Source organism: Caballeronia sp. SBC1, from assembly GCF_011493005.1.
Classification (GTDB): Bacteria; Pseudomonadota; Gammaproteobacteria; order Burkholderiales; family Burkholderiaceae; genus Caballeronia.
On the sequence record NZ_CP049156.1, the window covers coordinates 2,982,705 to 3,098,047 of the forward strand.

Consider the following 115,343-nt stretch of genomic DNA (forward strand, 5'->3'; position numbering starts at 1 on the left):
AATTTAAGTGATACATACAAGCTGTTCTGTGTTACATGGGGTGCCTGCGTGGCCCGCTCAAGCTTCTTTGCCGAACCCGAGGCCTTGAAAATTTGAGTCACGATGTTCCGCGGAATAAATACTGACTCAATCGGCAGATGAACTTGCGAACGGATAAAATCGATGTTGAGATGAAAGAAGCGGGTTTGGAGTGCCCCTTCAAGAGACCTAGCAAAATCACCGTCACGTTGTGCCCTTTCGATGAGCGCGTTCAGGCGACCGCTGTAATCCAGCACACCCCACCAACCCTTTTTTGCGAGTTCCTTAGCTAGTTTTTCGAGTAGCTTCGGTTCAACCTGTTCCAGCTTATATCGACCGCATCTGAACATCCATGCTACGAGGCGAATGAAAGTTCTTACGGTCCTAACAGCCACGCCCCAGACATCACCACGATGCGAATTGTGGCAGTCCTCATTGACGAGCATTTTTAAAGTGTCAAATAGTCGAGGATGGTCTATTAACTTTATCGGAGTCTTATGGACGCTCGCTTTTCCGGTAGGGCGGTTTCAAGCGTGAAGTGCAACACCAGCAATGAGATCTTGCTTGAGTTGAGAGAAGACTTCGTGGGGAGACTGGAAGCCGAGGATTTTGCGAGGGCGGTGGTTCAGGGCATGCTCAATGGCAGTGAGTTCCTGATGCGAGACGTCGCTCAAGTCCATACCTTTGGGTAGGAATTCGCGGATCAGGCCGTTGGCGTTTTCGTTGGTACCGCGCTGCCAGGGGCTGTGGGCATCGCAGAAGAAGATGTTCATATGCAGGCGTTTGCTCAGGGTTTCGTGCATTGCCATCTCTGAGCCCTGATCATAGGTCATGGTTTTGCGCAAACTCTCAGGAATGCTTTTGAGTCGGCGATGAAAGCCTTCAAGGACATCTGGCGCGGTGCCCCCGTCAAGCTTGACCAGCATGACATAACGGCTTGTTCGCTCGACAAGGGTACCGACCGAAGAGCGGTTCATAGCCCCCTTGATGAGGTCGCCTTCCCAATGACCCGGGACGATGCGTGCGGCCACCTCCGGCGGGCGCAGGTCGATGGAGGTCATGTTGGGCAGACGGCTCTTGCGCACGCTGCCACGAGCGCGAGGCAGGCGCGTCTTGTGACTCTTACGCAGCAGGTCGATCAACTCCGCTCGCAGCGTGCCCCGAGGCATAGCGTAGATGGCGCAGTAGATCGTCTCATGTGAGACCGCGAGCGGCTGCTCGGGCAAGGCTGGCTCAGCCGAGGACGCAGCATAGTTCATGTCCCGTAGTTTGCCCGCGATCTGCTCGGGAGACCAGTGACAACGCAGCCCGCTGAGCACCATGCGCCAGAGCGGTGTCTGCGTGTCGGCACCCAGCTTACGTCGAGCGGCACTGGCGCTCGCACGCCGGGCGCGGCAGCGCAGATGAGCGCTCCCGGCTTGGTAGCCACTGGCCTGGGCCGTAGGATGGAGCTTGCCGCGGCTAATCTCCCTGCTGATGGACGAGTGATTCAAACTCAGTTGCCGGGCAATTGCCCGGCAACTGAGTTTGGCTTGGAGTAAGGCCTGGATCGACATGCGATCAGCCGCGGTCAAGTGCGAGTAGTGGGTTCCCATTTGTGCAGCACCTTACAGGACGTAGGCTGTTGCACTTCAAAATTGATCGCGCCTAGCGTCTATCTCAGTTGACCCACTGAACAGAAGCTTTTTCTCAGCGACTTCCGAGTTATGGCTTGCTACGTTCAGCCATATCTCCGAGTCATCCCAATCGCTGAGGTATCGCTCGTGCCTCCTTTGTCGCAACGGGTCGCACTCGCTGCCGGAGGAGTGATTGCAAGCTTCACCTCCAAACATTTGCTTCCGGAAGGCTCCTCTGCCGTTTGCCATCGACTCACCTCATTCTAAGAAACGATGAAAATGGGCTACTCTTCAATAATCTGTAAAGAGCGGCACAGAAAACGATGCGCGGCAAATGGTATTCAAGGAACCGAACTTCGTTAAATGATTTAAGAAAGCCAAGATTTTCCGAATAGTATTTCTGTTGCTCTATGCAATGAATTGCGTCGGCCTCAGTGATGTCTATATTCGTAGCTCCCGCTGATGCCAGCCACTGGTCCACATGACTATTAGAATTTTCGCTAGAGAAAGGAGAGAGGGGAAACAACAGGCGCTTTGCAGCCTTCGATTCACTGCTTTCATCTAGGGTTATTGCGCCTGTGACCCATCGAATCGATTTCGCTAGCACTCGCATGAACCGACGGATGTTCGCCTCATGAAGCAAGGACAGGCTTTTCAACTTAATATATCGCGCGGTGGTTGCCAGACTTGCATGACCGGCCTTCACTTGCACTAGAATAATATCTCCACTGCCAACCAGATAAGCGTGATTTAAGCTCAACGTACGATAATCCCTTATCGTTAAACGCGCGAGTCCGTTTTCACGCAAAAATATCTCTAATTCGGCAGCAAAGCGTCCCATTTTCGCAATTCTGCGACTATCGTTCCGAAGTAAAAGTGGGCAGAATAGCGAGGCGGTTCCCCGCAGGGCGAATAGGCTAACGTTCTTGCTGTGCCATAATAAAAGTTCGACGGCGCGACAAGAGAGTGCGTCTTCCGCACGATGTTCGACAAGCTCGTCCTCTTGACTCTGGTCCGTCTTTGGTTTGATGCTCGTCAATTTATAGCCGCTGCCTGTTTTTCGGACTCGCGACTCGGTCAGTAATGCGAGCGTCGACCCGTTCCAGCCAGTTTTCAGAAGCAAAATCACGAAACACGCGACAATAGAGCGATGCGTCAGGTAGAACTGGGAGAGTGCGGCGTCAAAAGCATAACCAGCAGATGGTTGAAGCCCGTAACTCAGTAAAAGCTGTGATAAACCAAACCCCTTGTTTTTGGCGCATGCTGTCTCATACATACGTTTATCATGTACCGAAGACACCAGGAACCAGTCTAACGCTTCTTGAGAAAGCCGTTTCATCGTGGCATACGAGGGTCCTCGTCCAGCCCTGTATCCGTCCAACAGCGTCGGGGTTATTGAATTCGGCGGTGCCTTTTCGAGAATTGCATTCAATTTTTGAACACACTCCTCTTGTTCGTTAAGGACCTGCTGGCACACTATTAAATACTTATCTATATGTGCTCGAAGTTCCGCAGATGCCTTCGCGAACCCATCATCATCTGAATTTACTGAAATCAATTTCAAAAAATCAATAGCTGAACTGATTTCGCGATTTTCCCTTCTTTTATTGACATCGCTCACGTCCTTTGAAGGCTCATAAACTTCACTATAGCAACCGGTGGCCGCGTCAATGAAAGTTTGCCCTGTAGCAAGGCGTGCCAGGTTGTACATCAAAATTTTCTTAAAACCACGAAACAGGTGCTGGCGGCTTTTAATGTGTGGGATAGCACTGTCCGCAAGCCAGAAAAGTCGAGAAATGTCGGCTGCACTCAGCAACGCAGTCGGAGTCGAAAGAAGTTCACGCGATTCGTCAGATTTCGTCATAAAACGCAGCGCCTGCAGGAAAGGCCCGAAGTCCGATTTGTTCAACGTTTCGGGTGCGTCGGCCAGTGCTTCCGAAAGAACCCCTCCCCTTTTTATCCCAAGTGATTCAAGATTGACTACGCCACGTCCATTTAAAGTATGGCCATTGGAGTTGCCTCGTAGGTGAAAGATTCGGATATTGCCCTGAGTGTCGGGTTTAATTTTTGCAAAGTATTCCACTTTCTGCTCTGCTACAGATTTCCCATCCGACAGTGGTGATTTGCAATAGGCCAATAAAGTCGCAAACATCTTTAGTTTTTCGCTCCCTCCTTGTAGCTGTGTTGCTGATTTCTCCGCTAGAGAGAAGATTGTTGCGACATCCGCACTCGTTAGGTTTTGGGACGGTCTTGAAAGTAAGGTTATTCCTAATTCGTGTGTGGTCACTTTTCCCAATACAGAAACGAACCCTTTAAACACAGAGTCCGATATGACATCGGGCAAATCGCGAATTGACTGGGCCAAAATCCCGAACGAGCTCAGTTCGAATTCGTCGAGGCGGAGCGCGCGAGTGTGACTCGTATGGCCGGTTCTGGTTGACGACCACGTAGAAACATCGAAGGCCGACGTTGAGACTTTGCGCCCGTTCTGTTCCGCGTCGACTTTGGCGACCCAGTTGGTTTGAGAAGCAGGCCCTGGAATGAAACCCGTTGCCTTACCGTTCGCCATGCAGACCTCCGGGATGGATGGTTGCCTGACGGGGGTTATAGGTCATTCGTTCAGTAAGTCAAGCTCCTTCATCCTACATAAAAGGACGTACTCACCGCGAGAGTGTTTCTTGAGGTAGAGCGGCATGGCCCCGGTCAACTTGTCGTCACGTTTGAGCAGCAGGAAATGCGGCCGCCAGCCGGTGCGGGCGACAGCGCAGCCCGTGTCCTGCAACGCCGTCAGGAATTCGTGGCGGACGAAGGGGTTGTCACCGGCGAGACGGTTCCATTCATCCGGAGTCACGGAATCGAGCGAATCGACCACATGTATTTCGACCTTGCGGTTCAACAGGCTTACCTCGCTTCAGGCTTGTTCGGGCTGAGTGCCGGGCGCTTGGTGCAGCGCGGAACAGTTATTCTCGCCGAAGTCGCGGGATTTTGTTCGAAGGGATTCGTGGCCGGGGCTTGAGGGATAATGCGCGACATCCGTTTCTCACCCTGTATCTCACCCTTTTCCCAAGCTTTCTCCATGCCCTGGTTCCTGTACCTCATCGAATGCGCCGACGGCAGTCTCTATACCGGGATTGCTACGGATGTTGCTGCGCGGTTCGCGAAGCATGCGAGCGGCGATGGCGCAAGATATACCCGATCGCGTAAGCCCGTGGCCGTGCGCGCTTCGTTTGAGCTGAGTGGCCGGGCAGAAGCGTCGCGTGCCGAGTACTGGGTGAAGCGATTACCAGCGGCGCGGAAATGGAAGTTGGTACGGGGAGATCTGGAATTGGCAGCAATAATGCCGGCCGTGGAAGTGGAAGCCGACTCCAGCACTCACGCCGAAGCGCGATAAGCGATGCACCCCGGGCGCTCACCACGTTGCGGTTAACAAGCGGCAGCATTCAGACCGCTGACTCACGATCAACACAATCAGCTTCTGCGCCAACGATCGAAACCCGTTGGCGCAGAACCGTCTTTCTGCTTTTAAAGTGGAGTCGTCGTCAAAATGCCGCCGCCGACTGCCAAAGCAGAACTTCCCAGTAATTTCCCACTGTCGCCACGTGCAAATGAGGTGAGTCCGGACTCTGAACTGGCCATGCCAATTTTTGCCCAGTTCAGTTCACCGTCCTTTGTGTCGTAGACGTCACCGAACATCTCGAGTGCGAATCCGTACGCCGGGGTGATGCAAAGAAGATCCGTGATACGCGTGGTATCCGGAATCGTCAATGCACTCCATGTCACACCGCCGTCGATGCTCTTCAGCACAGGGCCGGAAGTTCTGTTCCAGATCGGAGCCGACGCATATCCGGTTTTAGCATCGACGAAAAACAGACTGCGTCCGAACGCAACTCGTCAAAAAACGGACTGGCGCCCAAATGCCACTCTGGATCCGGTATCTGAGCGGACGTCCACGTTGTTCCACCGTCGGTCGTCCTCCCAATCTGCATCTTCGAAACGAGGTCGGTGCCCAAAATCCATCCATCACGCGCATCAATTGCATGCGTCGGGCGTCCATCAGAGTATCCGCTTGGAAACTGCACGTTTTACCGCCGTCGATCGTGTTCACCACAATCCCAGCGGCACTAACAATCCATCCGTTTTGACCAACAAATTGAACTGCTCGGATGCATCGACCTTCGAGGGGTACACTCAAACGGACGTTTTCCCAAGAAACGCCTCCATCCGAGGAGTGCATAACGCCAGCATAGGTAAAATCAAGTCGCGATCCGCCTTCGACTGGAAGCAATTTCTGCTGCGGACAACCGACGACCCATACCTTCTTGTTGTCAGCGACTGCGATGTCGCCAAAGCCTGCACCGCCCTTGCCGTCATCGTCCTTCGGCAGCATCAGTGTTGGCCACCGTTATCAGTCGACTTCACGTCGTTCGGGACTTCGACCTCCGCCGGTGGCCGCATAAAGAAGAGCACCTCGGCACCCGCGAAGACCTCAACGTAGCAGCTGTGCGCAGGAAAATCGCGGAATCAGGATGTCGGCGAGACGTCGCTTGCCACCAACCCATGGAACAATCGGTATCGCCATGGTCATCACCTCGCGTATCAGCGGTACACTTCCGGACCACCAGCGTTTGGCTGACTGCCACGATCCGGCAGGGGCCGGTCTGACCGCTCGCGTCGAGCCGGCGCCATGGGCGCCACCAACGGCCCATTCTGCTGCACCGGCATATTCCGTACGAAGTCGACAATCTCCAAGGCCAAGCGCCGGTCATCGTCCTCCCCTGACGCGGCCATCGCCAGCGCCATCTCGCGCCACGCCGCGAACACGCCGTAATGTGCCTCCCAGCCCGCGCGCCGCTGCGCGTCCGTCGCCACCGAGCGCCAGTACCGCGGCGTTTCTCCGCGGTCCAGCATGTGCACGACGGCCTGCTTCGGATAACGGCGCGCCGCCCCGCGCGTGCGCCGTGACGTTGCATTCGCCTCGACACCGCGTGCCTGGAGCTGCTGCGCAAACCGCTCCCGCCAGCGCTGCAGGTCGCGCTTTCCCGGATTGAGCCGTCGCCCATCCAGGCCCCTCACCTGCACGCACAGATGCACATGCGGATGCGCCTCGTCATCATGCGCGGCGAAGACGTAGTCGCGACCATCGCCGAATTCGAGCGCCGCAAAATCGCGCGCCGCATCACGTACCGCCCGCCGGTCCGTACCTGGCGGCATCGACAGCAGGATGTTGAACACCTCGCGACGCGTGCTGGTCTCCGGTACGCCCCAGCCCCCGAACTGCCACGCATCGGCCAGATCGTGCAGATCGGCGACGCCCGCAATGGTCTGCCCGTCCTGGTCCTCGAGTTCGACCTTGCCGTTGCGGGAGATGTAGCGCAGATGCCGGCGCACCGCACCCATGCCCTGCGCACTGGCTGCCCTGTTGGTGATTTTCACCATCACCTCGGGCGTATGTTTCAGCGTGCGCGCCAGCTGCTCGCGCACACGTGCCGCTTGGCTCCCGATCTGGACACGCGAGAGCCGCGGCGCCCCGACGTGCCGCAACGGCTCGTGGAACAGCCGGTCGCCCCAGTTCAGGAGCATCGTGTCGATGTAGATCTTCGGAAAAGGCATGCTAGCGACTCCAGCGATCAATGTTCGCGCGAAGCAGATCCGACACCGCGCGCAGATGGGCATCGATCTGCGCCTTCAGCTCCACGAGCAGGCGAGCGTTACCCGCAACGGCAGCCGTCCCATCCCGGTCGACTTCGCGAATCACCGGTCCCAGTGAGCGGCTGATCCTCGCGAGCGCGTGGTTCGAGGCGGCGAGCAGCGCCATCTCCTGCTCGCCAAACTGGGGGGCATGCGTCAACTGCGCGCGGATCAGCGCAACGACCCAGCGATTCGCGGTGAACCCGCATGTCGTTGCCTGCCGCCCGATCGCGTGCAATTCGGATGCGGTCAGGCCGATCTCGAGGCGTTTGCGATGCTCGCCAACGGGAAGCGAGTGCATGACGTCGGTGCAGCCGGCCCGATACTCCGGCTCATCTGCGGCAACTGCATCGAGGATCAGTTGCCGCACACCTTCGGCTGGCGTGACATGATTTAGGGTGCACCAGTCATCCCAGCGCGGCTTTAGCTCGCCGAGTTCAATGGACAGACGTGCGCGGGCGTCCACGGGTGCTCCTACAGCGACGGCTGGTCAGGCCCGGACGGCGTACGCTCGAGCTCACGCTCGGCTGACCGCCCAGGCGCCGGTCGCGGTGCGCGAAAACGCGTGGACGGTGCCTTCGGATCAAACACCCTCGGTGTGGGTACAAGTACGCCCTCGGCGCGAAACGTGTCGTAAAGCTTCCCGGCGTACGGTTCCACCTGCCCGATTGACCGGTCACTGAAGCCTTGTGCACGCATGGCCGCGACGATGACCGCCATCTGCATTGCCCGCTGACTATCGACAGCATCCCCGGAACGGCCCGGATGCGGCGTTCGAGAAACCGCAGGGCTACCGCCTCCCGCATCGGCCGGCGATTCACGCCCGGACTCACTCCCCGACTGACGCTCCGACTCGGTCCCGGACTCGCGCCCTGACTCCCCGCGCGAGGAAAGTGACGCCGCACGCTCCTGTCCCTCGACGTCGACCTGCCAGGTATTGCGGTACACCTCCTTTTCCTCGTACCCGATAATCTGTCCGGTTGCCTCAACCACGGGAACGTCGATGCTCACCCAGCGTTTGTCAAAGTTCTGCAGCGTAACGCGCTCACCGCGTGTCGCCCCCGACTCGGCGATGGCCCGCTCCAGGACCACGCCCCATACGGCGTGGTCCGCCCCTGCCCCGTCCCGATAGACCACATAGTACGAATCGTTGCGCGCCGGATTGTGCTGGTAAGGTGCGCTGCCATACTCGACCAGCTCGTCCGTATAGCGATGGACATCGGGCTCGTCCTGGCCGCTCGTTTTGCGCTCCATCTCGCGCCCTGTTTCATGGCCCGTACCACTACCACTCCTCGTTTCGTTTCCGCCTGTGCGATGGGCCGCCGGGATGGCCGTAGCTTCGCGCGCGTCGCCAGGTGCCGCCTGGGCCGCGGCACCGGTCTGAATATGAGACCTGGCTGTACGCGAAGCCGGTGCGGCATCCACCGCTGGCGCGACGGACACCGGATCGGCAGCAGGAGCCGGTGGACGCGTGCCATTCGTACGCGGGAGAGTCTCCCCGGCATATGCGACACGGCTGTTCATGAGTTCGCGCCGACTCTCGCCAAGCCGTGCGAGATCGGCCACCTTCGGCTGGTAACCACTTACCTGAAGACCAAGCAGCGTCGCCTGCAGCCAGACTTCGCGCCGGAACTCCTCGTGTCCAGACACGAGGATCCGCTCCCACGATTTCGCCTTGACCATGTCCACCATCGACTCGACCACGTCGGGCCGGTTGTTCTGGCTCACCAGGTACGGCCCGAGATCCTCGAATGCCATCTGATACGGCGCATCCTTCAGGAAATACTGGTTGCCCGCCCGCAGATAACGCTTGCGCACGCGCTCCGGTGCCTCTCCAAGCGGTGCCGAGGCCCGGTCTGCGGCTTGGGTCCGGGAATCTCCGGGTTGCGCCTGCCCAGGATCGTTGCGCATCGCCTGCTCACGCAGACGCGCCCGCACCGCATTGAATTCGCGGCGCCGGCGCGCATCCATTGCCTCTGCCGCCGGACGGTCCAGACCTTCCCTGGCTCCGCCCGCGCCGCCCTCTTCCGGCGACGGTGCCCGCTCGATCACGTTGATCAGCGGATCCCGTGCAGCGCCATCAGCCAAAGTCGTTTCGCTCATGATCTATCCTCATATGGTCCGTTCCCGGGCCCTGCCCGATCGAGGGCACACCCTACCGGTCGGGATGTCCGCCGGGCTCGCGTCCCGCACGCTCACGGGCCTGCGCGAGCGCTGCCGCGCGTGCCTCACGAAACCGTGTCCACGACACCGACTGCAACTGCTCGAGCGTCGGGTCGAGGTCCGCGCCGAAACCCGCCTCGCGCGCCGATTTCTTCAACGACGCCACCACGCGCTCAAGCTGGTCGCGCGCACGGTCCCACGGATAGACCTTCGGCCGGTCACCGTCGTAGCCAATCTGCACCTCGGCGCCATTCATCCGCTGGTTCTGGTCCATCCACTTCAGCCGGTCCGAGACAAATTCCATGTGGTCCTTGCGGTGGAACACCACGCTTCGCGTCGCCACCTCCTGGATCACGTAGTGTTCGGTGTTCAACACCTCGCCGCGATAGGGGCCACCGTTCTCACGCGGCGTCGCCATCCGGATCTGCGCGCCGAACCGGTGCTGCGCCAGCGCCCGGATTTCGCCAGGCACATCATCCAGGCCGTACAACGCCTGCCCAATCTCGCGGCGCGGTGCCGCGCGGGATTGCGCCTGACCCGGGTGGCCCGCGTCCTGTGCGTCCTGTGCGTCCTGTGCGTCCTGTGCGTCCTGTGCGTCCTGTGCGTCCTGTCCGAACGCAAGCCCGCTGTCCGTATCCGCGCCTGCAAGACCGGCGTCCTGCTGCGGCACACCAGACGAGCATGCTTCCGGCCGCGCCTCCTGCACCGGCGCATCCTGTGTCTGCTGCCTGCGGCCGGCCCTGCGCCGTTTCGTGCCTGTGGCTTCATCCGTCATTGCGTCCGTGAGTTCCTCTTTCACGCGTCCCATGTCTGCGTCCTCCATCCATTCAACCGCTGTACCGCGAGCCACCCACCCTGCATCGGCACCGGGTGGTGCACCGGTCAACGCAGGGTGGTCCGTAGTGATCCTGCTTGCGACATCACGTAAAAGCTCACCGACGGCATCCAGACCGGATAACACTGCCATGTCGTTGAAATCGGTCGGCTGCGTGCCATCGATGCGGGCATCCGGGGTGAACGACGGCAGTGCGAGAGCCGCCTGTGCTGCCTGCGCGGCTTGGCGCGCAAAGCTCTCGCCCTTGCCAGGTTCTCCAAGGACGATGAGTGGAGCACGCGGGTGTCGCTCGCGCAGGCCTGCAGCAACCTGGGGCAGATTGCCGGCGGACAGCGTCGCCACCACCATCCAGCCGGTCGCCCGATGCGCTGACAGTGCCGTCGCCACGCCCTCCGCGATCAGGATCGGCGTGTTGCCAGCATCCTCCGTCAAAGGTCGATTCACCCAGTAGCCGCCCTTTTTTGCACCACCGGCCAGCGACGATTTACGTCCCATACCGTCGATCAGCTCGAGCGTCGTCATCGCGTCGCCAACCCGCGCCGGCACAATCAGCACACGGCCCGCGAGCGGCTCTTCCGCACTCAGCGGCATGTAGCCAAGCAGCGCCTTCAGTTCGAGTGCCTCGAGTTCGCGCAACGTTGCAACCGGTTCGAGCTGCTTGCGCACGAGGTACGGATGCTCGGGCGCAACGGGCCGCGCCCATTCCCAGATCGACACGGCCGTCTGCGCCACAGCTGCGTGGCGCGCACGCACACGGGCCTCCTCATGTGCCGCCTCATGTGCCGCCTCCCGGCTGCGACGCGCGAATTCCTCGCGGTCCGGACCCGGTGAGGCCGCGGTGATCGTACCCGGCATGCGCGAGGCCTTGACATCAAAGCCGTGCTGCTGAGCGAGCCAGAAGAGGGAAGCCAGCGTCTTGCCACCCGACGCGCGTGCCGAGCGCCATGTCGTGCGCGCCGCACGCTCGTTGTAGTTTTGCGCGCTGCGACTCCATTCATCCCAGATTTCAAAGCCCGCATCACCCAGCCCCTGCCTGACGGCGAACGCCATGTCCACCCAAGTGGCGTAGTCGTCGGCCGGGATCACCGCGAGCGCGGCACGAACACGGTTCGTTTCATCGACATAGGGTGCGTTCATCAACGGTCTCCCGTGATCGGCCCAACGTTCGACTCACACTTGGACTCACTCCTGCGCCCCGCCTTGCGATCCGCCCGCGCTGCCGGGCCGGCCTCTTCCTTTGCCCCGCTCGCGTTGCCGCCCGTGCGCTGTTTCCGGATAGCCGGAGCCGCACGCAATTCCGCCACGTCCGGTTCGGACAGCGAAACCATGCGCTTCGCCGCCACAATGCGATTGCGTGGCACACCAAGCAGCATGAAATGCCGCTCGACATAGGCACTCACGTCGTCCTCGCTGAGCTCGTCCAGATGCGCCGGCAGCTCGCGTGGATCCCAGGCCTGCAGCACCTCCAGATGTTCGACCGGCACATTGATGAGTCCCGCTGCGGCAGCATCGACCTCCGACGGATCAAGATCGCGCAGGCGTCGTTCGGTCTGCGCGGCAAAGCGCGCGAGATCGATCGCCGCGACCTTCGGTGGCGCCGCAAGGCGTGCGGTAAAGGCAGGATCACGCCAGTAGCAGATCTTGTCGGCGAGGATGGGCTTGGTGTTCTCGAGCAGGATGATTTGCTTGCCGCGCCCGAGCTCCTTCAGCTCCTGGGGCAGAAGCAGCGGCCGGCGCTGCTCAGAGATGCTCTCGCTCGAGCCGCCCCGGCCACCGAAGATCGCATTCGAGCGGCTCACGCTGCGCGACTTGTCGGTGAAGGTGCCGAGCATTTCCGAATATTCGTTTGCATCCTTCTGCTCGCGCGGCGCATAGAGGATCTGCATCGCGTGGTTCGTCACGAACGTGCGCGCATCGGCGCGCCCGTATACCGACTCAAGCTGCGAGACCGACTGCACAATCGACAGCATGCGCAGGTTGAACCCCGCCATGTACGGGACGGCCCGCGCGATGATCTGGATCTTCCCGATCGAGGTGAATTCGTCCATCAGCAGCAGGCACTGGAATTTCAGCGCGGGATTGCGTTCCGGCAACTCCTTCGTATTGAGATTGACCAGCTGCGAGAACACGAGGTTGACCAGCAGCGCCGCCTCGCTCAGGTGATCCGGTGTGATGCCGATATAGACGGACATGCGACGCTTTCTCACGTCGCGCAGATCGAAGTCGTTACCACTCGTCGCTGCATCGACAATGGGATTGGCCCAGATCGTGAGCGGCGCGTTGAAGGTCGCGAGGATGCTCGCGAGCACCTTGTCGTCGTTCGCGAGAAAGCGGTTCAGCGCGTCGACACAGGGGCCACTTAGGAGGCTGCGGTGCTGCAGCAGCGCCCTCTGCAGGTACGCCTTCATCGGCATGCCGTTGCCCGAGGACTGCCGCAGAACCTCTCCCATCGTGACCCGATAGTCAGGCACATCCACGTTGCCGGCGCGGCGCGCGTCCCGCCACTCGCACAGCAGTAGCACGATACCGAGAAAGAGATTGCGCGCCTGGTCCTTCCAGAAATCATCGTGACCGCCGACCGGATACAGGGTGTAGCCGATGGCGAGGATGTCTCCGACACGAAATGCACCGCCCGAGATCGTCGACAGCGGGTTGAACCGGTGCGTGCGGCCATCCTCGGCGAACGGATTGAACAGATAGACCGCCTGACCGTGTGCACGCCGGAACCCGGCGGTGACGTTGTAGTTTTCCTGCTTAATGTCGAGCACGACTATCGAGTCAGGGTAACTGAGCAGGTTCGGGATCACGATGCCCACACCCTTGCCCGAGCGCGCTGGCGCGGCAAGCAGCACGAACTGCTGTCCGGCAAAGCGCAGATAGCGCCCGCGCCACACACCGACAACGAGTGAGGGACCAGCGTTGCGTGTCACGGGCGTGCTCACAGCAACCCCGCCGCGCGGATCTCCGCCTCGCTCGCAAAGCGCGCGCTGCCATACAGATGCCGTCGGCCGGAGGGACCCCACAGGGCGTATGCCGCAGCGCCCGGCGCGCCATACGCCAGCAGCAGCCCGAACAGCGCGGAACCGGCGATCCGGCGGCCTTCCTTCGGCAGGCCACCCGCGTACCACGCCCGCGCTGCATCGAACCAGCCCCACATCCCCGCATGGAACGGATTGACCCGCAAGCTCGCGTACAGGAAAAACGAGGCGAACCACATGGCGGCCGCAAGACCCGCTGCAAATGCAGCCAGTACCACCAGCGTGATCGCGCCGTGGCGGGCGTGATACCAGAGTTCATGCCGACCTGGTGACAGACTTTCAGACTGATCGGCCGGCATCATCATCGCTGTCGTGGCCGATGCGGCCTCACCCTGCGCGCTAGGCTGCACGACGGACTGTCCAGCGGGATTCGGAATTGATGCTTTCATCGGGATTGCTCCTTCCAATTTCCGGTTACCCGAGCGCGGCCCGGTATCGGCGCACCGGATCGAACCATATCTCGGTCATCGCCCAGCGCTTTCCGGTCTGCGTGCCGGTCTCGTCGAACACCGGCTGCGCCTCCATGTGCGCCACCACATCGATCGTGAGAAACAGCAGGCGCTTGAGCGCCGCATCGTCGTAGGCGCCAGCTTCGGGATGTTCCTTCGCCATCAGCGCAAACCGCTCGATGGCAACCGCTGCGCTGGAGGCGTGGTAGCTCGTGATCGAACCGGAATGTCCGGTCGTCAGCAGCTTGAGGAAGTCGTACGCTTCCGCCCCGCGCAACTCGGCCAGCAGCACGCGGTCAGGACGCATGCGCATCGTGCTGGCGATCAGGTCCGCGGGTGTCACCCGCGCCTGGCCGTGGCCACCCTTGCTGTAGACGAGATGCACGCAGTTCTCGATATGACGGATAAACAGCTCCCGGACATCCTCGATGGTCACGATGCGCTCGCCCGCAGGGATGTGCTGGCACAGTGTCTTCATGAAGCTGGTCTTGCCCGATCCCGTACTGCCGACGATCACGATGTTCAGACGACCTGTGACCGCCCGCGCGAAGAAGGCCGCAAAGTCACGCTCGTCGAGCCGGCGCACCAGTTGATGATCCGATTGCCGAAGCAGGCTGAGTGCATCGTCATCGAGCCCCGCCGGGCGAAGCCACGACGTGTCGTCAAACAGGCCCTCGGCGCGATAGCTGCCGAGCGTCTTCTCTTTTGAAGAGGGCCGGCGGATCGTGACCGACACGGTGTGCGGCGGCACCACTGGCGGCACCACGATCTGGATGCGCGCGTCGCCCGGCAGGAGCGCCGAAAGCACCGGGTGCTCGGCCGACACCACCTGGCTGGTGAGCGTCGCAATTGCCACCGCGAACGACATTAACCGCTCGAAGTCGAGATCGGGATAGTCGTGCGCACGCCAGCCGAGATGCGTCTCGGTCAACACGCGCTGAGGCCGGTTGATCACCAGCTCGGTCACATCCGTCTCATCGAGCAGCGGTGCAAACGGGCGCATCAGCTCACGCACCGACGCATCGTCGGGTAGACGCGCAAGCGGCACTTCGTCAAGCCGGTCTGGTATGGATGCGCCCGTGTTCATCGGAGCGCCTCCGGCTGCAACGCATAGACCGTGCTGAAATCCAGATCCCGTGCGACGATGATCGTGAATTCCGCGCCCTGGTTCTGCGTGAGCGTCGGCGGGATGTTGATCGTGCTGTCGAGTACGCGCGTGGCCATGTCGTTGCCCTGCTGCTGCGTGTTCTCGAAGACGACGGGTCCGTTGCTGTTCCCGCCACGCGTCGCGAGGTAACCGATTGCATCCTGGGTCATGCCGAGCAGCATCGCCGCGCCAATGCGCTCGCCCCAGTGGTTGTTCACGTAACCACCGACACCCATGCGTCCCAGCGCGTCAGCAGCCGGTGAGTCAATTTCGACCGTCACGCCATGGGGTGTCCTGATCCTGACTGAGAGGACGAATACACGGGTCTGCCCCGGCGACAGGTTGGAGCGGTATTCGCTGTTGATCTGCGAGCCACGCTCGATGAGCACCACGCGCCCGTCATCCGAATACACGTTCCGCGTGACCGTGCAGGTGGAGATGCCAGCTTCCGTCGAATCGAAGGCGGTGTCACCCACACAGTCGATCTTCGCGCCCTGGGCAAGAATCAGGCTGCGATTGCCGAGGAGCCCCGCCGTGACCCGGGGTGTCAATGTGGGCGTCAGCGCCTGGCCAAGTGGGCTGCCGGCCTGCCCACGGTCAGCAGTGGGTGTAGTCACGGTGCCCGACACGGACGCCGGCGCAGGCGTGCCGACACCGCTCTGCGGCGCGCCGGTCATTGCGCTCTCCTGTGTCCCGGAACTGCTGGAGCCTCCCGTCGCCAGTAACGGCGCGTCGTAGTAGCTGCGCACGGTCGGGGCGCGCGCGGAATTCGCCGGCGAACGCGTGAGCGCCGCGGCGGACGCGGGCACGCCCTGACCCTCAGGCGCGCTTGCGGGGTGTGCATCCGATGCCGGCATGCCGGTGGCCGATGCCGGCTGGTCGCCGAAGATCCTTCCCTGCACCGGCTGGTCAAGCGCGGCGTCGCGTCGGGCCTGGGCCGCCGCGTCGTGCCGTGCCAGAAGGCCGTGAACGCTCCAGACCGCCCCGGCGACCACGACCGCCACGATGGCGAGCGGCGTCAGCCACCACGCGCGTGGACGACCGCTGCCGTGTTGCCCCAGTTCTGGCATGCCGCGGTCGGGCGATGCGCGGTCTGGACCTTCGGCAATGGCCGGATTCTCCAGGTTGCCCGCATTATCAGGATTGACAGGATTGCGGCTGCGGTCAGCGGGACCGTCCGGTTCGATCAGGTTGCGCGGGGTATCGTCACTCATGGCCGCCACTCCGCAGAACACGCTTCACGCCAGTCACCGTCGTGCCATCCTTCGGTGGCACACCGTCCATGTCGTACGCGTCGTTCCAGATGCCCACCGCCTCATCGGCGAGCCGCAGCACGAAGCGCTGTGCAACCTCATGGATGACGATAACGTCGCTCTCGATGTGCCGATCCACCACGCTCTCGCTACCGTCCTCCGCGACCCGGAAGATCGCGGGAATGCGGCGGTTGTTGGGGATGCGCAGGTACGTGAACCGGCCGTCGTCCCAAGCGGCAACCGGCGCAATGTCGTCCGAGTGCGGCATGACCTGCATCGAGTAGCGGGCATTGCGCACAACCCGCGGCTGTGCAAGGCGCTGCTGCATAAGTGCCCGATCCGCATCGATGCGGGCTTTTTCCTGTACCTCATCCTGATAGCTGAACGTGACGCGGTACACCTCCTCGTCATTGGCGAACTTCGCCTTCAGGGGCAGCACCACGAGATCGAAGCTGTAGCTGCGCAGGTCGGTACGGATTTCCAGGTTCGTGTCGTGTGCGGCAAGCTGCGGCTTCAGCCACACGTCGTGATCGCCCCGGTTCGCCACGACCTGCCAGCCGTCGCGGTCTCCTGGGGCGACAACCAGAATCCGTTCATGCGGATCGAGCGCAATATGGGTGGCAAAGCCGCGCTGTGCGTCGATGCGCACCACCTCATCCGCGCGGTACAGCACCTGGCGCACACGCGAATCGCGTGACCAGCCGGGCACGTCGTAGGCGTGTGCAAGCTGGGTCGCCAGCGAGGCGAACATCGCCACAATCAGCAAGCGCGGATTCATCGGGCACCTCCCGCTGCAGATGACGAGGCCGGTGGTGTGTATTCGGGATCGCGGCTGTAGGCTGTCACCGTGAAGCCAAACGGGTTTTCGACCGCCGTGCTCTCCCGCGTGAACACCGGCGGCCGGTAGGTGTAGGCGAGCGTCACCACGAACCGCTGTGGCGGTTCGGCGTTGTCCTCGCCATGTTTGCGCGTGGTGCACTCGATATGCACCACCGCCCGCCCCGATTCGTCCGGTGGCAGCGTGGTCGACAGGATCCGGATGCGGCGCTCGGTGCCGGGACCGAGTTGCCGGTCAAGTGCATCCGGGCCGCTGTAGATCTGGCGGTAATCCCGTGCGACCGTATCCGCGCTCATGTCGAGCACCCGGTCGTAGTCCATCTGCAGCAGGCCCCAGTCGTAGCGCTCGCGCGAGCGCACATAGACGTCGACCCAGTGCTTGTCCTGGATCTCGCTCGTGTGCACGTGCTTCGCATCGAGCACATCGATCACCTGTGACTCGCCCGTCAGACGGTCGACCTCGATGGGTAGCGGCACCACCCGGTAGAACGGCACCATCACCGCGAGCGCCATTGCGCTGAGCGCGGCGACGCCCACTGCCGCGTAGGCCACGTGCCATGCCCGCCGCTCGGAATGTGCCTGCATATCCGTGAGCGAAGCCTCGATGTCCAGCACGCGCCGGTAGTCATGGCTGGCTTTCATGAGCGGGCCCCATCCGTTGATGGCACCGGCGGCACACGATTCACCGGCACGCGATGCGCGCCGTCGGGCAACACCGGTTTCGGCGGATTGCCGCTACACGATTCGATAGGGATGACTAAACAGAAAATTAGTATGGTAACCATCAGATTCTTCATGCTGCGCTCCTTCAGTTGCCGAACGTGGCCGGGACCATCTGGTCCTGCAACCGTGCCGTGTTGCCAGCCCGCCTCATCACGAGCTCACCCTGCTGCTCGGCGATCAGCCGATCCTCGGTATCCGAGAGCATCCTGAAGAGCTGCAGCTTCGTCATCTCGTTACCCACCGCGGTACTCTCCGACTGGATGCGTGCCTGCAGTTCGGCAACGCCTTTGGGATCCTGCGTGACATCGATCTGCTGCATCAGGCTCTGGATCTGGTTCAGCTCCTGAAGCTCGATCTGGTACGCCTGCATGCCGAACGCCTTGTCCTGGAAAGGCTTGTCGAGCGCGCGCTGACAGACCTGCTGGTCGATCCCGCTCTGGTCCTCGCAGTTGTAGATCTCGCCTGCCGAGCGCAGCGCCTGCGCGCTGCCAGTGAGACCCGCATAGCCGCCGTTCTGGATCGCCGTATAGACACTCGTCCAGTTCGACGGCAGGGAATTCGCCAGCACCGGATTGCTGAGCAGTGCGCCGAATCCGCGGGACCCGTTCATCGACTGGTAAAGCTGGATCTCTTGCTGGACTTGCTGTTCGAGCTGGGCGACCGTCGAGATGGCCTGCGCGACGTTCTGCGCGTCGAAAACCGGAATGCCCTGCGCATGAACCGGCCCCACGACGGCAGCAGCGAGGACCGCCGCAGCGGCAACGCGCACCAGTGCGTATGGTTTGCTCATGATGTTTGCTCTCGCTTCAGTCACCCTGGCCACCCAGATGTTCACGGGCCGCACGTTGATACGCCGGCACTTCACCGCTGCCGCCCGGGGCACCGCCGGTGCTACCCCCGGGACCACCACCGAAGCCGCCACGGTTGTCGATCGCACCGCCCGGGCGCCGCTCGCCATGTCCCCAGCGCAGCGCGGTCATGAAGCCCGCGATCACCTGGCGCGAGGCAAGACCGGCGACGAATGCCCCGAAACCCGACAGCGTTGCGCCGCCAGCGAGGCCCGAGGCGACCGCCGGCAGTTGCCAGCCCACCATGGCGAGGAACGCACCGGTCACGAAAAGGCCCAGTGCCGAGGCAAGCGTGGCCACACCGGTCAGGCGCTGCTGTGCGTTCGCAACCAGGCTCGCCGCGTTCGCACCAGGTGCCGACGTGGTCACGTGAAATGTCGCGAGATCGCTCGAAAAAGCGGTCAGTGCCATGCCCAGAAAGGCGGCGACCAGTACCTGCAGTAACGCATAGTTGGCGACCTTCGCCGTCCACGCCTCAAAAAAGCGTGCAGTCGGGCTAAACGCGCCGCAGGCGATGAACGCCGGCCCGAGCCCCAGCACGAGATCAAGCAGCATCCTCGCCATTACGACTTCGAATGCGAGCACCATCAGGAAAATGGAGCCGCCCAGCGCGGCCACGAGCCCGCAAAGGAAGTCACCAACGCCCGCGACGATGCCGCTTGCGCTGAAGCCTTCGTGCATCGCCTGGTCGAAGTAGGCGTCCATCACAAGATCGATCTGCTGGTCGTAGCAATCGAGCGTCTGATAGATGGCCGCCGCACTCGAGCCAGTCACGCTGCTGCCGCTGACCGAACCGCATCCGGGGTTGCCTGCTCCGGTATTCGCGGCCGCACTCTGGATCGTCTGCGCGAGTCCGGCCGTGACGTCATTAACGGCGGTGACGACCTGCGCCTGGTAGATGCCCGTACCGAGCGCGAAGGCGAGGATGATTGCCAGTTTCAGGCCACGCCACGCAAACGCGGGCACCGACTCGTGCGCTTCACCGCGCACCACCGCAAGACCATATGCGAGAACCCAGATGGCGACCGCCGTGGTGACTGCCGGCACGAGCGCACTGGAGAGAGCAGACGAAACATTCGTCACATACGTGCCCATGCCGTTTTCCAGCGTGCCGCCGACCGCAGTAAAGAGCCCGCTCATCGCGCACCACCTTTGCGCGGCGACAGACCGGGAAACGCCTGCGCGTTTGCGGCCCGACGCTTCGCAAGCTGCTCGTGAAAGACCGGCAACCAGTCATCCGGGTCGTCACCCACCCCGGCGCGGATGGTGTCGAGCAGCTCGACGTTATCGGTCGTGCCCGACAGCACATCGAGCACGTCGCCAAGACCGGCAAGATCCAGCCGGCCGATCGCCGAGCGGTGACCCTGCTTGAAGAGAAAGAGCCGGCTGTTTTCTCCGAGGTTGCGTACTATGTTGAACTCGGCTTCGGTCAGCTTGAAGCCGCGCACATAATCGTCATAATCGGCGCGCGGGTTGGGCAGGAAGAAGAACGTCGCGGTCTGCTCGATGAGCGCGCGCGCAATGTCGCTGCGCAGCACATCGGCCGGTGACTGCGTATCAAAAATACCAAGTCCGTTTTGCTTGCGGATCGTCTTCTGCTTGTTGTTCGCAAAGTCCGTGAAAACCGGGTCGCCGAGCCGCTTCCAGAACTCCGTCATCACATAGACGAAGCGCCGGCCGTCGATGAGGCTTTGCGTCAGATGCAGCAGATACATCGTGAGGGGCGTCGATACTTCGGGATCGTCGAGCAGCTCAGTGTCGTCAAAGCCAAAGAGACGCGCACGGGTAAAGTCGAGTCGGTCCACAGGGTTATCGAGCAGCCAGCCCAGCCGCCCCCCCGCGCACCATTTCGCGAGCCGCGTATGCAGGCTGTTCTCCCCGACGTTGGGCAGCAACTGGCGCACCACCGACAGGCGCCGCAGCGGCTTCTCCATGCGGGCCACCTCACGCACGGCCCGCGAAATATCCATCTCGTCCTTCGCCGGCAGCAGCAACCCGTGATTCACCAGCTTGCGCACGAGCCGCTCCCAGAAGTCGATCACGAATTCGTCCGGCTCGAGCTGGAAGGGATTGAGCCCCGTTGGCTCTCCGCGGCGGAACACGCTATAGATGCCGCCCATCGCGCGGATCGCGATCTCGGTGCCCCGGTCCTTGTCATAGAGCACCGCGGTAATGCCGAACTTCATCGCCATCGCAAGCAGCATCAGTTCCAGCACCGTCTTGCCGGCGCCCGCCTGCCCTATGATCTGGACATTGGCGAGTGCCTTCTCATCGGTCGAGTCCTTCTTCTCGGGTGTCGCGTGAAAATTGAGATAGAGCGGCTGGCCGCTTGGCGTCTTGACGATCGTGATTGCCTCACCCCACGGATTGCCATCGCGCTTGCCCGTTGCGAAGTTGTGCAGGCTTGCAAGCCCGCAGAAGTTGCGCGAGGTCAGCTTCGCCTCACGCGGGCGGTAGCGCCAGTTCCCTGGCAGTTGCGCGAACCACGCGGCGTCCGCCACCAGGTCGACCAGCGCGGCCTGAAAGCCCGCGTCGGCCAGTTGCGTGCGGGCCATCGCCACGTGCTTTGCAACGTCGTGTGGCGTGTCGCCCAGCACCGCGAGTGAATAGTGATATTCGCCCAGCACGAACTCGCCATTGATCAGCTCGTCGAGCGCCCGGTCCATCGCAACAACCTGCGACACCCCCACATCCTCGGCCGCCAAGAGCTGGTTGCGCTGCCGCTCCAGCGCCTCCTTCGCGGCGGCCCGGTCGAGTATGGTGAAACTCTGCGTCTCGATATACTCGAAATCGCCATACAGCATCCCGTTGAGCATGCCGGGCTCGGTTTCCTGTGGATAATCCTTCAGGTCCAGCAACGCGGCATAACGGGTTGCCGACGGCATGCGAATTTCGACTTTCTCGGTACGGAAGAAGAGCCGCGAGGTTGGCAACGCCTCGCGGATCATGCCGGAAGGCACCGGCACGGGCTCCCACACGGCATTGACAAGATAGCCGAGAAATTCCAGCGCCGCGGAAAAACGGCGCGCTCGCCGGGCGTACTGCATCTGCTTCATATGGACCCCCAGCGCCACCGGGCCGTACGGTTTGAGACCCGATTCAACCTGTGCAGCGATGTCCTCCATCACCTTGAGTGCCTCTTGCTGGTCACTCCGGATGTCGTCCAGCGTGCGCCGGTTGGCCTGGCTGAACAGGCGCCCGAGTCGTGTCCGGTTGGGCCGGTAGACAACGCTCAGATAAAGCTCGTTGGCCATCATCCGGTACCCGGTAAAGCTCTCGTAATAACGAGTCGCCAATTGCTGGCAGAGCCGGTTGGCATACGGCGTCGCGAAGTGATCCGTGACGCGCCGGCGCAGTCGGTGTGCCCAAAGGCCCACGTGCCCGCCGGCCAGCCCCCGCACCAACTGATTAAATCCCTCATGGCGCGCGAGGATCTCGGCAGGGTCAGCCGCCTCGAATGCGATGCCAGCGATCTTCCAGACACGCAGGTAGTCCCCCTCACGGGTGCGGATGACCTGATCGGTCACATGCGTCGAATACGGAACAAAGTTAGCGAGCACCACTTCCCGGTTTGCCACGGCCACGAGCTTTGGATCGGCATGCATCTCATGCCCTCCTCTTCAGGCGCACCGGCACATAAGCATGCGCACCCCAGAACCGGCGGTTGCGCTGCGGCAGACCGATGCGCAGACGCAAGACCAGTTGCGCGAGCCGCTGGTCGTCGTTGCGCGTGATCACCCGCATCGCGACGAATACCGGGATCATCAGCAGGAGAATAGCCACACCGACCGGGGGACTCGCCAGCAGCGCCCAGATGGCCGGGATCAACATGCCGCCTCCGACCATCAGCGCGGACACGAGCGGCACGCCCCAGAGCATCGCGGGGCGGGTGCAGCCCTTAAATACGGGATCCTTGAGCGCATTCATGGTTCTGCTCCCTTTCTCGGGGATCAGGAAGTCGGGATCAGCATCGCGGCGATCACCGTCGCGCAGCCGACGAACAGCCCCCCGATGAAGACATTCGCGATGTCACCGAACCGGGCGTGCTGGAACATCATCTTGAAACCGGCCCAGATGATCGAAATCGAGCACACCACGTCACCCACACCGAGCAGCGTCGTCTGGATCGTCGTCAACAGCGTGTTGACCTGGGAGAGCTGTGCGTAGGCCGGTGAGACCAGCACCGCTGCCAGGACGGCGCCGGTAGGAAGCTTTGCCAACCCGCGGGCGAAATCCCGGATCCTGCAGATCCGTTTTTCGGACTTATTTTCAATTAGGATACTTAAATTCATGACAGTCTCCTTGCACGCCGATAACCAGATTTTTGCCTTCACCTATGCTTCAAAAAACCACCGCGCTAGTGTCCGAGGACTCGCCTTGCGGTTGCCCCGGCGCATTGCCCTGTGGTACCTGTGGCCCTGGACCATCAGCAGAAGCCGGTTGCGCCGGGAGCGGGCGCTGCGCCCGCTGCGGAAAACCACCGCGACCCAGCGGCACGACCGGAATCGCCGGGATCGCCGGGATCAGGCTCACCGCCGGGTCGATCGCCGGTACGCTGGGGACCAGATGCGCGGACACGCTATCAGCCGCGTTCTGGACCACGCGCTGCACATATCCCGTCCTGTATCCCGTCGCGAAGTCGCCGCTCGCGTAACAGGACAGGCTCGCTCGCAGTGCACCCTGGACTTCTGAGCGCGACTTGCGCGCCTGTGCGTAACAGTCCTGCAGGATTGCGGCGCCAGCAGCCAGGTTGAGGCAAGGATCAAATGCGTTCTGCATGCTCATGCCATACCGCGACCAGTTGGCCCGGTTCACCTGTGCGAGGCCCACGCTGTAATCCCATCCGCCCGCCTCCAGTGCCCGCACAGTGGCCGTGGCTTCCTCGAGGCTGGCTGGCTGGCGCAGCAGCCGGGCGTGCACCACGCCGATGGCGTAAGGGTTAAACGATGACTCGGTGCGCACGATCGCCGCCATTGTTGCCGGCGAAACTCGCGGGGCACACTGCTGCGCGAGCGTCATGAAGTCGAGCACCGTCATGAGCGGCCTCCCGCCTCATCGACATCACCGCCCTCTTCGCGTTGCATGCGCTCTAGAAACCGGCGCGCCGACTGCATCGGGTCGTAGGGTGCATCGGTACTTCCAGCACCATAGAATTCCGTGATCGTGTGGCCCTCGCCATTCGCATCCCACCAGACGCGCGTATAGAGCTCGCCGTCGATAACGACGTTGATGGCGCCGCGCGCACCACAGAGCAGCTCGCTCTTCTCGGGCCCACCCCAGTAAAGAAGATCCTCACGGCAATACGCAGCACTGGCGAAAGTGTTCGACGCGGATGTACCCTGCGAGCCACCTGCACCGAAGTCGCACGTCGGGAACGGATCGCCATGTCGCAACGCTCGCCAGAGTTTCTCGATCGGCGGCACGCATTCGGCGTACTGTTCCGGGCCACCCGGATTGGCGAGACAGAGGATCACCTGGCAGCCCCAGTCGTCGGCAAGGGCGAGCTTGGGTGCGATCACGCAGGTGCCGATGAAGCAGGCAAGTCCCGGAGCCAGGCAACGCATGAGGCGTGATGCCCATGAACGAATCGATACGTTACGCATGGACCATCTCCGTTGGACCGGGGTTAGCAGCAGATTCACCCTCCGTGCCGGAGCCCGGCCCGCACGCTGCGACGCAGTCCAGCCGAAGCGCGATCTCATCAAAGCAGTGGCGCACCGCGCGCCACGCGGGGCGTGCTGCCGCGTCGCTCCAGGCGATATCGAGCACCGACACTCCTGCGGCCTGTGCCTGTGCAATCGCATCCAGGCGGGGCATCCGAAGATAGCCATCAGGGTCGCGGGGATCCGGTATCAGCCACGCGCCCATTTGCGCCTGAAGCGCCCGCGCCTGTGCCCGCTGAAGCGGCGTATCTTCCACCATGTTCGGCAACAGTCCGAAGAAACGCAGCGCGGGATTGAGCCTGGCACGAACATTCCGCACGCCGTGCGGACCATTGATCAGATCGTATGTACTGTCGAATGCTTCCCTTGACAGCACGATCGGACTCAGCATCGCATCCGCGTTTGCCTCAGCACACACGGCGCGCGGGTCGGGCAGTGGCGGACAGTCGATCAGGCAGACGTCCACGAAAGGCGCCACCACGCGCAGCAGGTGTCGCATGTTTGCGTAGTAGCGCGCGCTGCTCTCGCCCGCCGCCGACCGGAGTCCGTGGACTGTGCGCGCCGGCAGTACCTGGATGCGAGGTGCGCGCGCTCTGCCTGTCTGCGCGTGCGGCTTCACGGGCACACGCTCGCCGCTAGGCATCACCGCTTGAGCGGTGCGTGTGAGCGACGCCGTGCTGCAAGCGGGCTCCGCCAGATCAAGCACCAGTACCCTGGCTCCACGCACCCGGCGCAGATAATGCGCGAGTTGGCACAGCAGTGCGCTCCTGCCGGTACCGCCTTTTTCCGCTGCAATCAGAAGTGTCTTCATGGTCCGTCATTCCCATCGACAGGCCGAGCGAAGCACCAGAAAGTCACGGGCGATGGAAAAAAGAACCCGCGGCGCCTGGGGACTGACCGCGGGCTCAACGGGGACCGTGGGCCAGAAAATAGAAAAGCCTGCGGATGCAGGCTTTGGGTTGTCTTGCGGCACACCACGTCGTCGCAGTGACTTCGGTACTTCGGGGCCGCTAACGCGTACTCGGTCGTGCTTCGCACGTTGACCGGATCAGATTGTTGGCTTCACTCTAGGCAAACGCGCGGTGCGATGCAAGAGCCCTCAGACGTCTCGCTGCCTCACCATTTACCCACGTGTTCTCAGGCATTCCTATGTGTTCCCAAAATAAACTTCACGCGCATGAGCTTCCACACCCACGTTGGCATCGGCCGACGACGTCCACCACCGAAACGCTGGCTGGTGAGCCGAGCCACCGTCGTCCACAAGGAGGTCGCACGCTTCATTTTTCGCCGGCTGGAGGTAGACCAATGTTGCCGAGTTTTGGGCTATTGCCGCCAAGAGCCTGCGCCAATTCCAGGCGCGCTGCCGCGAGTTCCAGTTCGAAGCGTTGCGCTGGTCGTCGGGGTATGCGCAGTCGCCGGCAGACAACCTCGCGATGGGCATGCCAGAGATAGACCATCCTCAGCATCTCGCGATGCCTCGGATGCAACGTCTGCCAGGCTTTCGTCACCCGCGCCGCATCGAGCGGATCGTAGGCGCCGCGCGACGTGTTTCCCCAGTTCTCGAGGCGACGGGCAAGGGGCACAGCAGCAAAGTCGCGACTCATGACCTCGGCTCCGCATGGTCCGGACATTGCGGCACCGGAGTCCGGTAGCGGGTGGGATTCGCGAGGAACCGCTCGATGTCGGCGGCACGCCATCCGACCATCCGGACACCCAATTGTATCGGCAGTGGAAATGTGCCGGCGCGCATGCGCCGGTAGATGGTTGAGCGTGACAGCCCCGTGTTCGCCTCGACCTGCCACCGACGCAGGATGACGAGCGGTTCGTTTTGTTTGCTGGACATGGCTTGCCCCCAGAAGGCGCCGGCTCAAGACGGTCGGAACACGAGGGCATTCAAGCAGCGATTTCGCCCGTCAGCCAAACCCGTCTTATCGACGGGATCTCCCGACGAGCCGGTGGGGCAGGCGTCGCAAGAGGTAGTGCGCTGACTACGCAACTTGATATTTGTTATCGAAAAGTCCAGCGTCGAGCCTGGTGAAGGGAGAATCGCGATGATCAGTGCCCGACCCGGGGCAACAGCCTCAAAGCCATATCACGCAGCCTGTCGAATCCGGGTATTACAACCCGAGCTTTCACGGTAACGGGGGTATTCTCGCGGACTTCAGCGGCGCTATGATAGGCAAGTGTGCCTACTATAAAATCAACCGCAAAATTAGTAATGCCTATGATCAACAGAGAAAGATTCCTCGCGTTGCTCACCGAATCCGGTGTTACGCAGGTCAAGAGCGCGGGCCTGATTGCTGAGCAAACCCAGCGGCCATGCTCCGCGCGCACGGTGCGTTCGTGGGCTCAAGAAAGCAGTTGCTTGAATAGGCACAAGTGCCCATTATCACGAATCGTGAATCGGGAGATTTCCGTGCGACCTTCTATGGCCCTTGACGCGCATCGCGCAGAGATTCGCCGGATTGTCGAAGCCAACATGGCGACCAATCCGCGAGTCTTCGGTTCGGTCGTCCGTGGTGAGGACAAAGACGGTAGCGATATCGACATTCTGGTCGATGCGCTGCCAGGCGAGACGCTGTTCGATCTGGGCGGCATTCAGTACGAATTGCAGCAACTGCTCGGAGTACGCGTCGATCTGCTGACGCCCCGCGATATTTCAGTGAAATTCCGGGCGGATGTGTTGGCCGAGGCAGTGCCCGTATGAACGCGAAGCAGCGTCAGTTGCGCCTGCACGACTATTTCGAACACATGCTCGAAGCATCACGTCTTTGCGCAGCGTATCTCGCTGGAATCAACAAAGCCGAATTCTTTGCCAGCCGAATGATCCAGCAGGCCGTGCTGATGAACATCGTCATCATTGGTGAAACGGCTACGCAGATTCGTGACGAGCACCCGGATTTTGTAAAAGCCAATGTCAATCCCGCAGTACCGTGGCACAAGATGATTGGCATGCGAAACCGGATGGCACATGGCTACTTCGACACGGATTTCGAATTTGTCTGGGACACGGTGAAGACGCACCTCCCGCTGCTTGAACATTTTATCGCGACTCGGATCGAGCCGCAAAACGGGCCCGAGTCGGATGGTGCGACGCCTTCGTCGCCCGACTTCGGTATGTAAAGGAAAAGATACGGACGCACTATTTTCAGCTGATGCGGGCTGTGAAGGAAGCCGTACCAGCAGTTGTTCGAGGGCATAAGTCTGCCGGCTTGCTGACGAGGGCTTTGATTCACATGATCGAGACTGAAGTCTTGGCCGATGTGGCCGCCACGGGAAAGTACATCAAGCGGATTCTGGACATGATCCGCGCTCCCGCTGCACTGGACTATCCGAAAGACGAACGCCCTGCTTCGTTTGAAGGGCATGGCTTTGTGCCGATCGTTTTCGGTGCCATCGAAGACGCTTGGCGTCGCGTCGACTAGGAAAACAAGGAAAACGTGGTGAATTTCATCAGGAGACGAGGATGTTCTCGGGAACGAACAATAGAGTTCGACACAAGCTCGCGTGGCTGCGACCGGCATAAGGCCGGGTTCGTTCGCCGGCCAAGTGGAGTCACTCGGGAAGATTTCTCGAGGGCCCGCTCGGAGGCCGACAACAGACTTCCGTCGAAATTGCTTTGATCTGCCGCATCGGGTCATTCCGGACCGTTCGGTGAAGTTCATGAGTGTGCGCATCGGCTAGTCGTGACAGGCAGCAACGGGCGAACGCGACCTTTGCGAAAAGCTACATCAGGCACGGGAGCAGTCGATCACATCGCTGCTGTGTCACGAAAGTAAATTTCCCGTCCGTTATGCCGCGAGATCCTGCCGGGCCGCACTTAGAGCATCATCGCGGTATTGGCGCTCCTAGCGCAAGCAAACGATGCAAATCGGTCCAGGGCACGGTCACTTCGAGAATGCCGGATGCCATTGCATCTGCCTCACCGGGGTTGAACGAAATAAGAAGGGCCTCCTTGGTGAAGGACCACGCCGCTGGATCTCGCACGTCCTTGCCGATTCCGTCCGCAAAGGACGGATCGACGTTCAAGCCCTGCAAGGCGCGATCACGTAAGAAGGTTTCCCATCCGCTATCCGGCGTGAACAGGTCCTCTGGCTTGAGGCGATGCAGGGCGGGCTTGAGCAAGTAGGAAATGTTGCTCATGGACACGGAAGCCGCTCCCGCAGCGCATTGCTCAGTGTGCAACATCTCGACGTTAATGAAATCGGGCATCGCTGACTGGACTGTGAAATCCACAAACTGATCGCTGGCCGTCTCGGCGTCTCCGAAACACCAATTTGCCCGCGCTGTCGCGGCTGACCGGACTATCGCACCATTCCATTGTTCTGCTATCGGGGAAATCGGATGATCGATTCTTGGCAGGCCCGTGTGCTGTTCCAAAGGCATGCCGGTGACTTCTTGTTTCCCGATTGACGTGTAATGGTCAATTCGGCTGAACACGAAGGGACCAATGGAAGTGGCGGCGCTGCGCAGATCGTCGAGCCGGTCAGCGTATTGCCGTCGTAGACAGGAGGTGGGGCTTTCATCCCTCTTGTTATCAAGACACAGGACTTTCACGACTTTGAGCCACTGTTGCTGCCCGGTGCGCAGGATCATTTTTCCCGGGTCGGAAAGTGATGACAGCGCCGCATCGTAGCGCTGTGCCATCAATGCGTCCTGAGCCGATAGTTTCAGATCGGCGCAAACCGTTTTCTCGAAACGGGTTCTGGCGTTGCCGCAGTCAAAACTTGCTGCCGTCGCGATTGAGGGCGCCAAACAGGCAACGGACAGGCTGACGATCATCAAGTAACGTCCCAGCCGGGCCTGGTGTCGCTGGTTTGCCAAGCGACCTATTAATGTTTGTCGCGTAGCGATCAAGCGCCAACGGACCCACCGCGGCACCGAACAGTAAAGGCTGGAATGCGGACACTCAACGCGCGACATCTGCAGCACAATGGTTGGCCATAGGTGGATAGAGTGATGCGGCGGCCGGCAAAGTTGTGCGCCTCCGGGTTATTGACACGCGTTGGCGATGTCGGCGCAGCAGGACTATTGGTCGTCGCTCAGACCACTCGGAACGCCATAGTGCGAACCGTCGTATTCCATTGTAAAGCTGGCCCGTCTGGCGGCCTTGTCCTTGCTTGCACATTGTTCCCCGGCCACCGTGTTGGTCGTGTCGACTGTCTTTTCGCTGACAAGTAGCGTTGCATAACCGCCGCGGCCGGCTGGACCGACCGATATTGCGCGGGACGTATCGGAGAACTGGCCGGCGCAGTTGCCGTCCCAATCTCCCTTGCTTTGTCGCGTCGTTAGATTGCTGAGCACCCGTCGAAGCTTGCGCTCGTCGATGACATAAAGACTGAGCGTGGTATCTGCGAAGGGATCCACTCGCGACGAGTTTTGAAAGCTCTTCCTTACGCCAAAGGCAAGTTCCTGAGGCGTAAGCCGCCAAGGTGCGGTATCGAGAGCAATGCTCTGCAGGCCCATCGCATCGGACGTAATGGCGGAGGGTTCGTAACTGTGAGCGATGACCGCTCCCGTCTTGCTGTCCGCCACCAGCACCTCGACATCATAGACGGTCTCATCGGTTGTCCCGCCTTTCTGGGGCAACGGCAACACGGCAAGCGTTTGCGCCGGATTCGCGGGCCAAACCTTGCAAGCGGCATTGTCGGCGTTGACAGCCCGGCCGGGTTGCAGCGTGTGAGCCCACTCAGTAAAGCGTTCTTTGCAGTCCGCGTGTGCGAGAAGGGGCAAGCATAAGAAAGCCGATGCAACGAGAGTGCGCATGGGTATGTGGTCGCAGGTTGTGGTGAACGTGAGCGATGCGCTGCCGCGGGAATTCTACAAGATCAGGCAGACTTAGGGGCGGGATACGCCGCAGTGACGCTGCTGTTCACGGAAGCGTCGACCTCGATTGACTGATATCAGCCAGAGTGCGGACATTCGGAGGGCTCGCCTGAGTGGCTCAAGTGGGTCCAGATGGAATGGACACCGCCCTCCCTTCGGGGAGGCAGGGGCCTGCGGGAACGCAGAGGCCCTCCAGAACCGATCGGCATGAATGTGCCAATCTATGGAGTTTCGACACGTCCACTTGAGGAACGGAGGGCCCAAATGAATGCTACGACATACGGTCTGGATGTTGCAAAGCAGATCTTCCAGATGTACTGGGTCGACGCGCAAACCGGCGAGATAGCCAACCGGCGCTTTCGACGCGACGAGCTGATCGCGTTTCTGGCTCAGCGGCCTGCGGGTCGAGTGGCGCTTGAAGCATGCGGTAGCGCGCACTGGTGGGCCCGCAAGATCAAGGCGCTCGGGCACGAGGTGGTGCTGTTGCACGCGAAGTTCATTCGACCATTTGTTCAGACGAACAAGACCGACGCGGCGGATGCCCGGGCGATCTGGACGGCGGTGCAGCAGCCGGGAATGCGAACCGTAGCGGCGAAGACAGAAGACCAGCAGGCCATGCTCGGTCTTCACCGGATGCGCTCTCTACTGATCAAGTTCCGCACCATGCAGGTGAACCAGTTACGAGGCCTCCTCTTCGAGTTCGGTGTGTCATTCCGCACCGGGCGCGTCGCCGGACTCAATGAGATCCGCGCACGCATGGAGGAACTCGAGGACGCCCTGCCGGGAGTCATGATCAGCAGTCTGCAGGACCAGTTGAGACGCATCGACGGGATCGAACAGGATATCGATCAACTTGAGAAGCAGATCAACGGCTGGTACAAGCAGGAAGCGGCATGCCAAGCAATCGCTGAAGTACCTGGCATCGGCAAGCTTACTGCAACTGCGCTGATCGCTACGATTGGCGATGCAAAAACGTTCAAGTCGGGCCGTGAGTTCGCCTCGTTTCTCGGACTGGTTCCACGGCAAAGTGGAACCGGGGGCAAGATCTGGCTGGGGACAATCTCCAAGCGAGGCGATCCCTATATGCGCACGCTGTTGATCCATGGCGCTCGCTCAGTGATGTGTCACACCAAGGTGCCGACGGCATGGCAGAAAGGAATTCAGGAGCGACGAGCACCCAACGTAGTAGCGGTGGCCCTGGCCAACAAGATGGCACGCACCGCGTGGGCTATTCTCGCTCACAGCACAGCGTATGAGAAGCACCACGTCAGCGTGAGACCCGCTTAGCAGGGCAGCAGAAAACGCAACACTGGAGTACCGATAGGTTGCTCAGGTTGATTAACATGTGATGGCAAAACAGGTCGGACCGCAGGAACGTAAGCCTGAACACAAGCTTGCACTTAAAGTGCGTGGCCGAGATGAGGACGTTCCTGGCGAATTCCATCAGGGCCCGCAGGCTTCGGCTTGCACGACAGGCCGGATATAAGACTGCAGCCGATACCTCATTTGAACATCACGACTAGATCGATCTGGCAAACCGGGCGGTGTCCATATAAGCTTGTGTGAAAACGCACGCTGATCGCCTAAACTGAAGTAACGCATTCAGGTCGGAGCGGGCACATGAAGCGATTCGTTGAAGGCGAAGTGGATAGCGTCAACTACGATGGCCGCCCTTTGCCCACGTCGTGTCGTCCGACTGACTGCGCCGCCTGAGCGCGCGCCTCCAGAGGTCAATGACGTGAGCGCGGAACGCCGCCATGGTTTCGCTATTGGTGCGCACGGCGTGGTAGTTGAAGTAGCCCTGAACTACCCGTCGTAGCCATTTCCCTTGCTCGGGGATCGAGTGATGCCATCTGTGCCGCAACTCATCTTTGATTTCCCGCAGGGTGGCCCGAAGCCGGTCGCACCGGGTCTTTCGCCTGAGCATGAACTTGCCGCCCCGGGCGCGGCCACTGATGTGCGCCTTTTACGACGACCAGATACTGGCGCCGATCAGTTCACCCCACCCCATTCCGGTACCCAGGGCGCCCGCATTCGGCAAACTCGCGACGACGGCCCAGATCGGACTGTCAGGCATAGTCGAAAAGCTGGAATACAACAAAGCGGCTGCCCTTTCGGATCTGCTGAACAGCGGCGCACAAATTTATAACCAGACACAACTGCAGAGCTCGACCGCCCAAGCCGCCGCGCTGTAGGGCCAGGCCGACCTTATTTACCAACAGCAGCGTTTGGCGGCCTGTCAGCTTGACCAAGCCGCTTGCCAACAAAAATAGCCTTAGTTTCAAACACTTAGCAGTCATCGCCCGAATTTACTTGATTTGTACGGCTAAAAACCGTACATTTGGTACAGCCAAGGAGGGCGATGATGTTACCTACCGAAACCCACAAACCGGTCAAGGCCGCGCGGACTGACCGCATCGATGCCCGGCTGAGCGGTGAGCTGAAAGATCTGCTTGAACACGCTGCTGCTTTGCAAGGTAGCAGCGTGACGGCGTTCGTCCTCGCGAGCGCAGAAGAAGCCGCATTGAAGACAATCAAGGACCACGAAACGATCCGCCTTTCGGAACGTGATCGCGAAGCCTTTGTCGCGGCGCTGCTGAATCCCCCGCTTCCGTCTGAACGCCTGCGCTCAGCCGCCGCCGCCTATCTCAAAGAAACGGGCCCGGCTTGATAGCCGGCAAATACCGGATCGAGCCGCTCCAGAAACACCACGAGCGGAGCGTGTTCCAATGCGGCACGGAAGAACTGGACCGCTATCTGCATCAACAGGCGGGGCAGGAGGAACGGCGGAATGTCGCCATGCCTTTCGTCCTTACCGAACCACCTGTGCCAGACGTGATCGGCTACTACACGCTTTCTTCCCTGGGCGTGGAGCACGAGGCATGGCCGCTTGAGATCGCCAAGAAGCTGCCGCGTTATCCGCAATTGCCCGTGACGCTGCTCGGCCGCCTCGCCGTCGATATTCGTCATCGCGGCGGGGGCCTCGGCAAAGGTCTGCTCATGGATGCTTTGTATCGCAGCTGGCAGGCTTCGCGACAGATCGGCTCGATGGCAGTCATCGTGGATGCAATCGATCAAAAGGCCCGTGAGTTTTATGAAGCCTTCGATTTCGTCGCCTTTCCTGATCAGGAGCGCCGCCTGTACTTGCCGATGGCGACGATTGCGAGTTTATTTATCGGATAGCTGCATCAGTCTGCAAACGGGCACTTCGATAGATCCCGCGAAGAATAATACCCACGGCACCCTGCCTTGAGATGGCTGTTGATCTGCGCCACCTCCGCCTCATCGATCGTTTCGTCCGGTCGAGACGCTATAAGGGCAAGTTCGGAGAGAGTGGGATGATCGTGTGCCCTGGAACGTGCGGCACGATGAACTCGCCGGATCGGGCATGAATGCCCCCCACCCGGTGAGAACGTCGAGGTCCCGCGTGTAATCATTTATGAGCTGTTGCAATCGCATGCCGTTGAATTGTCGTGCGGGCATCTTGCCGCCTGGTCTGATGTACATGTAGTTGTTCATCTCCAGATTTTCTTCCTCGGTCTTCGTAAGCGCGCTACCGGAAACGCTGTTGAGCTGAATCTCCTGGGCCTCGAGATTTCGATGGCGTGACCGCATGTACCAAAGGGCAAACATGCGATCGATCGCGTGCTTTTGTTCCGGCGCGATCGAATGGGCCTGCCCGCGCAGGATCGGTTGGACGATATCCTGAAACTCGTCCTCGATCTGTTTCATGAGAACGCCTTCTGTGCGCTGATCCCAGGCGCGTTCCGCACAAAACACGACGTTCTTCGGTTTCACCCGGCGCGATTTGCCCTCGGACATCTCGAACAACGACACGCGCTTAACGGGCCCGACAAACGCTTGCATGCTGCACAGCGGGAAAACATGCTGTTCGACCGTCAGCCCATTCGGATTTCCCGGAAGAGTTCGCTCGATCCGCGAGTGGTTTGGCGGGACTTCTCTGATCGGCTTCGCAGCCGAGGCGAGCATCCGGGCCATGACGGCCGCCGCCGGAAATTCCGATTCCGGATCGCTTTCGAGGCGCACAACTCTGATGACCGGCATATTTTTTCCAATGCAGTTCAGCAAACCAACGAGCCTTGTCAGCAGCAGCAGCGTCAAATTCACGTAAAACAGACGGTTTGAAACTCAACGTGATGAAGGCGATCAAGTGTGGGGTTCAGGGTCAATCTGGTCTTTCATGCGGTAGCTCTTTCCTTCGATGACGACGGTCTCGGCATGATGGAGGACGCGATCGAGCATAGCTATCGACGCCGCGAAGCCAGCGACAAATAGAACGCGCGACCGGACGTCCTGCTTGACGCTATCCAAGCTCGCTACACCCCATCCGCGAAGCATCCCGATCTGGGATCCAATCCGCGTTCTCCACGAGCTCTGAGGCATAAGTCGATCATCGATCGGCAACGTGCGCGTGCTCGCTATCGCAGCGCGGTGCAACCGCGATCTCGGCTAAAATAGCGGGGTGCTCGCTCTCGCGCCAACCAGCGGAAATCATCCCATGACCAGGACAAATCTCAGGTCCATCAGCATTGCTTCGGACCATAACCAGTCTAATCTGTCGAAAGGGCAAAAGGCGTTCAACACGCTCATCAAGCAGATTGAAAAGCGACGCGCCAGACTGAGTGCCTGGGAGGCTGCATTGCCTGCCTTCCATCGGAAATACGTAAGCGATTTCGCTCCCCTTGAGCAAACTTCCACCGACTTGCGGACCAAGCTCGTACATCGCCTGGACCAGGCGTACGCTCAGAAGGGGCTGACCAAATCCGAGCGCCGCACGATTGCAGACCTGATCAGCGACCTTGCAGGTGAGCTGGTCGCGCAGAGCGCTGATCCGGAGCTTAAAACGATTTACAACCGGTACAGCGAATCTGACTTTGACAGTGAAGCTGCCGCCGAATTGGACGACATGAAATCGGTGCTCGAGGCCATGCTCGGGGTCGAGCTTGGCGACGACGTTGATATGAGTTCTCCCGAGGATGTACTGCAGCGCGCGCATGCGCAAATGGAACAGCTGCAGGCACAAGATGCACTCGAAAACCAGGCTCGGGAGGCGCGCCGCGCCAAACGAAAAAAGACACCTAGGCAACTCGCAGCAGAGGCACGAGAACAAGTTGAGCAGGCCGAACTGAGCTTATCGATCCGCGAGGTCTATCGCAAACTGGCCAGTGCCTTGCATCCGGACCGCGAGACCGATCCGCAGGAACGTGAGCGCAAGACCACCTTGATGCAGAGGGCCAATCAGGCGTATAGCAAAAATAGCCTGTTGCAATTGCTTGAGTTGCAGTTGGAGTTAGAACACATTGACCAGAGCGTCATCAACAACATCGGCGAAGACCGGTTGAAACACTACAACAAGATTCTGAAGGAACAGGTCGGTGAACTCGACCACGAAATCCTGCACGTCGAGAACGGATTCAAGCACAGCTACGGAATTCCGCCCTTCATCGAGGTGTCGCCCGGCACCATCATGCGCAATCTTGCCGCTGATATCTTCTCGCTGCAGGAGAGCCTCCACGCACTTGAACATGACCTGCTCGTATTCGACGACGTCAAGCAACTGAAGGGCTGGCTAAAGTCCGTGAAACGGTCATTAGCCACGCCGCGTTTCGACGATATGCTGTTCTAGGGGAGCGTGGCCCTTCATGCTTCTTCCGTAGTGTGGAGAAAACACCGCTTACGATTGTTCTGACCAGAGAAGCAGAGCATGACCTTGAGCAGGTCGGCGACTACATCTGACCGGACATATTGCGCCGCGCGCTGAGCTTCATACGCGAGCTACCAGATTTTCTACTGTGCCGTCTGGACAGCGCATCGGCGCGCGCCAGGTGATCATGGCGCGCAACTTCGCCGCGATCCTGTTCCCGTAACGGCCCATTGCCTCATCACGCACCCGGCTGCCCGGACCACATCGTGATGTGTGCAGGGCCGCAAGTGCTAGAACTTCATCCTGATACCAGCGCCCACGCTGTTGCCTGACGACACGCTGGTCATCGTGTCGTAACGCCATGCCGCGTACACGTCCGTGCGCTTCGACAGCGGATAGTCGTAGCCGAGCGCCACCGTCGACCATCGGATGTCACTGCCTTGCGCCGGCCACCGGCGCGTGCCTGCCCATGACACCAGCACGCTGCCTGTGCCGACCTGGGCACTCGCGCCGATCTGCACGGTATCGTCGGTCACCTCGTTGTTGTTATCCACGCGTTCGTACTGGAAATAGAGCTTGAGCGCGTCAAGCCGGTACGCCCCACCGACAAGCCATGCCGTCTGCTCCGTCGCACCATTGAGAAACAGCGACGCAGTGTGCAGGCTCTGGAGTGCAGCCGTTGCCGAGAAAGGCCCAGCAAAGTAGAGCACGTTAGCGCTGTAGTTGGCTTGGCCCGCATGGCCTGCGATGCCAGCGTTACTGTAGAGCAGACTTCCCGAGAGGCCGCCCACTTCCGGCGTGTGGTACGCGATCGAGTCGTCGATTGCTGTATCACTCTGTACCGACGCCGCCCCCATGGCGGACCCCAGAAAGCTGTGAACCACCATGGGCGAGAAGACGAACGAATTGCCAAACGGGTTGAACAGCAATGTGGAGACGAACAGCAGGGAATCATTGCGTCCGAGCGTCAGTTCCCCAAATCGCCCGCTGAGTCCGACGAATGCCCTGCGTCCGAAGAACGACTGCCCCTCGAAGGAACCCGTCTGGCCACCATTGATGCGGTAAAAGCTTTCGAGCGTGAAGACCGTCTTCAGCCCGTCGCCCAGATCCTCGGAGCCTGACATGCCCCAGTACGACGTTGTCATCCCTCCAGAGCCCACCTGCCAGGTATTGCCAGATGCCCCTGGCGTGCGGACTACGCCCGCGAACGCATCGGCAAGCCCGTAAAGCGAAACAGACGACTGTGCGTGCACTGCCCCGGCCAATGCGCATAGCGCGAGTGCTGCGACACATTTACCCCATCTTCCCCGACAATCCGTGTGCATGTGTTCTCCTTTGTCTTTTTGGGTGATCTGTCCTGCGGTTTTGCCTTTTGCCGGGCAAGCCCGCTGACCGGGTCTCAGCCCGGCCGCACGCGCGCAAGCGGTCTGCCACGCTCGGCCAGTGCGATCGCAACCAGTACCTCGTCCGGCTCCGGTGAGTCGGGCACCGACAGAGACACCGTGTCGAAATGGTCGAAGCTCCACATATCGGCAATGCCGTGAGTGGGTATATCGAGACAGGCGCCCGCTGCGCCGCGTTTCGTCACCGACGGCATGATCGTGGTCGCACCGGGCAGGCATTCACGCACCGCCTTGCCCAGCCGCGGATGAAGCAGCGCCGCGCCACACTCCAGCGGCACGCCCGTACCCACCAGCGCCCCCTTCCCGTAGCCCTGGATGTCGGCGGGCGTGCAACCCAGGGCCTGCAGTGCGCGCCCGGTGAGGAGCGCTCCGAGTTCGGCGCCCGTCGCGTAAAGCGTGTCCAGTGCGCCATCAGTGCCCTCATCTGCCATCTTCAGAACGGCAGCCGCGACAGCCTGGCGGTGCGGCGGCACGACCGGCACACCAAGTTCTGCACATCGCTCGACCAAGTGAACGACCACCCTCGTAACCTGTACGCTCATGGTCGCGCCTCCATCCCGTCTGCCGGACGCTCAAGCGTTGCGCCTGGTGCCGGGAAAGCGCCCCTCGCTGACTCGTACGCCCGCGCTGCGCGCAGGACCAGGGCATCGCCGCCCCGTCGGCCGATGATCTGCACACTGGTTGGCAATCCTCCGGCAAAGCCACACGGCATACTCGCTGCGGGAAGCCCGGTCTGGTTGCACCACGCGGTCAGCGCAGGTGCCGTACGCAGACCGGCAGGCAGGCCCGGTACGGGCGGCGGACCACAGTGGAACGTCGGCGTGAGCAGCAGGTCGTAGCGCTGAAAGAAAGCCTCCATCGCAGCAGTGAGTGCATGACGCGCAAGCAGTGCGTCAGCGAACGTTGCGGTGTCCACCTGTTCACCTGCATCGGCAAGCGCCTTCAGGTCGGGATCGAGCAGTGTCCGGTGCGCCGCCTCCATATGCCGGGCACGCTGCGCGAAGTACACCGACCACTGGACCGAATGCATGCGCCCATCTCCGTAATAGTCCGCAAGCGGCGTCACGTCGCTTTCGACAACATGCGCCCCAAGCAACTCAAGCGCACTGGCTGCCTGCCTGACACACACGTCGATGGCCGGCTCGATGCGCACGCCGGCGGGAGCCGCGCAGTACGCGATGCGAAGGCCCGCGACGCCATCGTCGAGCCTCGCGCAGTAGTTCGCCCAATAATCCGAACTGCCGGCAATGCCTGAATGCCGGTCGCTACCCTGGTGCGTCATCACACTGAGCATGAGTGCGGCATCGCGCACGTTGCGCGCGATCGGCCCCAGCGTAGACAGCGCGGTCCATGACGCCGCTTTGCCGGCCGGTACAAGCGAGAACGTGGGCTTGAACCCGACCACACCGCTCCAGCACGCAGGAATCCGGATTGACCCGCCCCCGTCGGTCGCGAGCGACAGCGGTCCCATACCGAGCGCAACCGCCACTGCGGATCCACCACTGCTGCCCCCAGGCGAAAGCCGTGTATCCCACGGATTGCGAGTGGCCCCCGTCAGAGGACAATCGGTGACGATCTTGTTGCCAAACTCCGAGGTCGTAGTCTTGCCAAACGGTATAGCGCCCGCGCGCCGCAACCTCGCCACGGCCGGCGCGTCCTCGCCTTCGCGTTGCGGCGATGAGGTCCATGAGCCGTGCCGCGTGGGAAAACCGGCTACCGCGACGAGATCCTTGACCGAGACGGGCACGCCATCGAGCGGACCGCGCGGCTCACCCTGCATCCACCTGCGCTCGGCGTTGCTAGCCGCTGACATCGCTCCTTCCTCGTCGATGGCGCAGAACGCATTGACGACGGAATCGAGCCTTGTGACCTGGTCCAGCACTGCGCACATGACCTCCACCGGCGAGAGTGTCCGCTGTCTGAAGCCGGCAACCAGCTGACTGGCACCGAGCATGACAATATCGTCCATTATGTAATCCTAATTTTTTGATGCATAAACCGCCTCACGCAGGAGGCCCCCTTCTATCCTTCGCAGACTGGCGTGACCGGGTCGGTGGAATCGAGGATCGAAAAACTGTTGTCGGCGCGTGCCTGACCGATTCGTGTCTGGCAGAGCACGTGGCCACCATCGTGGCTCACCCCGGTCCTGCCACGCGGCAGTGCGACGGAGACAGCAGGCAGCGCGGCCTTGACGCGCTCGGCGTCGACACTCCCCGCCGACCTGACGGCCTCGGCGAATAGACGAATCCCCGCATAAGTGTTCTCACCGTGCGGCAACACGACGGCATAACTTCCCAGCCGAGGATCACGGGCATCGGCATAATGCGCGGTATAGCGTGTGAGGAACGCCTGGTTTTCCGGATTGTCGATGCTCATGAAGTAAGACGACACGCCGATCGTGCCGGTCGACGCGCCCGTGGTCGCAATCGAGAGGGATTCGTGCGCAATGTCCGTCACGAGCAGCGGTTTCATCGCGAATGACCGGTACTGCTTCACGAACGTCACCGGGTCATCGCCGATGCTGTGCCACACGACCTGCGCGTTCAAGCTCGCGACGCGCTGCAGGACCGCACCATAGTCGCGCGTGCCGAAGGGCAGCCAGTAGACCTCCAGGAATTTCCCGCCGTGACGCGTCACCGCTGCCTGCAACTGCGGGATCAGCATTTTCCTGTTGCTGCCGATATCGGACACGACCGCGCAGACCGAACGTCCTTCGTCACGCATGAGCCGCGCAATCAGCGGCTCAATCCGCTGGCTTGCGGCAAGGCCCGTCGTGAGCAGTCGCGGGTCACATCGTCCCTCGTCGAAATTCGGATAGACGACCAGCTTTCGCGCGGCTCTTGCCGCCTGGAGAGCGGCTTCGCGCTCCGACGGAAGCACCATGCCCGTGATCATCGCGACGTCGTCATGCATGAAGAGCTGCCGCGCCTTCTCGAGTGTGACCGCGGTAGACATCTGGGTGTCCTCGACGCTCAGTTGCAAGGGGCGCCCAAGCAGTCCACCCGCGGCGTTGATCTCGTCCACTGCAAGTGCGGCGCAGTTACGGTTGGTCTGCCCCACACGCGTCAGGGGACCGCTGAGCGGTGCGAGCACGCCGATCTTCAGCGGCTCAGCCGAGCGCGCGAACGGGGAGAGGGTCGATGCAGCGAGGAACTCGGCCGCACCAAGCAGCACGGTTCGGGAAAAGTCACGACGGTTCATGTTTTTTTCTCACTCGATTTCACTGAATGTTTTCAAGATGAAATTCCGGCGCGTTGTCCGCCGCCGGGGAAAGATAGCGTGCGAGTGGGTGTTCGCCCGTATCGCCGGATCGCGGCTCAACGATGCCGGCATGCACGAGCCGGCCGTTGCTCAGCACGATGCAACGCCGAGCACTCTGCAGGACAAGGTCGAGGTTCTGCTCGACGAGGAGCACGGCGAGATTTGAGCGGCGGCAGAGTTCGGGAATCACCTCGCCGATACGCTCCACCAGATTGGGCTGCACACCGTCGGATGGCTCATCCAGCAGGAGCAGTTTCGGGCGACCACACAGCGCGCGCGCGATGGCGAGAACCTGCTGCTCGCCACCCGAGAGCGTGCCACCCTGCTGTGACAGGCGCGTCTTGAGCACCGGGAAGTAATCGAAGACATCCTCGAGGATGCCCGCACCACCGGCGGCCTGCGTGCCCATGAGGAGGTTCTCGCGCACGGTCAGTTTCGGAAAGATCCAGCGTCCCTGCGGCACAAGTCCGATGCCCCGGCGTGCAATCTCGTGCGTGCGCAGGCCCGTGACCGGCTGCCCAAGGAAAGAGACCTCCCCGCTCACGCGCGGCAGCAACCCCATGATCGCCTTCACCAGTGTGGTCTTGCCGGCACCGTTGCAGCCGAGCACACCGACCACCTCGTTCTGCAGCACGTCCAGCGTGAGGTTGTAAACCACATCCACATCGCCGTATCCGGCGCACAGGTTTTCAATGCGCAGCATGTGTCGCCCCCCGCCCCAGATAGATGCGGCGGATCTCCTCGTCGTCCGCGATCTCCGCATACGATCCCCGTCGAACGACCTCTCCCCGGTGCATGACCCACGTCTCACATGCGAGCGACTGCACGAAACCAAGGTCGTGTTCGATGGCGAGTACCGCACATCGCTCGCGCAACCGGTGAATAAGGCCCACCAGCCGCTGCGCGTCCTTCGCGGACAGACCGGCTGCAGGTTCGTCGAGCAGCAGCAAGGCGGGCTGGCACATGATGGCCATGCCTATTTCGAGCCACTGCCGCTCGCCGTGCGGCAGATGCGAGGCGAGCTCGCGCGCCTGCCCGGACAGACCCACCTCCTCCAGCACCGCATCGGGATCGGGCATCGGCGAAGCCCGGTAAGCCGCAACCCCGAGACCGGCTACCACCAGGTTGTCGCGCACTGTCATCGTGAGGAAGGTGTTGGTGCCCTGGAACTTGCGCACCACGCCGCGCCTGCAAAACGCGTGCATCGGGCGGCCTGTCATCCGCTCGCCGTCGAGATACAGTTCGCCCGCACCTGAAGCAATCGCGCCTGAGAGCAGACCAACGAGCGTGCTCTTGCCGGCCCCGTTCGGACCGATCACACACAGCAGGTCGCGCGGCCCGATTGCAATGTCTACACCCGCCACGGCGTTGATTCCACCGAACGCGCGCGACAGTCCGCTGCCCTGGAGAAAGTGGGCGTCCATTACCGTTCCTCCTGTGCGCGGCTCGTGTGGTGAAGCAGCGGCCTGTTCACTTTCGCTCTCAGGATGCGGCGTATGGCCGCCGCGAGACCACTGACACGCAGGCCGTTCGGCATGAAGAGCACGCAGGCGAGAAACAGGCCACCGAGGATCAGTGGCCAACCGTCCGTGCTGTAGCTAGCGATGGTCTGCTTAAGGAGCGTCAGAACGACCGCCGCGATGACAGGGCCACCCGTTCTGCCCCGCCCGCCGATGGCCACCCAGAGAATGACCTCGGTCGCCAGCAGCGGCGAGAAGACGTCGGGCGCCACCACGCCCGAGCAGGACGCCATCAGGCCCCCGGCGATAGCCGCCAGCACTGCTGACACGACGAAAACACACAGCAGATGAAACGAGGTGTGATACCCGCATGCCTTCGCCCGCCATTCATTGGTTGCGATCGCATCGAGCACTTTGCCGTAGTGGCTGCGGCACACGACCCACGTTAGGGCTATCGCTCCGAGGAGCACCACGGCCACGGCGTACCAGGACGCGCGGGGACCACCCAGATCAAATGCGTGACCGCTCACGCCCACCGACAGTCCGGGGATGCCGAGGATTCCCGTGTCTCCTCCCGTGATCGACTGCCAGCTGACGGCGAGCTGCTGCGCGACGATCAGCACTGCCAAGCTGATGATCGCAAAGAAGTGAAGCCTTACGCCCGCAAAGAGCAGGAAATAACCCACCACTGCGGCGACAGCCGCAGCGCAGAGCACCCCCGCAGCGAGCCCTGTCACGGGTGCCTGTCCAAACTGTACGGTCGCCACGGCAAATCCATACGCGCCGAGACCGAGAAACGTGGTGTGCCCGAGCGTAAGCACCCCGGCGCGGCCCCAGAGCAGGTCATAACTCAACGCGAGAATCCCCATGACCAGGGCATCACGCACGGTCGAGAGCAGCCAGGGGCCGACGAACAACGGCAGGATTGCCGCCGCTATCACTGCCGCACCCCACATCAGCAGGGGCGGAGCATCCTTGGGACCGAGAGCCGGCTGTGCGAGCCACAGACGCAGGCCGGCTGCGTGTTTTTCAGACATACGTTTTATCCTTTACCGAGAAGATGATGGGCCGCGCTGAATCCCGGAATCAGGCCCTGCGGCCTGAACCGGATCACCACGATGGAGAGGACCAGCACCACCGCCGATGCGAGCGAGGGGTCGACGCGATAACCCAGCAGCGTCTCGGCCGTGCCGATGACTGCACTGCCCAGGATGCTGCCCGCAATCGAGCCGATGCCGCCCAGCACAATGACGAAGAAAGCCTTGGCGAGATACGAGACGCCCAGATGCGATTCCACCGAAACCATGGGCGCAACGAGCACACCAGCGAGTGAGGCAAGCGCCGCGCCGCCACAGAACGCAATGCGATTCAGGCGCCGGGTGTCGATGCCGGTGGCCTCGGCCATCGCCGGGTGCTGGATCACGGCACGCAACTGCATACCAAAGCGCGTGCGGGCGAAAAGCAGCCAGCACCCTGCCGTGACGATGAGCGCGACAGCGATCACGAAGATCCGGTAGGCTGGATAGTTCCCCCCGGGGACCGGAACCGCTGCGTCGAACGGCGCGTACACCAGCATCGGCTGCGTGCCGAAGATGAGTTCCAGTGCCTTCTGCAGGATCAGGCTGACCGCGTAGGTCGCGAGAAGGGTATCCAGTGGCCGGTCGTAGAGAAACCGGATGATGAAACGCTCGAGGCACCATCCGAGGAGTGCCCCGGTTAAGGGTGCCGCCAGCAATGCCACCCAAAACGCCTCCTTCCCGGCAACCGCCTGCACGACAGCCAGTGTGTAAGCGCCGATCGTGACCCACTCGGCATGTGCAAGGTTCACGATGTCCATCATGCCGAACACGATGGCAAGCCCAAGCGCCACCAGAGCCAGAATGCTCACGTAACCGAGAATGTTCAGAATCGTCGTCATTGGCATAGGTCCAGGTCTTCATATCTGCGGGGCGTCGGCCCCATCCGTGTAACTGGCAAACGAACGGCTTTTCAGTCCGGACACGCTGTCCGTCATCACCCAAAGAATTCCTTAGGATCATTACTAAGATATTCTTAGTATAGACGACGAGAAATTCCCAGAAACTCCGAGGATGCAGAGTAATCAAGCGACATCCTCCGTTTTTGCCAGACGCCTGGGTCAGGCCCGTTTAAGCTCGGGCCTGACCCAGGAGCAGCTCGGCATCCATGCCGGCATCAACGAATTTTCAGTCAGTGCCCGCATCAACCAGTACGAGAGAGGCAAGCACATGCCCCTATCATAGTGAGGCAGCGTCTGGCCAGGGCGCTGCACGTCCAGACGTCTTTTCTCTACGAGGAGGACGATCTGCTTGCAGCCCTTCTTGCAGTTGCGGCCCGACTCACACGGGGAAAGAAGAAAATCATCCTCGCGAATGCCGAGGCGCTGACACAACCATCTTCCATAATCCGAAAAGCAAAGTAACGTTTAATCTCCTGACTAAGATTTACTTAGTAAAATCCCTGAGCGAATCCGGGAAACTCACCGGATGCCGCACGATACACCCACCCCTGATGCAGTTTTCCCCAGACGCCTGAAACAGGCGCGGCTGCGCTCGGGCCTCACCCAGGAGCAGCTTGGCATCCATGCAGGCATTGACGAGTTCTCCGCCAGTACCCGCGTGAACCAGTACGAAAAGGGCAAGCACACCCCTGCCATACAGACGGGTCAGCGCCTGGCGCGCGCACTCCTTGTCCCCACCGGTTTCCTCTACGAGGAGGACGACCTGCTCGCGAACCTGCTGGCAATCGCGGGCAGACTCAGCAAGGAAAAGAAAAAGGCTCTCCTCGACAGTGCAGAAAAGCTTGCGCAGGAATAGACTAAGAATTCCTGAGTCTCGGGTCAACGCTCACTGCGCCATGGCTGCGCCACTGCCTCGATCGCAACACCGACCTTGATTGAACGACCATCCGGGCGAAATTCTTCGTGACGCCGCAACACGATGTCCGTCGAACTCCCGTCCCGAGACTAACGCTTCGTCGGTATCGCGCTTTGTCACAATTTATGAGCATTAAATTTACGTCCTGAAAACGAGCGTGTCAACGTCGTGGAATTGCTCGTTTACCCTAATTATTTGCCATATATTGAATCCTTGACTTAGGTGAACGCCTCACCTATTTTCTATTTATGATTATTAAATAGGAAAGGACATGAGCAGTGACATGTGTGATCTGACAGTGCAGGAGCTCCATGCGCTTTATGTGCGGGGTGGCACCTCGCCAGTGGAAGTAATGAACGCCGTGCTTCACCGCGTTGAGCGGCTCGACCCCACAGTGAATGCCTTCTGCCGGATAGCCGAGGATGCACTCGACATGGCGCGGGCGTCCGAGACACGATGGCATCGCAAACGGCCCCTCGGCCCCCTCGACGGCGTGCCCGTCAGCATCAAGGACAACGTCGCCGTCTCGGGCCTCGCCACGCGATACGGCTCGCGCATTACGGACGAAGTACCGGCGTCCCATGACAGTCCGTGCGTGGCGAGACTTCGCGAGTCAGGAGCGATCTGCTTTGCCAAGACCACCCTGCCCGATTTTGCCCACAAGATCGTCACCGACAGTCCGCTCACGGGCGTGACCCGCAATCCCTGGGATATGGAGCGCACGCCAGGCGGCAGCAGCGGCGGTGCCGCCGCCGCCGTCTCGCTCGGCATGGGCCCAGCGGCGATCGGCACCGACGGTGGCGGGTCCATCCGGATTCCCGCCGCTTTCACCGGCACGTTCGGCTTCAAGCCAAGCTTCGGACGCGTCCCGCATGCCCCGCGCGGTCCGTTTGGCCTGTTGAGTCATATCGGCCCCATGACCCGATGCGTGGCAGATGCCGCGCGGATCCTGACCGCGATCAGCCGGCCTGACAGCCGAGACTGGTACGCGTTGCCATTCGACGCCAGCGACTACGAACTGGGTCTGAGGTGCAAGCCGGCGCCCGGTGGCATCCGTATTGCCTATAGTCCGTCCCTTGGTCTACCTGTCACATCCGAAGCCGATATCCACGACGCGGTCATGCGTGCAGCCGATACCTTCCGCCAGTTAGGTGCACGAGTCCAGCCGGACGACCCGCCTGGTATCGATCGCTGCAATGCAATCCACGCGACCCTGTGGCCGGCATGCTGCCGCCAGCTCACCGAAGGCATGGCCAACGACGGTGCTGCACTCGATCCGTCATTGCGCGCCTACTCCGACACGGGCGCCGGAATATCACGCCAAGCGCTACTCGGCGCGCTGATCGAAAGGGGCGAACTCGGGGCCAGCGTCAACGCATTCTTCGAACGATACGATCTCGTCATCTGTCCGGTTTATCCGCGTGTGGCCATGCGACTCGCCGAACTCCAGACCAGCGACGAACTGTTCCCGCACTTCACCGCATGGTGCAATCAGCTCGGGCTTCCCGCTGCCAGCCTCTACGCCGGCACAAACTCCGAAGGCCTACCTCTCGGGATACAGATCGTCGGCGGCCGTCACGCGGATGCACTCGTTCTCTGGGCAAGCCACATCCTCGAACTCGCCTTTGGAAAGGCTCCCCTAGCCGAGCTGGCACGTACGCTTTCCTCATCCGTTGCCGGCCGCAAAACGCACTGAGACCTTGCGTCTGACGGACGGCCAGGCCTGCCCGACGCAGGGCTGGCCGTCGTATCACGAACCGCGCTTCCCGCCCGCACGCAGACCAAGATCCGAGTCCAGTACCAGCTTTTGCCGTAAGGCTGCATGCACCTTGCGAAGCTGCGCCTCCGCTTCTTCCATGTGCACCGCCATGAGTTGTTCTACCGCGCTGGCGTCGCGCCGCCTTGCCGCATCGAGAATCGCCCGGTGGGCAGCGACGGTCTTCCGCCCGAACGCCTGATATTCCTGTTGCGTGACGTTACCGGCCACGACCACCAGACTGTGCAGCATCTGGTTGATGATCTGGCACAAGCAGCGAAGGAACGCATTGGGGTTAGCGGCCGCCAGCACATCATGAAAATGGATGTCCTCATGTCGCTGGTCGAGCGCATGTTCGTGACTTGCGACAAACGGCTCGCACACCTCCACGCTACGCTCCAGCGCTTCGAAGTCGGCGTCCGTCAGATGCTCCACCGCGCCTGCCGCAAGTAGAGGCTCCAGCACGCGCCGCACGCCGTAAATGTCCTCCAGACTGATGCTTTCGAAAAAGAGAAAGTTCTGCAACGACTGGAACGCGCGCGCAAGCGGCACACGCGTGATCGTCGCGCCGCCATCCGGTCCCGTGCTCAGGCTCACCAGGCCCTGCACCTCCAGGGCCTTCAGGGCCTCCCGCATCGAGCCCCGACTGACCTTGAACAGGTCCTGAAGCTCGGCTTCCTTGTTCAACCGTACGCCCGGACGCACCTTGCCATCGTTAATCCAGCTCTTGATGAGCTCGGCCACCTGATCGCCCCGCTTGATCGTGCGGGGCCCCCTGTTGTCAGGCTGCAGCAACGGCTTTTTTACTGTCGTCTGTTTTCGCCCTGCCATTCGTCACACCCGTAGTTGGCCAATCATCGTTCGGTAGGGACATCATTATCGGTCATCTACTGACGACATGGCCGACGTTGCCGCGTCACGCCGGCCCACGCCCTCCTAATGTTCGGGGGTAGCGATGCGACGTTCCGGCTCCTACGCTCTAGACGAACGGCACGCGGGCAAGCGCCCCGTGATTCCGGTGCACGCCACGCCTCGGCGCACGCGCACCATTTTGGGAACCAGGTCATGACCCGAGACGAACCGACGTCACAACAAGTCCATGCGATCGAGTACATCGGAAGAGCTCTCGCGGATCGGGGACTCGATCTCGAACGGCTCGCCAGGAGCATGCGTGCCGTAAGTAGCGAATCGGACGCAACCGGCAAGATCGGAGGTCCTCCCTGGCGCCCAGATGACGTGCGAGCCCTGAACATGAACCTCGTGCCTGCCGGCCGCGGGGGCTGCCCGGCCCTCCAGTCCCTCGTGGCGCAGGCGACATTGATGGCCTACCTCGGTGAAGCCGACGCAAGCCTGACGCTTGCTTTGCCGGGCCCGGGGCTCGCCATGCCACCTGTCGTCGCGCTCGCCTCGGTAAAGCAGCGTGAGCAGTTCTTGCGGCGATTCGAATCCGACGCGCCGCGCTGGGGAGCTTTCACCATCACCGAGCCCGACTGTGGTTCCGACGCGACTGCCATGCGTACCAGCGCAAGAAAGACCGGTCGTGGCTGGGTTCTAATGGAACAAAGTGCTTTATCACGAACGGTGCGCGCGCCAACTGCGTGATCACGTTTGCAACGATCAACCGGCAGATGGGCCACTACGGTACGGGATGGGCGGCTTCGTGGGCACCGCGCTGCTTGAAGCGCACGGCGCACCCTACCTCTATCAGCACGACGAAATCTGGGACCTGCTGCTCGCGGAGAATTTTGCCCGTATCGGACACGTCACCGTCACCGATAGGTCATCGATCTCGCCCAGTGTTATGGCCTGGTGCCGGGCAGGCCGCTCCTGCTCTTTGCTCGGGGCGTCGGCGGGTTTTCAGCAGCGTTGCTGTTTCGTTAGCCTACCGACTCGGCCCCGCTTCGTCCACTTGCCCCAACCGCACCATTGGTATGGTTGTAATCCCTTACATGAATCACCGAGCGGCAATCTGCAGACTATAATAAATGTGAATGCACTCGGGCGGGTGCATAGTACGCGTCCAGTTGGCCATTACCGATGCCGCGACCTGCGGCAATCGTAGTCGGGCCTCTGACTGGTCCCTCACTCCCGGAAACGGGTGTCGCATGAACCGCACAGTCGTTGGACGCGGGCCTCGTCTCATGTGGCACTTGGACTTCCAGACTCTGTGGCGCAGCGCCGGGGTAGCGAACATGAAACACGTCTCTCGACGCCGTTCGAACGAGGGCCAGCGCAGGCCGTCACCCATAGCTGATCGTCTGCAAACTGGCACACCGGTCATGCGTCTTGCATGTGCCACCGACATTCCTTCCCTCGTCGAGTCTTTCGGCCATGCGGCTGGGAAACTCGGCTTCCCGCATTACATGATCAGCCGCGTTACGCGGAGCCGTTCGAGCTGCACTCGGCGAACAGCGCTCGAGATGATTGGCTCACACTATCCGCAAGAGTGGGTGCAGCACTACCAGCGTCGGGATTACGCGGACACCGACCCCGTTCATCGGGCTGCGTTCCTCCAGTCGGCTCCCTACCGGTGGCATGACATCATCGGCTTGAGCAAAGCCGAGCGGCGTCTACTCGACGAAGCAAGAGAGGCCGGACTACCTGCGGGAATCAGTATCCCGGCCCACCAGTCCGATGGCAGTATCCTGCTGTTCAACTTGTCCGGCTCTCCACATTCCGTCAACAATGCAAACAACTCTCGGCTGGCATACCTGATCAGCACGCAGTTTCACTTCGAACTGCATCGCCTCGCTCTGATACCTTCAAGAAGAGCGGCACACCTGCTTACACCGCGTCAGCTGGAATGTCTGACCTGGGTCGCCCGGGGGAAAACCTCGGCCGAGATTGGCGAGATCCTCGGGTGCTCCCGCTATACCGTTGACTACCACATCGAAGAAGCAATGGAGGCTCTCAACATCCGCGGCAGGACGGCCGCTGCCGTCAACGCGACCGTACAGGGCATCATAAAACCCTAAATCTGTTTTCCCTGCAATTCCACCGCACGTCCTACCCGTCGCCGTATAAGCGGCGTGCATCACTGCACGCTCGCGGGTACTCGTCGACACCCTCCCAAAGCTCAGAGTTTCTGGGGCACAGACTCGCTGATAGCGTCGTGTCAACGGCTAAAAATAAGACCAGGAGGAGCCCATGTCATACGTCGTTGCTGGCAGGCTTGATGACCTGCCATCGGATATCCGTCACCATCTCGGAACCTTCCGCCACAAGGTCTTTTCGCGGGATCTGGACTGCCGGACCATCGAGCCGGCTCAACGTCGGGCATGTCGTTGTTCCCTTACGCCATGGCGCTCGCCCTCTCGTTCGGCGCGACACGCGTGATCGGCGTGGTCTCGCACTCTGTTGCACGTCTGTACCGACGCTTCGGGCTCGATCTGCGCGATATCGGCGTTGACACGGCGCCGGGCGGCGCCAATATCGTTGCGTGCTCAATCGATCTGGACCCTGCCGCGTTCCACAAACTCCAGTGCGATCCTGTCACGCTGCTGAACTCGATCACCCGCTTCGGACAGATCCCACTCGCGGAGCCTCGCATGCTGGGTCATTCGCATCCGACTGAAGCGGACGCGTCTGCGGCGACGTGCCCCTCGCAGTTTGGGACAACAGAACGGTACACACGCAAGCGACAGTCTAGACGACCGGCCCCTGACATCAGCGCATGCCTGCAGGGCGGCAATGGTGCCGGTTGTCGGCCTCCTTCACCCAGTCCGGTCTGATAGCCGACGCATAGGCCTGTCCGCTGCGCGAAGCATCTCCATTCCGCTGTGAGCTCAAGCCTAGGCGCTCGTCGATCGCGTGCGCGACGGTCGCAGACTTCGGAGGATGATCGCGATCGCAGTCCGCCCAGAACGTACACATCGCATCGACCAGGACGGACAGTATCAACGTTACGTAGGGCAGTTTCACGACGATGCCCTCCTCTGGTCGATCGCTAGCGGACTTGCCCCGATGCTCCTGGAACTCGTTCATGGGCATCATGATCCGCAGGGAATCGAGTTCACGCTGCAGGCGATTTTCAAACGAGTAGTGAACAGTCGCCGAGTGCGCAAGCGCCTTGCGCAGCTCGCAGAGCTGCCGGTCCTTCATCTCCATGCATCTGGTTAGCCGACGAACTTCGGCTTCGGCCCGCTGCAAACCCTGATCACGAGCAGCGTTTGCCGATAGCATGAGTGGGGCGCTCTCCATGCCAGCGACTGTCCATGCATTGAGTTCTTTCATGATGTTCCCTGCCTCAAATGCGCATGCTTGTACCGTTCCGGCCGCAGCAGTTCCCGCTGTCCAGCGCGAACGGGAAGGCACCGGGAGTCTCCGTCGCAGGTCAATCGCGGCGGTTAATTGCGGCGGAGTCATCGGACTTCAGCCACGTATCCTTTTTCGGTTTTCTCAGACGAAATATCAACTACGAAAAAAGGCAGGGTGTGCCATATCGGCGTCAGCATGGATACGCAGCAGAAGTACCGACAGTTTTGGTGACCACCGGTCACCAAAACGGCGGGGCCACCGTCAGGCAGCGTGCATTGCCACTAAGCCGCGGACATGCAGAACCCGCTGTCGTCAGGCGGGAATAGGTTGCAGAGAAAACTTCTCCATCGCTCGCAGGCGAGAGCGATCCGTAAAGACCGCCGAAACACGGCACCGCACTGGTATTGCCGCGGCTTTGATGGCCGAAGCGCAAGGCACGTATCAAACACAATGTCGTCCAGCGAACCGTAACGCTGGCCGGCGACCAAAAAAGGGAGAACTTCCAGACGATCGACGAAGCGTGATTTGACCTGTCTTTCGCAAACGAGGGGCGCCGCACACATTGGTGTTCGTATGTTTGCGGCGGTGATTCCGAGCCGGCATTCGTTTCGCAATCACCAGAGGCCTGGCGCACACCGATGTGCGCCAGGCCTACCGGGCCATTCAATCGAACCGATGCCCGACTGCTGATAATTTTCTATTCCAATCTTGTCAATGAGACCGAGCTGGATTTGCGGCTGGTGTTGTTTGTTGGGTCGGAACGTGACCGTCGCGCGCTGGAATACCTAGTCTCTGTTAGCGATAGCGAGGCTGTCTTGCGCGGATATCGGGTCAGATTGATGTCAGCCCGGAGCGGAGCGCCTTTACACTCGACGTCGAGGTTCGCCGCGATTCTCGTTATGTATTTCGAGACCTGCGTCGTCGCGGCATCGAGTTGAATCTGGTATTGCCGCTCGGAAATCGGTGCAGAGATATCCATTGGCGTCCTCCAGCGAAAACGAAGCTGCCAACAGAACTCTAAACAAAAAAACACAAAATTCAATGACTACGTGAAACTACGCAATTTCACACCATTTCATTGCATTAACGCGCGTGGCCGAGTGGCCCTGCTGGGCGCCCCGGAAACCCTTTGGAGATTTTTCTATTTGAAAATCATCCGCTCACAAGCCTCATGCGGGCTCCAGCCGAGCAAAACAAGGGGGCAACCATCATGGCTTGCCCCTTGAAGTCCTACCAACTGCTCGGAAAGCGAAATCAATCTTTCACTTCGCAATTGCCCTGCTCTACTTCTTGAAGTTAGCCACGCCTTCCGTGATTTCCTTGTGCGCGGCGTCCACGCCCTGCCAACCTTCGACCTTCACCCACTTGCCTTTCTCGAGCGCCTTGTAGTGCTCGAAGAAGTGCTTGATCTGGTCCTTCAGATACTCGGGCACGTCGTCAACCGTCTTCATGTGCGCCGTCATCGGACAAATTTTGTCGTGGGCCACTGCGACCAGCTTTGCATCGACACCCGATTCATCCGTCATCTGCAGCATGCCCAATGCACGTGCCCGAACCACCGAGCCAGCCAGCAGCGGGAACGGCGTGATCACCAGGACATCGACAGGATCGCCGTCGCCTGAAAGCGTTTGCGGAATAAAACCGTAGTTCGCCGGGTAACGCATGCCCGTCCCAATGAAGCGGTCGACCACGAGCAGGCCCATGTCCTTGTCCGCTTCGTACTTCACCGGATCGCTTTGCGCCGGGATCTCGACGATTACATTGAAATCCTGCGGAAGATCCTTGCCTGCGGGTACGTTATTAAAGCTCATGTGCACTCTCTTCAAAGTGGAAATTCGGTGTCGGAGATAAACGAATTCAGTACGCGCCAACGCCACGTTTTGCTGCATTGCGACAATACACGTCAAGCGCGAATGCACTGACTGCAGCGCGGCTTCAAGGCATCACCTTGGCCCATGAAACAGCGTAATTACGTCATTATAGCCAATCGAGAAGCGCGTTCTGGCGTCATCGGTACGCGGGGAAATCGGCGCAAAATAGACTGTCAGCAATGTGATCGGTAACGTAAACGGAGGTGAATGAACGCCAATCAAGCACCGCGCGATCGAATGAAGCGATAGTACGTCGCCCCCGAAAACAGCCACGGAGACAGGAGTCAGGCATGGAAGAGGCAAAGCATTTCATCGGCAATCAGTGGGTCGGGGCAGCAAGCCACGAGACCATCCCCGTCATCGATCCCTCAGACGGCCAAGTCTTCGCCCAACTCGCGCGCGGCAACGCAGCCGATATCGACCGCGCCGTCCAGGCAGCCCGCCACGCTTACGAGGGCCCGTGGGGCCATGCGAGCGCCGCCGACAGAGGACGCGTGCTTTACAGGCTTTCGATGATCGTTGCCGCCCATCAGGACGAACTGGCGCATCTCGAAGCACGCGACACCGGCAAACCCCTGAAGCAAGCCCACACAGACGCGGCGGGCATCGCACGGTATTTCGAGTTCTACGCGGGCGCCGCCGACAAGCTGCATGGCGAGACGCTGCCCTATCAAACCGGCTACACCGTCCTCACCATCCGCGAACCGCACGGTGTGACCGGGCATATCGTGCCGTGGAATTACCCGCTGCAGATCTTCGGGCGCAGCGTCGGCGCGGCGCTCGCGGCCGGCAACGCGTGCGTGGTCAAACCGGCGGAGGACGCGTGTTTATCGATACTGCGCATTGCCGAACTCGCCGCCGAAGCAGGCTTGCCGGAAGGTGCGCTCAACATTGTCACGGGTTATGGATACGAGGCAGGAGCTGCGCTCGCGAGACATCCGGGCATCGATCACATCTCGTTCACGGGGTCGCCGGCAACGGGCGCCGCGGTGGTCAAGATGGCCGCCGATAACCACGTCCCCGTCACGCTCGAACTCGGCGGTAAGTCGCCGCAAATCGTTTTCGCCGATGCAGACTTCGACGCCGCCCTACCCGTGCTCGTCTCAGCGATCGTGCAGAACGCGGGGCAAACGTGCTCGGCGGGCAGCCGCGTGCTGATCGAGCGATCGGCGTATGAGCCGTTGCTTGAGCGGTTATCGGAGGCGTTCACCGCGTTGAAGGTTGGCCCGAGCAAGCTCGATCTCGATTGCGGTCCGCTGATCAGCGCGAAGCAGCAGCAACGTGTGTGGGATTTTCTCTCCGATGCCCAACACGACGGCATCGCCATGGCCGCGCACGGCGAAGTGATTTCCGAAGCCCCCGAAGCGGGCTTTTACCAGGCGCCGACGCTCTTGCGCGACGTCCCGCCGGCGCACCGTCTTGCGCGTGAAGAAGTGTTCGGTCCGGTGCTCTGCGCGATGCCCTTCGACGACGAAGCCGACGCGCTGAAGCTCGCCAATGGCACGGACTTCGGCCTGGTCGCTGGCATCTGGACACGCGATGGCGGACGGCAGATGCGCATTGCCCGCAAGGTTCGCTCAGGTCAAGTGTTCATCAATAACTACGGTGCGGGCGGCGGCGTGGAACTGCCGTTCGGTGGTGTCAAACATTCGGGCCACGGCCGCGAAAAAGGCTTCGAAGCGCTGTATGGATTCACGGTGCTTAAAACCATCGCCATCAAGCATGGCTAAACAGGAGACGACATGAGACTGCAAGGCAAGACTGCGATTGTGACGGGCGGCGGATCGGGATTCGGCGAAGGTATTGCGAAGACATTTGCTCGCGAAGGCGCGAACGTCGTCGTGAACGATCTCAACGGTGCCGCAGCAGAGCGCGTGGCGAGCGAGATTGCGGTGAGCGGCGGCAAGTCAATCGCAGTCCCCGGCGACGTGACGAAGCAAGCCGACTGGCAAACGCTGTTCGATGCTGCCATAGAAGACTTCGGCAGCGTTCAGGTCGTCGTGAATAACGCGGGCACGACGCATAGAAACAAGCCTGTGATGGAAGTTACCGAAGCCGAATTCGATCGCGTCTATGCGGTGAACGTGAAGAGCCTCTACTTCAGCGTGGCGCAATTTGTGCCCTACTTTCGCAAAGTCGGCGGCGGTGCGTTCATCAATATTGCATCGACAGCAGGCGTGCGGCCGCGACCGGGCTTGATCTGGTACAACGGCAGCAAGGCTGCGGTGATTATCGCGAGCAAGGCCTTGGCGGTTGAGCTTGGGCCGGACCGGATTCGTGTCAACTGCATTAACCCTGTGATGGGTGAAACCGGTTTGCTGTCCGAGTTCATGGGCATGGAAGACACGCCCGCGAACCGGCAGAAGTTCCTCGCGACCATTCCGCTGGGACGGCTTTCGACGCCGCAGGACATCGCGAACGCCGCGCTGTATCTCGCCTCCGATGACGCCGAGTTCATCACCGGTGTGGCGTTGGAAGTCGATGGCGGACGGTGCGTTTGATCGTTCTGATTTCACGCTGACTGGCCTTTGAAAACACGCGTTTCTCAAGAGCCTGTGAAGAGGCATCTGATGCTTGCCGCCGGATGCCGATCATCGGTGTTTTCCCGATATAAAACAGACGGTTGCGGCGTGGAGTGAACAGCTAGAATCGGGCAGCACATTTTCCCATCGATAAAAATAGTCAGGAGACAACATGGCCAGTACTGCGGGTGATTTGCATCGACCGGGCGCGGGTGCACCCCCCTCCGCGTTCGAAGCAGCGACGTATCGCAAGGTAGCCTGGCGGCTCTCGCCGTTGCTCTTACTTTGTTATGTGGTGGCGTACCTGGATCGTGTGAATGTGGGCTTTGCCAAGCTTCAGATGACCACCGATCTCGGCTTAAGCGATGCCGTCTACGGCTTCGGCGCGGGCATCTTTTTCTTCGGTTATTTCATCTTCGAAATTCCCAGCAACGTCATCCTGCACAAGGTCGGCGCGCGCGTGTGGATCGCGCGGATCATGATCACGTGGGGCATCATTTCCGCCCTCACGATGTTCATCACCACGCCCACCATGTTCTATGTGATGCGTTTCATTCTTGGTGTGGCCGAAGCGGGATTTTTCCCCGGCATCATTTTGTATCTCACGTACTGGTTTCCGGCTGAACGACGCGGGCGCATGACGACATTGTTCATGACGGCGATCGCGTTATCGGGGTTGATCGGCGGACCTGTGTCGGGCTGGATCATGAAGAACTTCGATGGTGTCAACGGCTGGCATGCGTGGCAATGGCTGTTCTTGCTGGAAGGCATTCCGTCGATTGTGGTCGGGATTGTGGTGTTCATCTTCATGGATGACCGGATTGCGAAAGCTAAGTGGCTTACCGCTGAGGAGCGGGAGCTGCTGGAGCGGAATATCGCGAAGGACAACGTCGAGAAGGTCGATATGCCCGTGCGTGAGGTGCTGAAAAGCGGCCGGGTCTGGTTGATGAGCCTGATCTACTTTTCGTTCGTGATGGGGCTTTACGGCGTGAGCTTCTGGCTGCCTACGATTATCAAGGCGACCGGGGTGACCGATGCGCTGACCATCGGCTTGCTGTCCGCGATTCCGTTTGGTGCGGCGGTGATTGGGATGCTGCTCGTTGCAAGGAGTGCGGACAAGCGCGGCGAACGGCGCTGGCATATCGCCATTCCGGCGGCTGTGGGGGCGTTGGGGCTGGTGGTGTCCGTGGTGTGGTCGACGAATACGACAATGGCCATGCTCGGGCTGACCTTGGCCACAATGGGCATTCTCACTACGTTGCCGCTGTTCTGGAGTTTGCCGACGGCGTTTTTAGCTGGGACGGGTGCGGCTGCCGGAATCGCGATGATTAACTCGCTTGGGAATTTGGCAGGTTTTTTGAGTCCGTATCTCGTGGGATGGTTGAAGCAAGTGACTGCGTCGAATGCTAGTGGCATGTATATGCTGGCCGCGTTTATGGTGCTGGGTGGCTTGCTCGCGCTGAGTGTGCCGAAACGGGTGGTTAACCGGTAAGACTCGCTGAACATGGGTGTCAACGTCAACTGCACGGAAAACTGCTCCCATAAATTCGACCAGTATTACGACTTCGCTCGCGAGCTTGTCGACCGCTACTGGGTGATGAGCCGTGGCGAGATCGTCGCGGGCGACGTGAGCACGGAGATGGAAGCGCATGGCGCACGAGAGTTGATCGCGGACTGAAGCTCGCCGTAACATGGCGACTCGCTCCCGATCCCGAAAGCCTCATGCATCACGAACCTATAGCCGACCTGTTGCCATTGACTGCCTCCGATTCCAACGAGTGGCATGGCAAGCTCGAACTTGGTTTCACGCATCAACCTCCGGGACGAACGGCGCTCACGCATCGGAAACACATGGGGCCTTTGCGCATGCAACGGCCTCTGTACCCCGAAGGCGATGCCATCTGCCACGCGGTAATCGTGCATCCGCCGGGCGGCGTGGCGGGCGGCGACCGGCTGGCAATCGACATCGACTTAGCCCAGCAAACGCACGCCGTCATCACCACGCCGGGCGCGACCAAGTGGTACAAGGCGAACGGTAAGCTCGCCACGCAGCGCATTAATATCCGCGTCGGCGCGAACGCAAAGCTCGACTGGCTGCCGCAGAACAACATCGTGTTCGAGTCATCGAACGTGGCGCTGGATTTCACGCTAACGGTTGACCTGACGGCGACAGCTATCGGCTGGGACGCGATGCAGTTGGGCCGACAGGCCGCCGGCGAACGATGGTCGGATGGGCGGCTGGCCTCCACAGCCCGGATCTGCGACAAGCAAGGCCGTTTGCGCTGGTTCGAACGCGCGCTGCTCTCCGCCAACGATCCTCTACGACTCGCACCTCAAGGTCTGGCAGGCTTCCCCGCCTACGCCACCCTCTGGGCGATCGGCCCGGCCTGCAGCGACGCGCTGGCGGAATCCCTGACAGCAAGCCTCCCATTCAACGAAACCCTCCGCGCCGCCGCTTCCTGCGTCGCGCCGGGCATTTTAATCATCCGCGCCGCCAGCCATTCGATGGAGCCCTTGCAACGCGCGATGACCGAATGCTGGACTACGTTGCGCCCGCTAATCCACGGCACCGATGCCAGACCATTACGGCTTTGGACAACGTAGTCGGGTAATTCCTCATAAAACGCGCACCACAAAAGCGCACAATTACGCTCGCACTTTGTGCATCACCAAGCCTCGTGTCTCGCTGAAGCCCGCCCAGCAAGGCATAAAAGCAGTGGCACGACTCTCGCTTAATCCTCTTCCCGACGAGTGCATCCATGAATGCGACGCACCGCGCCAAAATCGCGATCCAAGGAAAGAGAATCAAATGACCAACACGCTTCGCCGCCACTGCCTTCGTGCCCTCACCACCGCCCTCTTCACCCTCCCGGCCATGGCGTTAGTTCCGCTCACCGCCCACGCCGACGCACTCGATAACGTCACCAAAGCCGGCGTCCTGAAAGTGGCCGTGCCGGAGGATTACCCACCGTTCGGCGCAGTCGGTGGCGATATGCAGCCGCAGGGTTATGACATCGATATGGCCGCGCTTCTGGCCAAATCGCTCGGTGTGAAACTGCAACTCGTACCGGTCAACAGCGCGAATCGCGTACCGTACCTGACGACAAACAAAGTGGATCTGGTGATCTCGTCGTTGGGCAAGACGCCGGATCGCGAGAAGGTGATGGACTTCTCCACGGCCTACGCGCCGTACTTCCAGGGCGTGTTCGGCCCCGCCGATATCAAGGTCACCGGCCCCGCCGATCTCACCGGCAAGACGGTCGGCGCGACCCGCGGCGCGCTCGAAGAAATCGCGCTCACGCAAATGGCGCCGAACGCGACCATCAAGCGCTTCGAAGACAACAACGCGACCATCCAGGCATTCCTCTCCGGCCAGGTTCAACTAATCGCTGCAGGCAATATCGTCGCTGCAGCGATCCTCGCGAAGAATCCGCCGCGCCGTCCGGAACCGAAATTCGTGATCAAGAACTCGCCGTGTTTCGTCGGCATGAACAAGAACGAACCGCGCTTGCTGGCTAAAGTCGATGCGGCGATTGCCCAGTCGAAGAAGGACGGCTCGCTCGAAGCCATGTCAGAAAAGTGGTTCAAGGCGCCGCTGCCGGCCGGTCTTTAAACCAGCCCCTTAATCAACACCGTCAAGCTTAAATAACAAGGCGCCGATTTAATGGCATATCAACTCCAGTTCGGCGATCTCGGGCAGTACGCCGGCATGTTTGCGAGCGGCGCAGCGGTCACGCTCGGGCTGACCGCGGTGTCTACCGCGCTCGGTCTCGCGGTCGGCATACTCGGTGCAGCAGGCAAAGGCAGCAAGTTTCCCGCGGTGCGCTCGTTCGTTGGCGGCTACGTGGAAGCGATCCGCAATACGCCGTTCATCGTGCAATTGTTCTTCGTCTTCTTCGGGCTGCCGGCGCTGGGTATTCGTATCGATGAATACGTCGCCGCCGTGCTCGCCATGACACTCAATCTCGGCGCGTATTCGGTGGAGATCATCCGCGCGGGTATCGCGGCCGTGCCGAAGGGACATCTTGAAGCGGCGGCGTCGCTGGCCATGACACGCGGAGAGACCTTCAGGCATGTGGTCTTGCCGCAAGCCATCGCTAAAGTATTTCCTGCTCTCGCGAGCCAGATCGTGATCACCATGCTCGGCTCGGCGGTGGTTTCTCAGATATCCGTCGCCGATCTGACCTATGCCGCGAGCTACATCCAGTCGCGCAATTTCCGCGCGTTCGAAACGTATTTCCTGATCACGGCCGCGTATCTCGTGATGGCGATCCTCTTGCGCTTCCTGCTCAACGAAGCAGGCAAGCGCTTGTTCGCCCGCAATCTGCGAGGCGCCCGATGATCGAGTTTACGTTTGAACAAATTCTCACGAACCTGCTGCTGGCGGCACGCTGGACCATTGTGCTGTCGATCGTTTCGTTCGTGGCCGGCGGCATCGTGGGCTTCGTGCTGCTCATCATGCGCGTATCGAGTTCACGTGTATTGCGCACTATCGTGAAGGTCTACATCGAGATCTTCCAGGGCACGCCGCTTTTGATGCAACTGTTCCTCGTATTCTTCGGTTTGCCGCTGCTCGGCATCGAGGTCCAACCGTGGATAGCGGCAACCGTCGGCCTTACGCTGTTCACCAGCGCGTATCTCGCCGAGATCTGGCGCGGCTGCGTTGAAGCTATTCCAAAGGGTCAATGGGAAGCATCCTCCAGCCTTGCGATGAATTACTTGGAACAACTGCGCCACGTGATTCTTCCGCAAGCCACGCGCATCGCCATCGGCCCGACGGTCGGCTTCGGCGTGCAAGCCGTGAAGGACACGGCGCTGGTCTCGATCATCGGCTTCACCGAACTCACGAAAGCCGGCACCATGATTTCGAACGCGACGTTCAGGCCTTTCGTGGTCTACGGTCTCGTCGCGGTGATCTATTTCGTGATTTGTTATCCGCTTACCCGCACCGCGCGCACGCTTGAAAGGAAATGGAATGCCGCTCGTTGAAACGCAAAACCTCAAGAAGCAATTCGGCGCGAACCAAGTCCTGAAGGGCATCGATTTTTCGGTGGAATCGGGACAGGTTGTCGCAATCATCGGACGCAGCGGCTCGGGTAAAAGCACCTTGCTGCGGACCTTGAACGGACTGGAAAGTATCGACGAAGGGTCGATCGAAATCGACGGCGAACACATGGACGCGCGCCACGCCGATCTGCGCGCGCTGCGCCTGAAGGTTGGCATGGTATTCCAGCAGTACAACCTGTTCCCGCATCTCACCGCCGGGCAGAACGTGATGCTCGCGCAAACCGTGGTCAAGAAAGTCCACAAGGCGAAGGCGCGCGCAACCGCTGAACAAGTGCTTGAACGCGTCGGCCTCGCCGATAAATTCAACGCCTATCCCGAACAACTGTCGGGTGGACAACAGCAGCGCGTGGCTATTGCCCGGGCGCTCGCGATGAAACCCTCGGTACTGCTCTGCGATGAGATCACCTCCGCGCTCGATCCCGAACTCGTGGGCGAAGTGCTGGCCGTAGTCGAAAGCCTCGCCGCCGATGGCATGACGCTCATCATGGTCACGCACGAGATGCGCTTTGCGCGGCGTGTGTCGAACAAGGTCGTGTTCATGCATCAGGGCCGCGTGTGGGAAAGCGGCACGCCGGAAGAGATTTTCGAGCGGCCGACGACCATCGAGTTGCGCAAATTTATCCAGTGAGTTGGCCAATAAGTCATCCAATGAAATCGTAGGGTTGCAATGCTAGGATTCTTGCAACAATGACGCCTAATCCGAGACACGTTCCGATCCCATGAAGCTCACTCACCGCGAAAAAGACAAGCTGCTGATCTTCACCGCCGCGCTGCTCGCCGAACGGCGTCGCGCACGCGGGCTGAAGCTGAACTATCCGGAGGCCATCGCGTTCATCTCGGCGGCGCTGATGGAAGCCGCGCGCGACGGCCGTACCGTCGCCGACGTGATGCACTACGGCACCACGCTCCTCACACGCGACGACGTGATGGACGGCGTGCCGGAAATGATCCCGGACATCCAGATAGAAGCCACCTTCCCCGACGGCACCAAGCTCGTGACCGTCCATCATCCGATTCCCTGAACTTGCAGCACTCTTATAAAAGGAGCCGCGCATGATTCCCGGCGAATATCTCATCGACGATGGTGAGCACGAACTCAACGCGGGCCGCGAGACGGTGTCCGTGACTGTATCGAATACGGGTGACCGGCCCGTGCAGGTCGGCTCGCATTTTCATTTCTTCGAAGTCAACACGGCGCTCACGTTCGAACGTGACAAGGCAAGAGGCTTCCGGCTGAACATTGCATCGGGTACGGCAGTGCGCTTCGAGCCCGGCCAGGAACGCACGGTTGAACTCGTCGCGCTGGCTGGCGATCGCCAAGTCTACGGCTTCAATGGCCTCGTGATGGGCCCGCTTTGATCTCCACTTCAGGATTATCGACATGACGCTACGCATCGGACGCCGCGCCTACGCGGAGATGTTCGGCCCGACCACCGGCGACCGCGTGCGTCTCGCCGATACCGACCTGCTGATCGAAGTGGAACGCGACTTCACCACCTACGGCGAAGAAGTGAAATTCGGCGGCGGCAAGGTGATCCGCGACGGCATGGGCCAGTCGCAACGCGTGCATGCCGACGTGGTGGATACCGTCGTGACGAACGCGCTGATCCTCGATCACTGGGGCATCGTGAAGGCGGATATCGGCATCAAGAACGGGCGCGTGTTTGCGATCGGCAAGGCGGGCAATCCGGATATCCAGCCGGGCGTGACGATAGCGATCGGCGCGGCGACCGAGGTGATTGCAGGCGAAGGGATGATCGTGACGGCGGGGGGTATCGACTCGCATATTCACTTCATCAGCCCGCAGCAGATTGACGAAGCGCTAGCTTCAGGTATCACGACGATGCTAGGCGGCGGCACCGGCCCCGCGACCGGGACGAATGCAACGACCTGCACGCCGGGTCCGTGGCATCTTGAGCGCATGCTGCAAGCCGCCGACGGTTGGCCGGTGAATCTTGGGTTTCTCGGCAAGGGCAATGTGAGTTTGCCTGCTCCAGCGATCGAACAGATCAAGGCGGGCGCGATTGGGCTGAAGCTGCATGAGGACTGGGGCACGACGCCGGCTGCTATCGATAACTGTCTGTCCGTTGCCGACGATACCGACACGCAAGTCGCCATTCACACGGACACGCTGAACGAAGCGGGTTTTGTAGAGACCACAGTGGCCGCGTTCAAGGGCCGCACGATCCACACGTATCACACAGAAGGCGCAGGCGGCGGCCATGCACCCGACATCATCAAGGTTTGCGGCGAGTCGAATGTGCTGCCGTCGTCGACGAATCCTACGCGGCCGTACACCATCAACACGCTCGACGAACACCTCGACATGCTGATGGTCTGCCATCACCTCGATCCATCGATTGCGGAAGATATCGCGTTCGCCGAATCGCGGATTAGACGGGAGACGATTGCTGCCGAAGACATCCTTCATGACCTCGGCGCGTTGTCCATGCTGTCGTCCGATTCGCAGGCGATGGGCCGTGTCGGCGAGGTCGTCATGCGGACCTGGCAGACCGCGCACAAGATGAAAACGCAGCGTGGCGCGCTGCCCGAAGATTCATCGCGTAACGATAATTTCCGCGCGAAACGCTACGTCGCCAAGTACACGATCAACCCGGCGATTACGCACGGCATCGCGCATGAAGTGGGTTCGATCGAGCCGGGTAAATGGGCCGATCTCGTCTTCTGGGAACCGGCGTTCTTCGGCGTGAAGCCCGCAATGATCTTGAAAGGCGGCATGATCGCGGTCGCGCAGATGGGCGATCCGAACGCGTCGATCCCAACGCCGCAGCCGGTGCATTATCGCGAGATGTTTGCAACGCGCGGCGGTGCGCTGGGCAAGACCTCTCTGACGTTCGTCTCGCAGATGGCGCTGGATGACGGTATTGGCGAACGGTATGGATTGAAGAAGCAAGTGGTCGCGGTGAAGAACTGTCGGAACATATCGAAGGCCGACATGGTTCACAATGCGTACAGGCCGTCCATTACCGTCGATCCGGAAACGTATCAGGTTGTAGCCGACGGCCAGTTGCTCACCTGCGAGCCGGCAACCGTCTTGCCGATGGCGCAGCGCTACTTCCTATTCTGATTTCTGAGACTCTGATGCGCACGATCGACAAACGTATTGAAGCGAAACTTGCCGCACCGCTGATCAAACGCGCGCCTACGCTCACTCTTCCCTTCGATGACCGTTGCAAGAGCCGTCTGGCCGCTACGCTGGATAACGGTGAAGAAGTGGCGCTGGTGCTGCCGCGAGGCACGGTGCTGCGCGATGGCGACATGCTGGTCGCCGACGACGGTGGCCTGGTGCGCGTGATTGCAGCTCCGCAGGACGTGCTGGTTGTGCACGCCCACGATCCCATTACGCTGACGCGCGCCGCGTACCACTTGGGCAATCGCCACACGCCGGTCGAAGTGGCCGCGGGACAGTTGAAACTGGAAGCTGATCCGGTGCTGGAAGACATGCTGAAGCGTCTGGGCGCGCATGTGGATCACGTGACGGCGCCGTTCCAGCCGGAGACGGGCGCGTATGGCGGCGGTCACAAGCATGGGCATGACGAAACGTTTGTAGAGGACTACGCGCTCGCGCAAAAGGTCTTCGATGAACATCACGGGCACGCGCACGATCACGGACACGCGCACGGCGCAGGCCACGACCACGGCGACCATTCGCAGTGCAGCCACGAAGGCCACGATCACGATCACGACCACGGTCATGCGCATCGCTGAACTCACTGCCCTGCTTCATCTGGCGTCGCCGGCGTTGCCTATCGGCGCGTTCAGTTATTCGCAGGGTCTCGAGTCGGCGATAGAACATGGCTTGATCCACGATGGCGACAGCGCCCGCGAATGGATCGCAAGCGGACTAACCAATGTCCTCGCACGCGGCGAGTTACCGTTCCTCGCGCACCAGATGACCCGCTGGCGCGACCACGATGCAGCAGCACTCGCCGCTGCCGATGAAGAATTCCTTGCCAGCCGCGAGTCCTCGGAATTGCGCCGCGAGACACAGCAAATGGGCTGGTCGCTGGCGCAGTTGTGCACGCAGCTTGAATGGGGCGACGCGGCGCGCCTCGCGACTTTAAACACCATTAAACCGATCTCACAGCCCACGGCGTTCGCCTTCGCGGCCTACGCTCACGATGCCGCCACCGACGCCGCCCTCGCCGCCTACTCCTTTTCGTGGGTCGAAAACCAGGCCGCCGCGGCGTTGAAAGCCGTACCGCTGGGCCAGATCGCGGGGCAGCGGATCATCGTTGCGTTGCGCGTTGCCATCCATACCGCAGTAGAAAAAGCGCTCGACACATCGCCGGACGAAATCAACACCTTCGCGCCGCAACTCGGCATTCTCTCGGCGCGCCACGAATCGCAATATTCACGCTTGTTCCGCTCTTGAGAAACAATTAGGATAACCCCATGTTTCAAGGGGTTTGCGCGGCTGGGGTAATCTGGAAGCCGAGAGCAGTCGCGCGGCGCCTGAGGGCATCGATGCTGCGTTGACGCTGCTGTTCTTCGTAATGCTGCTGGCCCTGGTCGACGAAGGCTTCGCCCCGCGTGAGCATGAAGTACACCATGCGGGCGAGCTTATGGGCGACGGCGGTATTCGCACGCGGCTTGTCCATACGTGAGCACAACCGCCGATAAAACGCGCCCAGCGCCGAGTCGTTGCGCGACAGGCTCATCGCGGCCAGCTTGAGCGCCTGGCGCACCCGGTTGGTGGAACGCCGGGTGCGCGCACTAAGCACCTTGCCGCCGCTGACCTTGGTGCCAGGACACAGTCCCAGCCACGAACAGAAGTGCTTGACGTTGGCAAAGCGACTCAGGTCCGGGCCGATCTCCGAGAGTATCGTCATTACCGTGGTGACCGCCAGGCCGTTGATGCGCGTCAGGTCCACGCCCGCCCAGCGCGCCAGGGCCGTGCGTGCATCAAACTGCGGGGTGTTCTTGCCGCGCCGCTTGCCCGGCCCGCTGAGTTCGACCTCGTGGCAGCCCAGTGGCGCCAGTAACGCCTCGATCTTCGCGTCGCACTCGAGCACCCGCTGGGCCAGGCTGTCGACCATCGCCAGGGCCTGCCCGAGCACGAACAGGTGCTCCTCGCGCCAGTTGCCTGTCAGCGCCCGCTCGATGTCGCGCTCGCTGGCCTTGACGCGGCCGTTGCGATGCCGGGCCAGCACTTTGGGGTCACGCTCGCCGGCCACAATCGCCCGCACGATCGCCTGCCCGGTCATGCCCATCACGTCGGTGAGCACCTCGGTCAGTTGCAGGTTCATCTGCACCAGCGCCTTCTGCATGCGCTGCACCCAGTCGGCCTGTTCGGTGAGCAGCACCTCGCGCTGACGGACCACCGCGCGCACCACGCAGACCTCATCGCCCGGGCGCCAGGCCGCGCGCAGCAACCCCAGGCTCATGAGCTTCTGCAGCCATTGGCAGTCCTGCACGTCACTCTTGCGTCCCGGTACGTACTTCATCTGCCGCGCGTCGACCAGCCACACCACCAGTCCGCGCCGCTCTAGCACCTCGTAGACCGGGATCCAGTAGACCCCGGTCGACTCTAGTGCCACGGTGTCGACCCCGCACGAGAGCAGCCAGTCGGCCATCGCGTTCAGGTCATCGGTCATCGCCCCGAATTCACGCACCGGCTCGTCATCTGCCTGTCGGGGCACCGCTACCCAGTGGCTCGAGCCGCCCACATCGATCCCCGCTGCGTTCGGGAACACCTCGTCTTCTTCTCGCTTGCGCATCGCCATCGCCTGCTCCAGAATCGTGAGTGAACGGCAGCGCCATGGGAATCGTCGAAATTGACTCGATCTCTTGAACGGGATGCGGCTTGCGCCGCTCACCACTGTCGCCGACGAATCCCGGACCATGCTCTTAAGCGGGCTCACTCCACGGCGTGCATGCCGCGAGCGCGCACCATTGGTCTGCCGGTCATCGCAGCGCTGCCGTTCACCGGTATACCTCATCTCCGTTTCTCCGCCAACGCCGAGCCCGGCACGGGCTTGAAATGCTCTTAAGAAAACATGAACGCACCCGTCTATTCCGCCGCTGCCCGCCGCTCCAAGAAACTGCCGCCCTTGCGCGTGGGTGTGGGAGGTCCGGTCGGCTCGGGCAAGACCACGCTGCTCGAAATGCTCTGCAAGGCGATGCGCGATAAATACGACCTCGTCGCAATCACCAACGACATCTACACTAAAGAGGATCAGCGCCTGCTGACGGTCGCGGGCGCGCTGCCTGCCGAGCGCATCATGGGCGTGGAAACGGGCGGCTGCCCGCACACGGCGATCCGCGAAGACGCGTCCATCAACCTGGAAGCCGTCGACCAGATGATCGAGCGCTTCCCGGACGCGGATATTGTGTTCATCGAATCGGGTGGGGACAATCTCGCGGCGACCTTCAGCCCGGAATTGTCGGACCTGACCATTTACGTGATCGATGTCGCCGGCGGCGAAAAAATTCCGCGCAAGGGCGGCCCGGGCATCACGAAGTCCGACCTGCTGATCATCAACAAGATTGACCTTGCCCCGTATGTAGGCGCAAATCTCGACATTATGGCGTCCGATGCGAGGAAGATGCGCGGAGAACGGCCATTTGTCATGTGCAACCTGAAGGCACTGGAAGGGCTCGACGACGTGGTTCGCTTCATCGAAAAGAAAGGTCTGCTCGCGGTCTGAGTGCAGGTTTGCGGGCTTGGGAGGAACTGTTCTCAGCCGATCGAGTGCGATAGCATGTCGCCTTGCACTTTTTTACGGCCATAGGCCCGCTTTCGGAGACCTCTGATCGACAGCCCCGACACGCTCCTCACTCGCGACGCCCCCGTGCGGTTGAACCCGTTGCCCGCAGCGTCCTCGACACCCATGGCGCAATCATCGAAGCGCATCGCCGTGCTGTTCCACATCGCGGATTTCAACGACGGCGGTATCGAATCGTCGTTGATGCAATGGCTGCGGATCTATGACCGCGCCCGCTTCACGGTGACGCTGTCCGTAATGTTTTCGTCCCCTGCGTTCGAACAGCGCTTTCGCGCGCAGGTTCCCGCGGATGTCGGCGTCGAAATTCTCACCGACAAACCCTGGCTCAACCTGTTGCAGGCACGTCGCTACGCGCGTCGGCTGAGCAAGCTCGGCCGTGTCGGCCGCGACGTCTTCAACACGCTCGCCGTGCGCCCGTATGTGAAGACGCGCGTGGCCGCGCTGGCGCGGCGTCACGACATCATCATCGACTTCGACATGTCGCTGCGCCGCCTGGCTGGCCGCTTCGGCGTGGCGTGGCTCGGCGTGAACCATTTCAGCTTCGATGCACGGCTGGGCGGCCGGCCCCGCAAGATGAAACGGATGCTCGCGCAATATGGGCGCTACGACGGCATTGCCGCGCTGAATCAGCAGATGGCCGATGAAGCGAGCGAGCTGTTCAATGGCCATCTGCACAACGTGTTTGTGCTGCCGAATGCGATCGATATTGACCGGATTCGCGAGAATGGCGCGCATGTGGAACCTGCGCCGTGTCCCGGGCCATATATCGTTTCAGTGGCGCGGCTCGACGAAATCCAAAAGGATCATCGGACCTTGCTGCGAGCTTACGCACAGCTTGTCAGGACGCGTGATGACGGTGGGTTGCTGGAAGACCTGGTGATTGTCGGCGACGGTGGTTTTCGCCGCGAGCTGGAAGCGCTGGCGGTCGAGTTGGGCGTTGGCGAACGCGTGCATTTCACGGGGTATCGGAACAATCCGCACGCGGTCGTGGCGCACGCGAGCGCGTTGGTGCTCAGCTCGCGTTACGAAGGCATGCCCATGGTGTTGCTCGAGGCGCTGGCGCTTGGCAAGCCGGTGATTTCAACCGATTGCCCGACGGGGCCGCGCGAGATCCTGGACGATGGCCGGTTCGGGATGCTGGTTCCTATCGGCGATGTGGACGCCATGGCAGGGGCAATGTCGCGGTTGTTGTCGGACCATGCGGTGCGTGATGGCTTTACGCGTGGAGCGCTGGAACGGGCCCGGGCTTATGGCGTGGAGGCGAGCAATGAGAGGTTCGTTGCTTGCGTGACGCGGATTTTGCAGGAACGCGGTTAGGCCATCGGCCCTGATCGCCCTCGCCGCCAGCAGGCAGACGGCGCGAACGTCCGACTCACTGGTCCTCTGCCTGCGTGCGCAACAGCGTCCCCAACACCGCCACTGTTCTCGCCGTCGCTCCGCGATGCTTCGCCGCAAACGCCGACGCCGCTGCGCTCATGGCAAGCCGGCGGGGTTTATCGGTGAAAATCTCGCGCAGACCGCGCGCCAACGCCGCCGGATCGCTCACGCGCAACGCCGCACCTTCCGCGATCGCGTCGTTCGTCGCTTGCGTGAAATTGAAGGTGTGCGGGCCAATCAGCACCGGCACGCCGGCCGCACACGCCTCGATCAGGTTCTGTCCGCCTAACGGCAGCAAACTCCCGCCGATAAACGCCAGATCCGACGCCGCGTAATACGCGCTCAGCTCGCCCATCGAATCGCCGAGCAGCACGTTGACGTTCGCAGGCAATGCCGGCGCGGCATCGATTCCCGATCCCGCTGCCGCCGCCCGTCCGGCCCAGGCGGAACGCCGCACATAGGACTGCGCGGCGGCATCGATCAACATGGCCACTTCATCGAACCGCTGCGGATGGCGCGGCACGAGGATCAGCAACGCATCGGGTATACGGTTGCGCAAGGTCGTGAACGCCTGCAACACCAGCGCTTCCTCGCCCTCACGCGTGCTTGCCGCCACCCAAACCGGGCGATCCCCGATCGCCGCGCGCCACGCATGGCCGCGCGCATAGAGTTCGGGCGGCGCGGCCATATCGAACTTCAGGTTGCCGAGCACCGCGACGTTGCGCGCGCCCAGCGCGCTCAAGCGGTCCGCGTCGGACTGTGTCTGCGCCAGCACGCGCGTAAACCCACCGAAGACTTCGCGCGTTGCATTGCCGAACTTCGCCGCGCGCTTGAACGAGCGCGCCGACATCCGCGCGTTGGTCAGCACCAGCGGGATATCGGCCCGTTTGCATTCATCGATGAGCGTCGGCCACACTTCCGTTTCCATCACGATGCCCAGCGACGGCCGCCACGCGCGCAAGAACCGCCGCACGAGCGACGGCGAATCGTAGGGAAGATAACTGCGCGAAATACGATCGCCGTATAGCTGCACACCGGTCGCGCGGCCGCTCGGCGTCATGTGCGTCAGCAGGATGCGGGCATCGGGATGGGCTTGCTGCAGCGCTTCGATCAGCGGCTGCGCCGCGCGCGTCTCCCCAACGGATACGGCATGCACCCAGATCAACGGCGCGAGGTCGTCGGCACGGCGGGCGGGACCAAAGCCAAACCGTTCGCCGATATGTTCGCGATACCCACGCTCCCGCCGCGAGCGGATCAGAAGTCGCAGCACCGCGAGCGGCGCGACGAGCCACCATAAGGCGCGATACACGAGCCTTAGCATCGGCCGCCCTCGCGGCGAACGCTCGACAGCAACGGCAACGATCGCTCAGCGGATCGCTCAGCGCGCGCGTAAAAACTCAGGCAAAGGCCCGAACCCACGCAACGCCCCGCCCGGGCTGCGGCGCTCAAACCAGCGCCCTGCCTTTCAGGCGTTGCAGGATTCCGAGCGGCGCGCAGTCGGGCTGTGCCATGGCACTGACGGGGAGAAAGAAGGTTTGCTCGAGCATGTACTGGCCGGACATAACGGCGTGCGAGGTTTGATCGGAGAAACACACCCACAGGCAACCGGGCGGAAACGGCATTTCCTGCTGCGGCGATTTCGTTTGATAGTCGATATCGGCCTTCATTGCGTCGTGCAAATGGAGCATCAGATGGTCGTATTCGCTGCGCGGCGTCTTGGTGATGTGCAGAAGATTCATGAGCCACGCCGAGCCGGGAACCGGGGCTTTGATGGCGGGCAGGAAGCGTTTTGCCATGTCCTCGAACGGCTCGCCGACGCGCCACACACGCGGTGCGCCATCCGGATTGACGTTGGTGAACACGCGCAGGATGCGCTCGCCATAATTCGGCCGCGACGGAAACGCATCGACGTGAAGGCGGCTGTCGTCCTTGCGCCACGACGTCTCGCGCGTTTCCACGCGATGCAGCCGCAGACTGGTCGGCGCGACCCGCAATTTGCCGCGATATTCAGGGAACAGCCCGTCGACCAGCGAGCGCGCGTTCGCCTGATAGCGCGCGATCAACGCGCGTACAGCGGTTTGCGTGACGGCGTCGCCGAGTACGCCTACGAGCGGGCCGCCGTTGGGCGCGAGGCTGATGTTCTTGCGCTCCGGATCAGCGATCTTCGGGTCGAGCAGCGCCCGTTCGCCGCCTTCTATGGCAAACGCCAGATGCGGGAAATACAGGACCTTGCCGTGCTCGACGCCGTCCAGCAACGCCTCGCGCGGCACGGAAAGCTGCTGAGCCTGCCAGTCGGCGGAGGCAACTTCAATAATTTGAGATTCGGTCATGTGCCTTCGATTTGTTTGGATAAACGAGTGGGCGGCCCCGATTATCGTCAATCGGCTTCAATCGGCTTCAATCGATCTCGATTGGCTTCGATTGACGCATCGGGGAAACATCGCGCCCGGCGAGCGCGGTGCATTTTCGCTCAAACCGGCGGCAAAATCCGCCGCGCGAAAGGCCCGCAGTTGACGGACCTCAAACCGCCGAGTTTCGCCTGGTTTCGCCTGGTTTCGATAATCGCGCCGCCGGTTTATCCCGGCAATTGTGCCGGTTCTTCGAACCGAAGCCGCTTCCTCACCTCACGTACCGCCCGCTACCCTATCCGATACCGATATCAATGCTGTTGCGCCTCATGCATCAAAGCAGTCCGAAGCTTGCAAGGGTCGCTTTGACTTGCTGCAGCGTCGGATGCTGGCTCGCGCTGCCGAGATTCACTACGCGCGGCGACCAGTAACCGCCGGTGCGCCAGGCGGTCGAGAAATTGTACAACTCGACGGTCGGCCGCTTCAGGGCTGCCGCAATGTGCACGAGTCCCGTGTCCACGCCTACCGTTGCTGCCGCGCCGTCGATCAGGCCGACCACTGCCGGCAGCGAGAGTTTCGGCGGCACGACGGCCGCTGCGCCGAACTGTTTCGCCAGTTTGTCGCTCGTTTCGCGTTCGGCCTCGCTGCCCCACGGAAGCACGATTGATACTCCGCGCCGGATCAGGGTCTGGCCGAGTTCGATCCAGGCGGTCTCGGGCCATTGTTTATCGGCGCGAGACGTGGCGTGGACGAACACCACGTATGGCACCGGCAGGTTCAGCCCTTCCTGCGATAACGCCAGCGCGGCGCGACGGGTATCGATGCCGAATTCGATCGCATCCGTTGCTTCGGGGCGCGGATCGCCGAGAGCGGCTGCTACCAGTTGCCGGGTGCGCTCGACCACGTGCGTGCGTGGTTCGATGGGGACGCGTTTGTCGTAGAAGAAACGGACGGGCCATTCGTAGCCGGCGCCGTCGGTGCGGTTGCCTAGGCCGACCAGGGTGCCGCGCGCCCAGCTTGCTACCCATGCGGTTTTGATGAGCCCTTGGCAGTCGATGACGAGGTCGTATTTTTCTGCGGCGAGAGCTTGGCGGAAGCGTTGGATTTCGCGCCAGTTATCGAGGGAAAGGAGGCGTTTGCGCCAGCGCCGCAATGAGAACGGGATAGCGCGGCGTACGCCATCGACGAGTTCGACGAGATCCGCGAAGCTCTCTTCGACTAGCCAGTCGATCTGGGCATCGGGGTGGAGACGACGGATATCGGCGATGGCCGGCATGTTATGGACGACGTCGCCTAGGGACGACACCCGGACAATCAGGATCTTTTGCACGCTGGATACGGTGGGCGCCGTCGGATTGGACGACGCGTGGACAATTTTTGAGATGCGCCCGGAGTTTACCGCTGGCGCTTGAGATTTGGGGGTTTTTACGCTGGCGCTCGGGGTTCGGTTTGTGCTCGTGCTTGGGGTTTTTGGGGGTTCCGGGGCTGGTGGTCGGAGTTGATGCCCGGTTGCCAGGTTCTGGGGTTAGCGGTTCTGAGTCAATGCCGGGTTGCCAGGTTCCAGGGTTAGCGGTCTGAGTCAATGCCGGGTTGCTGCTTTCGGCCTTAGTGGTCTGCTTGAGTCGGATTTTCTCTTTATCACTGTTAGCCACTGTGCGTGGCGGCACGTCATTTCTTTGTCCAAAGCGACAAAGAAACGAAGCAAAGAAAACGCTTTCAAAACGCGGGCTTATAAGTGTCCACAGCGTGCAGTTTTCATACATGGGTACCCCGAAAGCACGGTGCTCGCCAGAGCCACGGATGTGTGAACCCCTCCTTCTCCGAACACGGATACCCACACGCTTCGCCACCAGTGACTGAACCTGCCCAAGGGACACCCCGCGCTATCCGCGTAAAACCACCCGCCGAATTTGTACACACGACGAACCACGCAGCCAACCCACCATAAAACCAAGCTGCAGAATGCATGAGGCCATACCCACGAAGGAAACCGTGCAGGCCGGGCAATCAACCCACCAAAACCGAAGCTGCAAATATGGGTCCGGCCGTGTGGCCCACTAAGATATCAGAGCACGCCGCTCAGTTAACCCACCACTAAATGAAGCTGTAAATACGCGTGAGGCCATACGAATACGCGTGAGACCGTGCGGATCCTTTGGTGACTCGTGCTTGCCCGATAGCGTTAGGGGCGAAGCGTGTTCGTGTAAGGATTCGCGAGAAGGAGGGGTTCAAACATCCGTGGCTCTGGCGAGCACCGTGCTTTTGGGGCACCTATGAATAGAAACTGCACGCTGTGGACACTTAGGGTAGCGTGGTTTGAAAGCGTTTTCTTTGCTTCGTTTCTTTGTCGCTTTGGACAAAGAAATGACGTGCCGCCACGCACAGTGGCTAACAGTGATAAAGAAAACATCCAACTCACGCAGACCGCTAAGGTCGAAAGCAGCAACCCGGCATAGACTCGGACCGCTAACCCCGGAACCTGGCAACCCGGCATAAACTCCGACCGCTAACCCCGGAACCTGGCAACCGGGCATCCCCCGACCACCAGCCCCGAAAAACCCCACCCCAACCCCGAGTGCGAACGAAAATCAGAATGGCAGCACGGCGTCAGCCTTCTCCGCCAAGATCACCCGGCGAAAATCTTCCTGAATCCGCTTGAGCGCTTCCTCGCTGTCAGCTTCAAACCGCATAACCACCACCGGCGTGGTATTCGACGACCGCGCGAGCCCAAAACCATCCGGATACTCCACTCGCAATCCATCAATAGTCAGCACATCGTCGGCACCCGTGAACTTCGCGTTCTTCTGCATCTTCGCGATCAGCTCAAAATTCTCACCCTCATTCAACTTCAACTGCAACTCAGGCGTAGACAGCGAATTCGGCAAATCATTGAGCAGCTTGCTCGGATCAGCCACCCGCGACAGGATTTCAAGCATCCGCGCGCCGGTATAAAGACCATCGTCGAAACCGTACCAGCGATCCTTGAAAAACACATGACCGCTCATCTCACCCGCCAAAGGCGCACCCGTTTCCCGCAGCTTGGCCTTGACCAGCGAATGACCCGTCTTCCACATCACCGGCTCGCCGCCCTGGTCACGAACCCACTTAGCCAGATTACGCGTGCATTTCACGTCATAAATGATCTGACCGCCCTTGTTACGCGACAACACTTCCTGCGCAAACAACATCAACTGACGATCCGGATAAATGATCTGGCCATCCTTCGTGACAACACCCAGACGGTCACCATCGCCATCGAAGGCAAAACCGATTTCCGCATCCGTCTCCTTCAACGCCCTGATCACGTCCTGCAGGTTTTCCGGATGCGCCGGATCGGGATGGTGATTCGGGAACGTCCCGTCAATGTCCGTGAACAGCTCAACCAGCTCGCAACCCAACGCCTTGAACAAACGCGGCGCAAGTTCGCCAGCCACGCCGTTACCCGCATCGATCACGATCTTCATCGGACGCACAGGCTTGATGTCGCTGACAATCCGGTCAAGGTAGACCTGCTGGATATCGTATTCGGTGTACGTGCCCGCACCGCTCGTGAAATCGTCATTCACAATGCGCTGATACAACGCCTGGATCTGGTCGCCATAAATCGCGGCGCCACGCAGCACCATCTTGAAGCCGTTGTAGTCGGGCGGATTGTGGCTCCCCGTCACCACAATGCACGAATCCACTCGTCGCTCGCCCTCAGGCAACGCAAGCGGCACGCTCGCGCCGAAATAACCCACGGGCGTTGGCACCATGCCAAGGTCGACCACGTCCACGCCGGCTTCACGCAAGCCGTCTGCAAGCGCGCCAACAAGCTCCGGACCCGACAAACGGCCGTCACGGGCCACGACGACCGAGTCGCCACCTTGAGCTCGGATCTCGCTGCCGAATGCGCGGCCAATGCTGCGCGCGACGCCGGTATCGACGGTCTTGCCCACGATCCCGCGAATGTCGTAAGCCTTGAAAATGGACTGGGTAACTGGTACTTGCGGTGACTGGCTCATGGAATGGCTACCTGACTAATAATTTAAATGGTTCCGGGGCATCCCGAAGCGTCCCGGGTCACGAAGACCCCTTGATACAGACCTGCGGCCAACAATAAAAACCTGACTTGGCCAACGCACGAACGGCCAGAAACAATACCGGACGAATCGCTAAAAAATAACGAAAGAAATTCGTATCGCGTGGCCTCGAACCCGCTGACACCCCTTCGGAGTTCCCTCAGCGTGTTTCGACCACACGTCAACCACGCGGTTGCGCGCACTGTTCGCACCTATAATCGCAGTCTTTCCGCGCGGACCTGCGCAAATATTCTAATCCAATGCCCGGACGCTTTTTCACCGCGAAGTACAAACGTCACATCGAATGGCGGAAAACCGCACGGTGGTTGACGGCTCCCGACGGGGTACCCGCACGGCTTGCAGCAAGTCCGGGCGGCTCTTTTACCGCAATCGCCATGCCTATGGCTACTAAAGCCACTAAAACAGGCGCCGCCCGCGGATGCTGAAACGGATCAAAAACCCCGACGTTACCAAGGCGCTGGCGAACATCGTCTGGCTCGGTCTCGAACGCCTCACGCAGATCGCGGTCGCCATTGCCATCAGCGGGCTGCTCGCGCGCTACTTCGGCCCGGATGTCTTCGGCAAATGGCAGTACGCGAACACGTTGCTGCTCGTGCTCTCGCCCATCACCTGGGTGTGCGGCGCCGAAATTCTCGTGCCAACCATCGTGAATCGCCCGCCAGGCCAGCTCGGCACGGTGCTCGGCAGCGCATTCGTGTTGCGCATGGGCGTATCGGCCGCAGCGCTCGTCCTCACATGGATCGGCATTGCCGCGGGGTTCACCGATCCACTCGTCGGCGCCATGCTCGCCGGCCTCGCCGTGACCATGCTGTTCCGCGAGCCGTTCGTCGGCGTGATCAACGCGTGGCTGCAAAGCATGACGTACAGCAAACCGCAATTGCTGACCAGCATGCTCACGGCGGCGGCCAAAGCCGCGCTCGTGTACGTGCTCGTGCGCGCAGCGGCAAGCCCGGCGCACTTCGGCTGGCTGTGGGCGCTGGAGGCGGCTGTCATCGGCGGGGTATTGATGCTGTATTACATGCATCGACACTGCGGCAAGCTCGGCTGGCACATCGACCGCTCGCTGTTCCGCCATTTCGCCAGCGCGGGAACGGTGTTCTGGCTCGGCCTCATTTGTATGTACCTGTTCCTGAAGCTCGACCGGCTCATGCTCGAGCGCCACATCTCGTTCGCTGATCTCGGCCGTTATTCCGCCGCGCAACAACTCAACGAAAACTGGATCACGCTTGCATTGATGCTCGCGCAGACGATCGCGCCGGCGTTCGTGTACCGAGTGCACGATGCAGTCCAACTGAAGCGCAACGTCGGGCGGCTGATCGCCATGACGGCTGTGCTGATGATCGGCGGCGCGATCGTGCTGGACCTGCTCGCGGGTTTCATCATCTCGCGCGTGTTCGGACCGGCTTATACCGAATCCATCAGCATTTTCCGCTGGGCGGTATGGCTCTCGGTGCCGGCTGGTATTGAAGCGATCGGGAATCTCGTCGTACTTAAATACCAGGCGAAATTCGTGTTGCTCGCGAAGTGGCTGCTGGCGCTGGCGGTGGCTTTCGGGGTGAACCTGATCGCGATTCCGCGCATGGGCAGCTACGGCGCGCTGATCGGGCTGGCGGCGGGGTATCTCGCGGCGGCATCGGTCAATTTCTACTACATCCGCTTCAGGCTGCGGGTATGACGGCCTACTCACCCAACACGCCCATGCCATCTCCTACGCTCGACGACGTCACCGTGCTGATCCCGGTGTTCAACGCCCAGCACGGCCTGGACCGCACGCTCGCATCGTTCTGCGAGCGTGCGCCAGTGCGCGTGCTGATCGTCGATGACGGCAGCCTTCCGCCCATCGTCGCGCCAGCGGTTGCGAACCTCGCGATCGAGGTGCTGCGGATGCCGCGCAATGGCGGTATCGAGCTTGCGTTGCAAACGGGCGTGGCCGCGCTGGCGGAACGCGGCGTCAAGTACGCCGCCCGAATTGATGCGGGCGATCTGGCGACGCCGTCTCGGCTGGAAAAGCAGCGCGCTTATATGGAAGCACATCCGAAAACGGCGGCGCTCGGGATGTGGACGCACATGGTGAGCACGGAGGGCGCGCCGCTGTTCGACCTTCGCCCGCCCACTGAGCCAGCGGCGATTCGCCGCGTCATGCTGCTGCGCTCCTGCTTCTCCCATCCAACGATGATGCTGCGCGTCACCCCCGTGATGGAAGCCGGCAACTACCGCGCGGAGTATCGCGCGGCTGAGGACCTCGATCTGTTCCTGCGCCTGATGCAACGCCACGACTGCGCGAATCTGCCGGAGTTCGGCGTGTATTACGAACTCAACGAGCAAGGCATCAGCGCGACGAAACGCCGTACCCAAACGCTGTCCACGCTGCGGCTGCAACTGAAATACATGCGCCTGACAAACCTGCCCGACTGGCTCGGCGTGGCGAAAAGCATCGCGCATCTGACGCTGCCTTACGGCGCTCTGCGGGCGTTGAAAACGCGCTTGTTTCGCGCGTGATGCGAGACTTCGATGCAAGCCCTTGCTTCATGCCCCGAATTTAAAGCCCGCCATCCAGCGCCTGACATTTTCGTATCTCCGTATCTGTATCTGATAACCACCATCGAATGAACGCAGAGAAATCCCGCCTTCGCATTGCCCTCGTCTGCAACACCGCCTGGGCGATCTACACCTACCGGCGCGGCTTGCTGCGGATGCTGATCGAACGCGGCGTCGAAGTCTCGGTGATCGCGCCGCGCGACCGGACTTTCGCGCCGCTCGAAGAAATGGGCTGCCGATGCGTCGAGCTGCCGGTAGCGTCGAAAAGCACCGATCCCCGCCATGACCTCCAGACCCTGGCCGCGCTGTATCGCGAATACCGCGCCACTCAGCCTCACATGGTGTTTCACTACACGATCAAACCGAACATCTACGGGTCGATCGCGGCGAAACTCGCCGGCGTGCCGTCCATAGCGGTCACCACGGGGCTGGGTTATGTGTTCATCCAGAAGAGCCGGACGGCGAGTGTCGCGAAGCGGCTTTACCGTTTTGCGTTCCGGTTTCCGCGCGAAGTGTGGTTTCTGAATCAGGACGACCGGCAGGCGTTCATTGACCAGAACCTGCTGGCTCATCCGGCGCGCGCGCGTCTGCTGCACGGCGAAGGCGTCGATCTCGACGACTACGCTTTTCAGCCGCTACCGCGCGCCAACCCGCAGACGGAAGGCTTTTTTTTCATTTTAATTGGCCGTCTGCTGTGGGATAAAGGCGTCGCGGAATACGTCGATGCAGCCCGCCGGCTGCGCCAGAAGTATCCGTATGCGCGGTTCCAGTTGCTCGGGCCCGTGGGCGTCGACAACCCCAGCGCCATCACGCTCGATGAAATGCAGGCCTGGCAGCGCGAAGGGGTCATCGATTATCTCGGCGAGGCGCAAGATGTCCGTGCGTTTATCGGCAATGCGGATTGCGTGGTGCTGCCGTCGTATCGTGAAGGCGTGCCGCGGACCTTGATGGAGGCGTCGGCAATGGGACGCCCGATTGTCGCCACCGATGTCCCCGGCTGCCGCGAAGTCGTCGAAAACGGCGTAACGGGCCTGCTGTGCGAAGTAAAAAGCGCCGATAGTCTTGAGCGGCAGATGGAACAAATGCTTTTGCTGGGCTACGCGGCGCGCGTTGAAATGGGCATGGCGGGCCGCGCCAAAGTCGTGCGCGAATTCGACGAAAATGCGGTCGTCGAGCGTTATAAAGGCACAATACGCGCGGTTACCGGCGTTTCACTCTAATTCACCCTCCGGGAGCGTTATTCATGACTGGTCACACAAACGCGAAGGGCACGATCCTCGTTACGGGCGGCGCCGGTTTTATCGGCTCGCATACTTGCGTCGAATTGCTTGATGCTGGTTACGGCGTTGTCGTGATCGACAGCCTCGTGAACAGCAACGCGGAATCGCTGAAACGCGTGGAGCAGATTACGGGCAAGAAGCTGGCATTCTACGAAGCCGATGTCCGCGATGAAACCGCCCTCGCCCGCATTTTCGATGAACACGCCATCACCGGCGCCATCCATTTTGCCGCGTTCAAATCGGTCGGTGAATCGGTGGCGAAACCGATCGAGTATTACCGCAACAACATGGACAGCCTGCTCGTGCTGCTCGACACCATGCGCGCGCGTGATGTGAAGAAAATCGTCTTCAGCTCGTCAGCAACGGTGTATGGCGTGCCGAAGAGCGTGCCTATCGACGAAACGTTTCCGCTGTCGGCAACGAACCCCTACGGGCAATCAAAGCTCATCGCCGAGCAGGTTTTGCGCGACCTGGAAATCTCCGATGCCGCGTGGCGCATCGCTACGTTGCGTTACTTCAATCCGGTAGGCGCGCATGAAAGCGGCTTGATCGGTGAAGATCCGGCGGGCGTGCCGAACAACCTGATGCCGTATGTGGCGCAAGTGGCGGTGGGCAAGCTGGAACGCCTGCGTATTTTCGGCAGCGACTACGCGACCCATGACGGCACCGGCGTGCGCGATTACATTCATGTGGTCGATCTCGCGCGTGGTCACATCAAGGCGCTCGATGCCCTGGAAGCGCTCGACAGCAGTTTTGTCGTGAATCTGGGCACGGGCCAGGGGTATAGCGTGCTGGATGTGGTCAAGGCGTTCGAGGCGGCGTCGGGCAAGCCTGTGCCGTATGAACTCGTCGGCCGCCGTCCGGGTGATATTGCCGAATGTTTCGCCGATCCGGCCGCCGCTGCGAAGCTGCTCGGCTGGCAAGCGGAACATGGTATTGAGCGGATGTGCGCCGATCACTGGCGCTGGCAGTCGCAGAACCCAAGGGGTTTTGCCTGACGTTTTGGTTCAGGCGTCGCCTGGTTTTGGTTCAGGCACCGCCTGACGCGTTCTTTTTAGTGGTTATTTTTCATGCTCAGTTTTGCGCTCGGCTTTCTCGTTTCGCTATTCATCACGCTGTTGATCGTGCGGTTTGCCCATTTGCACGAAGGCCTTTCCGGCGATAGCGATTTTGCCGGCGTGCAAAAGTTTCACGCGCGGTCCGTGCCTCGCGTCGGCGGGATTGGCATCCTGGTCGGGCTCATCGTCTCGGCCGTGCAGCTTCGATGGACCTATCCGGTTGTATCGAGCGGAATCCTCGCCATTGTTGCTTGCGGGATGCCGGCGTTTTTCTCAGGACTCGTCGAGGACCTGACCAAGCGGGTGACGCCGGTCATTCGCCTGGTGTGTACGATGGCTGCGGCCGCGCTCGCCTATTTCCTGCTGGGGATCGCGGTCACGCGCATCAGCGTTCCGCCGCTGGACTTCTTGCTGACCTACGGCGTTATCTCGTGTCTCGTGACCGTGGTGGCGGTGGCGGCTTTGGCCAACGCGATCAATATCATCGACGGCTTCAACGGGCTCGCGTCCATGGTCGCGTTCATGATGTTTGCGTCGCTCGCGTACGTGGCGTTCCAGGTTCACGACCCGGTGGTGTTATCCGCGTCACTGATCATGATGGGCGCGGTAATGGGCTTTTTCATCTGGAATTTCCCCGCCGGGCTGATCTTTCTCGGCGATGGCGGCGCGTATTTCATCGGCTTCATGCTCGCCGAACTGTCCATCATGCTCGTGATGCGCAATCGCGATGTGTCAGCGTGGTTCCCGGTGCTGCTGTTCATGTACCCGATCTTCGAGACGTGTTTCTCGATCTATCGGAAGAAGTTTATTCGCGGGATCTCGCCCGGCATTCCCGATGGCGTGCATCTGCATATGCTGGTTTATAAGCGCCTCATGCGATGGGCCGTTGGTGCGCAGAACGCGCGCGAAATCACGCGGCGCAACTCGCTGACTTCGCCGTATCTGTGGCTGCTATGCCTCGTTGCCGTGATTCCCGCCACGCTGTTCTGGCGGCACACGCTGCATCTGTTCTGCTTTGTCGTGGTGTTTGCGGTCACCTACGTGTGGCTGTACGTCAGCATCGTCCGGTTTAAATCACCGCGGTGGATGGTGTTTCGGCGGACTCATCCGGTGAAGAAATAACGGCTCCCGCGCCGGCAGTTTCCCTTGCCGGCGCGTTTCTTCTTTTAGCTCGATGCAAACGCCAGCAAGTCGGCGTTCACCTTGTCCGCCTCGACCACGCACATGCCATGCGCGCCGCCCGGATACACCTTAAGCGTCGCATTCTTGACGATCTTCGCCGACAGTCTTCCAGCGGCATCAATGGGGACGATCTGGTCGTCGTCGCCGTGCAGGATCAGGGTCGGTACATCGAACCTTTTCAGGTCTTCCGTGTAATCGACCTCTGAAAATTCCCTGATACACGCGTACTGCCCGAGTATTCCGCCTAACATTCCCTGCGCCCAGAACGTATCGATTACGCCCTGCGACTTCTTGGCGTTATCGCGGTTGTAACCGAAGAACGGTACTGCCAGATCCTTGTAGAACTGCGAGCGGTCTCCCGCCACGCCTGCGCGGATTCCGTCGAATACGTCTTTCGGCAAGCCACCCGGGTTCGCTTCCGTCTTCAACATCAACGGCGGCACCGCGCCGATCAACACGGCCTTCGATACGCGCCCGGTCCCGTGACGCCCGATATAACGCGCGACCTCGCCGCCGCCCGTGGAATGACCCACCAGCATGGCGTCCTTCACGTCCAGTGCGTCGAGCACCGCGGCCAGATCGTCGGCGTAGGTGTCCATGTCGTTGCCCTGGCCCGGCTGGCCGGAACGCCCATGTCCGCGCCGGTCATGCGCGATGACCCGGTAGCCCTTCTGGACCATGAATAGCATTTGCGAATCCCACGCGTCCGCGTCTAGCGGCCACCCATGCGAAAACACCACTGTTTTGCCCGAACCCCAGTCCTTGTAGAAGATCTCTGTACCGTCCTTCGTCTTGATCGTGTCCATCGAACGTACTCCTTAAGGTGAGATAACGCGCTACGTGCGCCGCCTGCTGTCCATTCATCGCCTTCGGCGCGGGCGTGACGCGTGGGGTTGGCGAAGGTTTACCGCGCCTCCGCCTGCGAATCTACGCCCTGACTCTGCTCCCTTCATGCGACATCTTGATGTTGTCCTCAAGCTCGATTGATCGCAGGAAACGGTAAGGCCGATTGACCGGAAGCCGGTCTGAAATACAGGCGTTCGTACAGGGTAGGCGACGAAAGCCGCGTCGCAAAGAATTGGCTGAAATCGTCTGACCACCGGCATGTGGCATTCCGTCGGCAAATTGCGATCCTCACCGCTTTACTGCATTTTTCCGCCGGCTCAAGCCCACTTTCATATACGCAGCGGTCCGCGGAACTCCTCCGGGAAAACGCGAATTAATCAATCGCGCTCGTGAGGCCGCTTTAGTTCGCCGCAAAGCCAATGCTATAGAACTTATTACCCATGTTTACCTGAAGACTATTGAAAATTCCTGTTTTTTACTCATTCAGAAGGCCAAATCCGGCCGAAGCAAGGATTGCCCTATTAGTACAATTGCTTATGTCTGAACACATCCTATTGCAACTATCCGGTCCCTTAACTATGGTGATAGACAAGGCTCGGCTAGGTAACATTATGAAAAGTAACATCATATATTTTTCTCCGTTTTATCCCTTACTCGTAAAAACCAGGCTACGACGATTAAGTGTCTTCTTGGCAGCGCGGCCAAGAGACTATTGAAATTCGTCTATAAAAAAAAGCAAACGATAAACAGCGCAAATAAACCAGATTGGAGACCCAGAATGAGCTCTCATACCGGCAGCACAATTACCGGTTCACCCAGCTTTTTTTCTAAAGAAGCGACTATCGCGAAGCCCGGATTTTCGCGCTGGATGGTGCCACCCGCCGCGCTCGCCGTGCATCTGTGCATAGGCCAGGCTTACGCGTTTTCCGTCTTCAACGCGCCACTCACGCGGGTAATCGGGATCACGCAATCCGCTCCGGACGACTGGTCGCTAACCACGCTCGGCTGGATCTTTTCGCTGGCCATCGTGTTTCTCGGGTTGTCAGCGGCGTTCGCTGGCAAGTGGCTGGAGAAGGTCGGACCGCGACGCACCATGTTCACGGCGGCTTGCTGCTTCGGCGGGGGTTTCCTGGTGGCTGCGCTTGGCGTGCATCTGCATCAGATCGTGCTGGTCTATCTCGGCTACGGCGTAATTGGCGGGATTGGACTTGGGCTAGGGTATGTCTCGCCGGTGTCCACGCTGATCCGCTGGTTTCCCGACCGGCGCGGCATGGCGACCGGCATGGCGATCATGGGCTTTGGCGGCGGTGCGATGATCGCGGCTCCCGCCTCGGTCGCACTGATGAACCACTTCAAAAGCGCAACCAGCAACGGTGTGACCGAAACCTTCGTGGTGCTGGGCATTGTCTATTTCATCTCGATGACGATCGGTGCGCTCGCCATCCGTGTCCCGCGTCCGAACTGGACGCCAGCGGGCTGGACACCGCCGGTGGCCAACGGCAACAAGATGATCACGCGCAATCATGTGCATATTGATCAGGCGTTGAAGACGCCGCAGTTCTACCTGATCTGGCTCGTGCTGTTCCTCAACGTGACGGCCGGGATTGGTGTGCTGGGCCAAGCGTCGGTGATGATCCAGGAGAGCTTCAAGGCATCGATCACGGCTGGTGCCGCGGCCGGTTTCGTCGGACTGCTTTCGCTCTTCAACATGGGCGGGCGTTTCGTGTGGGCATCGGCGTCGGACTGGATCGGACGCAAGAACACCTACTTCGTGTTCTTCGCGCTCGGTGCGGTGTTGTATTGGCTGGTGCCGCAATTTGCGCAGAGCGGCAACGTTGCGCTCTTCGTGCTCTCGTATTGCGTGATCCTGTCCATGTACGGTGGCGGATTTGCGACCGTCCCCGCCTATCTCGCCGATATGTTCGGCACGAAATTCGTGGGCGGCATTCATGGACGCCTGCTGACCGCGTGGGCTGCGGCGGGAATCGCAGGGCCGGTGCTGGTGAACTACATTCGCGCGTATGAAGTGGCGCATGGCGTGGTGAAAGCGGAGGCCTACACCACGACCTTGCACATCATGGCGGGACTGCTGGTGATCGGCTTTATCTGCAACCTGCTGGTGAAGCACGTGCACGAGAAACATCACATGAGCGCGTCCGCACTTGCAGCAGACTGAATCCACTGAACCTACTCTAGCGCGGAGAATGCGATGAACACCAACACCAACCTGAACCGCGAGCTGGACGCGCATCCGACCAACAAGCTGCTGCTCGGCGTGTTCTGGATCTATGCAATCGTGCCGCTCGCATGGGGCGTGATCAACACGCTGCTCCAGGCGACCAAGCTGTTTCATTGAAGCTGAAGATTCAACGTCTGAAAAACAGAAACGCCGGCTCGAATGAACAGCCGGCGTTTTTGTTATCGCGCTTAAATCTTCGCCCGCCCTTCAACTCAAGCCGGCGCACCCGCCAAGGCGCCCGTCACCTGCCGCGCGACTGCGAGGTAACGCTCGGCGGTATCGGCCAGCGTAAGACCGCCTAGCGGCCTTTGCGCCCGCCCTTCACTCAACGCGGTCACCAGCACGCGTGCATAGGTCGAGGTGTCCTCGGGATCCAGCAGATGCACAGCCGGAAAATCCGCCGCGAAGCTGAACGGCCGGATGTCGCTGGCGACAATCGGCACGCCCGACGCCAGCGCTTCCAGGAACGCGATGCTATGACCTTCAGAGCGCGACGGCATCGCGAACACACTGGCCTTGAAGAGGATGTCAGAGACGTCGGAACGCGGCCCTTCAACCGTGACCCGCTGCTCGAGCCCAAGCTTCGCCACGAGATCCTTTACGGCCGTGAAATACGCCGGATCTTCGACCACACCGACCAGCAGCAATCGCGCAAGCGGCACCTGCTGCACCACCTCCTTGAACGCATGCACCGTCTGCAACTGGTTCTTCACCGACGTATAACGCCCGATCTGCACAATCTGCGCATGGTCATTGGCGAGATTCGCATCCAGCCCGGGCGAGAAGCGCGCCATGTCCACGCCGTTTGGAATGAGCTGCATCGACGGATGCCGGCCGACGGCGGCCACATAGTCGTCGAGATTCGCCGGCGATACCCCGATCACCGCCCGCGCCCGCCGCGACAACACTCGCTCGATGCGCCGGAACAGACCGCGCTCGAAGTCGTTGGTCGCGGAATGCATCACGTACACCACGGGCGCTGATATGGGCAGTGCGCGCACGTAGAAAGCGGGAATGGTCGCGTGGGCAAACACCACGTCCGGGCGATAGTGTTGTACTGCCTGGTACAAATGCCACAGCTTGCCTAGCGTGCCGTGGAATCCACGGGGAAACATGCACTCCACGCCGTTGGCATCGAGTTCCTGGCGCAGCGTGACGAAGTCGTCGTGTTGCGGTCGCAGCGACGTTATGCCCACGACTTCACCGCTTCTCTGCTGATGAATCGCGAGATCCTTGGCCAGCACTTCTGCCCCGGAAAGGCGGGGGGCAAGAACAAGATGAAGGATGCGCATCACGCCTCCCTGGCAATTCGGAACAGCATCCAGCCGGCGGCCGCACCAAGGCCGACTGTCATCGCCCAGGCAATGCCGGTGACGCCCCACAAGTGCGTGGCGACCGGCACCGTGACCAGCAGCACCACGGCCTGGATGATGGACGCGTGCGTGGCGACCTTCGGCAAGCCCACCGCACGCAGATACGATACCAACACGGCGATCACTGCACCAATAGCCATGTTGACCACGAAGATCCTGAACAGCGGCACAGCGGGCAGCCACGCGGTTCCCAGCACGATCTGGAACAGCGGTTCGGCGGCGAAGCGCAGGATGATCACCAACACCACGAGGCCGGCCGCGATCAGCGCAAGATAACGGCGGAACAGCCGCGCGGCGAAATCCGCATCCTTGCGGTGATGCGCGGAGAACGTCGGAAACAGGTATTGCGACATCGCAATGGCGGCATCGGCAAGCAGCATCTGGGCGAGCTTCGAGGACATCTGGTACGCGCCCAATTGAGCCGGCCCGAGCAGTTTCGCCACGATCACCTTGTCGAACTGATTCAGCAGCAGGTTCACCACGCTGCCCGCCCAGATCCAGCGGCTGAAATTAACGTAATGTCCAATGCCCTTCCACGACAGCCGCAGCGGTGGCCGCGGCGACATGGTGGTCCAGGTCAGAACCGTCTTCAGTGATTCACCCGCCACCATGCCGAGCAGCACCGAATAAGCGCCTGCTCCGCCAAGCGCGAAGCCCAGGCCGATCGCGCAATCGAGGAAAGCCGACGACATCTCCACGCCCGCGATACGCATGAACCCGCGCTCGCGCGTGACGATGTAATACGCTGGCGACGCCACGCCCCGAATCAGCGGCAACAGCGCCGCGAGTTGCAGCAACAGCAGCGAGCCGCCAAGATGAAACTGCTGGTTCATCAGCGGCGAGGCGCAGACAATCAGCAGCGCGATCAACGCCCCGCGCGAGGCCAGCGTGGTCCACACGGCGCCAAGCTGTAATCGGTTCGGCGTTTCCCGGCCCTGCACCACCGCTTGCGCGAGACCCGTGTCGCTGAGTGACTCGGCAATCGCCACGGCCAGCAACGCCACGCTCACGCTGCCGATCGCGGCGGGCCCGAGAATCCGGCCGATCGCCAGGAACTTGACCGCGACGAAGCCCCGCACCACGATTTGTTGCAACAAGACCCAGATGGCGGCGTCCTGGTCGAAACGCACGCTCGCGGTTGAAAATGGTAATCGAACTGCTCTCACAGACATTCCTCGCGTCGGGTCGATTTTTTGTAATTTGAGCGTGGCAAACGGATTGCCCGCGAGACTTGACTTTGCATTAACGATGTTTGTCCAAGGTTTCCGCAAAGGTAACGTGGCGCGCCCTGTGCTGTGCGCCATCTCGTAGTTGATATCGGCCCTCGTGTGTGCTGGCTCACTGTCTTTTTTCGCCAGAGGAATACCCTGACTTTGGCGGTTGCATCGCGCGCGGCAATGCTAGTGTTGACGTTATCCACTGATGTTTGGTCCGGCGTGCCTGACTCGCGTCCTGCCCGCTGCAACCGCCGGGAGCGGACGTTCTGCGCATAGCCGCCCTGTACCACGCCTTTTTGTACGCTTTCAAAAAAACAATGACTATGGCCAATGACACGCTCGACACCGTTCTGATCGTCGAACCGAATTTCACGGGGCATCGCTGGCGTTATGCCGAGTGGGCCGCGGCGGCTTACATGGAAGCGGGGTATCGGTGCGTAATAGTGACCGACCCCGCCAACGCGGCGCATTCGCTCGCCGTGCGCATTGCCCGGGAAAACCGGCCCGAATTGCAGATCCAGTTCGTTGAGCCGCTTGTCCATGGCAGCAGCGGCTTGGCGAAGGTCAGTTATGTACGGTTTTTCCGCGATTTCAAGCATGCGTTCGACACCGCCAGCCGCAACCGGAAGGTCGCGCTGGTGGTTGTCCCTTACGTCGATTATTTCTTTTACTCGCTGCCGCTCACGGGTTCGCCGTTTGGCGCAACGCCGTGGGTGGGCATTACGATGCGGGCCAATTTTCATCATGCCAAGGTGGGCGTGAAGGCCCCGCGCGAGCCGTTGATCAATGCGATCAAGGCGCAATTATTCCTGCGCGCCATTCGTGCGCCGGGGTTAAAAACATTGCTGACCATCGACCCCACGTTGACCGAGTGGTTTGCGCGCACGGGTCGCGCGGGTCACCAGGCGGGCCGTAGCGCGGCCGTTCAGTATCTCGCCGACCCATTCCCGGACGCGAAGGCTACGGAGCCACTGGCGGCCCGTCAGCGCCTGGGGCTTGGCGCTGGGCGGCACGTGCTTGTCTATGGCGCAATCACTGAGCGCAAGGGCATTCAGGAGCTGGTCACAGCGCTTGCGCAGCGGGGGAACTCTGACCCGCTGACGCTCGTTGTCGCAGGGGCTCAGGACGATGAGACTCGCGCGTTCTTTTCTTCAGCGGGTGCGTTATCACCTGCCCCGGTTTTCATGGACCGGTTCATTACCGCCGAGGAAGAACTCGACCTGTTTTCCGCGTGCGATGTGGTCTGGCTTGGCTATAAAGGGCACTACGGCATGAGCGGCGTACTGGTCCAGGCTTACAGATTCGGCAAGCCCGTGGTGGCCACGGCCGATGGCTTGATTGGATGGTTTTGCCGGACCGGCGAGTTGGGACCGGTGGTCGATGATTTATCGGTTACATCAATTAACCGCGCTTTCGACAAGGTGTTCGAGGCACGGCCGGCAGGAGGAGTAGCGGGGTCGCATTTGTTGGAACGCAATACGTTAAGCCACTTCAAACAGACGCTGCGGCAGGCGATTATTTGAAGCGTCGAGCACGGCTAGTTCGCTGGCACTTTTAGTCAGCAAACCAAGCGACTAAGCGGCAGCACCCCTGCAGCCAGCCGCCCTCTGCCGCCGGACGATGTCATGCGGCCCGGTCATGCAGTGCCGCTGCTGGCCGTGTGGATGGCGCGATGGTCGATAACCTCGCGCGTATCCGCCTTCGCATTGGTTCTTCAAAATACTGGAAGATCACGACGCTCAAGCATATTGCGAAGAGCATCGCGATCCATCCATTCGATTGCCTGAACCCGGCGATAAACGCCAGATGCGCAAGCGGCACATGAATGAGGTAGAGCGAATAGCTTGCCTCACCGAGGCGCACGAGCCAACGGTTGTTCAGGACGCCGATGACTGGACGCTCCAATAAGACAAGGCCGAGTATGAGCGCGGCGAAGAACGGCGATTCCAGGTAGTAGGCGGGAGAAACCGGACGCAAGATTGCCAGCGCCACGATTGCAACAAGTGCCACAGAAATCAGCGCAACGCCGTGAGAGTGGAACGAGGTGCCACGCGAGCGCAACTCATCGAACTTGATCGCGGCGCATATGCCAACGATGAATTCGAACAGGTGTGTAATTGGGAACTCGGCGACGAGAAAGCCGTGGCGACTTGCTGGAAGCGCATGCTGAAGAAGCACGATCCACAGCCCCTGGAGTATCCAGAGTCCCGCACACAGAAAGAACAGCGTCCGCACTCGCATTGTTTCGAACCGACGCAGGAATAGCGGAAACAGCGTGTAGAAGAACGCTTCGCAGGAGATGCTCCACGAGGGTCCATTCCATGGTTGATTAATCGCGGCGAACGGAAACCACGCGTTCAGAAGTAACAGCTGGCAGATCAGGCTGACGGCGAGTGAGATATAAACCGAGCTCTTGAGCGCGTACCAATCGAGCATGAGCGATGTGTCGCCGCTATTAAGCAGATACGCCGTGACGAGCGCCGACAACCCCAGCGACAGCAGCACGACCGGATAGATTCGCGCGAAGCGGGCAACATAGAAACGCGCCGGGCCCTCGGTACCGATCGTTTTCCGGTACGTATAGGTGAGGATGAACCCGGAGAGCACGAAAAATAGTGACACGGCGGGACGACCGCCATCCACGAAATTAAAGAACCACTTGGGGAGGTTGAGTAAGCCCAGCTCGGTGAAATGCGATAACACCACCGTCAGGGCCGCAAGAAAGCGGATGCTGGTGAGCGCCGGTAGTACCCCGCCAGACTTGCTTGTCGTTATGCTCATTTCGACCCCTGCCTGTTGCTGGAAATGGTAGCAGTATCGGACTGCGAGCCAGTATCGGCGTGGCGCAGTTCGGCTATTCTTTGGCGGCATTGCACTCACAAAACAAGCTGCATGTTCGACACGCACAGGCTCAACTTAAACCGGCATCAAACCCCTTCGGCCCCATCAGCGGCTGCACCGCGCCCAGCCGTTACTCTGAGAGGAACCCTTACTAACCATGCCCGCGCCCATCGTGAACACGGCTCTTCAACTCGCCGCGCAGTCAACCGCGCCCCCGCATAAGCGACGACAGTAGCAACCGCCATCGACACGGCAAAAACCAGCACGCCGTGATATTCGGCAAAGTCATCAACCGCATCGATCTTGACCACGGCACGCACGCCGAGAATCGCGACGAAATGCCAGATGTAAATGCCAAAGCTATTGCGCCCCAGGATCACCAGTGCAGGCTTCTGCAACGTCCGTGAAGAGATCCGCGTCAACAACAGCATCAGCGCGGCAGTCGCAAGCGCCGCGAAAGTCGGCGCCACACCGTGGGCCATGCCGCGCCCCGTACCGGCCAGGAACAGCGCGGCAACCATGACTAGTCCACCAAGCACAAGCCATCGGCACGCACGCAACGGCAACACCCTCTCGCCGGTCAAATAGTCCTTGGCCAGATGCCAGGTCCAGAACCCGACGATAAAACACGGCAACTGCGTAGGAGGCCAGAAATAGAAGAAGTCGTTGTTCACCACACGGCATGCAGGTCCGCCACCGCACGCGCCGAAATACCAGAACGACAACGAGAACAACGCGGTCAATATCGACACGACACTCAGGCCTCGCCTGGTCCGGCAAAAGAACACCAGCGCAGGCGCGATCATGTAGAAAAGCATCTCGACGCTGATCGACCAGCCACCTGGAACGACACTGTCAGTCGCCGACGGAACCCACGCGTGCACGAAGATCAGGTTGAGGATGACATCGGAGAAATCGTGCGGCGACAGCATGTGGCCGTGCGCACGACGGGCCACGTAATCGACGACCGCGTAACCGATAATCGCCAGGTAATAAAGCGGCGCGATCCGCGCAAAACGCTTCACATAGAAATTGCGCAACACCTCGCGTGTTCTGCTTAGGCGCTGCGCATCATGCTCTATTGAAGCAAAAATCGTGATCGCGCTGATCACGAAAAAGCACTGGACGCCATACTGACCGAGATTGGCAAGCGTATCGAGCCATACGGGACTCGTCACCATCCACGGTGCAAGGTGAACCGCAATCACACCGATCACCGCAAGCGTGCGACCGACGTCAAGCGCCGCGATGCGCGGAGCCGGCGTCATTGGCGAACCTCCGTGTCATCGCGCATCGGATACAAAGCCGAGATCCCACGGCTTCCCGCGCAGCTTGACGGCCGACGCCCCGCAATGCTTTCGAAGCGGCAGTAATGAAGTGCTTCCATGGTCGTTCCCGGACAACAAGTTGGCGCGATCCGGGCAAGCGCCCGGACGATTCGGTCAATCAGGGGAAAACCACGCTTAAAGAAAAAGCGTGGCTTCCATGGATACGCTCAGGACACGTGCGTGCTCACCACTGGCACTTCCATTTCGCCTTTGCGCTTGGCGGGGAACAATGCGTCGCGAATCTTGAGGAAGGGGAATTCGACTGCACGCGTAGTCACGTAGCCGATCACGATCGCGATGCAAAATTGGGCGCTCAGTACCATCGCCCAGGCGGCAAGCGACGGAACATGCATGGCGGCCATCTTGCGGATCATGATGTCGGCGGGTGCGAGCGCCAGCGAATGCCACAGATAGATGCCGTACGAATACACACCGATCCACGCCACCACACGATACGCAATCGAATCGCGGATACCCCCCGAGTATTCGACCGCCAGCACGATCGCGGCAGTGAAGCCGATAGCCTGGATTGTGTAGCCAATACTTTCGTCGAGCGCATAGTGCGGCGTAGCCAATACGAGCCACGCAATCAGCACCGCCACCATGCTGAGCAGCAGCCATTTCTGACTGGCGAATTTCTTGTAGAGCTCCGGCTTCATCCAGTAGAACGCGGCGAGGATCACGCCGAACAGCAGGCTGTCTATGCGGTACTGCGTCTGGAAGAACGCAGCATCCAGATCGCCGTTCGAGACTACCGCGCAACGTGCGAGCAACACGACGCAGCAGATCCCCAGCAAGGTGCCTATGATCGCATTCGCTCCCACCTTGAAACGCACGAACAGCAGCAACAGCGCGGGCAGGAAAAGATAGAAATGCTCCTCGACTGCAAGGCTCCAGGTCTGACTGATCGACGTCCCCAGGTAGTTCTGCAAGTGCGTCAGGTTCTGGAACAGGAAGGTGTCGGTGGGATGGCGGCCGGCGAATACATGGAACAGGATCAGCACGTAATACGCGGGCCAGATCTTGAAGATGCGTCGAATGATGAAGCGCCGGGCATCGATGCGTCCCGCTTCCGAATATTGCTTCAGCAGCAGGCCACCCACGAGGAATCCGCTCAACGTAAAGAACAGGTTGACGCCCTCGCGGCCGAAACTTTTCAATGGATATTCGATCCAGCTAACAAATGCATAACCGGTCTTGACCGAGTGGAAGTGAAAGCCCATTACGGCGATGATCGCAATGCCCCGGACGAAGTCGAGTTCGATCGTCCGGTTCGATGTTTGTTGTGTACGTGGTTTGCCGAACAAGCCCATGGTGTTCCCCTTTGCAGCGGCGCGTGTGCTCCGCGTTTCCGACCTGTCGTTCGGTGTTTATTCGGTGTTCATTCCTGACTCTTCAGGCGAAAGCACTCCACCCGGATGCATCCAGACCGCATCCAGACTGGCAGTTCCTGAATCTTCGTCTGAGCACTCCGGTTTCATCCGCCAACATCACGCCATTCACGGCCATGCACTGCGGTCTGTCGCACTCAAGCGACGCCTCATGGGGGTTGCCTGGCAGTGCGCCGCAGCAATGCGCCGGCACGCGGAACCCGGCGGTAAATCGGCCGCAAACAGCTGCCCCGAGGGGTTCCGCCGCGCCTTGCGTGCGGCGGCGCACATGCAGCAGCCCGTCGATTCAAGACGAAGACTAGTGCTTTACCGCCTCCTCGGATGCAGCCGATTCGGCCACTGATATATTCCGAGCAACCAGCAAGCCGCCGCGGGAAAAGCGCTGGCCATCGAGAATACAGACCGAATACAGACGGCGCGTCTGGCCTGCTTCGTGGCGAGTGCGCGGAACGATTCATGCGGATCATGCGGGTCGTGTTCATTCAGCGTCGGCCCGGCCTTCCGCCACATCGGATGTAAGCAACCGCTTGAAATCCACCCCGGCCTACCGACCCTGAAGAGGGGTGCTGAAAACGGCTACTGAACACGTTATGCGATCCATGCAACGGAAGGAATGCTTTCAGCAAGGCATGCTCAGGAGAACGATCAGGGAGTCAGTGCCTGCGTCCGAGCCAGATCCCATGCGCCGCCGAACGTCGAAGTGTCCGCAGCGAAGCCTCAAAACCGAGAGTTGAGAAGAGAGACAAGCCATGCGCAATAAATTCACGACCTTATGGATCTGGCTGCTGATATGCCCTCTCGCGTTCGACTACAAGGCGGGACTCGACGACGGCAGCCACGCGATGCAGATCGTCATGACCCTGCCGGTGCTCGGCGCCGGGCTGATCCTGTGGCTGATCGCGCCAAGCTTCACGCGGCGCTCGCGCTTGCGTTCGATCATTACGGCCGGAACCATCACGACGGTGGTTGGCAGCATTGTGGCCCAGCTCATGCAAGCTAATGACTTCGGCAACTATCTGCGCACCCTGCTGCCCTTCGGGCTGTTCCTGCTTGGCTACCTCGCCGCATGCCGGCCGTGGCAAGGCGACCGGCTCGAGCAGTTTGAGAAGGCGCTGTTCTGGTCGATGGCCATCTCGCTCGTCTTCACCTTCGCCTTCGGCATCGCGACCAGCGGCGGCCCGCTCGACGACGTGCGCTACCGGATCATATCGGCTACCTTCCTCGGTTTGCAGGGTGTCCTCCTGCATCAGTTCGTGGTCGCTAAACGCTTCACCAAGATCACGCTCGCCCTTTTCCTCGGCACGATCCTGATCGAACTCCTGAGTGTGACCCGAAGCCTGCTGGTGGGCACCGTCCTGCTGTTCATGTACGCTACGTGGCTCTCGGCACCGTCGGCGCGGCACTTGGCCAAGGCCGGCATGCGCGCGGTTTTGACGGGCTTGTTGCTCGCCGCGATGGCAGCCGGCGCGGCCATGTTTTTCCCTGATGTCGCCGAACACTGGACACAACGCATCTACGCTTCGAAGGAAACGACTTCGGGCATGGACCCGACCACTATCACGCGTCTCGCGGAGATGAAGGATCAGTACGATCAGGTCACGTCCACGCCGTCATCGCTGATAGCCGGCAAGGGGTATGGCGCGATTTATCGCTATTCGCCCGACTATCTGCCTGACCTCGCCGGACAAATTTCCAAGAAGGACTTCTACGCAATCCAGGAATTCGCCGCGGGCCACAACTTCTGGGTGTACCAGTTCTTTGCGGGCGGTTTGCTGTTCGGTCTCTGGCTGCCGCTTGCGATACTGCTTGCCCTGGGCTTGGGCGGGATCGCGTATCGCGTGTGGCGGCGGCGTGTGCCGGACCTGCTATACCTGCCCGTGATGGGACGTTCGCTGCTGCTGCTCGCGGGCTTGCCGGCGATGTCGATCGGCGGTAATCCGCTCGGTCCGCGTTATTCCGGTCTCGTGTTCGGTGTCGCGCTCGGCCTGGTGGTCGCAACTTATACGCGTCTCTCGCATGCCATGCAGGAACACGAAGCCCGGCGTCTCGCGCAGCAAGGTATGCCGAAGAAACGCCGGCCGGGAACGCCCCCGCCCTCACCGGCTCCGGCTCCGGTCGTCACTCCCGTTGCCATGCCAACGCCGGTATCCGCCCATGCGCCTGCGCTGAACGAAGGCCGCGATCCCACCAACACCATGTCGCGATTTACATCGGCATAAAGATCGAGCCGGCCTGCGTGGCCGGCTGACGATCCACATCGATCCACCGATCAATCACCCAAGCGGCGGCTCGCAATGAAGATCCTGCATTTGTTATCGACTATCGACCCGCGTGCGGGCGGTCCGACCGAAGGTGTCCGGCAAAGCGGCGTGGACATGAAGTCGCTAGGTCATGAGGTGGAGGTCGTCACCCTGGATGACCCCGCGGCGCCGTGGCTCGCCGCGTTCCCGCTGACCGTACATGCGCTTGGGCCGTCGCGTGGCAACTATGGCCTGACGCCGCATCTTGTGCCCTGGCTTAAACGCCATGCTGCGCAGTTCGATGCCGTGATCATCAACGGGCTGTGGCAATACCACAGCTATGGCGCGTGGAAGGCGCTGCGCGAGCTGGACGTGCCCTACTACGTCTTCCCGCACGGCATGCTCGACCCGTGGTTCAAGCGGACCTATCCGCTCAAGCATTTGAAGAAATCCCTGTACTGGCCGTGGGCGGAATATCGCGTGCTTCGCGATGCGCGGCGTGTGTTGTTCACTGCTGAAGAAGAGCGTGTGCTCGCGCGGCAATCGTTCAGGCTGTATAGGGCGAACGAGGAAGTGGTGGCCTTTGGCACCACCCCGCCACCGGCGTTTTCTGCGCCGGTACGCGATGCCTTTATTGCGGCTTATCCCGAACTCGATGGCAAGCGCCTGCTGCTCTTTCTTGGCCGCATCCATGAAAAGAAGGGCTGCGATCTGCTGGTCAAGGCGTTTGCCGAGATCCGCGATATCGATCCTTCCGCGCATCTTGTGATGGCCGGTCCGGACAGCGGTGAATGGACACCTGCGCTTCAAAAGCTTGCTGTTGAGCTGGGCATCGCCGATCGCATTACGTGGACCGGGATGTTGCTCGGCGACATGAAGTGGGGCGCATTCCAGGCAAGCGATGCATTCATCCTGCCGTCGCATCAGGAGAATTTCGGCATTGCGGTTGCTGAAGCGCTGGGATGCGGCCTGCCGGCGTTGATCTCGGACAAGGTGAATATCTGGCGCGAAGTGGAAGCGGATGGCGCGGGTTTTGTGGCATCGGATACGGTGGCCGGGACTGTTTCCAGCCTCAGGCGCTGGCTTGAGCTGGACCCGTCGCTGGCGGCGGCGATGCGCGCGCAGGCCAGGCAGACTTTCCATCGACGTTTCACGGTCGAGGCCATGTCGAAGGATCTGCTGCGGGTGTTGCAATCTGATGGGGGGTTCGCTCGCGCCGGCGGACCAAAAAAATTTGCTGGTGCGGGCGGGATGGGTTAGAGGTCGTCGGGGGACGGGGGCGGGTTGCGAGGTTCGAGGGGTGGCGGTCGGAGTCTATGCCGGGTTGCTCCTTTCGAGGTTGGTGATCCGCTTAGGCTTGCTAATTTCTTCATCACTATTAGCCACTGCGCGTGGCGGCGCGTCATTTCTTTGTCCAAAGCGACAAAGAAACGAAGCAAAGAAAGCGCTTTCAGAACGAGGGCGCGTAAGTGTCCACAGCGTGCAGTTCTCATGCATGGGTACCCCAAAAGCACAGTGCTCGCCAGAGCCACCGATGTGTGAAACCCTCCTTCTCGCGAATCCTTACACGAACACGCTTCGCCCCCAACGCTCTCGGGCAAGCACTACTGCCAAGAAACCCGCACGGCCTCACGCGTGTTTGCAGCTTCGCTTTTGGCTGGGTTAGCCGAGTAGTTTGCGCTGCTATCTTTGTGGGCCAACGGCCGGATGCATATTTGCTGCCTCGTTTCTTGGAGGCTGGATTGGGTGGGTTAGAAGATTATTTCGTCGGTCAGGGCCTCACGCATTTTGAGGCCTTTATTTCTTGGCGGGTTGGCTGCGTGGTTCGTCGCGCGTACAAAATTCGGTGGATGGTTTTACGCGGATAGCGCGGGGCGTTCCTTGGGCAGGTTCAGTCACTGGTGGCGAAGCGTGTGGGTATCTGTGTTCGGAGAAGGAGGGTTTCACACATCCGCGGCTCTGGCGAGCACCGTGCTTTTGGGGCACCTATGAATAGAAACTGCACGCTGTGGACACTTAGGGTAGCGTGGTTTGAAAGCGTTTTCTTTGCTTCGTTTCTTTGTCGCTTTGGACAAAGAAATGACGTGCCGCCACGCACAGTGGCTAATAGTGATAAAGAAATTAGCTAACCTAAATTGACCACTAACCTTGAAAGCAGCAACCCGGCATAGACTCAGACTGCTAACACAAGAACCTGGCAACCCGGCATCGACCCCACCCCCAACCCCACCCCCAAACCAGCAACCCCGTCCACCGGCGCGAGCAAAAAGAAATCCGCCGATGAAATCCTCCACCGGCGGGTTTTCTATCGGCCACAAATATCGGACAACGAACCTGTCCGATACCCCCGGCCGTCCCTACTTCTTCGCCATGAAGGCCAGATCCGAAGGCGGACGCAACGTCGATGCAGCAAACGGCATGGTCGTGTCTTCGGACGCCCGGCGCTCAGAGCCCGCGCCAATCGACGTCACCGACGCAAGCGGCGAAATTTCACCACGCAACGCCTTCAGCACATGCTCGGAAAGCCGCAGCGTCATGGCCGCGATCGTGATGGTCGGAAAATTCGCTCCAACCGTCGGAAACACAGAACTGCCTGCCACATACAGATTGCTCATGCCGTGCACCTGGCAGTTGCGGTCGACCACCCCTTGCTTTGAAGAATCGTGCATGCGAGTCGTACCCATGTGATGCCACGTGCCTTCCAGTTGCGCCGGCCACGGCTTGCCTTCCAGCGGCTCGTCGAGTTGCACATCGGCCACGCCGGTCCGCTGCATTTCTTCCGCCAGCAACGTCACCGTACGGTCGAAGGTGCGCTTCGCCAGCTCGGTCAACTGCCAGTCCACCTTGACGCGGTTCATGCCAAGCGCATCCTTCTGCGACGACAGTGTCACGCGGCTATCACGGTTCGGCTCCGCTTCCACGATGGTCTGGAACTTGACGTCGGTGATCAGCGGACGCGGCTGCAACAGACGCGCAAGACCAAAGCAAGCCGTGTCCACGGGATGCATGGCCATGGTCAGCAGGTCCTGCGAGAAATTCCAGTCCGGCTGATCCTTTTGCAGCACCGCCTGCTTGCAGCGCACAAGCGCATCCGCACCCTCGGTATTTTCACCGCGAAACACCGAATAGAACCACACGCGTGCATTAAGCAAGCGTTCCCGTTCAAGCACCTTCTGTGTCAACGCGAATTGCGACGAGATGAATTGCCCGTGCGCGGACACTGAAGCGTTTTGATAGTGATACTTGATGTCGTAGAGCTTGTTACGCGCCCACGGCTTCTTGAACTTGATGCTGCCCTGCATGGTGCGCGGGTGGTCCATGAAATAGCGGCCGACCAGGTCGTTGCCATTGCCAAGGCCCTCGGCTTGCACCTTGTTCGACGCAAGCAGCAGTCGCGCATTTTCGATCCCGCCTGTCGCCAGCACGAAGATCTTCGCGCCCACGGTGAAACGCCGGCCGCTAAGCGTGCCTACGTCGATATGCGTGACATGACGCGCTTCGGTGTCAGTGTCGATGTTCATCGCGTTGGCGTTGAGCAAAACGCGCACATGCGACGAACGCTCAAGCACGGCCTTGTACACCTTGCCAAAACGCACCGGCGGACTGAACTGCGAGATCGTGTCGCGGATGGTGCCGCTCGGCAGCGGATGACGCCTGACGTCGTCACGGCCAATGGCGGCTTCCCAATAGGCAGGGTCAAAGTTGTTTTCGCCCAGCTTGAGCAACGCATGCGTGCGTGCATAGTACGGACGCAACTCGTCGAGCCCGAAAGGCCAGCCGCTATCGTTCACCCAATCGCGTTTTTCGAAGTCCCACGAATCGAGCGGACGGCACCAGCCACCCCAGCAGTTGCTGCTGCCGCCCAGGAAACGGCTGCGGCTGCCATCTGCGTATGTGTAAGGAATACCGACATTCTCGCCGCGATACAGATCGCGCGTGGCATCGTCAGGCTTGTAACCACCGCTCTCCAGCAGAACAGTGTCTATACCGTGCTTATCCATTTCGAGCGCCAGCGTGATCCCGGCAACCCCCGCCCCGATGATGCAAACCGTGGTTTCAATTACCGCGCGCTGCTCAACATTCCGGCTGTCAATGAACATTCCCCGTGCTCCCTCTCGTGTGCAGCGGTTCGCCCAATTGTTGTGTTCGGCTCTCCACTGTCGTCACCCGTTGTCGAAACGCTTTTCTGCCGGTGCTGCTTCGCGCGGCCAATTTGCCGCCGGCATCCGACAGGTTCCGGTCCTTGATCAATCCACGAAGCGCGGCGCGAGTTGCAGTCGAAATTACTTGCAGCCAGGAAGTCATGCCAAGCCTTACCTGCGTGTAATAATCGTCGGCCACGTGCTTCGTCACCCGCCAAGATAAAGGCCCATACAGCCAAAAGCGCGCTGGTCAACGCGCCCGGCACCCCGTGCAAGCTTTTTTTCTCAACGGCGCCCTGTCCTGATGCTAAGCGGTGAACCGCTTTCTGATAAATCGCACCGGATTTCCGCCATATACGCCTCCTGCATCCAGCGACCGATGCACCACCGACAGCGGCGTTACCACTGTCGAGCGGCCGATGGTCACGCCCATTTGTACGACGCATTTCGATGTAATCCACACGCCGTCCTCAATCACGATCGGCGCAACACGCAAATCCATGTTGCTCTCGAGATCGTGTGAGCCGGTGGTGAGAAATGCGTCCTGCGAGATGCACACATTCGAGCCGATCCGGATCAGCGCCTGGTTGTAGATCCACGCGTTCACACCGAACCAGCAGTTGTCGCCCACTTCCAGATTCCACGGCGCCTTCACCCGAATGGGATGAGGCATCCGGCAACCCGAACCAATGCGTGCGCCAAAGCGGCGCAACAGCCAGACGCGTACGGCGGATACCGGTATGAACTTGTTATTGATGAAGGCGGCTTCAATAAAGAACCACACGATCTCCGTCAGCGCGCCACGCCGGGCCACATAGTTGCCCTTGCCGGCGAGACTGAGGTCGATGACCTTGCCGCTGCCCGCGCCGCTTTTGCTGTTCGCGTTGCTTGCACCATTGAAGCGCGCCGTGCCCTCGGTCACGCCCGGGGCACTGTGATGTGGCCGCTGACTGGTGGCGGTCTTGTCTTTGGCCACCTGGTCCTCAACGCAAGATTCGTCGACTGTTCTGAGCATGATTGCCGGCCCCCGAGCCCGTACGGCGGGTTGCATAACCCGTTGCATAACAACGCCGCCTGAAACGATTATCTGCGATACGTCTTATCGCTCTCGTGCGCCAGCCCACTAATGGCCGCAAGGGAAAGACTTTTGGCGGTATCTGCATGAGCGCGCGCGAGAAGATTTGCTACCTTGAAACAAGGGGTGGCAACCGCTCGACACCACGCCGGCTTTGGGATAACAATCAATCTTCATACTTGCCGATTTTTCGGAGCGCACCATGAAATCAATCAATCGCCATTCCTCGCTTCATCGCGTATTAGCCTTGCTGATCGCGAGCGCTGCGTGCTCGGCATGGCCTTCTGCCCATGCAGCCGGAGCCGACGCAGGCACACGCGACTTCACTGCGGAAGAGAAGCTGCTGGGCGGCCCCGACACCTATGGCGCCACCTATGCCGACCCCTATGGCCAGGCCCCCGCCGGCAACCGCGCGAAGGGCGCCGCTGCCAGCACGTCCGCTGAAAAGATGATGAACGACAACGCGGACCCGGCCCAGACCAACGCGTCATTCGTCACACCCGGCACGGTGGCAATGAAGCCCAGCGCACGCATGCAAGTGAGGGACGCAGGCGGCAAGCTCGTGGCCACCCCCGACGACGCAGCGCACTCCGTGTACAGCACAACCGGCCTCAAGCCGGCGGCCAAAAAAACAACGGAGATCTATCGATCTCCGTATTGAGTGTTGTTGTGTCGAGGGTGTTTTTAGCCCTGCTTCGGACAAGCCCGTGGAACGGGCCGTGAAGCAGGCTGCCTGTCCAGTTTCACCAGGCTGATTGCGCCGGACCTCAAACCGCATCCGGCAGCAAGCGGGTCAGTGATCAATCGATCTTCTCGATCTCCACCAGTTTCACTGCGGAACTCGCCTTGGACGATGGGCTTGCCGCGCTCGCGGCCTTCGCTTCCTTGCGTTCGCTGAACCGCCCCGCCGCAGCTTCGCCCTTTAACGCACGCAGCTTTTCATCCAGTCGCCCGAGCACCCAGCCTGGCGACAAATTCAACTCCGCGAATGCACGGCCTTCAGCGCCGAGGATAGCGCGCTGCTCCGGATCGGCCACGAGCGTCTCGATAGCATCGGACAATGCCTGCACATTCTCTGGCGGCACGACCACGCCGCGCGGCTTCACGATGTTAAAAAGCTCAGTCCCGGGACGCGCCATTGCAATCACCACGCGTCCGCTCGCGAACATGCCCGTGAGTTTTGACGGCATGACGAGATCGGACGCGTCACCGCGTTGCGGGAGCACGTGGATATCGGCGAGATTGAGCAGTTCGTTCAGGCGCGTCAATGGTTGCAGCGGAATAAACCGGCAGTTGGACAAATGCTCGCAGCCCTTCTCCAACTCCGCCTTGGTCGCGCCATTCCCGCAGAACACGAACACGATGTCCTGACGCGCAGCCAGCGCAGCCGCTGCGCCTGCCAGCACTTCAATGCCCTGCTTCGCGCCCATGTTGCCGGAGTAAAGCACGACCTTCGCGCTCTCCGGTATGTTCAATTCATCGCGATACTTGTTCGTGCGATCAAGCGGATAGATAGCGCTGATATCCACCCAGTTCGGCAGGCGGAACGCATTCGACGGGGCAACGCCTTTTGCCATCGCGCGCTCAGCCATCTTGTCCGAGATCGTTGAGACAACGTCGAACCGGCGCAAAAGCGCGCTTTCGACCATGCGCGCAAAGCGTCCCGCGCGTTTCCCCTTAAGCAGGCCGAGATCAAACGCGGCATCTACTTCGAAATCCTGAATATGCAGCCATGAATGCGCGCCCGTCAAACGCGCGAGCGCGAGCGCGGCCGGCGCGTTGAGCATGGTCGGGGCAATCGACATCACTACGTCCGGACGCCACCACGCCTGCAAGACCAACGCAGGCAACGAGGCCGCCGCAAATGACGCGAGATGGATCATGCGCTTGAGACCGCTCGGATGGGCCGGCACCCACAACGGCGCGCGCCAGATGCGCACCTGGTTGCGTGTTTCGCGCGAACCGCGAGAGCCCGAATAACCCTTGGCAATCTTCCATTCCGGATAATACGGAGGCGCGCACACAACGCGAACGTCGTGCCCCTTCTGCTGCAAAGCCTCCGCCATCTCGGCGGTGTATTTGCCGGTTCCCGTCAACTCGGGCGCGTAGTTGAGCCCGTAGATAAGGATTCTCATCGTGCCTCCACTTCCGCCGGGCGAGCACGCCCCGTCGGAAAGGACTTTTGCGAAACACCAGCCACGGAACCACGCCCGCGCAACCGCGCTTCGGTGACCATGCATGCCTCTTTTGGTTCTGGAATCGACCGGCCGCAGCAAAAATTCACGGTCAGTCGCTTAACATCATCGCGCAGCCCCGCGCAATGTTCGCCGCAGCGGACGGCGGATCGAAATGCTGGATCACGTCCATGCATTGCTTCGCTGCGCGTGCCGTGTCGGCAAAAGCCTCGATCGACTTGAGCATCGTGCGTTGCATGGCAGGCACGTCGCCAGCCGGAAACGCATAACCCGACACGCCGTCGATCACGAGTTCCGGTACGCACCCGCAACTCTCGCTCACCACCGACGGACAGCCGTGGCTAAGCGCCTCGTTGACCACCAGCCCCCAAGGTTCGCTCATGCTCGGCAACACCATGCAGGTAGCGCTGAAGTATTCGATCGACAACGGTTCGTCCTGCAGACTGCCCAGGAACGTAACGGAGTCGGACAGGCCCATTGAAGCCACCTTCGCCTTGAGTTCGTCACCCATCGGACCGGTGCCTACAATGCGCAGCGCTGCCTCGGGAATCCGTTCCTTCAAACCGCGGAACGCATCGATCAGCGTGCCAATGCCCTTCTCTGGAGACAGACGGCCGACATACAGGAAAATGGGCTTGTTGCCGGTTCGATAATGCAACCGGTCCGGCAACGCGCGCTCGGGCGAAAACGAGCGCGGCAGGGCGGCAGCCTGGCACGGAATAAAGATCTTTTCCTGCTTCGCGCCAAGCGACATCAAATACTCGCGGCTGCGTTCGCCGAAGCCGAAATAACCGTCGCATAACGAGAAAAACACGCGCTTCGGAATGGACGTCAACATCCTGCGCGGCCGGTCGCGTCCGGTCGAATCGACGAACACGGCGCGGCGCTTGCCCGTCAAAATGCATGCGGCCATCATCGCCCAGTACTCGGGACGGTGATAACCCGGCAGCACCACGAGATCCGTCTTCGCGGTCAGCACTTCCCACGTGAGGCGAGCCGTCATGCGCCAGGTCGGCACGTCTTCATAGCAGCCGTTGTAGAGCTTGCGCATCGGATAGCTGTGGAACGAATAGTCCACGTCAGAGAAGCCGATGCGGTCATGCTCCGTGTCGGCGATCTGAACCATCGAATACTTGATCGAACCGGACCCGGATATGTTGTGCAGCGCGGACAGCACCGCGCCTTTGTGCCGCGACCAGACGACGTTATGAAAAATGGTGACCGTAGCGTTCATTTTGTACTTATCCCTGATTGATAGCGCGCGTGTGCGAAGCAATAATCCACGTCAGGCTCACGCGTGTGCCGGTTGCTGGCTTAGCGCCTCGTAGCGCTGCAGGAAGTCCTGGTAGGTCGCCCGGATGCCCTGCTCGAGCCCCGTCGACGCGACCCAACCCATCTCGCCCAGCTTCGACACATCCAGCAGCTTTCTCATGGTGCCGTCCGGCTTGCTCGCGTCGAACACGAGCTGGCCCTGGAAGCCCACCACGCGGCAGACGGTCTCCGCCAGCTCGTGAATGGACAGGTCCTCACCCACACCCACGTTGAAAACGCCCTCGGTCCGTCCGCTTTCCATCAGGAACACGGCGGCTCCGGCCAGATCGTCCACGTGCATGAACTCGCGGCGCGGCGTGCCCGAGCCCCATACCGTCAGCGTGCTGTCACCGTTCAGCTTCGCTTCATGCGCCTTGCGGATTAACGCCGGCAGCACGTGGCTGCTCTTCAGGTCGTAGTTGTCGTTCGGACCGTACAGGTTCGTCGGCATCAGCGAGACGAACTTGCAACCGTACTGGCGGTTATAAGCTTCGCAGAGCTTCAACCCCGCGATCTTCGCGATGGCGTACGCCTCGTTGGTCGGCTCGAGCGGCGAGGTCAGCAGGTACTCTTCCTTGATCGGCTGCGGGCAGGCCTTCGGGTAGATGCAGGAAGAACCGAAGAACACCAGCTTCGACACATTCCAGCGGCAGGCCGCATGAATCACGTTGGTTTCGATCGTGAGGTTCTCGTAGATAAACGACGCCGGCAACGTCGAATTCGCGAGAATGCCGCCGACCTTCGCCGCCGCGAGCAACACCACGTCAATGTTCTCCTTCTCGAAGAACATGTTGACCCCGACCTGGTCAGTCAGGTCGAGCTGCGACTTGGTGCGCGTGATGATGTTGCGATACCCCTCGCTGGTCAGGCGCCGGACTAGCGCCGAGCCGACCATGCCGCGGTGACCCGCTACAAAAATGCGTGCGTTTTTATCCATGATGTTCACTCGTGGTGTTCAAGCGCTTTGAATCCGGCCATCGTGACCAGAGCGTCACGCCGTGCAATCTGAAAATCGGAACGGACCATCTCCTTCACCAGCGAGGAGAACGACGTGGTCGGGCGCCAGCCCAGTTTCGCGTGTGCCTTCGACGGGTCGCCGAGCAGCGTTTCCACTTCCGTCGGACGGAAGTAGCGCGGGTCGATACGCACGATTACCTGCCCCTTGACCATCTTCGTTTCGCGCCCCTCGACCTGGTCCACGATACCCACTTCGTCCACGCCTTCACCTTCGAAGCGCATGTGAACACCCAGCTCGGCCGCAGCCTGGATCACGAATTCGCGCACGCTGTGCTGCTCGCCCGTGGCGATCACGAAGTCTTCCGGCTGCTCCTGCTGCAACATCAGCCATTGCATCTCGACGTAGTCGCGCGCATGGCCCCAATCGCGCAAGGCCGACAGATTGCCAAGATACATTTCGTCCTGCATGCCCACCGCGATACGCGCGAGCGCCCGCGTGATCTTGCGCGTGACGAAGGTCTCGCCGCGCACGGGAGACTCGTGGTTGAACAGGATGCCGTTGCACGCGTACATTCCATACGCTTCGCGATAGTTCACCGTCATCCAGTACGCGTAGAGCTTCGCCGCTGCATATGGACTGCGCGGATAGAACGGCGTGGTCTCCTTCTGCGGAGACTCTTGCACAAGACCGTAGAGTTCAGACGTCGACGCCTGGTAGAAGCGCGCCTTCTTCTCCATGCCGAGAATGCGGATGGCTTCGAGAATACGCAGCGCGCCGAGACCATCGGCGTTGGCCGTGTATTCGGGCTCCTCGAACGACACCTGCACGTGGCTCTGCGCACCGAGGTTATAGATTTCATCCGGCTCGGTGCGTTGCACGATCCGCGTGATGCTTGAAGTATCCGTCAGGTCGCCGTGGTGCAGCACGAACTTGCGATCCGATTCGTGCGGATCGCTGTACAGGTGGTCGATGCGATCCGTGTTAAACAGCGAGCTACGGCGTTTGATGCCGTGCACTTCATAGCCCTTTGCAAGCAGCAACTCGGCCAGGTAGGAGCCGTCCTGCCCAGTAATGCCGGTGATCAAAGCAACCTTGCGTTTCATCGTGTGCCTCTCGTCTTTCGGATTGGATGCGACGCCACATACAGCTCGCCGCGCGCCGCAACGTCTTCGCGTCCAGGCATCACTCAGGGATGCTCTCGTAACCGTAGTAGTTCGTGTATGAGCTGCCCGACATCAGCCTCGATTGCGGTACGTCGGTCAGCAATACGCCCTTCATGTTCACGCCGCCGTGATGCAGGCGCTTCATCGTTTCGCCAATCTCTTCCACCTGGTTGCGCCCGTGGCGCACCACCAGCAGGCTCGTGCCGGCATGCTTGCCGATCACGGTTGCATCGGTGACCGCGAGTACCGGCGGGGTATCGATGATCACGAGGTCGTACTGATGCTTGAGCACTTCCAGCACTTCATGCATGCGATCGCTCATCAGCAGTTCCGACGGATGCGACGGCAACGAGCCCTTGGTCAGCAAGTCAACGCCCGGCAGCACGTCATGCAGCACGGCGGATTCGATATCCGAACCCATCAGCACGTCGGACAAGCCCGGCATATGGCGCACTCCGAAGTGTGAGTGGACGTCGCCGCGACGCATGTCGCCGTCGATCAGCAGCACACGCTTTCTCGTCGATGCCACCAGGGTCGCAAGGTTGACCGAGAGGAACGACTTGCCTGCATCCGGACGCGAGCCCGTCAGCATCACGACGTTGTTGCGTGCATCGGCCATCTGCAGTTGCAGTGACGTACGCAAGCCGCGAATCCCTTCCACTGCCGCGTCTTCCGGCGAGGTTGCAGCGAGGACGTGAAGACCTTGGCTGCGCGAGCCGACCTTCTGCTGCAGGCGCAATTGCTGGCTGCTGCGCGGCACGATGGCGAACACACGTACGCCCAGGCGGCTTTCGATTTCTTCCGGACGTTCCACGCCGCCATACAGCGACTTGCGGACGAACGCCACGAGGATGCCGAGCACCAGGCCGCCGGCCAGGCTGATCAGGATCACGAGTAGGCGCTTCGGACGCACAGGATCGTCAGCCGGTTCAGCGAAGTCGACCACCCGCACGTTGCCTACTTGCCCCGCCTTCGCGACACGCAGCTGCTGCGCGCTGTTAAGCAGGTTCGTATAGAGCTCGGTATCCACCCGCACGTCGCGCAGCAGGCGCAGCGCGGTTTGTTCGGTATCGGGCAGCACGGACACGTTCTTGGTCAGCGTACCTTGAGCCGCCTGCAATGCACCGATCTGCGCGTCGAGCGCGGCCACCGACGGATGATTCGCGGTGAAACGCTGCGAGAGTTCGGCGCGTTGCTGTTGCAGGTCCATCAGCTTCGACTTGTTGTCGACAACTTGCTGGAGCAACAGGCGGCTTTCTTCGCTCAGGTCGACCGTGCCTTGCTTGTTACGGAAGTTGTTGTACTTCTGCTCGGCCTGGTCGAGTTGCGCGCGTACTTCCGGCAACTGCTGTTCAAGGAACGCGAGCGTCTTGCCGGCTTCCGCCGAACGCGTGTCGAGATCCTGTTGAATGAAGCGGCGCGCAATGTTGTTCACGATCTGCGACGTCAGCTTGCTGTCGTGGCCTTCAAGGCTCAACGCGATGATGCCGGACTGCAGCGTCGTTTCAGCTACCGTCAGGCGCTTTTGCAGCGCGTCCACCGTGCCGAGCGTAGAAGCACGGGACAGTTCGAACTTGGCACCCGGCTCGCCCGCCATGTTTTCGACCAGCAGCGTGACCGGCCCAAGCGTGCTCGTACCGCTCGCTTCCTGGCCGACCTTGCCGTTCAGGATGGCGATGCCGTCGGGGTCGCTCAGGACGTAGCTGCCGTTTTCGCCAGCCGTCAAGATGTAGGTCTTGTCGTAGGCTTCCTTGGGCGTGTCGAACTTGGGCACGGAAATGCTTTCGTTGCCCCATGCGAAACCCGACAGCCAGCTCACGGGCGCCTGACCGTTGCGAGTGCCCAGGATGTCGCTGATCATGCCGCCCACGATCGGGAAGTAGCGCGGACGTGCGCTGATATCCAGATGCAGCTTGTTGACCGTGTCCTCGACCACCAGCCTCGAACGCAGCAACTCGATTTCGGCAGCTGTCGTCGACTTTGCGTCGAACATCTGCGAGACGGTCTGCACCGCGTTCGCATTGTTGTTATTGGCGTTATTGCCTGGATTGCTTTCGGTCACCTGGATCATCGCGTCGGCGCGATAAACCGGCGACGCAATGAATGCGTAGGCCGTGCCGAGCGCAACCACCACGAGGGTCACCATGGCGATGATTCGCCAGCTTCCCAAGATGGCCGCCAGATAGTCGGACAAGCGCAGCTCGTCCCCTGTCGACACTACATCCGCATAACGGTTTTCGAAATTGATGGCCATTTTTTGTCGCTCACTCAAACGAACAATCGAAACGGGCCGGTGCCTGATGTCACTTTCGTCACCTTCGTGATCCTCATGACCTTCGGCACCGGACGCAGCTCCAGGACTACTTGGTTACGATCGCGGCAGTCAGGCCCGCGTTGATAGCCGGCAGCAACAGATTCAGCACGCGGTTGGCGCGAACAAGACCGCTGTTGTCGACATAGACAACGTCCTTCGATTCCAGCGGAAACTGGTTCGCAAGCAGCATGGACACCGGCGAGCGCGCGTCGAGTCGATAGATAATCGGCGAGTCGCCGGTTGCCTGACGGACCACGAAAAGCTGCGACGCATTGGAGGTGTCCTGGTTTATCTGGCCCGCCTGCACGAGGGCTTCACCCAGCGTGAGCGTGCCGTCGCGCAACGGCGACACGGCCGTTGGCTTCGTCACTTCGCCCATCACGTAGACGGTGTTGTCGTCGCGGGAGTCCACATGCAGCATGTCGCCCGGCTGCAGCATGATGTCGGCGGGGTTCTTGCCCTGCTTCATCATCTGCGCGACGTTCACGGGATACGCCACGCCGTTGCGCGTGATCGTCACGCGGCTCTGATCAGCGGTCGGCGCGAAGCCGCCCGACCGGCTGATGGCTTCAGTCAGCGTCATCGGAATATCGTTGATCGTCTGCGCACCCGGTGCACGCACGTCGCCGTCCACATAGACCTGCGACGAACGGAACGAAGCCACGCGAACCGTCACTTGCGGCTTGACGAACACCTTGCTCAGGTCCGCATAGATCTCGCGCTGAACCTGCTCGGCGGTCTTGCCCGCGGCGTGGATTGCGTGGTTCACGTACGGAAACTGGATGTTGCCGTCGCCGTCGACTACAAAACCCGGCGCCGCGTCACTGGGCCTCGTATTCTGCGCCGGCTGGCCGAGCGCTGCAGCGAGTTCCGGGTGATCCCACACGACGATCTGCAGCACGTCACCCGAGCCGAGCTTGTAACCGGACGGCTTGGCGAACAGGTTGAGCTGCGACTGCGCCATGGCGCTGCTCTTCTGCTCCGCGTGGATCTGGCGGATCAGCGTCAGGTCGATCTGCTTGATCGGGATCTGCATGTCGCTGGTCACGTCGCCGTTATCGGACGTCGTTACTGGCAACGCAGCCGGCGTGACCATGTGCTGGCCCGGTACAAGCGAGCACGCGGATAGCATGGCGGCAATCGCCAGGGAGATAGCCACACGCGTTCCAGGCACGGCATGGCTGTTTTTGTTCGGCACCGTGGCACCGGATAGTTGTTGGCTGTTCATGTTGTCGTCCCCTGCTTCAATAAGCGTTGGTGTGGCGCAAACCCTTGAAGATCGTCGCAAAGATAATTTTCATATCGAGTCCGAACGACCAGTTCCCGAGGTAGTACAAATCGTGTGCTACGCGTCCCTCCATTTTTTCGATGCGATCGGTTTCGCCGCGAAAACCGTTCACCTGCGCCCACCCGGTGATACCGGGTTTGATCCGGTAACGGTGGATGTAACCCGATACGACCTTCTGATAAAGATCGTCGTGTTCGAGCGCATGCGGACGCGGTCCGACTACCGACATGTCGCCGCGCAGTACGTTGAAGAATTGCGGCAGTTCGTCCAGGCTCGTGCGACGCAGGAAACCGCCTACGCGCGTGATCCGCGGGTCGCTGCGTTTTGCCTGTTCGAGCACGCCCGCTTGCTGCGCATGAAGGCGCATGGTGCGGAACTTGTAGATGGTGAAGACGCGGCCATCCGCGCCTTTGCGGCGTTGTTTGAAGAACACCGGACCACGCGAGCTGAGCTTGACCGCGATCGCGCAGGCAAGCAGGATCGGCGAGACCGCGAGCAAGGCGCCCAGCGCGAAAAAGCGATCGAAAATCTCCTTCTGCATCATCGCGTTCGGCGGCAACGGCGACGCTGCCAGGTTGATGGTCGGCACGCCGAGCAGGTTCGTCACGCTGCCTTCGAAGAGCGCGAGTGTGCGCACGTCGGGCATGAAACGAATGTTGATCAGGTCGTTGCGAAACTCGTCTACCAGCTTGAGAATCGTGCGTTCTTCGGTCAGCGGCAGCGCGAGCCAGACTTCAGCCACGTGCTGCGTGCGTACGTAATTAGCGAAGGCTTCATGCTCTTCGAACACCGGCACACGCGTGTTCATCTTGCTGCCGGCCTGTACGTTATAGGCAGCCGTCGCGCGGAAGCCTGCTGCCGGCGCCGTGTCGATCTTGCGAACGATCTCGTCGCAATGTTCACCGCATCCAGCGACGGCAACCTGCTGCAAATTCAGGCCCGCGTTGCGCACCCGTCCCAGCACGCTGTGCGTGACCAGGCGGCCGGCGATCATCGCGGCGCCTGCCATACCGGTCCAGTAGACGAACCACAGACGCGACACGAAGTCGATACGATGCAGGGAGAACATCAACGCCATCGCGCAGACTTGCACGACGAGCCAACTCAGCGCGACCTGGCCCGCCAGCGCGCTCTTCGAGCGGCCACGCCATGACGCATACACACCGAACGCAGGAAACACAGCAAGCGAAAACGCCGCTGCGAAAGCCACGAACGCCAGATAGAAGCTACGCTGCGATATGTCGTCAAAACGGATTTGCGACGCCACGAGCGCACCTAGCACGATCATGGTGACGTCGAACACTCGCGCCAGCAGGTCTGTTATTCCGCGCATTTTTATTCTCCCCGAACCGCTCACTTTTTTCGCTCTACGGTTGTTTAACTGCACCGGCCATACTTGTCGTCGAATCTGACGATGTCGTCTTCGCCGAGGTAGGTCCCAGACTGCACTTCAATGATTTCAAGCGGCACGCGACCGGGATTCTCGAGGCGGTGACGCACGCCGAGCGGGATGTAGGTCGATTCGTTTTCGCTCAGCAGAAACTCTTCTTCCCCGCGCGTGACGAGCGCTGTGCCGCTTACGACGACCCAATGCTCCGCACGGTGGTGATGCATTTGCAACGACAGGCGCGCTCCCGGATTCACCACGATGCGCTTCACCTGGAACCGCTCGCCGTGATCGATGGAATCGTAGAAACCCCACGGGCGGCGAACCTTTCTATGCGTGTCCGCTTCCGGCGACTTCGCCAGCTTGATGCGCGACACGAGTCCCTTGATGTCCTGCACGCGTGAGCGGTCGGCCACCAGCACCGCGTCGTCGGTCTCGACCACGATCAGGTTCGTCGTGCCCACACACGCCACGAGCCTGCCGCCTTCCGAGCGCGCGTAACTCGCGGTCGAGCCTTCGAAAAGGACCCGCCCGCTTGCTGCATTGCCAAACTCGTCCTTCTCCATCGCGTCCCACACGGCGTCCCACGAACCGAGATCGGACCAGCCGGCTTCTAGCGGTACGACCACGCCCTTGAACGGCGAACCGGGCTTGCCGAGATGCTCCATCACCGCGTAGTCGATCGAATCGGATGGTGACTTCTCGAACTCCGCAGCGCATGGACGCAAGTATCCGTCTGCGTTATTCAATTGTTCGTACGACAAGACACATGCCGCGTGCATCTCCGGCTGGAGTTGTTCGAGCACGGCAAGCCATACCGATGCACGCACCACGAAGATGCCGCTGTTCCACCAATAATTACCGGCTGCCACGTACTGCGTCGCCAGTTCCGCCGCCGGCTTTTCAACGAAGCGGTCGATGCGATGCGCGCCGTCCTGAAGCGCGTCGCCCAGGCGGATATAGCCGAAGCCGGTGTCGGGGCGCGTAGGAGGAATTCCAAGCGTGGCGATGTTGCCGATCTGCGCAAAACGCGCGGCAGTTTCTATGGATGCATGCAGCGCATCGAGATCGGCAATGGCATGGTCGGCCGGCATGGCCACGAGGATCGCATCCTGGCCGTCGGCACAGGCAGTCAGCGCGGCAAGCGTGAGGGCGGGCGCGGTATCGCGACGAGCAGGCTCGACCACGATGCGCGCTGTCACGCCGCTTTCACGGACCTGCTCGCCGGTTGCGAAGCGATGCTCTTCCCCGCACACGATCACCGGCTCCGCCGCCACGTCCCACGCGGCCGGAAAATGCTTCATGCGCAGCACGGTTGCCTGTAGCAACGACTCGGTGCCGATCACGCCAATCAGCTGCTTCGGAAATTGTTCCCGCGACACCGGCCAAAGGCGCGTGCCCGACCCGCCTGCGAGAATCACCTGCACGATACGACGGCACTCCGTGATCACCCCCGGAGCGGAAATCGTCGCGGTCGTTTCCTCGATGTTCTGCCTGACCTTGCTGTTCATTTTAGTATTCCTATATTCTTTAACGCGTTCCCCGGGCGGAGCCGTGCGCGCCATTTGCACCGATCGTTGTCCCCGGTTCAGCCGAACCGCTTACGTCTCAACGCTCCGTGACTACGGTCACAAAAACCTGGACTTACCCTTAATCACACGCCGGCATCGCGGCGGCTTTGCATCCGGTATTCGGTTGGTGAAATAAGAAGGCGCTTGCGGAAGATCTTGGCGAGACGGTCGCCGTTGCCCATGCCACTGCGGCGCGCGATCTTGTCGACCGGCAATTCCGAATCAGTGAGCAACGTGCAGGTCACGGCAAGGCGCGCTTGCAGCAGATAGTCCGAGGGCGTGATGCCCATCTCGATCTTGAAGCGGCGCAGGAAATTGCGTTCGCTCATGGCCGCCACTTGTGCTGCATCCACGACCGAGATCGGCCGCTCGCAGTTGTCCTGGAGCCAGCGCGCGGCGGTGCGGATCTTGTCGCCGGCCGAGGCCGTGCCGCTATCGCCGAGCAACGGCACGAGCTTCGACGCCGAGCCGGGCATGAGACGTTCCGCCACCCCGCGCGCCACGTCGACACCAAGGTCACGCTTAATCATCAGCAGCGCGCCCTTCATGGACTCGTAGCGGTCCCCCGCTTCGCTCGCCTGCTCTTCGCGCACGGCGTGCATCATCGAATGACCCACGCGGATTTGCGTCTCGGCTGCGTGGCCGATGCCGGCGGCATCCAGCACTTTGCGCCCTTCAGCAATCGACTTGACGACCGTGGTCTTGGAGTGCACGCGGCGCAGCCATTCCACGATGCGTTCGTCGCCCGCTGCACCGTCCGCGCCCTTTCCGCCGGCGACAAACAATGCGTCGAAGCCGCCGTAGTGGCGTGCATCGAGGCCGTCGGTCCACACACGTACCGACGACGAACACGCCACGTTGCCGCCTTCGACCGACAGGAAACGCACGTCGTAGGTCCAGTCGTTGCGTGCCCTCAGGACAGCCAGTTCGTTCGCGACATGGAAGACCTCCGCGACAATACCGGCGCCGAGCAGCGAGAAGCCGTCGAACAGCAGGATCGCGATGCGGCGGATCTCCGCCTGTGTGCTACGGGGGGCCGGCTGTAGCCATCCCATTACGGCGGGTTCAAGACTGGCGTACGGCATGGCGTTCCCCTGCGAACTTGTTGAATCCGACCTGCTTGGATAGTGGGTTCTCATTGCGGTGCATCATAGACACCCTCACGTTTGATTAGGTTGTCGTGACTGAAAGTAGCGAGATGTTGGCGGAAAACTTCCGACGTCGCCATTCAAATACTTTCCAGTGCGTGCGCTGCCTATCATTCGGTACTTTTGAATACGCCCGTTCGGTAATTTCGTAAAGAAGTTGAATGCCCGGGACTCTGATTTCGAATGGCACATTGCAAGACGAATGCCAGTCCAATTCGACCGCACATATCGGACAGGGGTGTCTGAAGCCCGGAACGTCATACAAATCAACCTTCCGCGCGGTTTATAAAGGCCGGCGCGGCATGGCCTCTCGGGGCGTTCGCGGGTCCGGCGGAGACGCGGCCAGAGCGTCAGCAGCAGTAAACGTTGCGTGAGTGAAACATGAGAAATCACGATTAAAAACACGCTTCACGAAGACTTGCCTATTTGGGCCTTGGTTTAGATGCTTGAAAAAACACTTCTAATTAAAATACAAGAGTTAAATCACGCCTTTAAAGCGCCCGGGCGATTAACAACATAATTCGGCAGCGTGCGATGGCGCACATACTTCGATTCTTTTCTTGTATTGACCAAAATGGTGTTTCACGATAGAAACAAAATCATTTCATCTGATAAAACCCTATTGGATGTTGAATGAAATGCTTTTATAGGGAGGCCACCGGCGACGAACCCCGGCTGGGACGGGCCTGCGGGGTCATCGAATGAGGATCGGATGAGTGCAGAGGCGGCAAATACTCAGCGAAAAAGTCCGCCAGGGTGGCGGCGGAAGACGACTTGACGCAACCACTCACGTACCAGTTGTCAGCAGCTCTGCGCTCGCGTGGCTGTGTGGGATTGCCCACCTACGCTCGTGCGGAGTTCCCCGAACGACCCTCGCCAAGTTTGATACAGATTAGTTACGCATGCTTCGGCAGGACGGTGGAGCACCGAAGAACGCCGGATCGGCCAGATTGTCGCGCTATCCCGCCACCCATATACGCCCGGATGGGCTCGATACCGGCAGCATCCGACAACGTCCATCGCCACGACTGGCGTGTTCGTTGCAGCTCGCCTATCCTCAGCGCAATCGGAAGCGTTATGAACAGGCACTCCCGACGCCGCGTGCCTGCTCGCGGCACCTTGGAACAGCGTCTTATGTTGCATCGCGAGATAGAAAGTTGCAGGCGTTGGCCGGAGAGTCAGGCGCCGCAACGCAGCGCATCCGAAAACGTTTCATTCAGGTAGCACGACGGTGGACAGTGCCGCTTTCTTCGGTGGAAAACACCATCGCCGCGGACTCGAACTACCCAGCTCTCGACCCCGGGGTGTAATGAAGAATTCATCAACCGAAAGATTCGCCGCACGCATGGTGTCGCGCACGCCCTGCTTGCTGGCTCAATCCGCCAGGTTCGCGCTGGCCTTCGTCGTCGCGTTGTCCGTATGTGCTTGCCGAGGCGAAAACGCCGCGGCTCAGGATGCGTCCGCCGTACCGGCCGCACCCGCGGCCATACCCGCGGCCACACCCGCCGCCGATATCGTCAAGATTGACGGTAGCTCCTGGACACCTTGCGCAGCGGAGTACGAGCGTTGCTCCTTCGACGGCGCGAGAAAGGTGCTCTACGGCACGCCTGAAAAGCACGTGGTCAAGACTTTCACCGGCGGCACGGGCTGCGACAACGGCGTGTTCGACGACCCCGCGCCGGGTGCATCAAAGCGTTGCTGGGTCGAGGCGCGCGCGGACAGCGCCGAGGCGCGCTTCGTAGCCGACGCGCCGCCGCCCTCAACCCCGCTGCCGATGCAATGCGGCCCAGCTGCCGCGCCAGTCGATGCCCAAGCTTCCGGCGATGCTGTCGAAGCCGACACGCCCGGCAGCGACGGCACGCGCATGTTCCCGCTTCGCAAGCCGTTCGAACTCTCGCTCACCGCGCGGGCCAAGTCGGCCGGCACGCTGACATGGCGGATAGAGGACGCCTGGAATACGGTGAAGGCAAGCGGCCACTTCGCCGTGACGCCTGGCGCGCATACATCGGCTATCAGATGCACGTCGCAGGCGGCCGGCTACTTTGCGATCTCCGCGCAACTTGATGCCGCCAGTGCCGGTCCCGCCGTGTTGCCGCCACTCGGCACGCGGCCGGCAGGCATTGCCACGTTTGGCGTGCTGCCTGACGTCACGGCGGTCCTGCCGGCCGTCACGTACAAGTATCTCGATCTGCATCGCTTCGGCGGTCAGGGCGCGGCGTATCTGCTGCCCGGCCAGACGTGCTGTTCCGGCGATGGGTATCGGCCGCTCTATCCCGACCTGGGCCTCACCTGGGTCAACGACAACCGCAACTGGTACATGACCGAGCCGAAGGCGCCCAACACCTTCAATGCCGCCGCCGATAACCTCGCGCCATTCTTCAAAGCCGGCGACCTGCTGCGGCTGATCCAGCTCGACGGCATTCCAGGCTGGGCGAATCGTTC

102 protein-coding genes and 6 pseudogenes (2 of these 108 cut by a window edge) are annotated in these 115,343 nt (G+C 60.7%); 42 read left to right on the forward strand and 66 right to left on the reverse strand.

The annotated features are described in order from the left end of the window. From SBC1_RS13230 to SBC1_RS13245, 4 genes and pseudogenes are all read right to left on the reverse strand, one after another. On the reverse strand, positions 1-464 hold the 5' portion of the coding sequence (locus tag SBC1_RS13230) for a hypothetical protein (RefSeq protein ID WP_165988005.1). Its footprint begins 1,588 nt before the window's first position; 464 of the gene's 2,052 nt are visible here — the first part of the coding sequence; it begins with the start codon at positions 462-464; its stop codon lies off the left edge, out of view. Positions 465-545: 81 nt separating this feature from the next. Continuing rightward, positions 546-1,613, reverse strand: a complete 1,068-nt coding sequence (locus SBC1_RS13235) for an IS30 family transposase (protein ID WP_165988006.1) — start codon at positions 1,611-1,613, stop codon at positions 546-548. 274 nt (positions 1,614-1,887) lie between these two features. Next, positions 1,888-4,203, reverse strand: coding sequence for a hypothetical protein (locus SBC1_RS13240; protein ID WP_165988008.1), 2,316 nt, complete (start codon positions 4,201-4,203; stop codon positions 1,888-1,890). 84 nt (positions 4,204-4,287) lie between these two features. Next, a pseudogene (locus tag SBC1_RS13245) lies at positions 4,288-4,530 on the reverse strand (peptidogalycan biosysnthesis protein); the annotation flags it as partial. 180 nt (positions 4,531-4,710) lie between these two features. Here SBC1_RS13245 and SBC1_RS13250 point away from each other — a divergent pair. After that, on the forward strand, positions 4,711-5,025 hold the full coding sequence (locus tag SBC1_RS13250; protein WP_165988853.1) for a GIY-YIG nuclease family protein: 315 nt from the start codon (positions 4,711-4,713) through the stop codon (positions 5,023-5,025). Between the two features lie 131 nt (positions 5,026-5,156). Here SBC1_RS13250 and SBC1_RS13255 read toward each other — a convergent pair whose 3' ends face one another. From SBC1_RS13255 to SBC1_RS13370, 24 genes and pseudogenes are all read right to left on the reverse strand, one after another. Continuing rightward, positions 5,157-5,438: a hypothetical protein gene (locus tag SBC1_RS13255; protein WP_165988012.1), complete on the reverse strand. Its 282-nt coding sequence runs from the start codon at positions 5,436-5,438 to the stop codon at positions 5,157-5,159. Between the two features lie 46 nt (positions 5,439-5,484). Beyond that, on the reverse strand, positions 5,485-6,021 hold the full coding sequence (locus SBC1_RS40575) for a YCF48-related protein (protein WP_165988014.1): 537 nt from the start codon (positions 6,019-6,021) through the stop codon (positions 5,485-5,487). A 29-nt stretch (positions 6,022-6,050) separates the two neighbouring features. Continuing rightward, a pseudogene (locus tag SBC1_RS39855) lies at positions 6,051-6,213 on the reverse strand (DNA adenine methylase); the annotation flags it as partial. 17 nt (positions 6,214-6,230) lie between these two features. Further along, on the reverse strand, positions 6,231-7,244 hold the full coding sequence (locus SBC1_RS13270; protein WP_165988016.1) for a relaxase/mobilization nuclease domain-containing protein: 1,014 nt from the start codon (positions 7,242-7,244) through the stop codon (positions 6,231-6,233). A gap of 1 nt (position 7,245) precedes the next feature. Beyond that, complete coding sequence (locus SBC1_RS13275; protein ID WP_165092279.1) at positions 7,246-7,788, reverse strand: plasmid stabilization protein; 543 nt, start codon at positions 7,786-7,788, stop codon at positions 7,246-7,248. A gap of 8 nt (positions 7,789-7,796) precedes the next feature. After that, the gene (locus tag SBC1_RS13280) at positions 7,797-9,425 is read right to left on the reverse strand and encodes an LPD7 domain-containing protein (RefSeq protein WP_165988018.1); all 1,629 of its coding nucleotides are present in this window, start codon (positions 9,423-9,425) and stop codon (positions 7,797-7,799) included. 52 nt (positions 9,426-9,477) lie between these two features. After that, entirely contained in the window at positions 9,478-11,457 is a 1,980-nt protein-coding gene (locus SBC1_RS13285; protein ID WP_165988020.1) for a PriCT-2 domain-containing protein, read from the reverse strand. Further along, on the reverse strand, positions 11,457-13,250 hold the full coding sequence (locus SBC1_RS13290; protein ID WP_371826733.1) for a type IV secretory system conjugative DNA transfer family protein: 1,794 nt from the start codon (positions 13,248-13,250) through the stop codon (positions 11,457-11,459). Before SBC1_RS13290 ends, SBC1_RS13285 begins: the two co-directional genes overlap by 1 nt. An 8-nt stretch (positions 13,251-13,258) precedes the next feature. Then, complete coding sequence (locus tag SBC1_RS13295) at positions 13,259-13,747, reverse strand: hypothetical protein (RefSeq protein WP_371826734.1); 489 nt, start codon at positions 13,745-13,747, stop codon at positions 13,259-13,261. 25 nt (positions 13,748-13,772) lie between these two features. After that, positions 13,773-14,894, reverse strand: a complete 1,122-nt coding sequence (virB11, locus tag SBC1_RS13300; protein WP_165988024.1) for a P-type DNA transfer ATPase VirB11 — start codon at positions 14,892-14,894, stop codon at positions 13,773-13,775. Further along, positions 14,891-16,168, reverse strand: coding sequence for a type IV secretion system protein VirB10 (gene virB10, locus SBC1_RS13305; protein ID WP_165988026.1), 1,278 nt, complete (start codon positions 16,166-16,168; stop codon positions 14,891-14,893). Before virB10 ends, virB11 begins: the two co-directional genes overlap by 4 nt. Continuing rightward, entirely contained in the window at positions 16,161-16,985 is an 825-nt protein-coding gene (locus SBC1_RS13310) for a TrbG/VirB9 family P-type conjugative transfer protein (RefSeq protein WP_165988028.1), read from the reverse strand. Before SBC1_RS13310 ends, virB10 begins: the two co-directional genes overlap by 8 nt. Continuing rightward, the gene (locus tag SBC1_RS13315) at positions 16,982-17,686 is read right to left on the reverse strand and encodes a virB8 family protein (RefSeq protein ID WP_165988030.1); all 705 of its coding nucleotides are present in this window, start codon (positions 17,684-17,686) and stop codon (positions 16,982-16,984) included. Before SBC1_RS13315 ends, SBC1_RS13310 begins: the two co-directional genes overlap by 4 nt. Then, positions 17,683-17,841 (reverse strand): hypothetical protein, encoded by a 159-nt coding sequence (locus SBC1_RS13320; protein WP_165988034.1) that lies wholly within the window; start codon positions 17,839-17,841, stop codon positions 17,683-17,685. The genes SBC1_RS13315 and SBC1_RS13320 overlap by 4 nt, the downstream gene beginning before the upstream one ends. 11 nt (positions 17,842-17,852) lie before the next feature. Further along, positions 17,853-18,557 (reverse strand): P-type DNA transfer protein VirB5, encoded by a 705-nt coding sequence (virB5, locus tag SBC1_RS13325; RefSeq protein WP_165988037.1) that lies wholly within the window; start codon positions 18,555-18,557, stop codon positions 17,853-17,855. Positions 18,558-18,573: 16 nt separating this feature from the next. Further along, positions 18,574-19,755, reverse strand: coding sequence for a type IV secretion system protein (locus SBC1_RS13330; RefSeq protein ID WP_165988039.1), 1,182 nt, complete (start codon positions 19,753-19,755; stop codon positions 18,574-18,576). Continuing rightward, positions 19,752-22,220: a VirB4 family type IV secretion/conjugal transfer ATPase gene (locus tag SBC1_RS13335; RefSeq protein ID WP_165988041.1), complete on the reverse strand. Its 2,469-nt coding sequence runs from the start codon at positions 22,218-22,220 to the stop codon at positions 19,752-19,754. Before SBC1_RS13335 ends, SBC1_RS13330 begins: the two co-directional genes overlap by 4 nt. A gap of 1 nt (position 22,221) precedes the next feature. After that, positions 22,222-22,542, reverse strand: coding sequence for a type IV secretion system protein VirB3 (locus SBC1_RS13340; RefSeq protein ID WP_165988043.1), 321 nt, complete (start codon positions 22,540-22,542; stop codon positions 22,222-22,224). A gap of 23 nt (positions 22,543-22,565) precedes the next feature. Continuing rightward, positions 22,566-22,907: a TrbC/VirB2 family protein gene (locus SBC1_RS13345; RefSeq protein ID WP_243830218.1), complete on the reverse strand. Its 342-nt coding sequence runs from the start codon at positions 22,905-22,907 to the stop codon at positions 22,566-22,568. Between the two features lie 49 nt (positions 22,908-22,956). Beyond that, on the reverse strand, positions 22,957-23,652 hold the full coding sequence (locus SBC1_RS13350) for a lytic transglycosylase domain-containing protein (RefSeq protein ID WP_165988045.1): 696 nt from the start codon (positions 23,650-23,652) through the stop codon (positions 22,957-22,959). Further along, complete coding sequence (locus SBC1_RS13355) at positions 23,649-24,179, reverse strand: hypothetical protein (RefSeq protein ID WP_371826755.1); 531 nt, start codon at positions 24,177-24,179, stop codon at positions 23,649-23,651. The genes SBC1_RS13350 and SBC1_RS13355 overlap by 4 nt, the downstream gene beginning before the upstream one ends. A 31-nt stretch (positions 24,180-24,210) precedes the next feature. Then, positions 24,211-25,089, reverse strand: coding sequence for a ParA family protein (locus tag SBC1_RS13360; RefSeq protein ID WP_165988047.1), 879 nt, complete (start codon positions 25,087-25,089; stop codon positions 24,211-24,213). A 466-nt stretch (positions 25,090-25,555) separates the two neighbouring features. Further along, on the reverse strand, positions 25,556-25,882 hold the full coding sequence (locus SBC1_RS13365) for a hypothetical protein (protein WP_165988050.1): 327 nt from the start codon (positions 25,880-25,882) through the stop codon (positions 25,556-25,558). Further along, the gene (locus SBC1_RS13370; protein ID WP_165988052.1) at positions 25,879-26,121 is read right to left on the reverse strand and encodes an AlpA family transcriptional regulator; all 243 of its coding nucleotides are present in this window, start codon (positions 26,119-26,121) and stop codon (positions 25,879-25,881) included. The genes SBC1_RS13365 and SBC1_RS13370 overlap by 4 nt, the downstream gene beginning before the upstream one ends. A 573-nt stretch (positions 26,122-26,694) precedes the next feature. Between SBC1_RS13370 and SBC1_RS13375 the strand changes: the two genes are divergently transcribed. The 3 genes from SBC1_RS13375 (at position 26,695) to SBC1_RS39860 (ending at position 27,703) form a co-directional block, all read left to right on the forward strand. Further along, complete coding sequence (locus tag SBC1_RS13375) at positions 26,695-26,985, forward strand: nucleotidyltransferase family protein (RefSeq protein ID WP_165988054.1); 291 nt, start codon at positions 26,695-26,697, stop codon at positions 26,983-26,985. Continuing rightward, positions 26,982-27,401, forward strand: coding sequence for a DUF86 domain-containing protein (locus SBC1_RS13380; RefSeq protein ID WP_165988056.1), 420 nt, complete (start codon positions 26,982-26,984; stop codon positions 27,399-27,401). The genes SBC1_RS13375 and SBC1_RS13380 overlap by 4 nt, the downstream gene beginning before the upstream one ends. A gap of 113 nt (positions 27,402-27,514) precedes the next feature. Beyond that, positions 27,515-27,703, forward strand: coding sequence for a hypothetical protein (locus SBC1_RS39860; RefSeq protein WP_243830220.1), 189 nt, complete (start codon positions 27,515-27,517; stop codon positions 27,701-27,703). Positions 27,704-28,106: 403 nt separating this feature from the next. Here the strand turns inward: SBC1_RS39860 and SBC1_RS13390 are convergent, their stop codons facing one another. Both SBC1_RS13390 and SBC1_RS13395 read right to left on the reverse strand, forming a co-directional pair. After that, positions 28,107-29,060: a DUF3298 domain-containing protein gene (locus tag SBC1_RS13390; protein WP_165092294.1), complete on the reverse strand. Its 954-nt coding sequence runs from the start codon at positions 29,058-29,060 to the stop codon at positions 28,107-28,109. Between the two features lie 246 nt (positions 29,061-29,306). Continuing rightward, positions 29,307-30,044 (reverse strand): hypothetical protein, encoded by a 738-nt coding sequence (locus tag SBC1_RS13395; protein ID WP_165092295.1) that lies wholly within the window; start codon positions 30,042-30,044, stop codon positions 29,307-29,309. Positions 30,045-30,368: 324 nt separating this feature from the next. Here SBC1_RS13395 and SBC1_RS13400 point away from each other — a divergent pair, with 324 nt between their 5' ends. Next, positions 30,369-31,391 carry an IS110 family transposase gene (locus tag SBC1_RS13400; RefSeq protein ID WP_165092296.1) on the forward strand — a complete coding sequence of 341 codons (1,023 nt, stop codon included), beginning with the start codon at positions 30,369-30,371 and terminating at the stop codon, positions 31,389-31,391. Between the two features lie 385 nt (positions 31,392-31,776). On the opposite strand, the pseudogene SBC1_RS39865 reads toward SBC1_RS13400, so the two are convergent. Beyond that, a pseudogene (locus SBC1_RS39865) lies at positions 31,777-32,064 on the reverse strand (group II intron reverse transcriptase/maturase); the annotation flags it as partial. On the opposite strand from SBC1_RS39865, the gene SBC1_RS13405 reads away from it, so the two are divergent. The 3 genes from SBC1_RS13405 to SBC1_RS13415 all read left to right on the forward strand — a co-directional run bounded on the left by SBC1_RS13405 (position 32,030) and on the right by SBC1_RS13415 (position 33,287). Then, positions 32,030-32,299: a hypothetical protein gene (locus tag SBC1_RS13405; protein WP_165092297.1), complete on the forward strand. Its 270-nt coding sequence runs from the start codon at positions 32,030-32,032 to the stop codon at positions 32,297-32,299. The pseudogene SBC1_RS39865 and the gene SBC1_RS13405 sit on opposite strands and share 35 nt — an antisense overlap. 167 nt (positions 32,300-32,466) lie before the next feature. Next, positions 32,467-32,775, forward strand: coding sequence for a DUF1778 domain-containing protein (locus SBC1_RS13410; protein WP_206365953.1), 309 nt, complete (start codon positions 32,467-32,469; stop codon positions 32,773-32,775). Beyond that, positions 32,772-33,287: a GNAT family N-acetyltransferase gene (locus tag SBC1_RS13415; protein WP_206365954.1), complete on the forward strand. Its 516-nt coding sequence runs from the start codon at positions 32,772-32,774 to the stop codon at positions 33,285-33,287. Before SBC1_RS13410 ends, SBC1_RS13415 begins: the two co-directional genes overlap by 4 nt. 99 nt (positions 33,288-33,386) lie before the next feature. Here the strand turns inward: SBC1_RS13415 and SBC1_RS13420 are convergent, their stop codons facing one another. Together SBC1_RS13420 and SBC1_RS40580 are read right to left on the reverse strand one after the other, a co-directional pair. Then, the gene (locus SBC1_RS13420) at positions 33,387-34,226 is read right to left on the reverse strand and encodes a hypothetical protein (protein ID WP_165988057.1); all 840 of its coding nucleotides are present in this window, start codon (positions 34,224-34,226) and stop codon (positions 33,387-33,389) included. Between the two features lie 45 nt (positions 34,227-34,271). Further along, complete coding sequence (locus SBC1_RS40580) at positions 34,272-34,508, reverse strand: ATP-binding protein (RefSeq protein ID WP_370469631.1); 237 nt, start codon at positions 34,506-34,508, stop codon at positions 34,272-34,274. Positions 34,509-34,623: 115 nt separating this feature from the next. Here SBC1_RS40580 and SBC1_RS13425 point away from each other — a divergent pair, with 115 nt between their 5' ends. Next, positions 34,624-35,751, forward strand: a complete 1,128-nt coding sequence (locus SBC1_RS13425) for a molecular chaperone DnaJ (RefSeq protein WP_165988059.1) — start codon at positions 34,624-34,626, stop codon at positions 35,749-35,751. Between the two features lie 308 nt (positions 35,752-36,059). Here SBC1_RS13425 and SBC1_RS13430 read toward each other — a convergent pair whose 3' ends face one another. The 8 genes from SBC1_RS13430 to urtB form a co-directional block, all read right to left on the reverse strand. Next, positions 36,060-37,094: a porin gene (locus SBC1_RS13430; protein ID WP_165092300.1), complete on the reverse strand. Its 1,035-nt coding sequence runs from the start codon at positions 37,092-37,094 to the stop codon at positions 36,060-36,062. 74 nt (positions 37,095-37,168) lie between these two features. Beyond that, positions 37,169-37,714: an amino acid synthesis family protein gene (locus tag SBC1_RS13435; protein ID WP_165092301.1), complete on the reverse strand. Its 546-nt coding sequence runs from the start codon at positions 37,712-37,714 to the stop codon at positions 37,169-37,171. Continuing rightward, entirely contained in the window at positions 37,711-39,141 is a 1,431-nt protein-coding gene (locus SBC1_RS13440; RefSeq protein ID WP_165092302.1) for an amidase family protein, read from the reverse strand. The genes SBC1_RS13435 and SBC1_RS13440 overlap by 4 nt, the downstream gene beginning before the upstream one ends. Positions 39,142-39,194: 53 nt before the next feature. Beyond that, the gene (locus SBC1_RS13445; RefSeq protein WP_165988061.1) at positions 39,195-40,373 is read right to left on the reverse strand and encodes an ABC transporter substrate-binding protein; all 1,179 of its coding nucleotides are present in this window, start codon (positions 40,371-40,373) and stop codon (positions 39,195-39,197) included. 19 nt (positions 40,374-40,392) lie between these two features. Further along, on the reverse strand, positions 40,393-41,136 hold the full coding sequence (locus tag SBC1_RS13450) for an ABC transporter ATP-binding protein (protein WP_165092304.1): 744 nt from the start codon (positions 41,134-41,136) through the stop codon (positions 40,393-40,395). After that, complete coding sequence (locus SBC1_RS13455; RefSeq protein ID WP_165092305.1) at positions 41,123-41,857, reverse strand: ABC transporter ATP-binding protein; 735 nt, start codon at positions 41,855-41,857, stop codon at positions 41,123-41,125. Before SBC1_RS13455 ends, SBC1_RS13450 begins: the two co-directional genes overlap by 14 nt. Then, positions 41,857-42,930, reverse strand: a complete 1,074-nt coding sequence (locus SBC1_RS13460; RefSeq protein WP_165092306.1) for a branched-chain amino acid ABC transporter permease — start codon at positions 42,928-42,930, stop codon at positions 41,857-41,859. Before SBC1_RS13460 ends, SBC1_RS13455 begins: the two co-directional genes overlap by 1 nt. Positions 42,931-42,935: 5 nt before the next feature. After that, positions 42,936-43,811, reverse strand: a complete 876-nt coding sequence (gene urtB, locus SBC1_RS13465) for an urea ABC transporter permease subunit UrtB (RefSeq protein WP_165988063.1) — start codon at positions 43,809-43,811, stop codon at positions 42,936-42,938. 586 nt (positions 43,812-44,397) lie between these two features. Between urtB and SBC1_RS13470 the strand changes: the two genes are divergently transcribed. Together SBC1_RS13470 and SBC1_RS13475 are read left to right on the forward strand one after the other, a co-directional pair. Beyond that, complete coding sequence (locus tag SBC1_RS13470) at positions 44,398-44,727, forward strand: helix-turn-helix domain-containing protein (RefSeq protein WP_165092308.1); 330 nt, start codon at positions 44,398-44,400, stop codon at positions 44,725-44,727. A gap of 331 nt (positions 44,728-45,058) precedes the next feature. Then, on the forward strand, positions 45,059-46,483 hold the full coding sequence (locus SBC1_RS13475; protein ID WP_165092309.1) for an amidase family protein: 1,425 nt from the start codon (positions 45,059-45,061) through the stop codon (positions 46,481-46,483). 54 nt (positions 46,484-46,537) lie between these two features. Here the strand turns inward: SBC1_RS13475 and SBC1_RS13480 are convergent, their stop codons facing one another. Further along, positions 46,538-47,374 (reverse strand): FadR/GntR family transcriptional regulator, encoded by an 837-nt coding sequence (locus SBC1_RS13480; protein ID WP_165092310.1) that lies wholly within the window; start codon positions 47,372-47,374, stop codon positions 46,538-46,540. A 234-nt stretch (positions 47,375-47,608) separates the two neighbouring features. Here SBC1_RS13480 and SBC1_RS13485 point away from each other — a divergent pair. The 3 genes and pseudogenes from SBC1_RS13485 to SBC1_RS13490 form a co-directional block, all read left to right on the forward strand. After that, positions 47,609-48,186 (forward strand): annotated as a pseudogene (locus SBC1_RS13485) (acyl-CoA dehydrogenase family protein); the annotation flags it as partial. Between the two features lie 86 nt (positions 48,187-48,272). Continuing rightward, positions 48,273-48,424, forward strand: a pseudogene (locus SBC1_RS39875) (3-oxoacyl-ACP synthase); the annotation flags it as partial. Positions 48,425-48,735: 311 nt separating this feature from the next. Beyond that, positions 48,736-49,518, forward strand: coding sequence for a LuxR family transcriptional regulator (locus SBC1_RS13490; protein ID WP_165988065.1), 783 nt, complete (start codon positions 48,736-48,738; stop codon positions 49,516-49,518). 691 nt (positions 49,519-50,209) lie between these two features. On the opposite strand, the gene SBC1_RS13495 is transcribed toward SBC1_RS13490, so the two are convergent. Both SBC1_RS13495 and ppa read right to left on the reverse strand, forming a co-directional pair. Then, entirely contained in the window at positions 50,210-50,776 is a 567-nt protein-coding gene (locus SBC1_RS13495; protein ID WP_165092312.1) for a hypothetical protein, read from the reverse strand. Between the two features lie 1,307 nt (positions 50,777-52,083). Then, positions 52,084-52,611 (reverse strand): inorganic diphosphatase, encoded by a 528-nt coding sequence (gene ppa / locus SBC1_RS13500; RefSeq protein ID WP_165092313.1) that lies wholly within the window; start codon positions 52,609-52,611, stop codon positions 52,084-52,086. A gap of 350 nt (positions 52,612-52,961) precedes the next feature. On the opposite strand from ppa, the gene SBC1_RS13505 reads away from it, so the two are divergent. The 14 genes and pseudogenes from SBC1_RS13505 (at position 52,962) to SBC1_RS13570 (ending at position 64,656) form a co-directional block, all read left to right on the forward strand. Next, on the forward strand, positions 52,962-54,401 hold the full coding sequence (locus SBC1_RS13505) for an aldehyde dehydrogenase family protein (RefSeq protein ID WP_165092314.1): 1,440 nt from the start codon (positions 52,962-52,964) through the stop codon (positions 54,399-54,401). 12 nt (positions 54,402-54,413) lie between these two features. Beyond that, entirely contained in the window at positions 54,414-55,172 is a 759-nt protein-coding gene (locus SBC1_RS13510; RefSeq protein ID WP_165092315.1) for an SDR family oxidoreductase, read from the forward strand. A 193-nt stretch (positions 55,173-55,365) separates the two neighbouring features. Further along, positions 55,366-56,685 (forward strand): MFS transporter, encoded by a 1,320-nt coding sequence (locus SBC1_RS13515; protein ID WP_165092316.1) that lies wholly within the window; start codon positions 55,366-55,368, stop codon positions 56,683-56,685. Positions 56,686-56,742: 57 nt separating this feature from the next. Next, positions 56,743-56,871: pseudogene (locus SBC1_RS13520) on the forward strand (ABC transporter ATP-binding protein); the annotation flags it as partial. A gap of 44 nt (positions 56,872-56,915) precedes the next feature. After that, a complete protein-coding gene (locus tag SBC1_RS13525; RefSeq protein ID WP_165092317.1) occupies positions 56,916-57,797 on the forward strand; it encodes an urease accessory protein UreD in 882 nt (293 codons plus the stop codon). 205 nt (positions 57,798-58,002) lie between these two features. After that, positions 58,003-58,806: a transporter substrate-binding domain-containing protein gene (locus SBC1_RS13530; protein WP_165092318.1), complete on the forward strand. Its 804-nt coding sequence runs from the start codon at positions 58,003-58,005 to the stop codon at positions 58,804-58,806. A gap of 51 nt (positions 58,807-58,857) precedes the next feature. Continuing rightward, positions 58,858-59,535: an amino acid ABC transporter permease gene (locus SBC1_RS13535; protein ID WP_165988067.1), complete on the forward strand. Its 678-nt coding sequence runs from the start codon at positions 58,858-58,860 to the stop codon at positions 59,533-59,535. Further along, positions 59,532-60,182, forward strand: coding sequence for an amino acid ABC transporter permease (locus SBC1_RS13540; RefSeq protein ID WP_165988069.1), 651 nt, complete (start codon positions 59,532-59,534; stop codon positions 60,180-60,182). Before SBC1_RS13535 ends, SBC1_RS13540 begins: the two co-directional genes overlap by 4 nt. Continuing rightward, positions 60,169-60,888 (forward strand): amino acid ABC transporter ATP-binding protein, encoded by a 720-nt coding sequence (locus SBC1_RS13545; RefSeq protein WP_062092329.1) that lies wholly within the window; start codon positions 60,169-60,171, stop codon positions 60,886-60,888. Before SBC1_RS13540 ends, SBC1_RS13545 begins: the two co-directional genes overlap by 14 nt. A gap of 91 nt (positions 60,889-60,979) precedes the next feature. Next, on the forward strand, positions 60,980-61,282 hold the full coding sequence (locus SBC1_RS13550; protein ID WP_031362362.1) for an urease subunit gamma: 303 nt from the start codon (positions 60,980-60,982) through the stop codon (positions 61,280-61,282). Positions 61,283-61,313: 31 nt separating this feature from the next. Continuing rightward, positions 61,314-61,619, forward strand: a complete 306-nt coding sequence (locus tag SBC1_RS13555) for an urease subunit beta (protein ID WP_165092321.1) — start codon at positions 61,314-61,316, stop codon at positions 61,617-61,619. 22 nt (positions 61,620-61,641) lie between these two features. Continuing rightward, entirely contained in the window at positions 61,642-63,348 is a 1,707-nt protein-coding gene (gene ureC, locus SBC1_RS13560) for an urease subunit alpha (protein WP_165988071.1), read from the forward strand. 14 nt (positions 63,349-63,362) lie between these two features. Then, the gene (gene ureE, locus SBC1_RS13565) at positions 63,363-63,989 is read left to right on the forward strand and encodes an urease accessory protein UreE (protein WP_165988073.1); all 627 of its coding nucleotides are present in this window, start codon (positions 63,363-63,365) and stop codon (positions 63,987-63,989) included. Then, complete coding sequence (locus SBC1_RS13570; RefSeq protein ID WP_165988859.1) at positions 63,976-64,656, forward strand: urease accessory protein UreF; 681 nt, start codon at positions 63,976-63,978, stop codon at positions 64,654-64,656. Before ureE ends, SBC1_RS13570 begins: the two co-directional genes overlap by 14 nt. Before the next feature lie 25 nt (positions 64,657-64,681). On the opposite strand, the gene SBC1_RS13575 is transcribed toward SBC1_RS13570, so the two are convergent. Next, positions 64,682-66,007, reverse strand: coding sequence for an IS110 family transposase (locus tag SBC1_RS13575; RefSeq protein WP_165092324.1), 1,326 nt, complete (start codon positions 66,005-66,007; stop codon positions 64,682-64,684). A gap of 273 nt (positions 66,008-66,280) precedes the next feature. On the opposite strand from SBC1_RS13575, the gene ureG reads away from it, so the two are divergent. Then, positions 66,281-66,931, forward strand: coding sequence for an urease accessory protein UreG (gene ureG / locus SBC1_RS13580; protein ID WP_165092325.1), 651 nt, complete (start codon positions 66,281-66,283; stop codon positions 66,929-66,931). 183 nt (positions 66,932-67,114) lie between these two features. Beyond that, positions 67,115-68,326 (forward strand): glycosyltransferase, encoded by a 1,212-nt coding sequence (locus tag SBC1_RS13585; protein ID WP_165988075.1) that lies wholly within the window; start codon positions 67,115-67,117, stop codon positions 68,324-68,326. A gap of 55 nt (positions 68,327-68,381) precedes the next feature. Here SBC1_RS13585 and waaA read toward each other — a convergent pair whose 3' ends face one another. The 4 genes from waaA to SBC1_RS13605 all read right to left on the reverse strand — a co-directional run bounded on the left by waaA (position 68,382) and on the right by SBC1_RS13605 (position 74,738). After that, on the reverse strand, positions 68,382-69,707 hold the full coding sequence (gene waaA / locus SBC1_RS13590; RefSeq protein WP_165092327.1) for a lipid IV(A) 3-deoxy-D-manno-octulosonic acid transferase: 1,326 nt from the start codon (positions 69,705-69,707) through the stop codon (positions 68,382-68,384). A 124-nt stretch (positions 69,708-69,831) separates the two neighbouring features. Next, positions 69,832-70,716, reverse strand: a complete 885-nt coding sequence (locus tag SBC1_RS13595) for a Kdo hydroxylase family protein (RefSeq protein ID WP_165988077.1) — start codon at positions 70,714-70,716, stop codon at positions 69,832-69,834. A 352-nt stretch (positions 70,717-71,068) separates the two neighbouring features. Continuing rightward, a complete protein-coding gene (waaC, locus tag SBC1_RS13600; RefSeq protein WP_371826756.1) occupies positions 71,069-72,010 on the reverse strand; it encodes a lipopolysaccharide heptosyltransferase I in 942 nt (313 codons plus the stop codon). A gap of 1,312 nt (positions 72,011-73,322) precedes the next feature. Then, positions 73,323-74,738 carry a phosphomannomutase/phosphoglucomutase gene (locus tag SBC1_RS13605; protein ID WP_165092330.1) on the reverse strand — a complete coding sequence of 472 codons (1,416 nt, stop codon included), beginning with the start codon at positions 74,736-74,738 and terminating at the stop codon, positions 73,323-73,325. Positions 74,739-75,234: 496 nt separating this feature from the next. Between SBC1_RS13605 and SBC1_RS13610 the strand changes: the two genes are divergently transcribed. The 5 genes from SBC1_RS13610 to SBC1_RS13630 all read left to right on the forward strand — a co-directional run bounded on the left by SBC1_RS13610 (position 75,235) and on the right by SBC1_RS13630 (position 80,814). After that, entirely contained in the window at positions 75,235-76,491 is a 1,257-nt protein-coding gene (locus SBC1_RS13610; protein WP_165988080.1) for an oligosaccharide flippase family protein, read from the forward strand. Next, a complete protein-coding gene (locus SBC1_RS13615) occupies positions 76,488-77,315 on the forward strand; it encodes a glycosyltransferase (protein WP_165988082.1) in 828 nt (275 codons plus the stop codon). Before SBC1_RS13610 ends, SBC1_RS13615 begins: the two co-directional genes overlap by 4 nt. A gap of 107 nt (positions 77,316-77,422) precedes the next feature. Beyond that, on the forward strand, positions 77,423-78,574 hold the full coding sequence (locus SBC1_RS13620; protein ID WP_165988084.1) for a glycosyltransferase family 4 protein: 1,152 nt from the start codon (positions 77,423-77,425) through the stop codon (positions 78,572-78,574). Positions 78,575-78,597: 23 nt separating this feature from the next. Beyond that, complete coding sequence (galE, locus tag SBC1_RS13625; RefSeq protein ID WP_165988085.1) at positions 78,598-79,632, forward strand: UDP-glucose 4-epimerase GalE; 1,035 nt, start codon at positions 78,598-78,600, stop codon at positions 79,630-79,632. Between the two features lie 72 nt (positions 79,633-79,704). Continuing rightward, positions 79,705-80,814 carry a glycosyltransferase gene (locus tag SBC1_RS13630; protein WP_165988087.1) on the forward strand — a complete coding sequence of 370 codons (1,110 nt, stop codon included), beginning with the start codon at positions 79,705-79,707 and terminating at the stop codon, positions 80,812-80,814. Positions 80,815-80,858: 44 nt separating this feature from the next. Here the strand turns inward: SBC1_RS13630 and SBC1_RS13635 are convergent, their stop codons facing one another. Next, the gene (locus SBC1_RS13635; protein WP_165988089.1) at positions 80,859-81,680 is read right to left on the reverse strand and encodes an alpha/beta fold hydrolase; all 822 of its coding nucleotides are present in this window, start codon (positions 81,678-81,680) and stop codon (positions 80,859-80,861) included. An 818-nt stretch (positions 81,681-82,498) separates the two neighbouring features. Here SBC1_RS13635 and SBC1_RS13640 point away from each other — a divergent pair. Both SBC1_RS13640 and SBC1_RS13645 read left to right on the forward strand, forming a co-directional pair. Then, positions 82,499-83,896, forward strand: coding sequence for an OFA family MFS transporter (locus SBC1_RS13640; RefSeq protein WP_165988091.1), 1,398 nt, complete (start codon positions 82,499-82,501; stop codon positions 83,894-83,896). A 33-nt stretch (positions 83,897-83,929) separates the two neighbouring features. Beyond that, on the forward strand, positions 83,930-84,076 hold the full coding sequence (locus tag SBC1_RS13645) for an oxalate:formate antiporter (protein WP_165092338.1): 147 nt from the start codon (positions 83,930-83,932) through the stop codon (positions 84,074-84,076). Between the two features lie 95 nt (positions 84,077-84,171). Here the strand turns inward: SBC1_RS13645 and SBC1_RS13650 are convergent, their stop codons facing one another. Together SBC1_RS13650 and SBC1_RS13655 are read right to left on the reverse strand one after the other, a co-directional pair. Beyond that, the gene (locus tag SBC1_RS13650; RefSeq protein WP_165988093.1) at positions 84,172-85,251 is read right to left on the reverse strand and encodes a glycosyltransferase family 4 protein; all 1,080 of its coding nucleotides are present in this window, start codon (positions 85,249-85,251) and stop codon (positions 84,172-84,174) included. Then, entirely contained in the window at positions 85,251-86,498 is a 1,248-nt protein-coding gene (locus SBC1_RS13655) for an oligosaccharide flippase family protein (RefSeq protein WP_165988095.1), read from the reverse strand. The genes SBC1_RS13650 and SBC1_RS13655 overlap by 1 nt, the downstream gene beginning before the upstream one ends. A 368-nt stretch (positions 86,499-86,866) precedes the next feature. On the opposite strand from SBC1_RS13655, the gene SBC1_RS13660 reads away from it, so the two are divergent. After that, positions 86,867-88,072: a glycosyltransferase gene (locus tag SBC1_RS13660; RefSeq protein WP_371826735.1), complete on the forward strand. Its 1,206-nt coding sequence runs from the start codon at positions 86,867-86,869 to the stop codon at positions 88,070-88,072. A 100-nt stretch (positions 88,073-88,172) separates the two neighbouring features. Here SBC1_RS13660 and SBC1_RS13665 read toward each other — a convergent pair whose 3' ends face one another. From SBC1_RS13665 to SBC1_RS13675, 3 genes are all read right to left on the reverse strand, one after another. Beyond that, positions 88,173-89,330, reverse strand: coding sequence for an acyltransferase (locus SBC1_RS13665; protein WP_165988096.1), 1,158 nt, complete (start codon positions 89,328-89,330; stop codon positions 88,173-88,175). Between the two features lie 146 nt (positions 89,331-89,476). Further along, the gene (locus SBC1_RS13670; RefSeq protein WP_165988098.1) at positions 89,477-90,658 is read right to left on the reverse strand and encodes an acyltransferase; all 1,182 of its coding nucleotides are present in this window, start codon (positions 90,656-90,658) and stop codon (positions 89,477-89,479) included. A gap of 227 nt (positions 90,659-90,885) precedes the next feature. Next, entirely contained in the window at positions 90,886-92,031 is a 1,146-nt protein-coding gene (locus SBC1_RS13675; RefSeq protein ID WP_165988100.1) for an acyltransferase, read from the reverse strand. A gap of 827 nt (positions 92,032-92,858) precedes the next feature. Here SBC1_RS13675 and SBC1_RS13680 point away from each other — a divergent pair. After that, entirely contained in the window at positions 92,859-94,328 is a 1,470-nt protein-coding gene (locus SBC1_RS13680) for a hypothetical protein (RefSeq protein ID WP_165988101.1), read from the forward strand. A gap of 75 nt (positions 94,329-94,403) precedes the next feature. Further along, positions 94,404-95,609: a glycosyltransferase gene (locus SBC1_RS13685; RefSeq protein WP_165988103.1), complete on the forward strand. Its 1,206-nt coding sequence runs from the start codon at positions 94,404-94,406 to the stop codon at positions 95,607-95,609. A 1,097-nt stretch (positions 95,610-96,706) separates the two neighbouring features. On the opposite strand, the gene SBC1_RS13690 is transcribed toward SBC1_RS13685, so the two are convergent. Next, positions 96,707-98,449, reverse strand: coding sequence for a GMC oxidoreductase (locus SBC1_RS13690; RefSeq protein WP_165092345.1), 1,743 nt, complete (start codon positions 98,447-98,449; stop codon positions 96,707-96,709). A gap of 349 nt (positions 98,450-98,798) precedes the next feature. Next, the gene (locus tag SBC1_RS13695; RefSeq protein WP_241201946.1) at positions 98,799-99,506 is read right to left on the reverse strand and encodes a putative colanic acid biosynthesis acetyltransferase; all 708 of its coding nucleotides are present in this window, start codon (positions 99,504-99,506) and stop codon (positions 98,799-98,801) included. 262 nt (positions 99,507-99,768) lie between these two features. Here SBC1_RS13695 and SBC1_RS13700 point away from each other — a divergent pair, with 262 nt between their 5' ends. Beyond that, complete coding sequence (locus tag SBC1_RS13700; RefSeq protein WP_165092346.1) at positions 99,769-100,227, forward strand: hypothetical protein; 459 nt, start codon at positions 99,769-99,771, stop codon at positions 100,225-100,227. 139 nt (positions 100,228-100,366) lie between these two features. Here the strand turns inward: SBC1_RS13700 and SBC1_RS13705 are convergent, their stop codons facing one another. From SBC1_RS13705 to SBC1_RS13745, 9 genes are all read right to left on the reverse strand, one after another. Beyond that, positions 100,367-101,701, reverse strand: coding sequence for a glycosyltransferase WbuB (locus SBC1_RS13705; RefSeq protein WP_165092347.1), 1,335 nt, complete (start codon positions 101,699-101,701; stop codon positions 100,367-100,369). Positions 101,702-101,852: 151 nt separating this feature from the next. After that, a complete protein-coding gene (locus SBC1_RS13710) occupies positions 101,853-102,995 on the reverse strand; it encodes a glycosyltransferase family 4 protein (protein WP_165988105.1) in 1,143 nt (380 codons plus the stop codon). Between the two features lie 57 nt (positions 102,996-103,052). After that, positions 103,053-104,009, reverse strand: coding sequence for a GDP-L-fucose synthase (locus tag SBC1_RS13715; protein ID WP_165988107.1), 957 nt, complete (start codon positions 104,007-104,009; stop codon positions 103,053-103,055). Between the two features lie 5 nt (positions 104,010-104,014). After that, a complete protein-coding gene (gmd, locus tag SBC1_RS13720) occupies positions 104,015-105,133 on the reverse strand; it encodes a GDP-mannose 4,6-dehydratase (RefSeq protein WP_165988109.1) in 1,119 nt (372 codons plus the stop codon). A 79-nt stretch (positions 105,134-105,212) separates the two neighbouring features. Beyond that, positions 105,213-107,447: a polysaccharide biosynthesis tyrosine autokinase gene (locus SBC1_RS13725; protein WP_165988111.1), complete on the reverse strand. Its 2,235-nt coding sequence runs from the start codon at positions 107,445-107,447 to the stop codon at positions 105,213-105,215. A gap of 106 nt (positions 107,448-107,553) precedes the next feature. After that, positions 107,554-108,735, reverse strand: coding sequence for a polysaccharide biosynthesis/export family protein (locus tag SBC1_RS13730; protein WP_165988113.1), 1,182 nt, complete (start codon positions 108,733-108,735; stop codon positions 107,554-107,556). 16 nt (positions 108,736-108,751) lie between these two features. Next, positions 108,752-110,128 carry an undecaprenyl-phosphate glucose phosphotransferase gene (locus SBC1_RS13735; RefSeq protein WP_165988115.1) on the reverse strand — a complete coding sequence of 459 codons (1,377 nt, stop codon included), beginning with the start codon at positions 110,126-110,128 and terminating at the stop codon, positions 108,752-108,754. A gap of 44 nt (positions 110,129-110,172) precedes the next feature. Next, the gene (locus tag SBC1_RS13740; RefSeq protein ID WP_165988117.1) at positions 110,173-111,693 is read right to left on the reverse strand and encodes a mannose-1-phosphate guanylyltransferase/mannose-6-phosphate isomerase; all 1,521 of its coding nucleotides are present in this window, start codon (positions 111,691-111,693) and stop codon (positions 110,173-110,175) included. Positions 111,694-111,836: 143 nt separating this feature from the next. After that, the gene (locus SBC1_RS13745) at positions 111,837-112,838 is read right to left on the reverse strand and encodes a GlxA family transcriptional regulator (RefSeq protein ID WP_165988118.1); all 1,002 of its coding nucleotides are present in this window, start codon (positions 112,836-112,838) and stop codon (positions 111,837-111,839) included. Between the two features lie 1,372 nt (positions 112,839-114,210). Here SBC1_RS13745 and SBC1_RS13750 point away from each other — a divergent pair. Then, on the forward strand, positions 114,211-115,343 hold the 5' end (the start) of the coding sequence (locus SBC1_RS13750) for a hypothetical protein (RefSeq protein WP_243830221.1). The gene runs 1,141 nt beyond the window's last position; only the first 1,133 of its 2,274 coding nucleotides appear in the window; it begins with the start codon at positions 114,211-114,213; its stop codon lies beyond the right edge, outside the window.

Excerpts from the sequence above, each read along its gene's own strand:
- SBC1_RS13235 (WP_165988006.1), bottom strand. The coding sequence starts at position 1,613 with ATGGGAACCCACTACTCGCACTTGACCGCGGCTGATCGCATGTCGATC.
- SBC1_RS13240 (WP_165988008.1), bottom strand. The coding sequence starts at position 4,203 with ATGGCGAACGGTAAGGCAACGGGTTTCATTCCAGGGCCTGCTTCTCAA.
- SBC1_RS13250 (WP_165988853.1), top strand. The coding sequence starts at position 4,711 with ATGCCCTGGTTCCTGTACCTCATCGAATGCGCCGACGGCAGTCTCTAT.
- SBC1_RS40575 (WP_165988014.1), bottom strand. The coding sequence starts at position 6,021 with ATGCTGCCGAAGGACGATGACGGCAAGGGCGGTGCAGGCTTTGGCGAC.
- SBC1_RS13270 (WP_165988016.1), bottom strand. The coding sequence starts at position 7,244 with ATGCCTTTTCCGAAGATCTACATCGACACGATGCTCCTGAACTGGGGC.
- SBC1_RS13280 (WP_165988018.1), bottom strand. The coding sequence starts at position 9,425 with ATGAGCGAAACGACTTTGGCTGATGGCGCTGCACGGGATCCGCTGATC.
- SBC1_RS13285 (WP_165988020.1), bottom strand. The coding sequence starts at position 11,457 with ATGAACGCACCCTATGTCGATGAAACGAACCGTGTTCGTGCCGCGCTC.
- SBC1_RS13295 (WP_371826734.1), bottom strand. The coding sequence starts at position 13,747 with ATGAAAGCATCAATTCCGAATCCCGCTGGACAGTCCGTCGTGCAGCCT.
- virB11 (WP_165988024.1), bottom strand. The coding sequence starts at position 14,894 with ATGAACACGGGCGCATCCATACCAGACCGGCTTGACGAAGTGCCGCTT.
- virB10 (WP_165988026.1), bottom strand. The coding sequence starts at position 16,168 with ATGAGTGACGATACCCCGCGCAACCTGATCGAACCGGACGGTCCCGCT.
- SBC1_RS13310 (WP_165988028.1), bottom strand. The coding sequence starts at position 16,985 with ATGAATCCGCGCTTGCTGATTGTGGCGATGTTCGCCTCGCTGGCGACC.
- SBC1_RS13315 (WP_165988030.1), bottom strand. The coding sequence starts at position 17,686 with ATGAAAGCCAGCCATGACTACCGGCGCGTGCTGGACATCGAGGCTTCG.
- SBC1_RS13320 (WP_165988034.1), bottom strand. The coding sequence starts at position 17,841 with ATGAAGAATCTGATGGTTACCATACTAATTTTCTGTTTAGTCATCCCT.
- virB5 (WP_165988037.1), bottom strand. The coding sequence starts at position 18,557 with ATGAGCAAACCATACGCACTGGTGCGCGTTGCCGCTGCGGCGGTCCTC.
- SBC1_RS13330 (WP_165988039.1), bottom strand. The coding sequence starts at position 19,755 with ATGAGCGGGCTCTTTACTGCGGTCGGCGGCACGCTGGAAAACGGCATG.
- SBC1_RS13335 (WP_165988041.1), bottom strand. The coding sequence starts at position 22,220 with ATGCATGCCGATCCAAAGCTCGTGGCCGTGGCAAACCGGGAAGTGGTG.
- SBC1_RS13340 (WP_165988043.1), bottom strand. The coding sequence starts at position 22,542 with ATGAATGCGCTCAAGGATCCCGTATTTAAGGGCTGCACCCGCCCCGCG.
- SBC1_RS13345 (WP_243830218.1), bottom strand. The coding sequence starts at position 22,907 with ATGAATTTAAGTATCCTAATTGAAAATAAGTCCGAAAAACGGATCTGC.
- SBC1_RS13350 (WP_165988045.1), bottom strand. The coding sequence starts at position 23,652 with ATGACGGTGCTCGACTTCATGACGCTCGCGCAGCAGTGTGCCCCGCGA.
- SBC1_RS13355 (WP_371826755.1), bottom strand. The coding sequence starts at position 24,179 with ATGCGTTGCCTGGCTCCGGGACTTGCCTGCTTCATCGGCACCTGCGTG.
- SBC1_RS13360 (WP_165988047.1), bottom strand. The coding sequence starts at position 25,089 with ATGAAGACACTTCTGATTGCAGCGGAAAAAGGCGGTACCGGCAGGAGC.
- SBC1_RS13365 (WP_165988050.1), bottom strand. The coding sequence starts at position 25,882 with ATGAGTCGCGACTTTGCTGCTGTGCCCCTTGCCCGTCGCCTCGAGAAC.
- SBC1_RS13370 (WP_165988052.1), bottom strand. The coding sequence starts at position 26,121 with ATGTCCAGCAAACAAAACGAACCGCTCGTCATCCTGCGTCGGTGGCAG.
- SBC1_RS13380 (WP_165988056.1), top strand. The coding sequence starts at position 26,982 with ATGAACGCGAAGCAGCGTCAGTTGCGCCTGCACGACTATTTCGAACAC.
- SBC1_RS39860 (WP_243830220.1), top strand. The coding sequence starts at position 27,515 with ATGATCGAGACTGAAGTCTTGGCCGATGTGGCCGCCACGGGAAAGTAC.
- SBC1_RS13390 (WP_165092294.1), bottom strand. The coding sequence starts at position 29,060 with ATGATCGTCAGCCTGTCCGTTGCCTGTTTGGCGCCCTCAATCGCGACG.
- SBC1_RS13395 (WP_165092295.1), bottom strand. The coding sequence starts at position 30,044 with ATGCGCACTCTCGTTGCATCGGCTTTCTTATGCTTGCCCCTTCTCGCA.
- SBC1_RS13400 (WP_165092296.1), top strand. The coding sequence starts at position 30,369 with ATGAATGCTACGACATACGGTCTGGATGTTGCAAAGCAGATCTTCCAG.
- SBC1_RS13405 (WP_165092297.1), top strand. The coding sequence starts at position 32,030 with ATGAACTTGCCGCCCCGGGCGCGGCCACTGATGTGCGCCTTTTACGAC.
- SBC1_RS13410 (WP_206365953.1), top strand. The coding sequence starts at position 32,467 with ATGATGTTACCTACCGAAACCCACAAACCGGTCAAGGCCGCGCGGACT.
- SBC1_RS40580 (WP_370469631.1), bottom strand. The coding sequence starts at position 34,508 with ATGCCTCAGAGCTCGTGGAGAACGCGGATTGGATCCCAGATCGGGATG.
- SBC1_RS13425 (WP_165988059.1), top strand. The coding sequence starts at position 34,624 with ATGACCAGGACAAATCTCAGGTCCATCAGCATTGCTTCGGACCATAAC.
- SBC1_RS13430 (WP_165092300.1), bottom strand. The coding sequence starts at position 37,094 with ATGCACACGGATTGTCGGGGAAGATGGGGTAAATGTGTCGCAGCACTC.
- SBC1_RS13435 (WP_165092301.1), bottom strand. The coding sequence starts at position 37,714 with ATGAGCGTACAGGTTACGAGGGTGGTCGTTCACTTGGTCGAGCGATGT.
- SBC1_RS13440 (WP_165092302.1), bottom strand. The coding sequence starts at position 39,141 with ATGGACGATATTGTCATGCTCGGTGCCAGTCAGCTGGTTGCCGGCTTC.
- SBC1_RS13445 (WP_165988061.1), bottom strand. The coding sequence starts at position 40,373 with ATGAACCGTCGTGACTTTTCCCGAACCGTGCTGCTTGGTGCGGCCGAG.
- SBC1_RS13450 (WP_165092304.1), bottom strand. The coding sequence starts at position 41,136 with ATGCTGCGCATTGAAAACCTGTGCGCCGGATACGGCGATGTGGATGTG.
- SBC1_RS13455 (WP_165092305.1), bottom strand. The coding sequence starts at position 41,857 with ATGGACGCCCACTTTCTCCAGGGCAGCGGACTGTCGCGCGCGTTCGGT.
- SBC1_RS13460 (WP_165092306.1), bottom strand. The coding sequence starts at position 42,930 with ATGTCTGAAAAACACGCAGCCGGCCTGCGTCTGTGGCTCGCACAGCCG.
- urtB (WP_165988063.1), bottom strand. The coding sequence starts at position 43,811 with ATGACGACGATTCTGAACATTCTCGGTTACGTGAGCATTCTGGCTCTG.
- SBC1_RS13470 (WP_165092308.1), top strand. The coding sequence starts at position 44,398 with ATGCCGCACGATACACCCACCCCTGATGCAGTTTTCCCCAGACGCCTG.
- SBC1_RS13475 (WP_165092309.1), top strand. The coding sequence starts at position 45,059 with ATGAGCAGTGACATGTGTGATCTGACAGTGCAGGAGCTCCATGCGCTT.
- SBC1_RS13480 (WP_165092310.1), bottom strand. The coding sequence starts at position 47,374 with ATGGCAGGGCGAAAACAGACGACAGTAAAAAAGCCGTTGCTGCAGCCT.
- SBC1_RS13490 (WP_165988065.1), top strand. The coding sequence starts at position 48,736 with ATGAAACACGTCTCTCGACGCCGTTCGAACGAGGGCCAGCGCAGGCCG.
- SBC1_RS13495 (WP_165092312.1), bottom strand. The coding sequence starts at position 50,776 with ATGAAAGAACTCAATGCATGGACAGTCGCTGGCATGGAGAGCGCCCCA.
- ppa (WP_165092313.1), bottom strand. The coding sequence starts at position 52,611 with ATGAGCTTTAATAACGTACCCGCAGGCAAGGATCTTCCGCAGGATTTC.
- SBC1_RS13505 (WP_165092314.1), top strand. The coding sequence starts at position 52,962 with ATGGAAGAGGCAAAGCATTTCATCGGCAATCAGTGGGTCGGGGCAGCA.
- SBC1_RS13510 (WP_165092315.1), top strand. The coding sequence starts at position 54,414 with ATGAGACTGCAAGGCAAGACTGCGATTGTGACGGGCGGCGGATCGGGA.
- SBC1_RS13515 (WP_165092316.1), top strand. The coding sequence starts at position 55,366 with ATGGCCAGTACTGCGGGTGATTTGCATCGACCGGGCGCGGGTGCACCC.
- SBC1_RS13525 (WP_165092317.1), top strand. The coding sequence starts at position 56,916 with ATGCATCACGAACCTATAGCCGACCTGTTGCCATTGACTGCCTCCGAT.
- SBC1_RS13530 (WP_165092318.1), top strand. The coding sequence starts at position 58,003 with ATGACCAACACGCTTCGCCGCCACTGCCTTCGTGCCCTCACCACCGCC.
- SBC1_RS13535 (WP_165988067.1), top strand. The coding sequence starts at position 58,858 with ATGGCATATCAACTCCAGTTCGGCGATCTCGGGCAGTACGCCGGCATG.
- SBC1_RS13540 (WP_165988069.1), top strand. The coding sequence starts at position 59,532 with ATGATCGAGTTTACGTTTGAACAAATTCTCACGAACCTGCTGCTGGCG.
- SBC1_RS13545 (WP_062092329.1), top strand. The coding sequence starts at position 60,169 with ATGCCGCTCGTTGAAACGCAAAACCTCAAGAAGCAATTCGGCGCGAAC.
- SBC1_RS13550 (WP_031362362.1), top strand. The coding sequence starts at position 60,980 with ATGAAGCTCACTCACCGCGAAAAAGACAAGCTGCTGATCTTCACCGCC.
- SBC1_RS13555 (WP_165092321.1), top strand. The coding sequence starts at position 61,314 with ATGATTCCCGGCGAATATCTCATCGACGATGGTGAGCACGAACTCAAC.
- ureC (WP_165988071.1), top strand. The coding sequence starts at position 61,642 with ATGACGCTACGCATCGGACGCCGCGCCTACGCGGAGATGTTCGGCCCG.
- ureE (WP_165988073.1), top strand. The coding sequence starts at position 63,363 with ATGCGCACGATCGACAAACGTATTGAAGCGAAACTTGCCGCACCGCTG.
- SBC1_RS13570 (WP_165988859.1), top strand. The coding sequence starts at position 63,976 with ATGCGCATCGCTGAACTCACTGCCCTGCTTCATCTGGCGTCGCCGGCG.
- SBC1_RS13575 (WP_165092324.1), bottom strand. The coding sequence starts at position 66,007 with ATGGCGATGCGCAAGCGAGAAGAAGACGAGGTGTTCCCGAACGCAGCG.
- ureG (WP_165092325.1), top strand. The coding sequence starts at position 66,281 with ATGAACGCACCCGTCTATTCCGCCGCTGCCCGCCGCTCCAAGAAACTG.
- SBC1_RS13585 (WP_165988075.1), top strand. The coding sequence starts at position 67,115 with ATGGCGCAATCATCGAAGCGCATCGCCGTGCTGTTCCACATCGCGGAT.
- waaA (WP_165092327.1), bottom strand. The coding sequence starts at position 69,707 with ATGCTAAGGCTCGTGTATCGCGCCTTATGGTGGCTCGTCGCGCCGCTC.
- SBC1_RS13595 (WP_165988077.1), bottom strand. The coding sequence starts at position 70,716 with ATGACCGAATCTCAAATTATTGAAGTTGCCTCCGCCGACTGGCAGGCT.
- waaC (WP_371826756.1), bottom strand. The coding sequence starts at position 72,010 with ATGCCGGCCATCGCCGATATCCGTCGTCTCCACCCCGATGCCCAGATC.
- SBC1_RS13605 (WP_165092330.1), bottom strand. The coding sequence starts at position 74,738 with ATGAGCCAGTCACCGCAAGTACCAGTTACCCAGTCCATTTTCAAGGCT.
- SBC1_RS13610 (WP_165988080.1), top strand. The coding sequence starts at position 75,235 with ATGCTGAAACGGATCAAAAACCCCGACGTTACCAAGGCGCTGGCGAAC.
- SBC1_RS13615 (WP_165988082.1), top strand. The coding sequence starts at position 76,488 with ATGACGGCCTACTCACCCAACACGCCCATGCCATCTCCTACGCTCGAC.
- SBC1_RS13620 (WP_165988084.1), top strand. The coding sequence starts at position 77,423 with ATGAACGCAGAGAAATCCCGCCTTCGCATTGCCCTCGTCTGCAACACC.
- galE (WP_165988085.1), top strand. The coding sequence starts at position 78,598 with ATGACTGGTCACACAAACGCGAAGGGCACGATCCTCGTTACGGGCGGC.
- SBC1_RS13630 (WP_165988087.1), top strand. The coding sequence starts at position 79,705 with ATGCTCAGTTTTGCGCTCGGCTTTCTCGTTTCGCTATTCATCACGCTG.
- SBC1_RS13635 (WP_165988089.1), bottom strand. The coding sequence starts at position 81,680 with ATGGACACGATCAAGACGAAGGACGGTACAGAGATCTTCTACAAGGAC.
- SBC1_RS13640 (WP_165988091.1), top strand. The coding sequence starts at position 82,499 with ATGAGCTCTCATACCGGCAGCACAATTACCGGTTCACCCAGCTTTTTT.
- SBC1_RS13645 (WP_165092338.1), top strand. The coding sequence starts at position 83,930 with ATGAACACCAACACCAACCTGAACCGCGAGCTGGACGCGCATCCGACC.
- SBC1_RS13650 (WP_165988093.1), bottom strand. The coding sequence starts at position 85,251 with ATGCGCATCCTTCATCTTGTTCTTGCCCCCCGCCTTTCCGGGGCAGAA.
- SBC1_RS13660 (WP_371826735.1), top strand. The coding sequence starts at position 86,867 with ATGACTATGGCCAATGACACGCTCGACACCGTTCTGATCGTCGAACCG.
- SBC1_RS13665 (WP_165988096.1), bottom strand. The coding sequence starts at position 89,330 with ATGAGCATAACGACAAGCAAGTCTGGCGGGGTACTACCGGCGCTCACC.
- SBC1_RS13670 (WP_165988098.1), bottom strand. The coding sequence starts at position 90,658 with ATGACGCCGGCTCCGCGCATCGCGGCGCTTGACGTCGGTCGCACGCTT.
- SBC1_RS13675 (WP_165988100.1), bottom strand. The coding sequence starts at position 92,031 with ATGGGCTTGTTCGGCAAACCACGTACACAACAAACATCGAACCGGACG.
- SBC1_RS13680 (WP_165988101.1), top strand. The coding sequence starts at position 92,859 with ATGCGCAATAAATTCACGACCTTATGGATCTGGCTGCTGATATGCCCT.
- SBC1_RS13685 (WP_165988103.1), top strand. The coding sequence starts at position 94,404 with ATGAAGATCCTGCATTTGTTATCGACTATCGACCCGCGTGCGGGCGGT.
- SBC1_RS13690 (WP_165092345.1), bottom strand. The coding sequence starts at position 98,449 with ATGTTCATTGACAGCCGGAATGTTGAGCAGCGCGCGGTAATTGAAACC.
- SBC1_RS13695 (WP_241201946.1), bottom strand. The coding sequence starts at position 99,506 with ATGCTCAGAACAGTCGACGAATCTTGCGTTGAGGACCAGGTGGCCAAA.
- SBC1_RS13700 (WP_165092346.1), top strand. The coding sequence starts at position 99,769 with ATGAAATCAATCAATCGCCATTCCTCGCTTCATCGCGTATTAGCCTTG.
- SBC1_RS13705 (WP_165092347.1), bottom strand. The coding sequence starts at position 101,701 with ATGAGAATCCTTATCTACGGGCTCAACTACGCGCCCGAGTTGACGGGA.
- SBC1_RS13710 (WP_165988105.1), bottom strand. The coding sequence starts at position 102,995 with ATGAACGCTACGGTCACCATTTTTCATAACGTCGTCTGGTCGCGGCAC.
- SBC1_RS13715 (WP_165988107.1), bottom strand. The coding sequence starts at position 104,009 with ATGGATAAAAACGCACGCATTTTTGTAGCGGGTCACCGCGGCATGGTC.
- gmd (WP_165988109.1), bottom strand. The coding sequence starts at position 105,133 with ATGAAACGCAAGGTTGCTTTGATCACCGGCATTACTGGGCAGGACGGC.
- SBC1_RS13725 (WP_165988111.1), bottom strand. The coding sequence starts at position 107,447 with ATGGCCATCAATTTCGAAAACCGTTATGCGGATGTAGTGTCGACAGGG.
- SBC1_RS13730 (WP_165988113.1), bottom strand. The coding sequence starts at position 108,735 with ATGAACAGCCAACAACTATCCGGTGCCACGGTGCCGAACAAAAACAGC.
- SBC1_RS13735 (WP_165988115.1), bottom strand. The coding sequence starts at position 110,128 with ATGCGCGGAATAACAGACCTGCTGGCGCGAGTGTTCGACGTCACCATG.
- SBC1_RS13740 (WP_165988117.1), bottom strand. The coding sequence starts at position 111,693 with ATGAACAGCAAGGTCAGGCAGAACATCGAGGAAACGACCGCGACGATT.
- SBC1_RS13745 (WP_165988118.1), bottom strand. The coding sequence starts at position 112,838 with ATGCCGTACGCCAGTCTTGAACCCGCCGTAATGGGATGGCTACAGCCG.